A 115,343-nucleotide genomic window follows, 5' to 3' on the forward strand; every position below is an offset into this window, starting at 1 on the left:
CTTACCGGGGAGTTCTTTTTCAGTGGTTTTTTTGTCCCCCTTTTCTCAGGATTGAGTGATAATGCGCTCATCATTATTGAACGCGCCAGCTGGTGGGGACATATCGTCGGCATTCTTGCCTTCGCTTTCTACATCACTTATTCCAAGCACCTGCACATATTCCTGGCCTTTCCCAACACTTACTTCTCTAACCTGAAGCCTAAAGGGGAAATCAAAAATATGGACAATGTCACCAATGAAGTGAAATCCATGCTCGGCATGCCGGCGGATCCTCCTCCGGCAGAAATTCCACGCTTTGGCGCCAAAGACATCAATGACCTGAGCTGGAAAAACCTGATGGACGCCTACGCCTGTACCGAATGTGGCCGCTGTACGGATAATTGCCCGGCCAATATGACCGGCAAAGCACTTTCCCCCAGAGCCATCATGATGAAAACCAGGGACCGTGCCGAAGAAGTCGGCATGAGCATCAGCAAAGGCGGTAAAGGACTCGAAGATGGGAAAAGCCTCTACGGAGATTATATCAACAAGGAGGAATTATTGGCCTGCACCACCTGTAACGCCTGCGTAGAAGCCTGTCCGATCACCATAGATCCGCTGTCCATCATCCTGGAAATGCGCCGCTATATGGCCATGGAGGAATCCTCCACCCCACAATCCTGGAATGCCATGTTCCAAAACGTAGAAACCAGCTTCACCCCATGGAAATTCCCTCCAACCGACCGTTTCTCCTGGGCGAATGACCTGAAAACCGAAGCAGAAAACAAATAAAACCCACTAACCGAGATTCCCATGTCTGACAATATCATTCATATACCTACCATGGCCGAATTGGCCGCCAAAGGCGAAAAACCGGATATTCTATTCTGGGTTGGTTGCGCCGGATCCTTCGATGACCGCTACAAGAAAGTGACTAAGGCTTTTGTGAAAATTCTCAACAAGGTGGGCATAAAGTTCGCCGTATTAGGAGAGGAAGAAACCTGTACCGGCGACCCTGCCCGCAGAGCAGGAAACGAATTTTTGTTTCAAATGCAGGCCATGTCTAACATTCAGGTATTGAACGGCTATGAAATCACCAAAATCGTGACTGCTTGCCCTCATTGTTTCAATACCCTGAAGAATGAATACCCTGCTCTTGGGGGAAAATACGAGGTCATGCATCATTCTGCCTTATTACAACAGCTCATTGATGAAGGCAAGGTAAAAGCGGAAGGCGGTGCTTTCAAAGGAAAGAAAATCACCTTCCATGATTCCTGCTACCTCGGCCGTGCCAATAATGTCTATGAAGCCCCAAGGAAAGTACTGGAAGTGCTGGATGCGGAACTGGTGGAAATGAAAAGGTGTAAAACCAAAGGACTCTGCTGTGGAGCCGGTGGTGCTCAAATGTTTAAAGAACCTGAGCAAGGCAACAAAGACATCAATATTGAGCGAACGGAAGAGGCACTAGATACTGGCGCCAAGATTATTGCTTCCGGTTGTCCCTTCTGCATGACCATGATGAGCGATGGGGTAAAGAATAAAGAAAAAGAAGGGGAAGTAGAAGTACGTGATTTGGCCGAATTAATTGCTGAAGCCGAAGACATCCTTTAAAAAAATAACCTTTGCATCTTTTTAGATACAAGCCCAAAATATTCGGTGCCGCTGAACTACAGCATATGCACCGGATGCTTATTCCTAATAACCATTTTACTTCAGGGCTACAGCCCTCAAAATCCCCTGACCAAAGCAAGTACTTTTGGACGGGGGATTTCAAAAAAATACTTCTTAATAAAAATGCTGGTAAGCCTAAAACCGGCATTTTTGTTTCTTTTCACTTCCCTTTTTTGTCAAAAAATATTCAAAGACTTATTTTTTTGAGTGAATCAGACAATTATATCCTCCTTTTTTTCGTAAATAGATTGAAAGCCGAGATTTTTGTGAAAGATTGAGGGTCAACACGCTGTTGGTCAAAAAGCTTTTTATAAAATTATGTACGTACCATTTAATGAACTTCCCGCTTCTGCCAGATTATGGATCTATAGTCTGGACCGTGTCCTGTCGGAAGAGGAACAAACGAACCTGCAACAAGAAGCCGTCACCTTTTTGAATCAATGGCAAGCCCATGGCAAAGATCTGCATGCCTCCATGCGGTTGGAAGAAGGTCGCTTTTTGATAATCGCCGTGGATGAGAGTAGCGCCGGAGCCACCGGTTGTTCCATTGATTCCTCTGTTGGCTTTGTTCGTCAGGTGGCGGAAAATTATAAGACCGACCCATTCAACAGAACAACGGTGTATTTTCAGGGAATTACGGAAGGATTTCCAATGAACGCCCTCAAAAGTAAAATTGCTTCAGGAGAGATTCATGCGGAAAGTCCTATGTTCAATACCGTGGTGCAATCCAAAGAAGACTTTGAGAACAACTGGATTCTTCCGGCCAAAGATTCCTGGCTTTCCCGATTTTTCAATTAAGCTTAGCCTAACGCCCGATTCAACACTATGAATAAATTTTCCTTAAGCCTCTTTTTGGCACTTTCCATTAGCCTGAGCGGATGCTTCCTGCAAGATCTTGCCTTGAAAAAAGGCTATAAGAAACATGATGCAGGGGAATATGAACTGGCACTTAAGCAATTCAAGAAGCAGGCTGCCTCCGGCAAAGCTGTCCCAGAGGCCAACTATATGATTGCGGAGTCTTACCGACTCTCCAATCGCCTGAAAGAAGCCCTGCCCTATTATGAAGAAGCTTTACGTGCCGGAGCCCCGGAGGAAATGGCCAATTACTATTATGCCAAAGCGCTAGTGGCCAATGAAAGGTACAAGGAGGCCAAGGATCATTTGGATTATTTCCTTCAAGGTGCCTCAAATGTAGAGGTGATTGACCTATGCAACAACTATGTGGACAACCTGGAGCTATTATTAGCCGAGGAAGATAAAGAACCTACCTATCGGGTGAAAAACCTGGAAGCTATCAATTCCCCGAGTGCAGAATACGCACCTGTGTACACGAAAGGGAAATTATATTTTACCTCCAACCGCGAAGGAAACGACATTTATCGTGCTACGGGCACCCCTTTCACTCACATTTGGGAAGTGAAGACCAAAGGGGCACGCGTGGAGATCGAAACGGCTGAACAAATCAAAGAATTATACTCCAACGGGGCCAATGAAGGCACCATCACCTTCTCTCCGGATGGAAAAACCATGATCTTTGCCCGCGGAAATACCGGTCGACGCAAAGGCACACAGGATGTGAATTTGTATGAGTCCAAATATCGAAAAGGAGAATGGTCTGAGCCCAAGATGATTGCTGCCAGTGATCCAGAAGCCTGGGATTCTGCTCCGGCCTTCAGCCCCGATGGCAAGCAACTCTATTTTGCCAGTAATCGCAATGGTGGTTTCGGAGGAACCGACATCTACGTAGCCAAAAAAGATGCTCGTGGCCGTTGGGGAAATGTCAGAAACCTTGGAAATAAAATTAATACGGCGGATAATGAATCCTTTCCCTACCTTTCCGATGACGGGAAGCTTTATTTTGCCTCAGAAGGACATCCCGGATATGGTGGCTTAGACCTTTTTGTAGCTGAACGTAAAGATGGAAAACTTCAGGTACGCAATTTGGGAAAACCCATAAACTCTCCGGCGGATGATTTTGGCCTTTTCTTATTTTCCCTGAATAAAGGTTTTTTCTCTTCCAACCGAGAAGGCGGTGCTGGTGATGATGACATCTATACCTTCGTCAATAATGATCCAGAGCTAAAGGTAGTGAACTACTATCTCACCGGTATTGCCGTTACGATCGGGGATGATGGAACAGAGGACATACTGGAAGACACACAGGTGCAGTTGATGGACGCCAATGAAGAAATCCTGGGGGAAGCCACCACCAATGAGGATGGTAAATTCCGCTTCCGCGTATATCCGGCAGAGAATTATGTACTATTTGGTTCCAAAGTGGATTACCTGACCTCCCGTACCGACTTCTCCACCGTGGGAAAAACCGTTCCGCAAGAGCGACTAGTCAAAAACATCACCAATGTGGTTTTCGAAACCAAGATTGTACTAGATAAAATCGTATTGGATAAGCCGATCGTCCTCGAAAATATTTACTATGACTTTGACAAAGACAATATCCGGGACGATGCAGCGGTAGAACTGGATAAACTGGTGAATTTGCTGGTGGATAACCCGAAAATCCGCATTGAACTCGGATCCCATACCGATAGTCGGGGAGAGGCCCTTTACAATCAGGATCTTTCACAGCGTCGCGCCAATTCTGCGGTTGCCTATTTAATTGAAAATGGCATCGCTGCAGATCGCCTGAAAGCAAAAGGATACGGAGAAAGCACCCCCATTGCCGCCAATACCAATCCGGATGGTACCGACAATCCGGAAGGTCGACAAAAAAACCGACGTACAGAGTTTAAAATCATCGGCCTGGATGCCCGTAAAGTTTCCGCGGAAAAAGTGGAATACCAGTCCAAAGACCTGGAAGAACGATTCTTTGGTGGGGGAGAAGACGAGGAAGAACAATAAACCCACTTTGGGACAAAAGAAAAGCATTCGGATTCCGGATGCTTTTTTTTTACCCTACATTTTCAAGAAACAACCTTTTTTCTCCTGAAAACAAATAAAAATTTGCCCATGGCCTTAGGCTACCACATCCATTTCAGGCTAAAATTGACTGATTCTTCCTTTTACCACGCATTTCAGGAAGATTTATAGAAAGCATGCTTTAGTTTTCTAATCAATACTTTTACCTTTGCCACAAATTTTAACATTCCCACCGATGAACGAAAGATACATGCAAAGGGGTGTATCGGCTTCCAAGGAAGACGTACACAATGCGATTAAAAATGTGGACAAAGGGCTTTACCCTCAGGCGTTTTGTAAAATTGTAGAAGATTACCTGGGCGGAGACCCCGCTTACTGTAACATTATGCATGCTGATGGCGCAGGAACGAAGTCCTCACTAGCCTATATGTATTGGAAAGAAACCGGTGACCTTTCGGTATGGAAAGGAATTGCACAGGATGCGGTTATCATGAACATTGATGACCTGATCTGTGTCGGCGCTACAGATAATATTCTGCTTTCCTCCACCATCGGAAGAAACAAAAACCTGATCCCAGGTGAAGTGATTGCCGCTTTAATTAACGGTACCGAGGAAGTATTGCAAATGCTACGAGACAATGGCATCAACATTATCTCTACAGGTGGCGAAACTGCTGATGTGGGAGACTTGGTAAGAACGGTTATCGTTGATTCAACCGTCACTGCTCGTATGAAGCGTGCTGATGTAATTTCTAACCATAATATTAAGCCTGGCAATGTCATTGTGGGATTGGCATCCTATGGCCAGGCCAACTATGAAGATCAGTATAACGGTGGAATGGGCTCAAATGGCCTTACTTCCGCACGTCACGATGTCTTCAACAAGATCTATATGGAGAAATATCCGGAAGCTTTTGATGGAGCAGTTCCCGCTGACCTGATCTTCTCAGGATCTTGTAAATTAACGGATGCCGTTGAAGGCAGTCCATTAGATGCTGGCAAATTAGTATTGTCTGCTACGCGTACTTATGCACCAATAGCTCAGGAAATCTTTAAAAATCACCGTCAGCATATTGACGGAATGGTACACTGTTCAGGCGGAGCCCAAACAAAAGTAGGCCATTTCATTGGTGACAACATCCATGTAATCAAAGATAACTTCTTTGATATTCCTCCATTGTTCAAATTGATCCATCAGGAAAGTGGAACCGACTGGAAAGAGATGTACAAGGTTTTCAATATGGGCCACCGATTAGAAGTATACCTGGAGGAGCAATATGCACAGGAGATTATCGACATCTCCAAGTCTTTTGGCGTAGAAGCACAAATCATTGGCCGAGTTGAAGCTGCGGATAGCAAAAAGGTAACGCTGAAAACACAGAACGGTACGTTCGAATATTAATGCTGCAATCAATATTATGCTTTCCATTAGTGGAAGGCCCATAAAAGGAAAAGCAATCTTTGTCGGATTTCAATTAATTGGCCGCCTCAGATTGCTTTTTTTATTCAAATCAAAAACTTTGTATCCAAAGCCGACTTATGACAATAAAATTACACCAATGAGCTCATCTGCCCATGAAGTGCTGGTAAACTTAAGCTCATTGCATTATTTTTAGGTGTCATTAACGTTACTCAAATGAAAGGCAATCTTTATTTCTCCAACCTCTTGCTAATTATCATGACAGGACTGCTGATTAGTTGCGGCCCCGCTGTCCCCAAGTTCGACAGTTACCTGGATTACCCGGAATATCACGGGGATCTTTGGCCTGAATTCAGCCCAGAGAAGTCCACATTTAAAGTATGGTCACCTACTGCAACAGCGGTAGACCTTCATTTTTATGAGAAAGGAGAGGGGGGAAGTCCTGTAGAGACCATTTCCATGTTGAAATCTAATGAAAAAAATGGCCTTTGGAAGCTAGTGGTCAATGGGAATCAGGAAGGGAGATTTTATACCTATCAGGTCCACATTGGCAAAGAAATGCTGGAGGAGACCCCCGGCATTTATGCCCAAGCCGTTGGTGTAAATGGGAAACGTGCTCAGGTAATTGATTTAACCAAAACCAATCCGGAAGGTTGGGAGGCAGATAAACGGCCATTACTTGCCCGCCCAAACGATATTATCTTATATGAGCTTCATGTGAGGGATGTTACCATCTCTGAAACCAGTGGCAGTCAATATCCGGGCAAATTTTTAGGCTTAGTAGAAAAAGGCACCAAATCGCCGGAAGGACTCGCAACTGGTATTGACCATATCAAGGAAATGGGAGTGACGCATGTACACCTTTTACCTGCGTTTGATTACCGCTCCGTGGATGAGAGTAAACTGGACGAACCACAATTTAACTGGGGATATGATCCTCAAAATTATAATGTTCCCGAAGGTTCTTACGCTACCAATCCTTATGAGCCCGCAGTGAGAATCCGGGAGTTTAAAGAAATGGTCAAAGGATTTCATGAAAAAGGCATTCGGGTGGTGTTAGATGTGGTGTATAACCATACCGGCTTTACCGATGAGGCTAACTTCAACCTGGAATCTCCGGGCTATTACTACCGTCATAATGAGGATGGAACCTTTTCTGACGCCTCTGCCTGTGGTAACGAAACCGCCTCTGAACATCCGATGATGCGGAAATACATCATTGAATCCTGTAAATACTGGGCCAAAGAATACCATCTGGATGGTTTCCGTTTTGATCTCATGGCCATTCATGATATTGAAACCATGAACCAGTTGTCTGCAGAATTAAAAGAGATTGATCCTTCCATTTACGTTTATGGAGAAGGCTGGAATGCAGCTGCCTCTCCGCTTCCGGCAGATGAACAGGCCTTAAAAATAAATACTACCCAATTAACTGATGTTGCCGCTTTTTCAGATGATATGCGAGATGCGGTAAAAGGATCTGTTTTTTATGATGAAGAAAGTGGTTATATCGGAGGTCAGTTTGACCTGAAAGAAAGCATAAAGTTCGGTATCGTCGGCGCTATCCAGCACGATCAGATCAATTACAATAAAATCAATTATAGTAAAGCTCCCTGGGCCAACAAACCTTCACAGTGCGTCAACTACGTATCCTGTCATGACAACCAGACGCTTTATGATAAGCTAAAGATTGCCAATCCCAAAGCCAGTGAAGCAACTATTCAAAAGTTGGATCGCCTGGCCGCCACCATGATCCTGACCTCTCAGGGCGTTCCTTTCCTCCATGCCGGATCAGAAATGCTAAGAACCAAAGGAGGGGAACATAACTCCTACAATAAGCCCGATGCCATCAACCAAATCGACTGGAACTGGAAGAGTCAGCATCAGGATATAGTCAGTTATTACAAAGGCTTAATCCAATTGCGTAAAAATCATCCGGCCTTTAGAATGCTTACCGCTGAAATGATTCAGAATAATTTGGAATTCATGGATACCCCCGAAGCCGTCGTCGCTTACAAAATAAGTAATTATGCGAATCTGGACGAATGGAAGGAAATCATCGTGATTTTTAATGCTGATGCTGGCCAGCAGACCATCAATTTACCCCGTGGCTATTGGTCTTTAGTGGGAGATGGAAAGCAAATCAAAGAAAGAGGAATAAAAAGAGAAGTCAGGGAAGTAAAAGTCCCCGCTCACACCGCATATATCCTGCGCGCAGAATAAATTCAAAAAATTGATGGAATTTAAATGGTCGGTTCATAAATTGGATCGACCATTTTTTTAAAACAAGCCTGCTTGTTTTCAGTTTACAAACACCTACCTATGAAAGATCTAAAAAAAGGCCTCTTAGCCCTTTGTCTGGCTCTTTTAGCCTTTGGATGTTCAGCACCACAAGATGAAGAAGAACCGGAATTGATATACCCTTCCTACCTGGCCTATGGCAAATGGAAAGTCATTGAGAGTCAATATTCCTATGGGACTCCACAGCCGGATGTAGAGTTTAGTAAAACTTTTTACAATATTTCCCCAGAAGGTGCCTTTAGTTTGCAGGGAATACCTGGCAAACATGATGATGGGGGATTCTTTTATAATGTTTTATCCATTAATATGGATCATCCTTACTTACCTTCTCCATATGTGTACCTGGAAATAACAGATTATCGAAGAGATACCCTGACCATCAAGCAATATCATTCCAACACCAAACTACATCTTAATGAAGGAGAGGCCTCAAGCTCCTCTGAATCCCCGGGTTATGCTCTTTTATTCTTTACACGTAAGCTAGTGAAGGTGGAAGGGGACAATACTTCCTCAGCGGAGCCAGAAGTACAATAAATAAAACAAAACCGAAAGCGGAACATACAATTTGATCACGCCCCAGCGATGGGCTTGATCCCAAAACCACAATACACGCCAGGGGCGTACCAAACCCACGATTAGGGATAGTAAGGAAAGGATAAAAAATCCGGCGAATACGTAAGCGAAAGCTTCTTGCATCTTTTTGGCTGCAAAGATAAAAAAAGGAGAGGTAAACCTCTCCTAAAAAATCAATTACAAAGCCTCGTTGCGTTACTTTATATATTTTTTAAGCTTTAATGTCTGAAAGAGTAGCTCTACAATTTCATCTTCGGTGAAGGCAGAAGCATCAATGCTTAAGTCGTATCTCAGTGCTTTACCTTTGGCATAAAAATCACGGAAGGCTTTCCGCTTCTTGTCGTTCTTATCAATATATTCCAAAGCCTCTTTCTTATCTATTCCCCAACGCCTGATCAGGTTCTGTGCCCGCCATTCCAAAGGTGCGTGAATGGTAGTCTGCAACACCCGATCCAAATCGGCGGTCAGGCATTCGCCGGCGCGTCCTACAATAATCATATTTCCCTGATGCGCGAAATCACGAACCACGTTTACAATGGTCTTCTTCACCTTGGTATCATTGAAATTATAATAATTGGTTCCTAAGCTGAAGAACAGATCCTCTACTACTTCGCGGTGTCCCTGATTATAGTTTCGCTCTACCTCATCCACCCGCATTTTTAACTTATCAGCCGCCTTCTCCATCACCTCCTTATTTATATAGCGCCACTGCGGCATAGCATTCGGATAAAGCGCATTCATTTTGGCGGAAAGCTTTTTTGCAATATGCTCTGCACCACATCCCGCCTCACGGGAAATGGTGATCACTGGCGGATTGAGCTTAGCTTTGGTCCGATCTGGCATTTTATCCATCCGATCAGTCAGGTATTGATTGAATAAGTCTGTATTGGTCATGGCATAAAAAATTGGTGGCTTTCTATCATTATCAACGGCAATATTTCCATTATCGTTTTTATTGTCCGCCATTTTCGATGAACAATTTCAGGCTGCTTATGAAGCCGAATTAGGCAGGCTTATTTCCTCCTTTAGCTACAAGGACGAAAAAATGAAGAAAATCTTCCCATTTCATTTTTTTCCAAGGAAGCAGATGAATGAGGAGTAAGCAAGCTTGCCCCAATTTGGACTATTAAAATCAAAGAAAAACACCTGTAATAACCTAAGGGAAAGCCCCTTAACGTGATTCGATGAATTGAACGGTGAATAATTCGGGTTAAAATATTTCCCACAAATACTTCCCAATATTTTATAAAAAGAAGCAAAGCGAGCCCTAAAAAAGATCCAAAAAACCTGTAAATTCCCGATTGGTAAAAAGCCGGCCTGAAATCGGCGATATTCAGCATTCCCGCTAATATTTTTTTACCTTTGCACGGAAATTTACTTATCAAAATATGTACAGATCACATACCTGCGGAGAACTCCGCATTGAGGATGTCAATAAAGAAGTTACCCTGTCCGGATGGGTTCAGCGTGTTCGCGATAAAGGCGGCATGGCTTGGGTTGACCTTCGTGACCGTTACGGCATCACCCAATTGATTTTTGAAGAGGGCGTTACTGCTCCTGAAGTTTTGGAAAAGACTCGTCAGCTAGGACGTGAGTTCGTGATCCAGGCGACCGGGACGGTAGTAGAGCGTTACTCTAAGAATGATAAAATCCCAACAGGGGCAATTGAGATCAAAGTTTCGGCCATTGAAATTCTTAATGCGGCGAAACTTCCTCCATTCATGATAGAGGATGATACCGATGGTGGTGATGACCTGCGCATGAAATACCGTTACCTGGATCTTCGTCGTAATCCTGTGCGTGAGAAGTTGGCCTTACGCCACCGCATTGCACAGGAAGTACGTCGTTACTTGGATGAGCAAAACTTTTTGGAGATCGAAACACCTGTTTTGATCAAATCTACTCCGGAAGGCGCACGTGACTTCATCGTGCCTTCTCGTATGAACCCGGGAGAGTTTTACGCTTTGCCTCAATCCCCACAAACTTTCAAGCAGTTATTGATGGTATCGGGCTTTGACCGTTACTTCCAAATTGTAAAATGTTTCCGTGATGAAGATTTGCGTGCCGACCGCCAGCCGGAGTTCACCCAAATAGACTGCGAACTTGCTTTCATTGAGCAGCAGGATATTCTGGATATCTTCGAAGGGATGGTGCGCCACTTGTTCCGTATGGTATTGAACCAGGAAATTGGTGAATTCCCGCATATGGAGTATGCAGATGCGATGCGTCTTTACGGCTCTGACAAACCGGATATCCGTTTCGGCATGGAGTTCGTGGAACTGAACGAGGTGGCTCAAAACAAAGGCTTCAAGGTATTTGATGATGCTGAATTAGTAGTCGGAATTAAAGCAGAGGGTTGCGCAAGCTATACGCGTAAGCAATTGGATGCCCTGACAAACTTTGTAAAGTCTCAGCAGGTAGGCGCAAAAGGATTAGTTTATGTGAAGTGTAATGAGGATGGTTCCTTTAAATCTTCCGTTGACAAGTTCTTTGATCAGGAAGCATTAGCTGCCTGGGCACAAACAATGGAGGCAAAAGCAGGCGACTTATTGCTGGTACTTTCGGGTGCTAAAGATGAGGTGCGCAAGCAGATGAACGAGCTTCGTCTCCACATGGGTAATGAATTGGGCTTGCGCAAAGAAGGAGAATTCAAACCTCTATGGGTCGTAAACTTCCCATTGCTAGAGTGGGATGAAGAAACCAAACGTTTCCATGCGATGCACCACCCATTCACTTCTCCAAAGCCGGAAGACATGGCGCTGTTGGACACTGATCCGGGAGCGGTTCGTGCGAATGCTTATGATATGGTGATCAATGGTGTGGAGATCGGTGGTGGTTCTATTCGTATCCACGATCGTGAGCAGCAGCAATTGATGTTCAAACACCTTGGTTTTACGGATGAGGAAGCTAAGGAGCAGTTTGGATTCCTGATGGAAGCATTTGAATACGGTGCTCCTCCGCATGGTGGAATCGCCCTTGGCTTTGACCGCTTGTGTGCGATGTTCGGTGGTTCTGAGTCTATCCGTGACTATATCGCCTTCCCGAAAAACAACTCGGGCCGTGATGTGATGATCGACTCTCCGGCATCTGTAGATGGAACGCAATTGGATGAACTGCAAATCGCACTAAACCTGAAAAAAGAAGACTAATCGCCAAAGTATTTTGGCAGAAATATAATTTAAATCCCTGTTGGTATTCACCGGCAGGGATTTTTTTATGGACTCCCTAAAGTCCCCTGCCTTTAGCCCGGATTATTCATGCTAAAATCCTCGTTTAGCTAAAAGGCGGGTAAAATGAAGGTATAGTTCCCTATTTGAAGTTTATTCCAAAAAAGCAGATGAATGAAGCAAAATCAAGCTTGCCCCAATTTGGGCTATTAACAAATCAACAAACAACACATTATTGACCTGAAAATAATCCGCTTAAGACGAGCCACTAAATTTATGGTGAATCATTCGGCTTAGATTTTCGCCTACCAGGAAGACCACCAAACCCATTCCTAACCTTCCAATATTGCCCCTTATTCCAGATCCCCATCTCCTCGCGTCCAACCGGACCAGGGATAGAGCGGGCCTGTTTAAACCACAGCGGCCCAAAAGGCAGATGGGGTGAGCCGCGAAAGCCCGGTGCTGGCGTATAAGCGGCAGCAGGGCCCATAAAAAAAAGCATCCCGCAATTGCAGGATGCTCATAGTTTATTTGGGGTTGTGCTTTCGCACGAAATAAATTCAATTATGCATTTTCAGCCAGGCTGTGCTTATGACCAATCAAAGCATAGAAAAGGATGTAAGCCTCACAAGCAATAACCAAAATCCAAGTCCACTGCCAGCCGCCCATAACATCAGCTGCGATACCCTGGAACCAAGGAATGATCGCTCCACCAGCTACACCAATCATCAAAGCGCCAGAAGCCGCTGTGGTATACTTACCTAATTTATCCAAAGCCAAAGCGAAGATTGCTCCCCACATAATGGAGTGGAACACCCCAGCACCCACTAGGAACCATGGTTGGTTCAACAACATACCTGCTGTTACTAATACCAAAGCACCTGAAGCGGCTACGGCCAATTGGGTTTGTGCAGCAACTCTTGAAAGTGTAGAGCCCAACAAACGCCCTGCTAACATACCACCCCAGTACAAGGCAGCCATCAAAGTATAAATATCTGTTGGTAATCCAAGGTCTTCTGCATAAAGGTTAATGTTAGAACCGATACAGATCTCCACACCAACATAAACGAAGATACCCACAACACCCAAGAATAGGTGAGTAAATGACCAAACGCTTTTCTCTAATTTGACATCTCCACCTGAAGTAGTTCCCTGAATTTCCGGTAACTCCAGCTTACTCATTATGAAAGCAACCAATGCTACTGCTGCCATCAATCCGAAAAATGGAATACCCATTTGCTCCACTGCTGGATTCTCCACACCTTTGAATACCAAGAATGCCACGAAATATGGCGCGATAGTAGTACCAATTGAGTTTGAAGATCCACCAATACTCATACGAGTCACTGAAGTAGTGCCCGGAACATTACAACTTACCAAATAGGGGTTAATTACTACCTGCAATACTGCCAGAGAGCAACCCATAAAGAAAGAACCTGCCAAGAAAATAAAGAATGCATAAGGAACGGTTGCCTCTGCTGTTAATGCAACTGAACCCAAAGTGGCATCAGCAAAAACAGAAAGACGGAACACGCCCAGAGCAGCCACCAACATCACTAATCCGCGGATCAGCGTATTTCTATAACCCAACTTATCAATCCATCTTGAAGAAACTCCTCCCATGGCCGGATAGCCCATAAAGAAAGCGAAGGTGATGAGGGTCACCAAGGTATTCTTTAGGTTACCTGCGTTTGCCAGGAAGGCGGTTTTTAATGGTGCCTGAAATTGTCCATTTGCCGTTGTTAAAAACCCAACGACAAAAAAGAGCGCCACCAAAATAATGAAGGGCTTGGTATAGTTCGTTTCCTGCCCTTGGTTTGTCTTTTTTTCCATTACTTCTGCCATGATTACTAAAAGCTTTAGGCCCTATGTGTGGGACCACAAAATACCGTTTAAAAAAGGTTTTCTAGATTCAAAAATATGCTAAATTTCTCAGCTAATATACGGCTGTATTTATAATATTTAAAAAATAAAGGGGGTGTTGTTTTCAAAAATAAAAACTTAATTCTCAAAAAATGAGCTCGATCATAAATTTGAAAAACAAAATTAAGCTTAAATTAAAAAAATATGATAAGAATTGGGTAAAATTCAAACGATTGCAGGAAAGATTCAATTTGAAATTAGGCGCAACTTTCTCAAGCGATAAAAGAAAAAAACTTAGTGGAGCTGCGTCAATGAATTTTTGGTCATTTTGTGCTACATTTACTCAAAGCATTACATTTTTTTTTAGCGTACAATACCAATGACTACCAAACACCTTGAAGAAAAGTTTGAAGCCCTTTACGGCGGAAAACCCACGATCGCGAGAGCACCAGGAAGAATTAATCTTATTGGAGAACATACAGACTATAATGAGGGCTTTGTAATGCCCGCAGCCATTGATAAGGAGATCGTATGCCTACTTCAGCCGAACAAGAGTAAAACGGTCAAAGCCTATGCTATTGATTTGGAAGAAGAAGCCGAATTCGGCCTGGAAGACATAAAAGCCTCGGAAGGCTGGATCAACTACGTTAAAGGCGTAGTGGCAGAGCTAATGGCCAAAGGCGTAAAGGTGGAGGGCTTTAATTTGGTCATGGGCGGGGATGTTCCTTTAGGTGCCGGATTGAGTTCATCAGCAGCTTTGGAATGTGCTTTAGCGACGGGCTTAAATGAGATTTTTAAGGGAGGTTTGGATAAAAAATCTCTGGCATTGGTCGGGCAAGCAGCTGAGCACCATTATGCCGGTGTAAAATGCGGTATTATGGACCAATTTGCCTCTACTTTTGGAGAAAAGGATAAGGTGATCAAATTGGATTGTCGATCGCAGGAAATAGCACTTTTCCCTTTGAATACAGGTGGTTTTAAGTGGGTACTTTGTGATACCGGGGTATCACACTCATTGGCCTCCTCCGAGTACAATACGCGCAGAGAACAATGTGAGGCAGGAGTTGCCATCCTGAAAAAATATGACAAAAGCATCAATAGCCTGCGTGATGTTTCCCTTGATTTATTAAAAGCTCACCGATCGGAATTTGATCCCGTGATTTATAAACGTTGTGAGTTTGTGATCAATGAAAATAACCGGGTGGAAGCTGCAGCCAGCGCCCTTTCGAATAATGAATTATTCGAATTAGGCAAACTCATTTATGCCTCGCATGACGGCTTGCAGAATGACTATGAAGTTAGCTGTAAGGAATTGGACTTCCTGGTAGATATTACCCGAGAGTACGAAAATGTCTTCGGAGCCCGAATGATGGGCGGTGGATTTGGCGGTTGTACCATCAACCTGGTAAAAGCTGCAGCGGTAGATCAGTTCATCGCGGCGATTTCTGAAGCTTATAAACAAGAAATGGGAATTGCCTTAAAGACTTATACCGTGGTGACGGGTGAAGGCGCCAGAGTAGAATAGTTTTACGCAAAAACATAAATAATAAGGCGTCTTAGGACGCTTTTTTTTATGCCCAAAAGACCGCTCCTAATAGAAATAGCAGGATTGACCCATCCATTAGAATATTATAGTAAAATGATGATCGGAGAGGGTTGGCCAAGCCCACCAGTACTAAACTCAGAAGGAAGGTAAGGCCTAGCCACCAGGAGGAGATCCCAAGCTCCAGCGCCAGATAACAAAAAAGTGACAAGCTTACCATCGCCAGAATCTTTGTTTTTGGTATTCCGATAGCACCGGCAATTGTCCAAAGCTGTTGGCGCTGGTCGGTATAATAATCCCGAATATCAAAGGGGAGCGTCATGCCGAAAACATAAAAAAAGAGACAGGCAAACTGCATGAGCAAACCCTCACTTTGAAGGGGAATCTGCAAAAAAGTGGCGGGATAATAACTGCCCAACATCGCCCAGACATAGGCAATCAAAAATACCTTTAAAAACGGGACAGATCGCCAGGGTTTAAAATTGACCGGAAGCGTACTTGGAAAATTGTAGAGCAAAGAGATAACGCCTAAATGAAAAAGCATCCACCATTCCTTTCTTCCCAGGAAGAAGCTTAAAAGTAAAACCAGTATCAAAAGTGGATAAAAAATTCGGGACTCCAGCCCTTTTCCACTTATCCACATGCTTAAGCCCTTATCCACACCAAATTTGTGGATAACCCATTCAATCCGATAAATAAGAACACAAGCGGTAAAAACGAAAACAAATCGTGTCCAACCTACCTCTTTAACGCTAATATTCAATAAATTAAGCCCAAACATCAAGATCGCACAACCCACTAAACCCACAATTACTTGAGATTTAAGGATGATTTTTAAAAGTGTATTGGTATTTATCAACATGACTTACTCACAGGACTATCCACACCATGTGGAAAACATAAAGGTTTCAGTAAAAATGGCATCCAAATAACGGATTACGTAGGAAAGAGAGTGGAAAACCAGCCTATTGAATTGATTTTGAGGCAAAAAAAACTGAACTCAAAACTTTCAAAATTATTTATCCACAATTGAAAAGTTATCCACATCCTTTTCTTAAAATAGGCTTTATTTCAATTTAAACTATTTTTTTATTGATATTGTCAAATTTTTAAAATGTGGATAAACGAATCAATTTCAAGGATTTACCTCCTTTTCTCACTAAATAACAGCCGATCTACACGGCTTAATTGGCCTTAAAAAAAAGATGTAAGATTTTTTCAAAAAAAAATCCATCCGTAAAAGGATGGATTTCTGATATTTTGACAATACAGTATTCGCTAGCCATTCGACAAGGCTTCCGCCCCGGCAGTGATCTCCAGGATCTCTGTGGTAATGGCTGCCTGACGCGTTCTGTTGTATTGTAAATTCAATTCTTTCAATAATTCTGCGGCATTTTCTGTTGCTTTATCCATGGCCGTCATACGTGCTCCATGCTCGGAAGCATTGGATTCCAGCACTGCACGGAAAAAGCGCACTTTCAAACCGTAAGGAATAAGTTCATCCAACAATTGACTTGGATCCTGATCGAATATATAATCAATTGCTGCCTCATGGCCTTCTTCTTTTTCAGAAGATACCGTTGGAAGGAAGGTTTCCTCACGAAGAATTTGAGTCGCTACGTTTTTGAACTCATTATATACGATGTCAATTTGATCGTACATACCTTCAATAAACGATTGCATCAAATATTCCGCTACCATTCGGGCACTGGCAAAGGAAAGGTCGGTCAGCAACTCGTAATATTTGTCCACGACATTAAAGCCATTTTTCAAATAATACTCATATGCTTTCTTTCCAATAGGTAGAATGGTCAACTTACCTGCTGCTTTTTGGGAAGCATATAAGTTTTCAATTCTTTGATTGGCCTGTTTGATTGCGTTTGTATTAAAACCACCGCACAATCCTCTGTCAGAAGTAACTACGACCACCAAAACTGATTCGATTTCTTCACGCACTTGGCCGAAATCTCTTTTCAATTTAACGTCAGCAGATACTTCATTTACGTGATCAAGAATCTCATCAAATTTTTGAGCGTAGGGACGCATCTGCACAATTCTATCCTGCGCACGGCGCAATTTAGACGCAGCTACCAACTTCATTGCCTTGGTAATCTGCTGGGTAGAATTTACAGACTTTATCCGAGCCTTGATTTCTTTGAGGTTTGCCATAATTTATAAAAAATATTAAGGATGAGCCTGATCACTCAGGCTCCCCATCAATTATGCATATCTTTTCGCAAGGTCTGTTGCTACTGCTTTCAAACCATTGGTCACTTCGTCGGTCAGTTTACCGGCTTTAAGACCTTCCAAAATTTGCGCATGTTGTTCGCGTAAAACGCCCAAAAACTCTGCCTCAAATTCCTTGATCTTTTCTACTGGTACCTTATCCAAGAAGCCTTTAGTAGAAGCATAGATAATCGCTACCTGATCTTCCACGCGCATTGGCTGATACTGCCCTTGCTTCAAAATTTCCTGGTTACGACGACCACGCTCAATCACCAATTTCGTTGCGGCATCCAGATCAGAACCGAATTTAGCAAAAGCTTCCAATTCACGGAACTGCGCCAAATCCAATTTCAAGGTACCTGCAATTTTCTTCATGGACTTGATCTGTGCATTACCCCCTACACGAGATACCGAAATACCTACGTTCATTGCAGGACGCAAACCAGAGTTAAACAAGTTAGTCTCCAAGAAGATCTGACCATCGGTAATCGAAATTACGTTGGTTGGGATATAAGCAGAAACGTCACCGGCCTGAGTTTCAATAATCGGAAGGGCAGTCAAAGAACCACCACCTTTTACCTGACCTTTCAAGCCCTCTGGCAAATCGTTCATTTTCTCTGCTACCGAAGTATTGGAGTTCAACTTTGCCGCACGTTCTAGTAGACGGGAGTGCAAGTAGAATACATCACCAGGATAAGCCTCACGCCCTGGAGGACGACGAAGCAACAAAGAAACCTCACGGTATGCTACTGCCTGCTTGGACAAATCATCATATACCACCAAAGCCGGACGACCAGTATCACGGAAGTACTCCCCGATAGCTGCACCCGTAAATGGCGCATAAAACTGCATAGGAGCCGGATCAGAAGCGGAAGCCGAAACAACCACAGTATAATCCAATGCACCATGCTTTTCCAAAGACTGTACAATGTTGGCTACGGTAGAAGCTTTCTGACCAATCGCTACATAAATACAGAACACAGGCTCTCCTGCATCATAAAATTCTCTCTGATTGATAATGGTATCAATCGCTACAGCAGTTTTTCCCGTCTGGCGGTCACCAATGATCAACTCACGCTGACCACGACCCACCGGCGTCATGGAATCCACTGCCTTCAAGCCTGTCTGAAGAGGCTCGGTTACAGGCTCACGGTAGATTACCCCTGGTGCTTTACGCTCCAATGGCATTGCTACGGTAGTACCTGCGATAGGTCCTTTACCATCAATAGGCAGACCCAACATATTTACTACACGACCTACCATGCCTTCCCCTACAGGGATAGAACCGATACGTCCTGTACGACGAACATTATCTCCTTCTTTTACTCCGGAAGAATCTCCGAACAATACTGCTCCGACATTATCTTCTTCCAGGTTCAATACCAATGCTTCGGTGCCGTTTTCAAATTCGATCAACTCACCAGCCTGTGCCTTGGTCAAACCATATATACGAGCAACACCATCACCGATTTGAAGGACGGTACCTACTTCTTCTAATTCTGCTTCAGATTTGAAGTTAGATAGTTGATCTCGAAGTATCGCCGAAACCTCATCTGGTCTTACTTCAGCCATTATTACTCTTGATTAATTCTGTAAAAAATTTATATGTTTAGACTTTAGCCAACAGGCTCTGTCTGAGTTTTGCCAATCGGGATTTTACGCTGTTATCAATCAATTGATCACCGATGCGTAAAATATATCCTCCTATCAGGGCGTCATCAACCGCGGTCTCCAGCTGTACTGATTTGGCCTTACTTTCCTTCAAAGCAAAAGCTTCAAATTGGGTAAGCTGTGAAGCTTCCAATGCTACAGTGGTGGTCAGCTGTGCTTTCACCACACCATTGGCCTCATTGTATTGCTCCTCAAATGCTGCTGAGATCGACTGAATATGTTCTTCTCTGTTTTTAGAGGTGACCACATTCAGAAAAGTCATGGCTAATTCTGAAATTTTCCCTTCGAATATAGACTTAATGATTCCCCATTTTTTGTCTATACCAATGATCGGGTTTTCCAGCATCACCACAAAGTCGCGGTTTTGGCTACACACCTGCTGAATTAATTTAAAGTCAGCGGCTGTTGCCTCCAATACGCCTTTTTCGGAAGCCAATTCAAAGATGGACTTCGCATATCTAGATGCGACTTGGATATCTGACATAATTAATTTGTTTTCAAGTCAGCCATGTAGCTGTCGACTAATTCCTTTTGCGCTTGTGGGGAAGATAATTCCTTGCGCAAAACCATTTCCGCAATTTCTACGGAGAATTCGGCCACCTGATTTTTCACTTCTGCCAGGGCGGCACGCTTTTCAGCCTCTATAGAAGCCTGAGCGTCGGCGATCATTTTGTCTGTGATCAGCTGTGCCTCGGCTTTTGCATCCTCTTTAACTTTGTTAGCCGCGCTCTGAGCTGCAGAAACAATCTTCTCTCTTTCTTTGCGAGCTTCCTCGATCAATTTGGCATTGTCCGCTTGCAGGTTTTTCATATCCTCACGCGCTTTATCTGCTGCATGAAGGGCATCTTCGATCGCCGCTTCACGAGATTTTACCGCATTAAGGATAGGCTTCCATGCATACTTCGTCAGGATGAACATCAAAGCGATGAACACCAACAATTGCCAAATTATCAGCCCAAATCCAGGGGTTATTAGTTCCATTTCGCTAAAAATTTATTTGCTGTAAAAAAGCCACCTGAGGCCTACCGCCCCAAGTGACTTTTAGAAAGTGAAATTATCCTCCTACGCCCAAAGCGATCAAAAGAGATACAATTACACCAAACAATGATACACCTTCTACCAAGGCTGCTGAGATAATCATAGTCGTTTGGATTTGACCTGCTGCCTCAGGCTGGCGAGCGATGGCTTCAATAGCTGAACCACCAATCTGACCAATACCGATACCTGCACCAACTGCAGCAATACCAGCACCTAGGGCTGCACCCAACAAACCGATAGCTTCGGCGAAAAATAAAGAGCTGAACATAACTAAGCGTTATTTAAAGTTAAACAAAAGGATTTCTGTAAATTAAGGTCTATAAAAATCTTCCTTAGGGAAGGACCAATTTCTTAATGATGAGCTTCTTCCATTGCCTGTCCGATAAAGATCGAACTCAACAGTGTAAAGACATAAGCCTGAATAAATGCCACCAATAACTCCAAGAAATTCATGGCAGTGGCTACTACTGCAGACAAAGCTCCTACTGCTACACTCTTAAAGATAAAAGCAAAAGATAACAGTACCAAAATCATGATGTGTCCTGCAGTAATATTTGCAAAAAGACGTACCGTCAGGGAAAATGGTTTGGTAAAAATACCCACCACTTCAATCGGGATCATCATCGGCTTCAAGGCCATTGGCACAGGAGGATTGAAAATGTGACTCCAGTAAGGCTTTTTGGCATACACATGGGTAATAATCAAGGTGATTATCGCCAGAGTTACCGTTACCGCGATATTACCCGTTACGTTGGCCGCACCCGGTAATAAACCCAAAAGGTTATTGAACCAAATGAAGAAGAAAAGGGTAAGGTGATAAGGCATAAACTTATCTGCGTCTTTTTTGCCAATATTCGGAATCACAATATCATCTCTGATAAAGAGGATCAGGGGCTCGAAAAATGCGGCGATGCCTTTTGGTGGTGAATTGCCGCGCTTCTTATAGCTGCGGGCACTGGAAAGAAACACAAAGAGCAACAATGCAAAAGAGATAAACATGGCGGCTACGTTTTTCGTGATCGAAAAATCATAAACATGTCCATACTGCTCGTGCGTAATGTGTCCATGATCATAAATGTATCCCTGATAAGGAACGACTTCATGATGATCATTGTAAAAATTGGAAGAGGAGAAAACCTCTAAGCCTCCTTCCTGTGAATAAACAATCACCGGAAGATAAAGTGTCCCATAGGGACCGTCGAAAAAATGCCATTCGTGAGTATCCAGGATATGATGGAAGATCAAATCCTTCGCGGAGAACTCTTCCTCGGACCCACCACCGCTTGCCAAAGCAGGCGATGCTGCTGTAAACATAGTGAAAAACACTAGCATACACGCAGTTACCCAGCGTAAGCTAAAAAACTTTGTAGCGTTCATTAATTAGGATTTTTTGAAATGCGACGAAATGTAGTTAATAAACTGTAAATTTCAAACCACAGATAGGACAAATAAAGAATACCGAAACTGAGCATAAAGCTTTTCGCATTTTCCCGGTCCACATAAACGAAGTAAGTAACGGCCGCCAAACAACCAAAAACACGCATCACCATAGAGGAAAAAAAACCGGCTATAAAGTCCTCCTCCGGCAAACGATAAATCACCCTAATATTCACATAATTAAGGGAAAACATCACGGCAACTATCCACAAGGAGCGGTGGTAAAAGTAGGGGACCTCCAGATACTTGATCAGTAAAAAAATGAGGGCGACTATCGACGAAAAAATGCTTAACCTTTTCAGAGAAGCCTGTTCAGTTTCTCTATTCATTGTTCATTTTATTTACCCGAACCATAACATATGCCATAGAGCCCACCACTCCAAAGAGAATTCCAATGATAATTCCCCATGGAGTGGCATTCTCCAGCCACTGGTCTATCTTATGACCCAAATAATAGCCAAAAAATATAAAGCCGAGCATTTGCATGCCCAGGCTTGAAAATTGAATAAACTTATTAAGCGGTCTTAACAGCTTCTTCTTTTTTGGATTTTGAGAATAATCCTCCGGATTTTGCTTGTCCACCAATACCTTCATTACTATTAGACATTTTACAAGAGCCATTAAATACTGCTCCGGACTCTACTACCATTTTATTGGTAATAATGTCTCCGTCAATAACTGCCGTTGGTTTTAAGACCAAAACGTCAGAGACTTCTACTTTTCCGGTTACATGTCCTTCTACCTCGGCAATTTGGGCCATTAAATTACCATCCACCTTAGAAGAAGCCCCCATGACCACCTTTGATTTACAATCAATATTTCCTTCCAGGGTACCCTCAATACGAATATTACCCGAAGTCTCTACATCTCCGCGAATAATAGTTCCTTTACCGATGTGATTACTTGAATTACTAGCTGCTTCCACTGATGCTACTTTTTCCTGATTCTTGTTATTACCAAACATAATGCTTCAAATTTGCGACTTCTTCTTTATTGAAAAAACCAGCTTAAAAAGTTAATAGTCTATCTCCCTTTAGGTTCTAAAAAACACACCAAAGATGAAGAGCTCTAAAAACTTAGTGATGTACTTTTCATTTAGAATGCAATAAAATCCGATGGATTCACTGCATGTCCATTAAACCAAATTTCAAAATGTAGATGAGGTCCTGTTGACAACTCACCACTGTTCCCCATAATCGCGATAATCTCTCCTGAGCGAACCATTCTCCCCTCAGAGACCAACAATTCCGAGTTATGTTTATAGACTGAAATTAAATTATTCGGGTGTTGAATCACTAACACATTCCCCGTTTCCTGCGTCCAGGTAGACATTAAAACGGTTCCGTTAGCAATGGCTTTAATGGGTTCGTCCTTCCCGGCCACAATATCCACCCCCCAATGATCCGATAAAGGATCAAATGCCGAAGAAAGAATCCCATCCGCCGGTTTAAAAAAAGAAATATCCGCCAAAGGACCTTCATTGTATTTCCCTCCGAGCTCATCAAGAGACATATTTTCAAACTCTGCTCTGAATATGGAATCCAGACCAGAACCATCAGAGATGTCTTTTTCTACTGCTTTGGTGTTTTGCCGCTCCGTTTCCTCCTTCACTTCCTGTCCATCACGCCCTTGTAAGATATCCTCAATATTTTTAAGGAAAATATCCTTTTGCTCTACTGACAACATCAGCGAGTCCACCGATGCCCGCAACTCTATCAGCTCTCGGGCCTGTTGCCGGTTTTCAAATTCCGGATCGAGCCATTGCTTTAAAATGGTTTTCACTAATACCAGGCTCAGGAAAAACACCACGGTAAAAAACACAAACAGCATTCGAATCAATTTCAAATAAGTGAAATTGAGGGACGTTTTTTCCTCCAAATTCACCTCTGATCTGATGATCAAAGAATACTTTGTTGTTAACCAATTACTGATCTCTTTCTTTTTTTCCACCGGACTGATATTGTTACTCTACAAAAATAGAAGGAAAAAACCATTTCCTGTTAAAATTCATCTTTAAAATTACATCAAAAATAATCCTTCTTTTAATTCAATGGAGAGAAAATGAAGGCTTTCTACTAAAATGGTAAAATCCAACCGCCAGTGGTTTATTAATAAAAAAACTAACTGGAATGATAAAATAAATTCAGTTCTCTCTCATTTTATCTGAATCAATAATCGAATAATTAAAAAAATATTCAGAATTTTAGGAACTTCATCAGCTACCATCTTTTGCAGATTTATACCGCATGCCCAACTCCAAAATAATATATTTTTTCTTCGTTCTGACACTTTTATCCTGTTCAGCCGAAAAGTCAAAAAAAGGCTCCACTCCTTACCACAATACGGCAGCTCGATTTAATGGCTATTTTTATGCCAAGGAGGAAATAAAAGAGATTGAAAAAAACATCTTGGATTCTAATCCTGATAATTTCAATGACTTTCTGTATGTTTTCCCTACGGTGGACAGTACCATTGCCAATGCCAATCAGGAGCAATTAGACGAAGTCATTAAAATGGCTTCTCTGGCCATTCAAAGGCACCCGGGAAGTTCATGGGAAGATGATAGCTATTACCTGGTAGGAAAAGCCCGCGCTTATGCAGAGGATTATCCCAACGCATTTGACACCTTCAAATTTGTTAATACCAGAAGTAAAAATGATGAGGTCCGCCATAAGGCATTGATTGCCCTGATGCGCGCCTATACGGATCATCAGGAATTCAACAATGCCGTTGCGGTAAATGACTTTTTAGGAAAGGAAGCTTTATCTAAAAATAACCAAAAGGCCTGGTTTCTTACACAGGCGCATCTTTATCAAAAAATGCAGGATAAGGATAAGGTGATTAAAAATTTGGAGCTGGCCATTCCCTTAATGAAAAGAAAAGAGGGGAAAGCCAGAATGTTTTTTTTACTCGGGCAAATTTATCAGGACTTAGAGTTTGATGCACTGGCTTACCAAAACTATCGCAACGTATTAAGCACCAATCCATCCTACGAGCTTTCTTTCTATGCTAAACTGAACTTGGCTCAGGTTACCGAATTAAATAAAGCCAATGACATTAAGCGGGTGCGTAAATATTTTAAAAAATTATTGAAGGATCAAAAAAACGTAGACTTCAAGGATAAAATCTATTACGAGCTTGGTGCTTTTGAAGAGAAACAAGAAAACCTGGATGCAGCCATAACCGCCTACAAGACCTCTGTCCAGCAAAAATCAACCGATCCTCGACAAAAAGGATACACCTATTGGGCGCTGGGTAAGGTGTACTATGATAAAATAAAAGACTATCATTTGGCTAAGGCTTACTATGACAGTACACTTACTGCCATGCCACAAACCGATCCGAACTATGAACTGATTGCGAATCGACAGGAAATATTAGGTCGATTTGTACGGTTTCATGATATGGTCCATGTGTCGGATTCCTTAATTTCCCTTTCAGAAAAAGACACCCTTGGCATCGCCATGGTGCTCAATGGCATACTGGATAAGGAAGACAGCATTGCGGCAGCGCAGGCAAAACTGGAAAAGAAACAACAAAGAAAAGAAGCGGCACAGGCCGGAGGCGGTGGATTTTTCGGTGGAACTGGAGATCCTTTTGGAGATGCCGGTTTTGGACCTCCATCCCTGGAAGGTGGCAAATGGTATTTTTATGATCAAAGCCAAATGTCACGCGGAAAAAGTGTCTTCCTTAGCAATTGGGGACAGAGACCTTTGGTGGATAACTGGCGTTTGGCCTCAAAAATGCAAAAAGCGGCTGCTCCCCAAGATGGAGAGGAGGAAGATGAGGAGGAATTAGATGAAGACGCTCCGCTAACTTTAGGAGAAGCCACCGGAGAGGGCAATGCTCCTAGTGGTAAAGGAGGTGGCGCTGAGGCGGCAGAAGAAAATATGGAAAGTCGAGAGTCCCGCTATGCTGCGCTATGGGGGCAAATTCCTTTTGCCCAAAGTGACAAAGACCTCTTATTGGAGCAGGTGGACGAAGGACTCTTTGGTTTAGGAAATATTTACCATTTTGAACTTTTTGAAGAGGATAATGCCATTACCTCCTTTGAAGATGAAATTGATCGTTTTAAAAGCTCTGAATATCGCCCGGAAGCACTGTATACTCTTTATCTAATTTATCAGAAATTAGGGGATCCAAGAATGCAAGTAATGGCGGACGATTTGACGACCAACTTCCCTAAAACCCTCTACGCGAAATTAATTCTCAACCCTAATTATCGGGAAGAAAGTAATTTAGCCACAGAGCAATTGAAGATGGTTTATCATGAGGCTTACAATTGGTATTTGCAAGATAGCTTAAAGCAAGTGCACATTTTGGTGGATCCTGCCATTCGAAAACATCCGGACCTCCCTTTTACAGATTACCTTCGCTTGTTAAGAGTATTAGTAGATGGTAAAGAATACGGAGCGGAAAAATATGAAGTGGAATTGCAGAAATTTATTGATAACTATCCCAATAGTGAACTAAATGGACACGCCGTCAACCTTTTAGAGGCGGCCAGAAATTTCCAAAGTAAAGAGGAAAAGAAAAAAGCGGTTTCTTTCGTCCCATATTTTGAGGAAGAACATCTTTTTGTACTTCTCTATCCCAATGAGAAAGAATTCATTGATGAGCTTCCTGCCAGACTCAAAACCTTTATTGATGAAGAGTTTAGATACAATAACCTGAATACCGGAAACCTTGAATTCAATAAGGAATTTGCCATGGTAATCGTTTCCAAATTTGATAACAAGGAGGATGCCCTACAGTTTTACACCACTTTTAATGGGGAAAAATCTCCTCTAAAAGAAGTTGCAGGCGCGAAAATTTATAATTTTGTCATTACGAACGATAATTTCCAGATTTTCTATAAAAACAAGGCGCTGGAGTTATACGAATCATTTTTTATTGAAAATTACCAATAGCATTCCTTTGGGGGAATCAATTTTAAACCTATATACATGGAAGAAATAGAGAAAGAAGAAAAAACCACTCAGTCAGCTAAAAAAGGGGGGAAGTGGATAAAACGGCTTGTTTGGGCCAGCTGGATTCTTTTCCTGGGTGGTTTCCTATCCATTTATTTCATTGTTTATGCAGTCAGCACTGACCTGGGCGGACTATTTGGCGGCCTTCCGGGTTATAAATCTTTAGAAAACCCCAAGAATGACCTGTCTTCAGAGATTTATACGGCGGACGGCACCCTAATGGGAAAGTATTATCGAACGAACCGTACCAATGTTAGCTATGAAGAGCTAAGCCCGAACATCAAAAATGCCCTATTGGATACGGAAGATGACAGCTTCTTTGAACACTCCGGTATTTCCTTTAAAGATTTAATTCGTGTGGGGATCAAATCGGTGATTTTGCGTCAGGGTGCAGGAGGGGGTAGTACACTATCCCAGCAGCTGGCCAAAAACCTGTATTCTACGCGTGGAGATGAATTTGAGGGTTCTCTGGTGCAATCCCTAGGTAATAATAAAATGCGAAGAGGCGTTGACCTGGTCATCGTAAAAATAAAAGAGTGGATTATTGCCGTTCAGTTGGAGAGAAGATTTACCAAAGAGGAAATCTTTGCCATGTACCTCAATACGGTTCCCTACGGAAGTAATGCATTTGGAATTCAGGTTGCCGCTAAAACTTTCTTTAATAAGGATCAAAAAGATTTAAATGTACAAGAGGCGGCCACGCTTGTAGGTGTTATTAATGCCCCGACTCGTTACAGCCCAAGGAGACATCCCGAACGCTCAAAGAACAAAAGAAATATGGTCTTAGGGCAAATGTATGTCTATGGAGACCTTACTAAAGCGGAATTTGATTCTCTGAAACAACTCCCCATCGAACTACAATTCAAAGTAGATTCGCATAACGAGGGGCTGGCGACTTATTTCCGATCGGCCATTCGACCTTGGTTAATGCGTTGGGCAAAAGATAATGATATTGACCTGTGGGAAGATGGGATTAAGATCTACACCACGATTGATGGTCGAATGCAGGAATATGCTGAAGCGGCTTTAGAGGAGCATATGCAAAAGCTTCAGGCCAAATTCGACAAGCATTGGGAGGGAAGAAACCCATGGATTGATGAAAAAGGAAAAGAAATACCGAATTTCATAGAGAAGCAAACAGAACGTTTGCCTTACTATCGTTCCTTGGTCAAAAAATATGGCAAAGGCGCTGATTCGGTGAACTACTACATCAATCTTAAAAAACCAATGGAAGTATTCAGCTGGGAAGGTGAGATTGATACCCTCATGAGTACAGTTGACTCCCTGAAATATTATAAGCAATTCCTACAAGCTGGTTTTATGGCCATGAACCCGCACAATGGTCAAATCAAGGCTTGGGTTGGAGGAATCAATTATGAGCATTTCAAGTACGACCACGTGATGCAGGGTAAGCGACAGCCCGGCTCTACTTTTAAGCCATTGGTTTATGGTACAGCCATTGAAAATGGTTATTCTCCCTGTTATGAAGTACGGGACATCCCATATACCTTCCAGCTTCCAAAAGGATCTACTAAACCCACCTGGACCCCGCAAAATGCGGATGGCAAGTTCACCGGAGAGAATATGTCACTTCGCCAGGCAATGGCTAAGTCAGTGAATTCAATCACCGCATTCGTCATGGACAAGGTTGGCCCTCGACAGGTAGTAGATTTTGCCAACCGATTGGGAGTTGCCATACCGGAATCACAGGCCGTGCCTTCCCTCGCTTTGGGGATTGCCGATGTTTCGGTATTTGAGATGACGGGTGCATATGGAACCTTCGTCAATAAAGGAGTGTATACTACTCCTAATTTTGTAACAAGAATTGAAGATAAATTCGGTAATACGATTCAGGAGTTCCCTGCACAAACCAAAGAAGCCATAAGTGAAGAAACCGCCTATTTAATGGTATATATGCTTAGAGGAGCCTCAGAAGAGGCAGGTGGTACCGCAGTTGGCCTAAGTTGGGAATTGAAAGAGAATAATGAAATTGGCGGTAAGACAGGAACCACGCAAAATGCTTCTGACGGTTGGTTCATGGGAGTGACTAAAGATTTGGTTTGTGGCACCTGGGTAGGGGGAGATTCTCGTTCCATCCACTTTAGAAACTGGTATGACGGACAAGGTGCTCGAACAGCGAGACCAATTTTTGATAAGTTTATGAGAGACGTCTATAATGATGAGTCTTTAGGCTATACCAAAGGCGCTTTTGAACGACCGTCCAAACCCATATCCATGGAACTGGATTGCGATGTGCTTAAAAGCAGGGTGTACAAAGTAAAAGAAGAAATAGTAGAAGACGGGGACACCACGGTTATTGAAAAAACTGTAAAACCGGAATTGGAAGACCTAGATTCTGACGATATTTTCTAATCTTGGAAAAAATGAATTTTTAAACGGATATTGGACTTCCAATATCCGTTTTTTTGTTTCTATCATTATGGAAAGTAAGATTTACACGCCGGAACAAATCAATCAACTCCCTGATAAGCCCGGAATTTACCGTTATTTTAATGAGGAAAACACCCTCATTTACGTGGGAAAGGCTAAAAGCCTCAAAAAAAGAGTACAGAGCTATTTTTTCAATAAAAACCGGCACGACCGTAAAACACTAAAGCTGGTATCTGAAATTCATCATTTAGAAATCACCATCGTTGATTCGGAACTGGATGCCCTATTATTGGAAAATAACCATATTAAGGCCTATCAACCTAAATACAATATTCTGTTGAAGGATGATAAATCCTACCCCTACATCGTGGTAACCAATGAACCCTTTCCCAAAGTTTTCTCCACACGACAGTATAAAAAAGGCTATGGGAAATATTATGGCCCGTATTCCAATCTGCGCAGTATGAATACGGTCTTGGAGCTCATTAGGGAATTGTTTCATATTAGAACCTGTAGTTTAAATCTTACAGATAGAAATATTCAGGCCGGCAAGTTTGAGGTATGCCTGGAATACCATATTAAAAAATGCTATGGCCCCTGTGTAGGCAATCAATCTGCAGAAGATTACCAAAAAGACATCAGTCAAATCACTAATATCCTTAAAGGTAAACTTGGGTTAGCTAAATCATGGTTCAAAGAACAAATGAATATGGCAGCTCAGGAATTAGCCTTTGAAAGAGCTCAGGAATTCAAACATAAACTAGAGTACCTGGAAAAATTTCAAACCAAAACCGTCATCACTAATCCCAAATTTGAAGACTTAGATGTGATTAGCATTGTTAGTGATGATAGTTCCGCTTTTGTTCATTATATGAAAATCATCAATGGCGCAATAAGTCAAACCAAAACCATTGAAATCAAGAAAAAACTGCAGGAAACAGAAGCCGAAATACTTGCACTCTGCCTTATTGATTTTCGCAAAACTTTCCGAAGTGAGTCCGAAGAAGTGCTTACCAATATTCCAATAGAAAGCTGGCATAACGTACAAATCACTGTCCCAAAAATTGGAGACAAAAAGAAGCTAATTGAACTGGCCATTAAGAACGCCCTGTTCTTCAAGAAGGAAAAAATCAAAAACAATACGGCCTCCAAACAGGAAGAAAGTCGACTACTAAAAACCATGGCGCAGGATTTACGGATGAAAGTACTCCCTCGACATATCGAATGTTTTGACAACTCCAATATTCAGGGAAGTAACCCGGTGGCTTCCATGGTGTGTTTTAAAAATGGAAAGCCATCCAAAAAGGATTATCGTAAATTTCACATCAAAACAGTAGTAGGGCCGGATGACTTTGCCTCTATGAAGGAAGTGGTAGGGCGTCGATATCAAAGGCTTCTTAATGAAGATGCGCCTTTACCCGAACTAATCGTCATCGATGGAGGAAAAGGGCAGTTAAATGCCGCTGTGGAAGCTTTGAAGGAAATTGGAGTATATTCTAAACTGACAGTAGTGGGCATTGCCAAACGGCTGGAAGAACTCTACTATCCGGAAGATCAATACCCCCTCCACCTGGATAAAAAATCAGAAACCCTTCGTGTATTGCAACATATCAGAAATGAAGCCCACCGATTTGCCATTACTTTCCACCGAGACACCAGAAGTAAAAATTCCTTTCATACTATTTTGGATGAGATCCCCGGCATCGGCCCAAAATCAATTGAAAAATTATTGAGCAAATACAAATCAGTTGAAAAAATAAAGCAAATCCCCAAAAAAGAGCTTATCGAGCTCTTAGGTAAAAAAGGAGAAGTGGTTCACGATTTCCTTTCAAACAAAAAAGCCGGTGCATAATGCATCGGCCTTTTATGAGGTGTTATGATGGGATTAATATTCCCACAAGTTATGTTCGTACTCCATAAGTTTGTATTCCTCCTGCTGAGAGGCGTATAGCGCTCTTTTTGGATTTCCTCCATAGATAGAATACAAATCTTCATCCTGAGGATTATTCACCTTCCAGATACGTGCACTGAACAATCTTAGTAGAAAAGCATCGGCAAAGTTCACACTCTTAGATTGGTTGTACATATTGTACCATTGTGCTTTATCTGGCATGGCACGGAAAAGCTCCTCCAAATCTTTGTATCGGAAAGAAGCTAAAGTACCTTCCAATCCATTTACAGTTAAATCAGCAGGAATCTTAACAGTGATCGCCTGAAGATCGAAGTACATTCTAGATCTCTGATTATCGAAAATGGCATCCTCAACAATCTCCAGTAAATTTAATTCATCAGGTCGGATATAAGTTTTGGATGGACCTGCAGAAGCAGTCGCTCCACCTTCACCCCAATCTCCGCCGTCATCACCCCAGCCTCCGAAGTCACCTCCACCGGCATCGGTCTTAATTTCCAATCGGGACATAAACTCCTCTTTAGAAATCCGACGATCATCTGTTACAGAGTCAGTGTCGTAAGGAATTAACTCTCCATTTTGAACTGCCTCAATAATGAACTTAGTGATTTGATTATTTACTGCAAAAAACGGTTGATTTTGCTTTTCATTTAAATCCATTCTTCTCCAAACACGCTTTTTGAAAAGTTGCTTGGAATTATGAATGGGATGAACAGAATTTTCATTGTAGCCTACCTCTTCCTCCTGTGCCAATAGCGTAAAAGGAGTCAATAGCAATACGCAGAAAACTAAAACAAAATTTTTCATAACACCTGTTTAATTATTTTAATTGCTAATTGCAATATTCGTTACTACGTCAGCACCCATATCCACTACCTCAATTTCATTTCGGAAGTTTTTACGAACTACTTTCTTCACTTCAACTACCAAACGCATTCCTGCCTTCGCTTTACCCATTATTGCACCAAGGTCAGCTTGACCATTGGTTACTTTAATTGGTTTTGCTACCGGGCGAGAACCCTGCGCCAAGGTAATTTCTGCTTCCTGAATTCTATATTTAGAATCATTAGGCAAAAACTCAGCGAATGATTTATCTGGAGTAGCCTGTAATCTCACCTTACGCATGTTAGCGGAGGACTCTCCATTTTTCAAATTCACTTTTTTACCTTTCATATTGAAAATCTCGATGGTAGGTAATGGAATCTGACGAACTTTAAAATTCTCTGTTCCGATCACGTTACCTCCAGAAGATACCGTCAAAGCCACTGCCTTTGAGTTTGGCACTACCGTAACAATACCTTTCTTACTACCAGCAAATGTTTTACCACCTTTAGCTCTGAATGATGGCTGATAAGCAGAACCTAATGCGGGTACCTGAACATTCAATTCATTTCCACAATTCAGGTATAATGCCTGAACAGAAGCAGATTGAATTTGAATTACAGGCTTAGCCACAAAATACTCGATCTCCTCTTCAAACTTTTCCGCTTCACCACCCGCCTTAGGGATAGAGATGGTCGCTTTAAAAGTTTTACGCGCTAAACCGTCTTTGTCATATTTACCGGGAGTTGCCGTAAATTCAACCTCTCCTTTTCCATCAGCATTCACTTTAATTTGCTTATTATTCAAAGCCATTGTTGGTTTTATACCAGAAGAAGAGGCGGCAATAAACATTTGTGCCTTATACTTGGCTCCTGCTGCTACAACTTGTGATTCTGGTAAAACCATTGGAACGATTTCATCAAACTGAATGGTTCCCGCGCCAATCTTATCGCCCAAAGCTTTTAGCGTTTGTGCTTCTCTGGCCAAAATCTCTGATTCGAACTGTGATAAAGACGCTAAAACCGAAATCATCGGCGTATGCTCAAAGTTAAACGATTTAAAATCCTTTTTCCTAACTTCCTTGTTGTTAGCATATTCAGGCATATCCCCTGGTTCTAGGGCGATATCTTTTAAATCAACATTAACGTCTACACTTCCCGCAACCTCTCTGATGCCGGCAACATACGCGTTCAATTGTTCTTTAACCTCGTCTCCTTTTTTCTGCTGAATAAACCAAGTAGCCACCTTGTCCTCATCGGTCATGCCTTTTGGCAAACCAGTAGCTTCATCTATTCCTCCTGTTTTTTCAGTAAGCTCATCTTTTAGACCATCAACATAATTTAATGCTTTAGATGTCAGTTCACGAACTTCCCTTGCTTTCTGCAAAACTAATTTATCCTGCTCACGACCACTTTCGTCAACTTTGGCTTTCATTGCTTTATCAACAAGAATTCCATTACTGACATTCGTCTCGTTATTAGAACGGATTAAGGACTGATTGATGATATGGAATTTCTCCATTACCGACCCAGACACCTGCATTGCAATCAGAGCCAGGAATACGATATACATCAGCCCAATCAGCTGTTGTCTTGGGGTTTCTTTTCCTCCTGCCATTTTTTAAATATTTTTTATTGGAGAAAAAATTATCCTTTCATTGCAGTCAACATACTGCCGTAAACTTTATTCAAAGAGTTCAAGTTGTTGGTCAACTTGTTAATTTCACCTTTAAATTGCTCACTTTCTTTGGCTGCATCTGCCATATTAGACATGGCATTGGAGATATTACCATAGAACTTATTCATGGCTGCAATATGATCTTTAGAATCTTTCAATTCCATTTCATATACAGCATTCAAAGCAGACAAATTCTTGGTCACTACCTGAACCTGTCCATGATATTCTTTTGTATTATTCGCTACAGATGTCATAGAATCTGAAGCTGCTTTAGAAGCGGAAATCATTTGATGTACTGTCTGAGCAGTATTTGATGCCGCATCATTCATTGCTTTGATCGTATTTCCGTAAGCCTTATTTACTTCAACCATTTGAGAGGAAGCCTGCTTTACAGAAGTAGAATAATTGTTAGTGGCATCAACCACATCTCCCAAAGAAGACAACTTGGTTACTGAAGTGGAAAGGTCTTTCATTCCTTTACCAAGGCTGTTTACTAACTCAGGGCCAATTTTGGCAGAAGATAACATGCCATCCAACTTTTGTGCTACAGCGTCACCACCATTAGCAGTTGGTCTTTTTGCTGGCGCATTAGATCCAACATAATCATCTGCCAATTCCGGGTACACTCTGGACCATTCTGGATCTTTGTGCTGTGGAGCAAAAGCAAACATTAAGAACAAGACTGCTTCTACACCCATTCCCACCGGAAGGATAATTTCTGCGCCTGGATAGTGCATGATTTTAAACAATGCACCAACAATTACAACTGCGGCTCCGACACCTGTTGCAATAGGAGCAATTTTTTCATAAAAAAACTCCTTAAATCCACCTTTTTTCTTACTCATTTTCGCTTGATGTTTAGGTTATATATGGGATATATTATTTTTAAAATTACTAAAATTCTGTTCCGGAAGAACGACCCAAATAGGTCATTGCGCAACGGAAGCCAATATAGGAACGAGTTGAATCCTGATACTCAAAATCTCTAGTACCCAATTCCAGGTAATAAGCGATATCTTTCCAAGAACCTCCTCTAACCACTTTTCGTGGTTCATTTGCGTCATTATAAGTAGGGTTCATATCCCATACTAAAGCTGTAGCTGCCGGATTATAAGCATCCTGACACCACTCTGAAACATTTCCTGACATCTCGTAAAGTCCATAATCATTGGAAAAGAAAGAATAGACAGGAGAGGTGTAAGCATAACCATCATCGTAATAGTTACCTCGACCCGGTTTAAAGTTGGCTAACATACAACCTTTTGCATTTCTAAGGTAAGGACCACCCCAAGGGTATTTGGCCATATCACGTCCACCCCTGGCGGCGTATTCCCACTCGGCCTCGGAGGGCAATCTGAACTTTGGCATTGAAAATAAACCTTGGTCATTTCTCCAGGCATTCAGATAATTTGTTCTCCAATCACAGAAATACTGAGCAGCCACCCAACTCACTCCCACAACAGGGAATTCATCATAAGCCGGATGCTGATAATAACTTTCTAGCAATGGATCTCCGTAATGGTGGGTGAAATCTTTCATCCACACAGTAGTATCCGGGTAATATTTGGACATAATTTCCTCTTCCCCTAAAATACTTACGGAATCTTCTAAAAGATGGAAGACAAACTGGCGGTACTCATTATTGGTAATTTCGGAATCATCCATATAGAATGATCCAATGGTCACCTGTTTGTTCATGTTAATCTGGGAGCGGGCGACGTCTTCGTCAGCTTGTCCCATGTGGAAGGTACCTGCAGGAATTGGAATCATCCCGAATGGAATGTCCGGCGTCCAGCTTTCACGATCAAGGACACCTACCAGTTCCCCTTGGTCATCATAACCACCGCCGCCACCGAAAAGTCCGCAACTCTGCAGCGCGATTGTAATCAGTCCCATTGTAAAAATGGACCTGAAATTCTGCACAATATTCATAACACCTATTTTGAGAATTTGAATTCTTCTAATATAACTTGGTTGCATTCGAATTCAAAGATTTACCAATATAATGGTATCCTAAAGCCTAAACAACCAAAAGTAAAAATTACACAAAAATTTAACCTTAATGTCTAAATCTTGGAGTTCTAATAATCTTTTTATTAATGTCTCCAGAGATTGGTAACGCATAAGAAATCATAAATTCATGAGAAGTTGCTGCTTTAGCTCCTTGCCCAATCACCACAAAATCAAATGCATAACCTAATTTTAAAGAATTATCTTTAAGTAGCGAATACCCTAACAACAAACCAACAGACTCTGACCACCGAAAGTTCATCCCTCCCCACATTTTATCTTTGTATGTACCTCGAACGGCAAGTTCAGCAGTGTAAATAGCAAAGTCCGTGTGAAAAAATAAAGAAGGAGTAATGATCAAATCATAATTGAATTCGTAATCATAGCCCATAAACAAATTAAGGGCCGTCGGAATTTTATCGCGTAATTGGCTAGTAAACCCAAAATCAAAGGAAGCATCCAACAAATGATTATAGGCCAATCCTCCATAAAACTTTTGGGATTGAAAAAATATTCCCACCCCCATATCAGGTAAAACCTGCGAAACCTGACCGGAGGTCATCCAATCCTCATTTTCATTAGGGCGCCATTGGTAATTATCAAAGGCCCTGGAATACATCCCCACATTAACTCCAAAACTAAGTTTAGCCTCTTTAATTCTTAAATGGTAGGCATAATTAGCTCTTATTGAAAGATCATTAACTGCGGGTAAGGAAGAGTTCTCGATTACTAGGCCCACACCGCTGCGAATACGGTATACGGGCGCATCCAGCATGAGGAGCTGGGTATTTAATCCGGCATTACCATCAAAGGAAGAGGTATTTCCCAACCATTGCGATCTATGCAAAAGCGTCGCACGGGTATACCCCTCCACACCTGAATAGGCGGGATTAAAGGATAGGGGAACAAAAGGGGCGCTGGAATACATCGGAGCTTGCTGCGCAAAAGATGTATTTAGCCCTAAAACTCCTATCAAAAGAAGGGACAAAAAGGTGATGTTAAAACGCATAGGTTAGGTTGGGTACATTAAAAATTAAATACAGCGTTATTATCAACGCTATATTTAATTAAAATGTGATAAATATGCAAAGATTTTGATGTAGGTTTTTTACAATCCGTTCGCTTTTTTTACATAAAGCTCCAAAGCACCGGTCATAGATGGCGCATTTGGCAGCGGTGCTTCAATATCTAGATGCAAATTTGCATCTTTAACGGCCTTAGCCGTAGTTGGCCCAAAAGCGGCAATCCGTGTATTATTTTGCTTAAATTCGGGAAAATTCACGAACAAGCTATTGATCCCGGATGGACTAAAGAAGGCAATCAAATCGTAATTGACGTCAGACAAATCAGAAAGGTCGGATGCAACGGTTCTATAAATAATGGCCTCACTCCATTCCACCCCATTCTTCTCAAAGAAATTTGGTATATCATCCTTTCTAATATCAGAGCATGGAAAAACGTATTTTTCGTTTTTATGCTTTTTCAGGATTTCAATCAGATCCAAAGCGGTTCTTTGCCCAACAAATACTTTGCGCTTTCTAACCTGAATATACTTTTGCAAATAATTTGAAGTCTGCTCCGAGATACAAAAATATTTCATATCAGAAGGCACCTCAATTTTCAAATCTTTACACAACTTGAAAAAGTGGTCGACCGCATTTCTACTCGTAAAGATCACTGCGGTATGTGCCAAAATATCTACCTTTTGCTTTCTAAACTCCTTATAGCCTACTGGCTCAATTTGAATAAAAGGCCTGAAATCAATCTGAACGCCGTACTTCTTTGCTAAAGAAAAATACGGGGATTTATCGTTTGCCGGTTTTGGTTGGGAAACCAATATTTTTTTTACTGGTTTAATACTTTCTTTATCAGTAGAAGTAGACATAATTTAGATTGAAAAAATTCCGAATATCATCACCAATTCAACGCAATTTTAACGCCTACGAAAAGCGGTAAAATTTCTGAGGCACAAAGGTACGAAAATAAATTCAGATAACTAAACGAACCACTGACAGCTAGCCTAATAAGCAACCAGGCAGTTCTAAACAAACCAAGAAATATTACAATCCCCACTAAAAATTGAGAGGTAAGCCAAAACTGTTGGCCTGATAAAACTAAATATAACATAAAAATTAAGCCTGAATTAACATACCAAAAAGAAAGCTTTAAATACTCTAAAAAGTGGAGTGGGGGAATGTCATTCTTTTCCAGTATAGAACCCAGGTAGACCAAAAGGATATACTTCAAAAAGAAGAATAATACAATTAATAATGCCGATAACAAAAAATAAAAAATAATTGATTCATCATTTAAACCTTGGATCATTTCAGGCCTAAGCACCGATAGTGACGTAAAGAAAAGGGTTGCAATGGCCACCGAATGGAAAACAATCAACAGGGCATTCTCTTTTGAAAAAGGATTACTTTTCAAAAGGTTTAAATCCTTGTTGGCAGGACTACCAAATGGAGAAAGGTAACCCATAAAGGTTAATGGAAAAGCGTTTAAATATAAAGCATAAAGGGCTAACAAAGCCAAAATGGCGATCACCAAAAAGTCATCCAGCTTTAAATCCTGTCTTTCAGATAAACTTAATTGATGAGGCTCCGGGGGCTCCGCTTCCAAAGCTACCTCCAAGCCGGACAAGCCTGAGGGTTTAAAAAAACCGATTCTGACCAAACCCACATAATCCTGCACCTTAAAGTTTTCAAATCCATAATGGATAACGGTATCCTTGACAAAAAAATAAGTGGGCTCATCATTCACAAAGATAGCCGTATTGGAGGGCAAAGAAATCACCACCGGATGAAATTCTATTGACTTGAAGTGAAACTCTTTAAAATTTCCATAGTCTTTTTGAGGCTTTAAAGACTGACCAAATAAGGAAGCGCTTATAAAAAGAAGCGCTGAGATAAGGAAAAATAACCGATTAAATCTGCTTCGCATACTAAAATTTAATATCCCCAAAATTAACCAGCTCAAATTAAATTCCCACCTAATCCGAAATAATCATCGGCCATTATCCTCAATATCCCGCTCTATTTGTTTTCTTTGCATTAATGGCCGGTATTTATATTCATATTCCCTTTTGCAAGCAAGCTTGTTATTACTGCGATTTTCATTTCAGCACTAGCGGAAAGCTAAGAGAAGAAATGGTCGCCTCCATTATTTTAGAACTTTCCCTTAGACGGGAATACTTAGAGACTGAAACGGTAGAAACCATTTACTTTGGAGGTGGAACCCCTTCCCTCTTAAGCCCTGAAGAGCTGAGCCAGATCATTGAGGCTATTTACAAAAATTTCACCCTTATTCCCCAACCGGAAATTACCCTCGAGGCGAATCCCGATGACTTAAGCTTCACTTATTTAAAGGGTCTGCATCAAATCGGCATTAACCGATTAAGCATCGGCATTCAGAGCTTTTTCGAAAAAGACCTGAAGCTTTTGCACCGTGCACATGACCGTGAGCAGGCATTCAATGCGGTGGAAAATGCCCGAAAAGCAGGATTTAATAATCTAAATCTGGATCTGATTTATGCCATGCCACAAAGTTCCAATGAAGAATGGGAAGAAAATCTGGCGCTCATGATGAAGTTAAGACCAGCGCACCTTTCCGCATATGCACTGACCATTGAAGAAAAGACCGTCTTTGGGAATTGGTACCGGAAGGGAAAAATCCGACCCGTGGATGAAGACAAGGCCGCGGATCAACTCGAAATCCTCATAAAAACTACCGCTAATCATGGATATGAACATTATGAGGTTTCTAACTTTTGTTTGCCTGGCCTTGAATCTAAGCACAATAGCAGCTATTGGCTTCAAAAAAAATATTTGGGCATTGGCCCAGGTGCCCACAGCTACAATCATCAGGAAAGGCATTTCAATATTGCCAATAATGCTAAATATGTAAAGGCGATCAAAGAGGGCCAATTACCGCTTGATGGTGAAGTTCTTAGCCGAGAAGATCTGATTAATGAATATATCATGACCCGGCTTCGAACAAAATGGGGTTGCGACCTGGGACATCTTCAAAATCATCTGAATTTTGATTTAACCAAAGAACATGGCGCTTATCTGCAAAAACTGGAAAAAGATCATTTTCTGGAAAAACAGGGCGATGTACTTTTTTTGACCTCAAAAGGCAAAATGATAGCAGATCAAATTACAGAACACCTGTTTTTCATGTAAGATAAATGGCTTTTAGAAACATTTCCTCCTCAAAATAAGGTTGTATAACTGGGCCACCTGAAGCGGTCTTTTCTTTGAAAACAACCTCATGGAAATGATTAAAGATGAAAAAAGAGCTTTTTTCCTTTTAATGTGCCTAATGCTGCATTACCACGGATTAGATGAACATGAACAAAATATCATCAATTACGAGGCTTCCCAGCATGCAGAGGGAGAAAACCTGAAAGAATGGGCCCTTGAATTTATCAAAAGTGACTACCTCAATATTTTTGAACGGGCCAAAAAAGAGCTGAATCACATTCCACTGCAACCTGCCACCCGCTTAAATCACCTGCTCAAAGTCTGGGATTTACTCCATATTAAAGGATATATCACTGAAATGGAAGCAACAGCCATGATCCGGATAGCAGCTGAATGGGAATTACAGGAAAAACTGATTCAGCAAGTGAGGCCTTAGAGGGTGATTAAAGCAAACCATCCGGCTGCAAACTCATACTATTGGAAGCGATTTTGGATAATTTTTCACAATAGCGATGCTATTCGCTCAAAATAATCCTTTATCACTTCTGCAATACTTCTAATTTTCCCTGCTAATTTTTTGGCTTTTAAAGGCTCATCATGTCCTTGAATTTTGTGGCCTGCCTTCTGCTGACCTCCACTTTCTCTCCCCCCTTAAGCTCAAGCATTAGCCCCCCATTAAACCAGGGCTCAATTTTTTCAATCCACGCAAGATTAACAATATGCTTTCTTGAAACCCGAAAAAAATGGCGATCGTCCAAACGTTCATCCAAGGCATTGAGCGATTTATGAATCATGGGTTTAAATTGCTCAAAGTGCACCTTGATGTAGTTACCATCAGACTCAAAAAGCCTCACTTCCGATAATCGCACAAACCAACATCGGTCCCCATCCTTCACAAAAACCTGATCATTCACCCCAAGCACATCCCTTTTGGAACCCGCTTTTGCGCCAGACTCAATAGGATCCTGAGCCAAACTCACCTCACTACTATTCCCGGCAGCAATCTTTCTAATGGTATCTGCCAGCCGGTCCGGCTGAATAGGCTTGAGCAAATAATCCAGGGCGTTCACCTCAAAAGCCTGAATGGCATATTCATCATAAGCCGTGGCAAAAACCACCTGTGGGCTTTTATCCAGCATGGTTAAAAGGTCAAAACCGGATTTCCCCGGCATTTGAATATCCAGAAATATTAGATCCGGCTGCAGTTTATTAATTTGCTCATATGCATCATACACATTAACCGCCTCTCCAATTACTTCCACCTCAGGATGTGCCTTTAGTAAAGAAGCCAATTCTTTTCTGGCTAACCTTTCGTCATCTATTATTAATGCTCTCATAGTTTTCAGTTTTTTGCGGAATGCTTAATAAGGTTAAAACCTGATCACCATCCGGCCGGATTTCAAAAAGGGCACTATCGCCGAAAAGTAATTTAAGGCGCTGTCGCGTATTAGCTATACCATAACCCTTTGCGTTTTTCAATTTTTCCTGATTCAATTTACCACTGTTAACAATACTAAGCAAAACTGAATCCTCTTCTTCCAGCCACTGGCTTTTTATCAAAAGTTCTCCTCCATGCGTCAAATTGGCTATTCCATGTTTAATTCCATTCTCGACCAGCGTTTGAACCATTAACGGAGGAACAAGGCGGTTCAGGGTTTCCGGGGCAATTTCAAACTCATATTCCAGCCTTTCCTCGAAGCGGATTTTCTCTAAAGCCAAATAATCCGAAACTGTTCGTAACTCATCCCGCAAAGGAATTAACTTTTTCCTGTCCATGGCGAGGGAATTCCTTAGGAGACCTGAAAGCTGTGTAATCGCCACTTTCGCATCCTCCGGCTGCTCAGAAACCAGCGCACGAATAGAATTCAATGCATTGAAAATAAAATGGGGGTTCATTTGAGACTTCAGTCTATTCAACTCAAACTCTCTGGAAGCTGCCAAATATTTTAAAGTCTGATTGCGCTGATCAAGATAATGGTACAGTACATACAATACTGCCCAAAGAAAATAAAAAAGCATGGATGAGGAAACGGACACCACAATAAACAGGGAATCAAAATCATGCATAGGATCCAATGCCCCGGTAAGGAAATAGGCGATAATCTGAAAACAATAATTGGAAACCGCTAAGAGGAAAGAAGACAGAATAACGAGTCCTCCAAGTCGATTCAAATTAAATTTCATCCACTGATTCAGGCGGATATATTCTCGAAAAAGGTGAGTAGAAACTAAATAATAACCCGCCAGTGCAAAAATCTCGAATGCTTTCTCCGGCGCAAAATTATTGGAAATAATTAAAAGCACGATGTGCAAGCAGGCATAGGTGGACCATCCCATCACCTGAATTAACCAATATGCTCTTAATTTTTTCATCATCTTTTTGCTCAATTTACTCAGCCTGCACAAAGAAGAAAGCTATTTTTTGATCAAAGGTCGATTCATCCCCTTAGAGGAAAAATATCTCCATTAACCCAATTTATGCATGCGGAAATCCTCGTTTTCTACAATGTGGGAAAAAGACCGGGATCTTGCCTATTTAAAGTTTTTTATTCCAAGGAGCTTATGATTGGGGAGAAAGCAAGCTTACCCCAATTTGCGCATAAAAAAATCAGCGACCTCCAATACAATAAACTGACAGCAACCCTATTATCTAGACCTACTAAATTTATCGGCAAAAAATTCAGGTTTACCCACTGGTCTCTCGCCCCTCCATCAACTTTAAAATCATTATTCTCAATTCAGTGGAAAAGCAACATTTTATTACCCGGGCTCAAAATCATCTACAAAAGCCAAAGCATGACAATTGTCAGAAACGCAAAAAGCCGCCCTCAACATTCGACTAAGTTTAAACCATTTGCGATCCACAACCAGCGAATAAGCGCCATTCCCTCACCTCTATTTTTATTAAAAAATTGATTTTCGTAAAAAATATTACATCAAACTTACTTAACCCAAAAGCACTTTATTCCGTTCGATTTTATATATTTACAAATATAAAGATCTAATAAGTGGCCATTTTTAAATTTCAAGGCTATGAAAGGTTTAAAAATTACATTATTCGCAATTTTCAACATCTTCCTTTTAAATTCTGCAACAGCTTTTGTAGAAAATGAAAATTACGCAAAAGCACCCGGTAATGAACCGGAATGGATGGAAGAAAATGTTGAATTGGAACTTTTTGCCGATCACCACAAATTCATTTTGATCAATGCATTCGGGGATATCATCAGAAGTGAGGAGACGGAGGATTTGAAAGCATTGGAAGATCACCCTGCCATGCGACCATTATTAAAACATGCATTTTTTATTACCCAAATTGATGGGGACGCTTATTATATGCTCATGTAAGCTTTTTTCTGATAATTTTGAATGACAATAGCCCTGCCCTTTTAGTAAAAGGCAGGGCGTTTTTTATTTAAGCCGAATGAACCATGCTTAAATCCTCGTTTACCGGCAAGACAGGAAGAATGAAGGAATTTTTCCCATTTCGTTAACTTCCAAGGAAGCAGATGAAGGAGGAGAAAGCAAGCCTAGCCATATATGGGCTATTAAAAATCCAGGAAAACCATTCCTAACGAACTTATAATTAGTCCATTTCGTGGTTTCCTGAGACTGACGGTAGTTCAATCGGCTAAAGCTCTGCTTTTAGGAATCGGCCTGTGTGAGATTTCCGCTTCCGTGCAATCTCCTGTGGTGTTCCGGTAGCGATAATGGTTCCACCTTCAGCCCCGCCTTCAGGCCCGAGATCAATCACATGGTCCGCTACTTTCACCATATCCAGGTTATGCTCAATCACTAAGACGGTATTTCCTTTATCCACCAGTTTATTCAAAACATCCAACAGGTGCTGGATATCCTGAAAATGCAGCCCGGTAGTGGGCTCATCCAGAATATAGAACGTCTTCCCTGTATCTCTTTTGGAAAGTTCTGTGGCCAGCTTCACTCGCTGGGCTTCTCCCCCGGAAAGGGTGGTCGCATGCTGACCCAGGGAAATATAACCAAGTCCCACTTCCTCCAGCGTTTTGATTTTCCTTAAAATCTTAGGTTGATTTTCAAAAAACTCCACGGCCTGGGATACCGTCATGTCCAGAACATCCGAAATGGACTTCCCTTTAAATCGGACCTCCAGTGTTTCTCTGTTATATCTTTTTCCTTTACAGGTTTCACAATGAACATGTACATTCGGCAGAAAGTCCATCTCAATCAGTTTCATACCGGCCCCTTCACAGGTCTCGCATCTTCCGCCTTTCACATTAAAGGAAAAACGTCCCGGCTTATAGCCCCGAATCTTCGCCTCCGGTAATGCGGAGAACAATGCTCGTATATCGGTAAAAACCCCGGTGTAAGTAGCCGGGTTAGATCTAGGCGTCCTTCCGATCGGAGACTGATCCACCTCAATGACCTTATCGATTTCCTTCAATCCATCAATAGAATCATAAGGCATCGGCTCTTTATGAGAGCGATAAAAATGATTACTCAAAATAGGGTAGAGGGTCTCATGAATCAGGGTAGACTTACCGGAACCTGAAACTCCGGTAACCAGAATCATTTTTCCCAATGGGAAATCAACGGACACATTCTTCAGATTATTCCCTTTTGCTCCTTTAAGCGACAGGAAAGTCCCTTTCCCTTCTCTCACTTTTTCAGGAATGGCAATTTCATTTTTCCCGCTGAGGTAATCCGAAGTATTGGATCTTTGTTTCAATAATTCTTCAGGGGCACCTTCGGCTACAATCTGTCCACCGTGTCGACCTGCACCCGGACCAATATCCAGCACATAATCCGAGGCGAGCATCATGTCCTTGTCATGCTCTACCACCACGACAGTATTCCCCACGTCACGTAAGGATTTCAATGAGTTGATCAGTTTTTCATTGTCCCGTTGATGCAGCCCAATACTCGGCTCATCCAATATATACATCACCCCGACCAGCTGGGTACCAATTTGGGTGGCCAGTCGAATACGCTGTGCTTCCCCTCCGGACAAAGTCTTCAGGGGGCGATTCAATGTCAAATAATACAAACCCACATCTAATAAAAAGCCTAATCGCTTACGAATTTCCTTTAGAACTTCAGTGGCAATAACTTTTTGACGATCATTCAGGCGATCTTCCAGACCTACCAGCCATTCGCCCAATTGTTTCAGGCTCATTTCGGCCAGCTGAGAAATATTCTTCCCATCAATCAGAAAATGTCGGGATTCAATTCTTAAGCGACTCCCTTCACATTCCGGGCAGGTTTTTCTTGCGACAAAATCCTTGACCTGGGCCTGCATTTTCTCAGTGCCCTGATCCATAATTTGCGAAAGCAATTTATATACGCCTTCAAATTTGGTATTCCACTCCGTGCCCGGATATTTTTTGGAAGCTACCGGAACCGGTTCATCATCCCCGTTCAAAATTTTATCCATCACCTCTTTGGGGATGTCTTTGATCGGCGTACTTACCTTACAATCGTTGCGCTTGAGGATGGCATCGATTTTTTTAAAGAACCAGGTATCCCGATATTCTCCCAAAGGAGCAATACCTCCACGACTAATACTAAGGCTTTCATCAGGAATAATAGAGTCCTGGGTAAACTTCTCAATCACGCCTAGTCCGTTACATTTCGGACAGGCACCGTAAGGGGAGTTAAAGGAAAAGGAATTTGGTGCGGGCTCATCATAAGCCAGGCCGGAAGCCGGATCCATAAGCATTTTAGAGAAATAATGAATATCTCCCTCCTCATCCTGCAGGAAAATCAATCCTTTACCATGCTGCATGGCCACTTTTACCGACTGAGCCAGGCGAAAACGGTCTTTTTCGGCCACCTTCAGGCGATCCACCACAATTTCAATATCATGAGTTTTGTACCGATCTACCTGCATTTTAGGCTCCAGATCCATAATCTCGCCATCAATACGGGCTTTGGTGAAGCCTAATTTCCGGATCTGCACAAACAATTCCCGATAATGCCCTTTACGGCCTTTCACTACCGGAGCCAACAAGATGGCTTTCTTTCCCTCATAAGCCCTGATGATCTGATCAATGATCTGATCCTCGGACTGCTTGCTCATCTTATTACCGGTGAGATAAGAAAAAGCCTCAGAAGCACGGGCATACAACAATCGAAGGAAATCATATACCTCCGTGGTGGTTCCTACGGTGGACCTTGGGTTACGCGCCGTTGTTTTTTGCTCTATCGAAATCACCGGACTCAGGCCCTCGATTTTATCCACATCCGGACGCTCCATACCGCCCATAAACGAGCGGGCATAAGCCGAAAAGCTCTCCATATACCTGCGCTGCCCCTCTGCATAGATGGTATCAAAGGCAAGAGAAGACTTTCCACTTCCACTCACACCGGTAATGACCACCATTTTATTGCGGGGAAATTTTACGTCTATATTTTTCAGGTTATGTTCGCGGGCTCCGTAAACCGCCACATGGCTGTGACCGGTTTGATCGAAGCCATTTGATTCAACAGCTTTCTTCTTAGGCATAGTTCTTAATGTCAGCACCAATCAACAAAGATAACAAATGGCTTCAAGAATGAAACCATTCCCCCCAATCAAAAAAAGGAACCAGCTGTAGCCCAGAGGTTCCTTACTTTTTCAAAATCTTTTTAACTCGAATTACCCCTGCTTCAATACTCAATTAGCTGCAAGGCGGGAAAATGAAGGAATTTTGCCTATTTCAAGCTCTTCCCAAGGAAGCTGATGAATGAGGAGCAAGCACGATTACCCACATTTGGGCGATGAATAAATCAGTGAAATCACCCAAAACAACCCCTTAATAAACCCTTTAGCGCTACTTTCTGAAATTAGCGGAGAATAATCGGGCTTTAGTTTATTGCCCTAAACGAATGCTGAGTCCCAGAGAGAAATCCCCCTGCACCATGATGGCCGTGCTTCCGACACTCACACCTGCGCTGGGTCCGCCAGTGCCTATCCCCCCATAAATTCCTCCACCGGCAAAGTATAGCGGCATCATCATCCGCGCCTGAAACTTCAGGGCCATCTGATCATTGAACCAATATTTCAGGCCTCCGCCAAACATGACCGAAAACCGCCATTCATCATCAATATCATTCACCTTTGGAGAGGCCCAGCCTGCACCGGCATTCAACAACACAAAGGGTTCTGCCGGTCCCTGTCCAAAAGACCGAACCGCTCCCAACTGAATATACTGAACTGCCAGATCAAAAGAGCGGTCTTCAAATCCACCCCGATAAGCCCGGAATTCTGCATCGGTATCCATACGGGTATAAGACAACTCCACCGCCATACCTTCCCGTATGGGATAAGCCAGCTGAAGTCCATAATTTACCTGATCATTAATTTTGAATTTCCCCTCCCAGAAATCAATACTTCCTCCTAACTGGTAACCGACCATGGGAGATATTTCTACTTGGGCAAAAGAAAAAAGCGGAAGCAGACAAAAAAATCCGAAAAACAGTATTCTATTCATCATTTGAGTTTAGTTGTGATAAAGAATGAAGAAGCCATTGGAAACAAGTCAATTATTGCACCCATTATAGATTCACTAACAATTTTCATATATATACGGGATTTTTCCTACTACAAGCCGCAATTGCACTTAAAAAAAATTCACCCCGCTTCTAGTTCAATAATCAACCAATCAAGAGCTCCCTTTTATCACTTTTTAAATACGGAGCCTCCCCGCTAACGAAAAAACAACCTTCAAGCCACTGAAAAACAACCCCTTAATCCACTTCCCTAACAATTATCAGCTCACCAGGTGATTTTACCTTGCCTTTTGCCGGCGCAGATTATTGAAATTAAAACTGCCTACTTAATTCTTCCTACCCAAAAAAACGATTATTCATGAATGTCATCAAACGAAGCGGGGCCGTGGAACCCTTTGAAATGAACAGAATTTCCATCGCAGTCGGAAAAGCCGGCGCAAGCTCATCCTTTGCACAAAACATCGCCAATGAAGTGCAAAGTCAGATTTCCTCTTCTAATTACCAATACCTTTCGGTCTATGATATTGAGCGATTGGTGGAAGACCGTTTGATGTACCATAATGAATATGAAATAGCAAGAAGTTATATCGAATACAGAAAAATAAGAGCGGTATCCCGCCAAACTGATAGCATGATTCTCAAATTTGCAGATGAGGCCATTAACCTCTCCAATATTGAGAATGAAAATGCCAATATGCCAGAGCACGTCTTCACGGCCAAATTGACGCGCATGTCTTCAGAGGTATCCAAGGAATATGCGAAAAACTTCCTGATTCCAAAGAAACACATCAAGATGCATGAAGAGGGCTGGATCTACTTCCATGACTTTAACTCCTATGCTGTGGGCATGCAGAACTGCATGTTCGTGGATCTGGGAGACTTAATGAGCCGCCCCATTTACACCAGCAATGGTTCCATGCGTCCGCCTCGTTCCATCCGTTCCGCCATGCAGTTGGTGGCCGTAATCTTCCAGTGCCAGTCCAACTGCCAGTTTGGAGGAATTGCGTCCAACAAATTTGATTACGATATGGCACCCTTCATCGGGCTATCGTTTAAAAAACATTTTGCCAATGCGGCGGAGCTTCTGGGCATATTTGCCGAAGAAACACTGGAAATTCGCATGGAAAATGAGGAACTGGAAAAAGCGTATCCCAATGCTTACGCCTATGCGCTGAACAAAACCCGCGAAGAGGCTTTTCAGGCGGCGGAGGCGCTAATCCACAATTTGAATCATCTGGAATCCCGGGCAGGAAACCAATTGCCCTTCGTTTCCATCAACTACGGAACCGATACCTCACCGGAAGGCCGCTTGGTCATTGAATCCATGCTACGCTCCACTCTTAAAGGAATAGGGAAAGAATTTTCCACACCCATTTTCCCGATCCAAATCTGGAAATACAAGAAAGGCGTTTCTGATGAAAACGGACGCAATGCAGATTTATTAAATTTAGCCATCGAGTGTACTACCAAGCGGGTTTATCCAAACTATGTGAATGTAGATGCGGAAGTATACCAAGCTAAAAATCCGGATGAAGAAGCGGCTACCATGGGGTGCCGCACCCGAAACGGGGTCAACCGCCATGGATCTAATGGAAAATCTGGTCGGGGAAATCTGAGTCCTATTACCATTAACCTCCCTAAGCTGGCCATTGAGGTAAGCAAAATGGAAGAAGGAGAGCTTTGGGAGAATTTCTTCGGAAAACTTTCCGAAATGGTAGACACCGGCGTGGACATGTTGACGGAGAGACTGAAATGGCAGAAAAAACAGCTGGCCAAATCTGCTCCCTTCATGTATCGCAATGACACTTGGAAGGGGGGCGCCAAGCTGGCAGATAATGACCGCATCGGGGATACTTTAAACAGTGGTACGCTGGCGGTAGGCTTTATTGGCCTGGCGGAAACCCTGATTGTGTTGATGGGCAAACACCATGGAGAAGATGCCCAGGCCTATGAAAAAGGGCAGCAAATCATTCAGTTCCTGTATGAGAAAGTCAGCGGACATGCCGAAAGAACCAATCTGAATCTCTCGCTATATGCCACCCCGGCCGAATCGCTCTGTCATAAATTCGCGAAGCTATTGAAAAAGCAATATGGGGAAATCAAAAATGTGAGTGATAAGGACTATATCACCAACTCATTTCATATTCCGGTATGGCATTCACTGGATGCGATTGAGAAGGTGGAAAAAGAAGCCTTTTTTCACAATTACTGCACCGGAGGGTCAATCACTTATGTGGAATTAAACTCTGATATCAGCGAAAATGCGGAGATACTCCTGCCAGTAATCAAACACGCTATGGAGGCCGGCGTATACTATTTCGCCATGAATATTCCATATGATGAATGCCTGGAATGCGGAGATAAGGGCCTGTTTAAAGACACCTGTCCCTCCTGCGGATCCGATAAACTAATGAAATTAAGAAGAGTAACCGGCTATATCACCGGCAACTACCGTGATCGCTTCAATAATGGTAAGCAGGAAGAAGTGCATCACCGTGTAAAACATGACCTCAAACAATAACCTACCGCATGGCGGTGAACCTAATCCATAAATGGATTCTTTGAGGGCGGATTTTTCCGCCCTTTTTTTGACTCTGATTACTCAAGCGCACCTCCTCCTTTAGCTGCAAGGCGGGAAAAATCAAGGCATCGTCTCCCTGTTTCGTTTTTTTCCATGGAAGCAGAACAATGAATAGAAAGCAAGCTTGCTCCAATTTGGACTATCAAAAAATCAGCAAACCCAAAAGTAATGTGCTAATTATGAAACTTTTGAGTTATCTCCCTGAGTCTAACGACGAATAATTTATGCTTATTTTAGCCTTTCATCAGTTCCAGGGCAGTCTGTGCCAGCCATGCGGTTCCGAGTGGAAGCATGTCCTCATTCAAATTCATCCTGGGATGGTGAAGGGAATAAGAGACCTCAGGCGTAATCTGAGTACCCAACAATCCAAAAACTGAAGGCACTGCCTGTGCCATGAAAGAAAAATCTTCCGCCCCCATATTCGGCCCTAAAGCAATAATGGCCTGCTCTCCCAGTAACTCCTTAGCCACTGCTCGGCCCACTTTAGTCGGGGTCGGGTGATTTTCAGTTACGTCATAATGTTGCGTAATTTCATAAGAAGCCTTCGCGCCATGCATACCGGCGGTTTGCTGAATAATCGTCTGAATGCGCTCCCGGATATACGCCATAGATTCCTGACTTAAAGCACGGCATGTGCCCCTTAACACCACTTTATCAGCAATCACATTAGGTGCAAATCCACCCTCAATGGTTCCGATAGACACCACTCCGCTTTCCGTTGGGGATATATTTCGTGCTACAATGGCCTGCAGATTATTGATAATTTGTGCAGCGACATATACTGCATCCACACCCATTTCAGGAGATAGTCCTCCATGGGAAGCCCTGCCTTCCACTACTATGGTAAACACATCTGCCGCCGCCATTACCGGGCCGTCCGTCAGGCTCATCATGCCTGAAGGCATCATCGGCACCTGGTGCAAGGCCACTGCATAATCCACGCCCTCCATCACATTTTCCTTCACCATGCGCTCTCCCCCCGAAAAACGATCAGGATCATCATAATTATTTTCTTCTGCCGGCTGGAAAATCAATCGGATTCCACCCTCAAATTCTTCTTCTTTCAATATTTGTGCAGCGCCCAGCAACATGGCGGTATGCGCATCATGGCCACAAGCATGAGAAACATTCGGTATTTGAGAAGCGAAAGGTAGTCCGGTGGCTTCCTGAATGGGCAGAGCATCCATATCTGCCCGAAGCGCAATCAATGGCCCGGCCCCTTTTCTAAACTCCGCGACCACTCCGGTTTTGGCCACCTCCATTTGGGGTTCCAAGCCCAGTTTTCGCAATTCTCCTGCCACCAGATTTGCCGTTTCATATTCCTGATATCCCAGTTCCGGATTAGCATGAATTTTCCGTCGAATATCAATGATGTAATCTTTCAGGGCAAGGGCTTTGGTTTTCATTTTGGTTGGGCTTTTATGTAAAATTGATTTATGGATTTAACTCTAAGGAAAAAGACGTCATGGATTAAAGACAAGTTATAGTCGATTATAAAAATATTTCAATATCAGAGGAATTCTGTTTTTCCAATTAACGGATTAAAGATTACTTAAAAACCGGTCGATTTCTTTCTAATTTCTCATTTTTTCCGCTCAATTTATTGTACATTGTTCGCTATAATCCCGACAAACCAATTATTTCCCTTTCAAAATGAAAAAGTTTCTTATTGGTCTGGGCACCCTATTTGTGCTACTGATACTGGCCTTGGCCATTGCCCCATTCTTACTAAAAGGAAAAATTGAATCTGCCGTAAATACGGCTTTAGATGAAAATTTAAATGCGGATGTATATTACGATTCCGAACAATTTTCCCTTTCCTTCTTCAAAGATTTCCCCAACCTGACGGTAAGCATGGGAGATTTTGGAGTGGTGGGACACGCTCCTTTTGAGCAGGACACCCTCGCCCAAATCGGAGAGTTCAGCCTGTCTGTTAATGTAGGCAGCGTGCTGAGTGGTTCCATTGCCTTAAATGAAATTATTCTGGATCGCCCGGATATCCGTGTGAAAGTATTAAAAGACGGCAGCGCCAATTATGACATTGCCAAAAGTGATGAAACCGCTGTTGAAGAACGCCCTGAAGAATCCAGCGGGGGAAGTGGCGCCTCTTTTTCCATTGATCATTGGGAGATTATCGATGGTAAATTAAGCTATGACGATTTTGGCAGTCAGATGCACCTGGTGATTGATGGCTTGCAACATCAGGGAGAAGGTGATTTTGATCAGGACATTTTCGACTTGTCATCTCATACCCAAATCGGAGAGATGAGCTTTGCCATGGAAGGCACCGAGTATTTGCACAAAAGAGCTTTGGAAGCAGATGCTACCATCAACATTAACCTTCCGCATATGAAATTTACTTTTAAGGAGAACACCCTTCGGCTGAATGAGCTCGCTCTGGGCTTTGATGGTTATGTGGCCATGCCGGCAGAAGATATTGAGATGGATCTGACTTTCGCCTCAAAAGACAATTCTTTAAAAGCCGTTTTATCCCTTATTCCGGAAGAATTCATGAAGGATCTGGAAGGATTTAAGTCCGATGGTGAATTTGACATTCACGGTCACGCCAAAGGCATTTTTAATGACAATCAAATGCCTGCTTTTGGCTTAAGCGTGAATGTGGAAGACGGAAAAATACAATATCCGGATTTACCTACTGCCATCCGCAATCTGAATATGGCTATGGAAATTGAAAATAAGGATGGCATCATTGAAAACACCAGTGTGAATATCCCCAAATTCCATATGGACCTGGGTAAAAATCCGATAGACGCCAAATTGTTGGTAAAGGATTTAAAAAAATACAACATTGAAGGTAATTTGAAAGGCACCATTGACCTGGCCGATTTGAGTGATCTGGCCCATCAGGAAGGCCTAACCATGAAAGGAATTTACAAAGTCGACATCTCAGCAGACGGGTATTACGACAGTCTGACCAATACCATTCCGAAGCTGGATGGAAGCATGAGTTTAGCCAATGGCTATTTCCAGACGGCTGATTTCCCGATTCCGGTAAAGAATGTCGGCTTCAATGCTGCACTGAAAAGCCCGGAAGGTAAAATGAGCACCGCCTTCCTAAAGGTGAATGACTTCAAAATGACCATGGAGAAAGAAGTATTTGACGCTTCCATGCTCATTCAAAACTTCAACAACCCAAGCTGGGATGTGAAAGCCAAAGGTAATATTGATTTGGCTACGATGGCCAAAGCTTTCCAGCTGGACAGCATGGAACTGAGTGGAAAGATTTATGCCGACATTGTGACCAAAGGAAAAATGTCGGACCTGGAAGCGGAAGCCTATGATAAATTACCCACCAGCGGAAAAGTTACGCTGGCGAATTTATTCTATGCAGATGCCGACCTGCCACAGGGCTTACGCATTGCCAATGCAGAGGCTAATTTTACCCCTAAAACCATCACCCTTTCCGGCATGACCGGCAAAGTGGGCAATAGTGATATTGCGTTAAATGGTAAGCTAAAAAACTATCTGGCCTATGCCCTGAAAGATGAAACCCTGACCGGCGACATCAACTTTACCAGTAAACGCTTTAACTTGAACCAGTTTATGGTTGAAGAAACCGAGGAGGAAAAAGGAAAAGCCGAGACCAAAGATCCGGAAACAGCAGAAGGGATAGTGGAAATCCCCAAAAACATTAATATGGTCCTCAATGCCAATATTAAAGAAACCATTTATGATGAAATGACGCTGACGGACCTGAAAGGAAAGATCATTTTGAAAAATGGCATTGCCTCCATGGAAGGGGTCACCTTTAACACCATGGGCGGGCAAATTGCTTTAAAAGGCGCCTACAACAGTGCTAACCCAAAAAATCCGACCTTCGATTTCGACTTTGACATGAGCAATATTGACATTCCTCAGGCTTACAAATCTCTGAATACTGTAAGAGCGGCAGCACCGGTAGCGCAAAATATGAATGGTAAATTCAATACCAAATTCGCCATGAAGGGCAGCCTCCTGCAGGATATGACGCCGAATTTTGATGCGCTGAATGGTGGGGGAGATATTAAAATCAATCAAGCATCTGTGAACAATTCCGGTTTGGTGCAGGGTATATCATCTATTTCCGGATTCAGTTCTTCGAATAAAACCATCGACCTGAAAGATGTGATTATGTCCACCAAAATTGAGAATGGTCGGGTGAAGGTACAGCCTTTCGATGTTCAGATTGGAGAGTACACCGCAACTATTCAGGGTAGTAATGGATTTGATAAGTCTTTGGATTACAAAATGAGTGTAGTCGTTCCGACAGGTGGACTGGGCGATGAGGCCAACAAGGTCATCTCCGGTTTATTAGGCGGCAACACCAAGGCCGTTCCGGATGCAATGCGCTTTAAATTTGACATTGGCGGTAACTATGATAAGCCGACTTATAAACTGGCCGGCACCGAATCCATTACCACCAAGACCTCCTCTGAAAAAAGACAGGAGGATAGAGAGCAGAAAAAAGATGTAAAAGATGAAGCGAAGAAGATTCTGGATAATCTTTTCTAAACTTCCTCCATTAATAAAACTTAAAGGAGGTCAGGTAATGCCTGACCTCCTTTTTTTGTCCGGAAGCAAATCACAGAGACGCTTTTTAGTCGGCCCAATTTTTCAGGCAACAGCGCCCGCAGCATTCGATTTTTTTATGATTACCAGTGTAGCGGACTTACCGGAAGTTGGCCACTAGGGTCGTTTAGAATGAATTTACACCCTTATCTTTTACCGAAGGTTTACTTTTTTTCATTTTGAACCGATATAAAATCAAGCCTCTAATCAATTCGGACGAGCCATTAAAGATGCTCCAGAAAGCTATTGAGGCTATTTTTGGGACCAATGACATAATGAGCGCGATTTATGGGATTACAGCGTATTACACCCTGATAGGGGTGCAACGATAATGCGCTTTAACCCGGATTATTCATGCTTTTATCCTCGTTTAGCTGCAAGGCGGGAAAAATGAAGGAATTTTTCCTATTTCGAGTTTTTTCCAACGAAGCAGATGAATGAGGAGAAAGCAAGCTTGCCCAAATTTGGGCTATAAAAAAATCAGTCGACACGAATGTACTATATTGATAATTAACTAATTAAAGCAAACCCCTGAATCTGGCGGTGAATAATTCGGCTTAGATCAAACACATAAGGGGAGCTGTAGTAAGTCTACCTCCTTCATAATGCATTGGCATGGATACCCCTGAGTCAGGATTGTTTCCAGTCAAAAAAAAGCACGAATCAAAAAGACCCGTGCTCCCCAAAATTAAGTATAAATTGATTGTAATATTATCCAGCAACTGCTTTAGCGCTCAAATCAATATCCAAAGTGAACTCATCATAGATGGTTTTGTCCCCTAGATTATCGAAGAAGCTACCGGAACCGTAACGAATGTCAAACTCAGTACGGTCAACTTTAACCGTTGCTTTCGCAGTCAGTACGTTTTTATCAGCATCAATAGTCGCTGGGAATTTGATCTCTTTAGTAATGCCTTTAATCGTCAATTTACCCACGACTTTATACTCATTCTTCTCTTTACCCTGACGATAAGCCTTGATAATTTCAAATTTAGAAGTCTCGTATTTCTCCACACCAAAAAAGTCCTCAGACTTCAGGTGGCCCTCCAGCTTCCCTTTGTATTCTCCTTCCAAATCCTTCACGTCAATAGAAGTCATATCTAAAATGAAGGTTCCTGACAACTGATCTCCGTCCATAGACAACGTGCCTTCTTTCACCTTTACCGTTCCCCAATGACTACCAGTCACTTTTTCTCCTGTCCACTTTACATTCGTTTTGGCCACTTCTACAGCATATTGTTTTTCTGCACCTTTAAATGCGAAGGTCACTAATGCGATCATCAAAACTGCCGCTACATTCAACAGAGATTTGTTAATTGATTTCATGGTTAAATTTGTTTGTATTAATTATTGTTGTTTATACATCAATTGTATCAGCAAAGTTACAAGAAATGAGTAAAAAAAGAAGAAAGAGGAAAAAAAATCCACAAACCCCTCACTCAAAGCCGATAAGCTTAATTAAAAGTTAAGAAATTAATTGTACCTACACGAATCAGGAGGCAAAAAAAGCTCCGACTTGGAGCTTTATGTTTTCAGGCAGACACTTTTGCGCTTAGTTCCACTTCCAGAATAAATTCATCATAAATGGTTTTATTCCCTAAATCATCAAAAAAACTACCGGAACCATAGCGCACATTGAATTCGGTTCGGTCTACAGTAATCGTCGCTTTGGCTTTCAGACTCTCTTTATCCACCTCCACGACCGCCGGAAATTTCAATTCTTTCGTGATGCCCTTAATGGTCAAATTACCCACCACCTTATATTCATTTTTTTCTTTTCCCTGCCGATAAACTTTAGTGATCACAAATTTGGCGGTGGGGTGCGCTTCTACTCCAAAAAAATCTTCTGACTTTAAATGCTTCTCCAGCTTTTTCTTCATCATCCCACCCAGGTCTTCCACCACAATGGAGGTCATGTCCAAAGAAAACGTCCCTCCTGTTATTACACCCTCCTCCACGGATAAGAAACCCGTTGTTATATTTACCGATCCATAGTGCTCTCCGGTCACCTTTTGCCCGATCCATTTCACCTTGGTTTGGGAGGGATCCACTTTATATTGAACGGCTTTTGGTGCCGAAAATACGAACAGGAGCATCGTCAGCAGACTAAGCATCAGGACTTTGATATTTTTCATTTTCATGCTGTTTTAATTGATCATAAGAATCACGAACACTGATAAAAACGAAAATACCCACAATAAAATCATATTCAGGCTAAATATTTCATTATTAAAAGCCCTGAATATCAACATCTAAACAAACCACTTATAGGCTTTCCAGAATAATCCTAAAAAAGAGTGAATGAAAGGATTTGGTCCTATCGCAAAACCTTCCTCCATCTTTTGTAGCAATCTGGGGTAATGTCCACCCAAAACCTTTTGCTCCAGAGGCCAGTGAAACTGCCGCATTATGGCCAGGCCCAGCTGACTAATTCCCATCCCCAACAAAATAGTCAGGGCCAAATCCTTATTAGACAGATACCACCTGTCCAAAATTTGATTGGTGAAATAATAAGCAGGAATCAGATAGGCCGCAAGTTCCCAAAACAAAAGAGGACTGAAGATATAATAGGCTTTTGGGCGAATCCGGGCGATTAACTGCACCACTAATGCCAAAAAACCTACCGGAAGAACGGCAAAGGTAAGGTTCCAGAACCAGCTGCCGTAATCCCCATAATACCAAAGTACCGGTACGCCAATCCATTTTAACAGGCTGACCATCAAATGAACCATTTCCGTTCTTTTGCATCGGGGCAGTTGTACCATTGCCTTATCAAACACAAACTTAAAGGAGGAGAACAGAAGAGCCGTATCTTCCTTGAACAAATTCACCTTAACCGGAGATCCGTTTGCTCTGCGCTCTCCGGAGCGATCAAAAAAACACCACTGCGCCTTGGTAGCCATCTAAAATTACAATTCGTAAAATTTCACAAAAATTTAAAGGATTTGCATAAAACCTATCCTGCACAGGCAAGTTAACCACAAGAATACACATCTGTATTATTTCCAACCTAATAAAACCTACATGAATTTCAAGAGACTCATTTGCCTGCCCATCTTATCCGTGTTGCTCCTCATTTCTTCCTGCTCTTCTGTCGGGGGATTGACGGGATCTGCCGGTAGTTTACTTGCCCTTGCTCAGGGAAATCCAAAACTTTCCAAATTTATGACTTTGGCACAGGCAGCGGGCATCAGTGGTTTGCTTTCAGGAGCAGATCCGCTTACTATTCTCGCTCCGAGTAATAATGCCTTTGCCGCTTTGGGGAATACCAAATTTCAGGAATTACTCGACCCGGACAATAAGGAAATGCTGACTGACATACTGAAAAACCATGTCCTTTCAGGCAGTGTGGATGCCAAAGACATGGCCAAAGCCGGTAGTGTAACCAACTTATTGGGCAACACCCTGGATGTTAGTGGCTCCGGCAATAATATCACTGTCGGGGGGGCCAACATTTTAGAAAAGGACATGAAAGCCGACAATGGCATTATCCAAATGGTAGATCAGCTTATTCTACCCTAAACAAAATTATCTATTACGGCCTTAGGGCAGGAAAAAAAGGGAATGGTTCCCTATTTGGAGTGTTAATCAAGACAACAAAATGATGGTGGTGCGCTCAGGCTCCACCAAACAGATTTACTGAATCGCAGCAGAAATAATTCGGGCTAAGCATTATTCCTGTCAACAAAAAAGGCGACCAAGCGGCCGCCTTTTTTTATCTTCTGAAGGATTCAAATCCCTTACCATAAACTCCCATTACTTTCCCCACTGAGATAAAGGCCTCCGGATCGGCCTTGGTAATTAAACTCAATAAAGTATTGGCCTCATGCTTTCGGGCCATAATCATCAAAATCTGTCGATCCTTTTTGGTAAAATGTCCCCTTCCATGAATAATTGTAAGGCCACGATTAAACTTCCTGCTGATCTCCTCGGCTATTAATTCCTCCCGCTCTGAGAAAACCATCACCTGTACAGATTGCTTTTCTCCGGTTAACACCAAATCCACCACATAGGAAATCACAAACATAATCACTCCGGCATAAACAATCGCTTCCACTTTTCGAAGCACCAGATAGGAGGCAAAGATGATTAAGATATCACAATATAAAAGGATGCGCCCCGGAGACACATTGTGGTATTTATTGATAATCATGGCGATAATGTCCGTTCCGCCCATACTACCGCCCTGTGATAACACCAAGCCAATACCCGTTCCCGAAATGGCCGAACCCACCACAACTGCTGAGAAAATATCATCTACCAGGGGCTCATGAAATACATATTCCGGAAATATATAAAACAACAGGGAAGACAATACCACCCCATATAATGTCCTCGATCCAAAGCGCGGGCCCAGCACTTTCACCCCTAAACCAATCAGGGCGATATTGATCAAAAAATAAGAAAAGGCCACCGGAATTTCAGTAGCGTAAAAAATTACGGTAGACACCCCTGTCAATCCACCACTGGATATTTTAAAAGGGATAATAAAAGCTGACCAACCCAAGCAGTGCAAAAATGCGCCTAAAGACATGATTGCATAGACTCTCAAGTTTTTTAGAGATTTCATTAATACGTTTTAATGCTGTGAAAAATTTGCGCAAAACTATTTCAAAAGGTTTGATTTACAAGCGTTACTGTCATCATTTTTTAGCCTGAAATGATATTCATCTTTATCACAGAATTCCATTTCTTCAATCCTTTCTTCCGCCTCTCAAAATTTGGTATATTGCCATAATTATAAAATCGAAATTTTAAACACCCCTACAGGAGCATGCCTTCAAAAAAATTATTCCTGCTGGATGCTATGGCCTTGATTTACAGGGCGCATTTCGCTTTCAGTAAAAACCCCAGAATAAACTCTAAAGGATTTAACACCGGAGCAGTCCTGGGATTCACTAATACACTACTGGATATTCTCCGCAACCAAAAACCGACACACATCGGAGTCGCTTTCGATCCACCGGGCCCTACCTTCCGTCATGAAGAATATGCGGAGTACAAGGCCCAGCGACAGGAAACCCCTGAAGACATCAAACTTTCCATTCCGATCGTCAAGGATTTGGTAAAAGCCTTTAACATTCCCGTGTTGGAAGTGCAGGGTTTTGAGGCCGATGATGTGATCGGCACCATGGCCAAAAGAGCGGCAAAAGAAGATTTTGAGGTGTTTATGATGACGCCGGATAAGGATTATGCTCAATTGGTGGAAGAACATGTCTTTCTGTATAAACCCGCCTATATGGGCAATGGGGTGGATATTTTGGGCATTCCGGAGGTATTGAAAAAATTTGATATCGCCAATGTAGACCAGGTCATTGATCTGCTGGGACTTATGGGAGATGCCTCTGATAATATTCCGGGTATTCCGGGAGTGGGACCCAAAACAGCCGTGAAGTATTTACAGAAATACGGATCGGTAGAAGGCTTGCTTGAAAATACACATGAGCTGAAAGGCAAAGCCAAAGAAAAGGTGGAAGCCAATAAAGAACTGGCCCTTTTATCAAAAAAACTGGCCACCATCTGTACTACCGTTCCAATTGAATTCAATGAAAAGGAACTGGAGCACAATGAACCTAATAAGGAAAAAGTAGGGGAGATTTTTGATGAGATGGAGTTCCGTACCCTGAAAAAAAGGGTATTTGGTGAAGAGGCTTCAGCTCCTAAAACTTCTACTGCATCCAATGTCAATGCCCAGGGGCAAATGGACTTGTTTGGTGGGGGAAGTGCAGCCAGCAGCCCGAAAAAAGTAGCGAAAAAGGCGGTACAACCTTCGCTTTTCGACGCTCCCGCGGCCAAGGAAGCTACAGTTCCGCAGGAGAAGAGCCGTTTTGAACTGGAAAAGAAAAATTACCATATGATTGCCTCCAAAGCGGAGAGGGAATCCTTATGCCAATATTTATTAAAGCAAAAAGAAGTTTGTTTCGATACAGAGACCACCTCCTTAAACCCTTTCCAGGCCCAACTTTGCGGAATCTCTTTTGCCTATAATGCCAATGAGGCTTACTATGTACACATTCCGGATGATGCGCCCGAATTAGCGCAGGAAGTGGTGGACGATTTCCGTGCCGTTTTTGAAGCAGAGGAAATTGTAAAGATTGCCCAGAACATCAAATACGATATGCTGGTATTGCGCAAATATAATCTGGAGTTGAAAGGGCCGCTTTTCGATACCATGATTGCGCATTATTTACTATCTCCGGAAGGCAAACACGGCATGGATGCCATGTCTGAGGATTATCTGAATTACACACCCATTTCTTTTAAATCGTTGACCGGAAAAGAAAAGGATAAAGCCAAGGACAATCTTTTCCTTCAGGTACCGGTAGAAAAAAGGGTAGATTATGCGGCAGAAGATGCCGACATTACCCTGCAATTGAAACAGTTTTTTACACCTCAGCTCCAGGAGGGCGGTGTTCAGCCTCTTATGGACGAGTTGGAAATGCCATTGGTCAGGGTACTGGCGGATATGGAAGCCAATGGTGTGAAAGTGAATACCGAAACCCTTGGAGAACTGTCAGACATTCTGGGCAATGAGAGCCAGCAAATTGAAAAACGCATTTATGAACTGGCAGGTAAGGAATTTAATATTGCTTCCCCAAAGCAGTTAGGCGTTATTCTTTTTGAGGAAATGAAATTGGTCGAAAAACCGAAAAAGACCAAGACCGGCCAATATGCGACAGGGGAGGAAATTCTTTCCAAACTGGCCCGGGAGCATGAAATATGCGCCCTGATTCTGGAGTTCCGCGAGCTGAACAAGCTAAAATCTACCTATGTCGATGCCCTACCGGAATTGATTGATGCCGAAGGACTGATTCACACCTCCTATCGTCAGGCCGTAGCGGCTACGGGCCGCTTGAGCTCTACCAATCCGAACTTACAAAACATTCCGATCCGTACGTCCAGAGGAAAGGAAATTCGAAAAGCATTTGTTCCAAGACAGGAGGACCATGTAATACTGGCGGTGGATTACTCCCAAATTGAGCTGCGCATTATGGCTGGCTTTGCTAAGGATGCCCATATGATTGAGGCCTTTAAAAATGGGGAAGATATTCACCGTGCCACCGCCGCCAAAGTATTTAAGGTATCCCCGGAAGAAGTGGACAGCGATATGAGAAGAAAAGCGAAAACCGCCAACTTCGGAATTATTTATGGAATCTCGGCCTTTGGTTTGGCAGAACGCCTGAACATTCCAAGGGGTGAAGCTTCTTCCATTATCAAGGCTTACTTTGAGGAGTTTCCGGCTGTGAAAACCTATATGGATAAGGTGGTGAATGATGCCCGGGAGTCCGGCTATGTGGAAACCATCATGAACCGCAGACGCTATTTAAGGGATATCAACTCCAGAAATGCAACCGTTCGTGGTTTTGCCGAGCGAAATGCCATCAATGCCCCGATTCAGGGATCAGCGGCAGACATCATTAAAAAAGCCATGATCAATATTCATGACTGGATGAGCCAACAGGAGCTGAAATCAAAAATGATCATGCAGGTACATGATGAATTGGTATTTGATGTGCATAAGGAAGAACTGGAACTGGTCAAGGCGCAGGTGATCCGAATGATGCAGGAAGCAGTACCTTTCGAAGTTCCGCTGGAAGTAGAAGCGGGAGTTGGGCAGAACTGGTTAGAAGCTCACTAATTTATTAATAATAAAATCCGGAGTTCATCGCTCCGGATTTTTTTTACCATTTATTATGTTGGCCTGTCAATTTCCTTCTCAGCGCACGCCAAGCTACGACCCAATGCGCCCTCCAGGTTGACCAATTCCCGAATTCCTTCTGCATAATAGCATATCGCTCCTTCAGACTTTCCCGGACGTGATTGGCCGAATGCCCGCCAATAAGATAATGGGCAATGGGAGCTTCCACTTTATAATTCAGGCGGGATTTTTTCAAAATCTTCAAACACCAGTCAAAATCGGCACTATGGCGATAATTCAGGTCATAGGGTGGACAAAGACTTCTTCTGGGGATAAAGGCCTGATGAGATACCACCATGCCTTTCAAAAATGAGGAAGCGGTGAGGTCTTCCGGCAATTGCCGGCTGGTTAATGCCGAGCGCGTACCCTGTACTTCTCGTGCATCATTCACCATTAAGGTTTCCCCATAGATCACATCTGCAGCATCCGGGGCACTATTGAAAATTTCCTGAAGAGTGGTATTGGACGCAAAGGTATCTCCGGCATTCAGAAAGAGCACAAATTCTCCCTTGGCCATTTCTAAGCCTTTATTCATGGCATCATAAATACCCTGATCAGGCTCAGAGACCCACTGGTCAATATGAGGCATTTGTGGCAGGCGATCGGCTAATCCATCCTTGGAATGACCATCTACCACCACATATTCAAAATCTGAAAAAGTCTGGGATTTTACACTCTGCCAGCTCAGCTCAAAAAGATCAGCGGCATTGTAAACCACCGTAATAATGGAGATTTTCAAAATGTTCGTCTTAGATAGAACGACAAAGCTATAAATTTTAAGTCGTATTTTTCATGCTTAAACCCTTGTTTAGTGGCATGGCGGGAAAAATGAAGAAACAGGTGCCTATTTCGAGTTTTTTCCAATGAAGCAGATGAATAAGGAGGGGGCAAGCTTAGCCAAATTAGGCTATTAAAAACAAAAAGTACCTGAATTGAATTGATGGTAAGCACTTTGGGGCAACGCTATAGATTAGCCATGCATAATTAGCGTAAAAAACCAGCTACATTGTAAAAAGCCTTTGGAATAGATTAACAGAAACTGACAGTGCTTAATTCGGGGCACGGTGTTTTTTCATAAAACTACCATTGGGCAAATAATAGGAAAGATCCGGAGACCAATGTGGAGCTATTTGATTTGAGTGCTTGTCTTTAATCTGATTACTATCTTTTACAGCATTGACTTTTTAATGCAAAATCTTCCACATTACCTGACCTGCTTTTGATTTTTTGTTTCGTTTTTCGAGAACAAAGAAATGATTGAGCATATGGGTTGGAAGGGCCGATCTAGCTTTATTTTAAAAAGCCCTGATCTCTGGATTAAGAGACTTCCGCCCGATAAATGTCAGTCTTCCCGATCAAATCATGATAACGGGTTTCATCATAATCCAAATAGCTTACAAATTTGTCCGGTAACACCACTGTAAATCGGGAGCCCTCTCCCAGCTTAGAATCTACCTTAATTTGCCCGCCCAGTGAATCCACTCTTCTTTTCACTAAGTTTAAGCCAAGGCCTGTACTCATCATGCTATAATCTGCACGATAGAACATCTTAAAGACGTGATCCAGTGATTCCTGAGGAATACCCACGCCATTATCCTCTACTTTAATCACGATTTGCCCGGCTTCTAGTCGCATTTCCACGCTAACAAATGGATTTTGTTTCTGAGGATCATGAAACCTGAACGCATTCTGCACCAAATTATAAATGATGATTTCAATGTCCAGTATGGGCAGTTTGATACTGTCCGGCATTTCCAGTTTAAAATTGAAATCAATTTTATCTTTCATGGCGATGTTTTTCAACTTGCCCTGCTCATGCACCTCGCGGATTAATTGCTGGAAAGAGATATAGCCCACCCGACTGTTACTGATTTTTTGCGCCATATGATAGGCGTTCACTTCTTTAATGAAATTATCCACCCGTTGAACCAATATCTCAGACTCTTGATGGTATTTCTTGATTGCCGTAAGTTCCTCCTCATATTTTGCTAATTGAAGCAGACCTGTCAAAGAAGCAATCGGCCCTCTTAAACTATGAGACATATGGCAAACCAGCTCATTCAAATTAGTATTCACCTGACTCAACTCCTCTTTCTGCTCAATGAGGTTTTCCTCCGCCTCCACTTTCTTTTCCAGCATGGCCTCCAGCTCCTCTGTTCGTTCCCTATCCTGATCCACTTTGATGTAAACCAACATCGCCGTTACTAACATGGCCAGACACTGGTTTATCCAAAGCGCCGTTAACTCAATACCACTATGCTCCATGGCACTGAAGACCGAAAGCATACTGGAAGTATAGGAACAATAGAGCAATGAAATAATCGGGATCAATAGCTTTACCACAAAGGGCAATACATTTTCTTCCCGGGGCGTAAGGCAAACCATCACCACTATAGGAAAAAAGAAATAGACCAAGCCGGTGGACTTGGACATTAACTGACAGCCCAAAAAGATATAGGTATTTTGAATGAGGAAAAGTATATCATGGGCCAGATCATCTTCCTTCCGCTGATAAAAATAGAAAGGGATAGACAACAGCACCAAAAAAGCCAGGTGATATACGATAAAGGATTCCCCACCCCAGAAGATGTCGATGAATAATTGCATAATCACCATAAGGTTAGTCGCAATCACCAGCTTGGGCAGTAAGAAGTACTTCCCATTAGATGGTGCGATCCCCTTTTCCTCTCTAAAACTTTGGAGGAAAGAAATTACCTTATGCAGTCCGATACCTTTACGCATGGAAATAGTAGATTTGCAATAATTATTATAAAAATACTGAATTATCGCTTATTTAATCAAATAAAGACCTAGAAATAAAAAGATTCAGTACAGCGGTTAAATTCTCTTCAATTTCTTAGATAAGGTACATTATCTACACATCCCCAAAAAATACCTCATCCAGTAATAAATCTGCCCTAATTTAGTCAGACTACTACCAGCAACACAAAATAAAGATAATATTTTTGCAAAATTATTTAATAACTTACTTCAAAAAAATTTCACAATTGGGGAAAAACCGCTCACCTCAGCCTTTTTAAACTTATCCTCCCCAATCAAAAAAACAGCCCTGAGCGGCATATTTTAACCATTTTTGAAATAATTGATGATTTTACCACGGGAATTTAGCCTGAGCAGCACCGTAGATAAAATGGAATTTTGATCATTACCTAACATGAAGGCATTGGATGGCCTTTCATCGCCTATCCACCCTATTCCCAAGGACGGAACCCTTTCATTCCGTAGACAAAAACTAATGCCCTATATTAAAAAGCACTTATTTCACAGGAAAATGAAAGCGAATGATGCAGGCTTGAATACCCGCTTGGCTGCAAGGCGGGAAAAATGAAGGAATACTTTCCTATTTCGAGCTTTTTACAAGGCGGCAGAGGAATGAGGAGCAAGCAAGCTTGCCCCAATTTGGGCGATTAAAAAATTAGTTAACATAAACTAATTGAGCCGAAAAATAAGCCGCTTAAGGGGAGTCCCTAAAGCTGGCGGTGATTAATTCGACTTAAAAGAGCAAGCCCTTCTTTAACCCCATTTCAACAAAACCCCTTGCGCGGTAATAAGGATAAACAATGCTTTTCCCAATACATCTGCCGGCATTAAAAATGCTCGAAAATAGAGAACTGTCCTTTATATTATCGGCCGTCTCTCCGCCCTTTCACCCGCATAATTCCTGTATCTTTAACTACCCAAGCAGGAATAGGAGACAAAAAAAAGACCGTTTTAAAAACGGTCTTTTTTTTATTCTACTACGGTATAATACATCCTGATGATCACCTCATCTCCGAAGAACTTTAAGCCTTCGAGCTGGTCATGAAATGGAGCAGGCACCAACATCAACTTATTTTTCTCTTCCATTCGTTCCGTAATCAATGCCTGCATATAACGGGTTAATGGGGTCTTATAATAAGTCTTATTTTCATTGGGCGACATCCGTACAACATTATCTCCGGCGTTTTCCAAAGTAGGATCAAAGCTATCCAGAGGAAGTAAATTTGAGGTAAAGGTCCTATAATCCTCATCTACCTTATAAATGAGGATAGGATTTGGAACCCTTTGCTCATCGGTCACCTCGGTATCATCATAAGGAATTAATAACTCCGCTGAATTTACCAAAATCGCATTACCATCGCCTAGCGTATCCAAATAGTTTTGCATCAGCGAATCCATTTTCAATACTGCATAAACGCCTGCTCCGGCTTTCAGATAACCGTCACCGGAATCTCCCTCTCCATTAATCCGAATAAAACGCATGGTGTCCTGAAGTGCCGGATAAGCCGACTGGCTGTAATCCTGAGCCATGCCGGTAAAGTTGGCAAAGAAACTGGTATCAGCGGTATTAAAGTAAGAGAAGGAATAACTCGCAAAGGCGGTATCAGTAGCCGTGTGGTAATGTACCAACAAACCGGAGTTGTCCAAATTAAAGCCCAACATTCCATTAGTGGTTCCGGCCTCATCTACCAGGGCGTAGCCTGGAAAGTCTTTACTGAATTCCGTTTGCTGCAAGGCTTCCAATTCTTCCTGCTCCACTTGTGCATAAGAAAATAAAGAAAAACCTAAACCATCCGGCATTCTCAAAGAATAGGTCGTATCCACCGCATTGGTATTATCTTCCTGATCAATGACCAAATTCCGACTAATGATCGCGTTTGCCTCATAAGGCACCGCATCAAAAGTATAAAAATTACGGTCAGGTCGTTCCGTAGAATCCGGGGTTTGGGTCAGCTCATGCAGTCCCAAGCGAATGGGATTGTCAAAAACTTCACCATATCCATAAATGGTACTCAGATTCAGGGTTAAGGAATCATAAGAAGCATCCTCAGGAATTATTCTGGAAGATCTTCTCATCATCGAATAAACCGTGGCCTTTTGGCTACCAAATTCATCATCCTGAATGGAACCCACCAATGCCCGTCCCTGATTCACCGAAGTACGGACAGAATCATAACGAAACAAATCAATGGGAATGGTGATCTCAATATACTTGGTTTTGGTCGGGTCGAAACCTGGATTAAAACCCGCGGAGGGGTTCATGGAATCTTGACAAGACGTAAAAAAAAGGACTAATGCACCGATTAGCCCTAATATTGGTTGGAAGGTTTTGTTACCCAACAAGCTCATTATAAATATTATAGTATTTATCTAAATAATCATCCTCAACGACGGAGTCAATTTGCTTGTGAGCCAATGAATCAAAAAGTCCTTTTAATGAATCATTGTATTGCTCCTCTTCAGCTTTCACAACTGCATCAGCATACTCAACACCCATCTTGATGAATCCTTCGAAGTCGGTTGACATTGGCGTCAACATCTCGTCCTCGATATCAATCATCTTAATTTTCTCGAAGATATCCTCCGAAAACTTCTGAGGCAAGTGATTATTGTAAATTGTGAAAACCGATTTCGCATTTTTGAAAATCGGATCGTTCTTGTAGGAAGTTTTCAAATACATTGGAATCAAACCGGTCATCCAGTCGTTGCAGTGAACAACGTCCGGCTCCCAGCCTAATTTCTTCACGGTTTCGATTACTCCTTTACAAAAGAAGATCGCACGCTCATCGTTATCGGCGTGCAAATTATTTTCCTTATCAACAAATACAGATTTACGCTGGAAATAATCCTCGTTATCGATGAAATATACCTGAAGGCGTGCATTCGGAATAGAAGCCACCTTGATGACTAAAGGCTTTTCCTCCTCGCCAACGGCAATATTAATTCCTGATAGACGAACTACCTCATGTAGTCGATTCTTGCGTTCGTTGATCAATCCGAAACGCGGCACCATAATCCGAATCTCCATTCCACGCTCCTGCATTTCCTGTGGGAGCTTGCGAACAAAGTCCGCTACTTGCGAAGTTTGGAGAAATGGGTTAATTTCCGTAGCTACGTATAGAATTCGAAGTTTTGACATAACTGTTATTGAATAAGATTAATCAAACAAAGGGGAATACAAAATTACGAAATTTTCCTCGATTCTCAATTTATTTAGGTTAAAATCATAGATTTAGGGTTTGAATCGAAGGATCATATCAGGATACATGCAAGTAATTAATACCATTTCTGACATCAGAAAAAGCCTGCAAACTGTTCGCCTTGAGGGTCAATCCATTGGATTTGTCCCCACAATGGGCGCCTTACATGAAGGGCATATTTCTTTAATTGAACAGTCCGTTAAGGACAATGACGTTACGGTTTGCAGCATATTTGTCAACCCAACACAATTTAATAATGCCGAGGACCTGGAAAAATATCCCCGTACACTAGAGGGGGATATCGCTTTATTGGAAGCGGCCAAATGTGACTATATTTTTGCGCCGGATGCCAAAACGATGTACCCGGGAGAAAATCCCCTCGGCTTTAATTTCCATCCACTGGACAGTGTGATGGAGGGTAAATTCCGCCCGGGACACTTCAGCGGGGTAGGCCTGGTGGTGAATAAATTATTCAATATCGTACAACCCACCCGCGCTTATTTTGGGGAAAAAGATTTCCAACAACTGGCCATCATTAAAAAAATGGTGACCGATTTAAACATTCCCATTGAAATAGTGGGTTGCCCGATCAGTCGGGAAGCCAATGGGCTGGCCAGAAGCTCCCGTAACCGCCGATTATCAGAGCACGCCAAAAATGAAATTGCTCCGGCCATCAATCAGGCGCTGATGAGCACAGCTCAAACGCTTCGTCGGCAGGGTTCTTTGGAAAAAGCACGCATGGCTTTTGAGAATGTAATGGCAAAGCATCCCGAAATGGAAGTAGAGTATATGGAGATGGTGGATGCCCACACCTTGGAAAAAGTGGAAAAACTTAAATTAGGACAGCGCATAACCGTTTGTGTGGCAGCATTCTTGGAGGGAGTAAGATTGATCGACAATCGATCTTTTAATATTTAAGATAGCAAGATAATGGCAATCGCAAGAGAGCAGAAAACGGTTTTTCCGGACTGCTATCGTCCTAAGGAAAGTTAATTTTTATTAGGGATAGTTACATAAAATCACAAACTTGCGATTGAGTTGGTTATCACTCAAATTTGAAGATTGATAACCCCCAAAATCACATTCATCTTATAAGGAGATGCTTCTTTTGGAAAGAAAATGAATATTGAGGTAGTAAAATCGAAAATCCATCGCGTAAAAGTTACGCAGGCTGAATTACATTATGTAGGTAGTATCACCATCGATGCTGATCTTTTGGACGCAGCCAACATCCTGGAAGGGGAGAAAGTTCAAATCGTTAATGTTAATAATGGCGAACGAATTGAGACTTATACCATCGCTGGTGAAAGAGGTAGTGGAATGGTGTGTTTGAACGGACCTGCCGCCCGTCGTGTTCAGGTAGGAGATATCATCATCATTATCTCTTATGGCTCAATGGATTTTGAAGAAGCCAAAAAAGGATTCAAGCCATCGATTGTTTTCCCTGACGGTGACAATCGTATCGCTTAAAAATTTTTAGCAAGCCCGCTATGGGTTCCACAGTTTTTATTAAAAAGTTCAGCTTTGTGGCCATTGTGCTGAAGAGCTGAACTTTTTTCTTTTCCCCCCGACCATGAAGCAATTAAAACAAATCGCCCAATACATCCTCTCCCTCAGCCTCGCTTTAGGGCTTTTGTATTATGTCTTTCGGGACATGGATTTTAGCGACTTTCAGGCAAGGGCTGAAGACCTGACCTACGGATGGATATACGTATCTTTTGCGATGGCGCTGATAAGCCACTGGGCAAGGGCTTACCGCTGGAACTTACTGCTGAAGCCCCTAGGGTATCAGCACCTGAGCGTCTGGAGAACCTTTCTGGCGGTAATGGTGGGCTATTTTGCTAATCTGATTATTCCCAGAGCCGGAGAAGTAGCGCGCTGTGCCATACTGGCCAAATCCGATAAGGTTCCCTTATCCACCGGAGTAGGGAGCGTGGTTGCTGAGCGCCTTTTTGATTTCATTATATTATTGGTGAGCGTGGCTTTAGTGCTCTTACTGGAGTTTGAAGTACTCTTTCAATTCCTGTCGGATCTGATCTCTGAAAAATTTGGTCAAAGCCTGTCCCTATTACCTTTGGTTTCCGTCATGCTTGCGCTGGGATTATTGGGAATGGCCGGAATGGTATACCTATGGAGGTTTAAAAGGGCCTGGCTACGCAAAAACGCTTTTTTCGTGAAGATAGAGTCCTTTTTAGAGCAATTGGCTAAAGGGCTTTTGAGTTTTCGTTCCATAGAGAACAAATGGGGTTTTGTGCTTTCCACCATTGTGATCTGGGCCATGTACTTTACCATGTCCTTTGTTATCTTTTTCGCCTGGCCGGAGACTGCACATTTTGGCCCCAGAATTGGCCTGACCCTTTTTGTAATGGGAGGACTGGGAATGGCCGCCCCTGTACAGGGGGGCATTGGCGCCTATCACTGGATTGTTTCCCGAACTTTGGCGCTTTACGGACTTCCGTTAACCGATGGGGTTTTCTTCGCTACGGTATTGCACACTTCTCAAACAATTATGCTGTTGATAGTGGGGGGAATTTCCCTGGCCATCTCTCTCATCCTTTTCGGCAAGGACCAAAAAGTCGATCAACAAAAAGCACCTTTAGTAAAACCACAATAGGTAATCATTAATTTCAAGATGAAAACTACTGCAGATAAAATCATTTCCTGGTCAGACATTGATCAAACCATGGACGCCTACCGCCAGAAAGGCGAAAAAATTGTCTTTTCTAACGGCTGTTTTGATATCCTTCATTTGGGCCATATCGATTATCTGGAAAAATCCCGCCAAAAGGGAGATCGATTAGTGATTGGACTCAACACTGATGCCTCCGTCCAAAAATTGAAAGGCCCCGAACGTCCGATCAATAATGAATATTCCCGCGCCCGCATGTTGGCGGCTTTGGCTTTTGTGGACAATGTCATTCTTTTCGGAGAGCAAACCCCTCTGAAATTAATCGAAACGGTGAAGCCGGACATCCTAGTGAAAGGAAACGATTATTCGGTGGAAAATATTGTAGGCGCCCCTTTCGTTTTGGAAAACGGCGGAAGTGTAGAAACCGTAGACCTTGTGGATGGCTTCTCTACCACCAATATCATCGATAAAATCAAAAAATTCGGATAATCCATGAAGTGGCATTTCTCTCTCTTGTTTTTCGCTTATTTTTTCATTTCTCTGGCAAATGCCCAGAAAATAACAGAACAACGAACTATAGGGGAGATGGATGCGCAATACATGCAGGCCCGTGAATATGGTATGTTCAAGCCATCTGCCCTTAAAATCTTATCCAAAGTGGATACCACTTTAAAGGACATGAAAGCATTTGAGGACATTCAAAAAATGGCCCTGCATTTCCCCCAAACCGTCTCCCTGCAAGAAATTCACTACACCAGCAATTACCAGGGCAAAGCAATCCTCCTCTCCGGATTATTATTGCAACCTGCCGGAGAAAGCAAAGGCGTCATCCTGCATCACCATGGCACCATCTATCCGGCGGCCCAAAAACTCGCCCCATCCGCAAGCGAAATATCTAATAGTCAAAAAGATCATTTCACACAGGAATTATCCGTTGGAGCCACGCTGGCATCCAACGGCTTCACCGTCCTGATGCCGGATTACGTGGGCTACAATACCAGCAAGCACACCGAACACCCATATACCCTGAATAAAATTAACGCCCAAAATTCGGTGGATATGTTATTGGCTTATTCGGAAGCAAATGCCAAAGCCCCAAAAAAAGTATATTTGAGCGGAATATCTGAAGGAGCCGCCATAGGATTAGCGAGTCAGCAGATATTAGAGACCCGATACCCCAGGCAATACCAAATACAGGGCGGATATTTTTATGCTGGCCCTCATGACTTTTCCGGAACCGTACAATGGTTTTGTCAACAGGAAAAAGCACGAACACCGGTAGCCGCCATTTATATGTGGAGTGCCTGGGCTGTAGCGGAGGGATACGATTACCCCATCAGGGAAATTTACGCTCAAAAGGCGAAATCTTACCGTAAGTACTTCCGTCCCTGGTTTTTCCTTTCCGGCCAGAAAAAGCCTGAAAAGCTATTGAATAAGGAATTTTTAGTCACTATGAATGCAGCCCCTGAAACGCATCCTTTCTTTAAAGTTTCAAAAGACAACAGCCCTATTTACTGGCAGCCAGCGGCCCCTGTTTACCTTTTCCATGGAACCCATGACGGTTTGGTTCCTACCCTCAACAGCGAAAATGCTTTTCGGGAAATGCAGCAATCCGGTGGAAACGTACGGTACATTCCATTAGCGGGAAAAGGGCACCTTTCCGGTGTTATGGACTATTTTTTCCAGTATCTGGATGCTCTGAATACCCAGTCTTACAAGCCTACTCCTTAGTTTTTTTCTTCCAGGTATAGGCAATCCGGATTTGTGTAAAAAAATCATGTCGGTCAAACTCACCATCGGTGGCCTGTCTGGTTTTCTGATAATTGAACAGCAGGGTATAGGACCATTTGCTTTTGGAGACCATACCTATACCCGCACCAAAACGATTCCGGTTCCTGAAAACTTCATCTGCTTCTCCCCCCATATTAAAGAATAGCTCCCCATAAGCCATCAGGAAATAAAGATTTTCCTTAGAAATCCGCCAAAGCGGAATACGGGTATCCACCTTATAGCGTCCACGCGTCACCAACTCAGTCGCCGCCTCCTCTGAATACCGACTGATACGTTCTTCCACCCGCGCATAATGGTTTACATCCATCCATTCAATAATGGGCCATTTTAATCCGACTCCTAAGTAGGGGCGAATTTCCAGATGGTTCTGTTCCTTTTGATAAGTGTTATAAATAGTATTCAAACCGGCCCTGATATTCCATCGCTTACTTACATTATAGCGTACCATGGGATGAACATAATACCGGTGCCATTCTTGCGAGCCATAAAATTGCCGGTATCCCACCCCAAGTTGCCCTACCCACTTATCATTCCACATATAGCCCGGACGAAACTCGCCCCAGAACTGCCCATCCTGAGCCGAAGCGCTTTGACTGACAAAAAAGGACATAAAAATCCCCAATGCAAATAGATGCATCTGTTTAGCCCCAATCCGATGAGTAAAACCGAGTCTTTTTATCTCCCTTAAAATCAATCCCTTTTCCTTTAAAATTACTACGAAACAAGAAAAAATGGTGCAAAGCCTTAATTTCAGCCTTGTCAATTTCAGTCATTCTGATGTTCAAAATTGATCGAATTACGGCATTCCTCCCGACATGTGGTATGAAAAAAATCATATTCTCGAAATGGTATGGATATTGATATTAATCGTATATTTGCGATAAACGATTAATCCATGAATAAAGATAAAACGAATCACTTCAATTCAAAGCAGCAAAGGCTGGCCGAACTGGCAAAGGCATTGGCCCATCCGGCCAGGGTGGCCATTTTACAAACTTTGGCAGCAGCAGATGAATGCATCTGTGGTGATTTTGTGGACCAACTTCCACTTTCACAGTCGACGGTCAGCCAGCACTTAAAAGAACTGAAGAATGCAGGCTTGATATGCGCCAGTGCACACCCGCCCAAAATGTTTTATTGCCTGAATAAGGAAGTATGGAAGGAATGGGAAGAACTTCAGCAACTGGTATTTCCCAAGGGGGGAAAAACTGCAGAAGTGCTCTAAAGGGAGCAGCTTGTTGTGATCATAGATTTTACCCAAATTCATCGTCAATTAACGATAGATAATGCAGCCATTAAATAATAACCCTTGGTGGGGCCTTTCAAAAGAAAGTAGACAATTAATCCTGCTGGCACTTCCAATAATCGGAGGTAACCTATTGCAAATGGCCTATAACCTGACCGATATGTTGTGGTTGGGAAGAGTAGGGAGTGATGCAGTGGCTGCCGTTGGAACCGCTGGCTTTTTCCTCAACCTTGGCGCCGCCCTCTTTTCCATTGTATTGACGGGGGTCAGCGTAAAAGTTGCCCAATTTGCTGGTGCTGGCAAGCGCGACATCATCAGTCAGTTTATCACCTCCGCTACCTGGTTCACCTTAGTCCTTGGTTTCCTTTACACCATTTTCCTGTGGACTGGAAGAAAGCCGCTCATTGCTTTTTTTGATTTAAATGATCCGGAAGTAGAATCCATGGCAGCACATTACCTCTTCATTATCGGAGGGAGTGTAGTACTACAATTTCTGAACTTTCTCTTTACAGCCATATTTAATGCCCATGGTAAAACGGCGGTTTCCTTCAGGGCTGGCGCGCTGGGAATGGTAGTGAATATTATGCTTGACCCCTTGTTCATTTGGGGCTTGAATTTGAGCGTTGAAGGAGCTGCTTTTGCTACGCTTTTAGCCCGGTTGATCGTCTTTCTGCGTTTTCTGATCCTTTTCAGGCAACAAAAAGATATTCAGTTTGCCAAAAGTGCCCCGGATCTCAGACACTTAACCGATATTTTGAAATTGGGTAGTCCGGTGGGTTTTCAGCGGATTATCTTCGTGGGCATTCAAATTATCATGGCAAAGATTTTGGCCGAATGGGGCGCTACTGCCATCGCCGTCCAGAAAATAGGCCTGGAACTGGAAGCCCTGAGTTATATGACCATGGCCGGAATGTCACAGGCCATGACCATCCGGATTGGTCACCATTTTGGCGCAAAAAGGATAAGTCAAATTCCCAACACTTATAAACAAGGGCTGAAAATTGCACTGCTGGTAGGCATCAGCATTACCAGCTTGTTCTGGCTATTTCCGGAACAAATGATCCGCCTATTTGTCCATGAACCGGAAAGCATTGCCATGGGAACAGATTACCTTTTCATTCTCGGTGCCAGTCAACTTTTTATGTGCATCGAAATGCTTACCATGGGCTCCTATAATGGCATCGGGAAAACCCATGTCCCGCCGATGGTCAGCATTTGCTTTACCGGATTGCGCATCCCCTTGGCGCTTTTCATGGCCCACCAATTGGCCATGGGGGCACAAGGCGTTTGGTGGGCCGTTAGCATCAGCAGTATCGCCAAAGGATTACTGCTACCCGCACTTTTTTGTATCACCCTTTATAAAATGAAAAAAAAGGACCAGCTGCTGGCCCCTCTAAATATTTAGCCCTATGAAAAAGACCAATAATATCGATCAGCAAGAGGCACAGGTTTTTCTACTGGAAGGAAAATTCGGTCTGGAAAAAGAAAATCTGAGGGTGACGAAGGAAGGGAAAATTGCTTGTTCTCCTCATCCGGAAGATTTTGGTGATAAGCTCAAGCACCCTTATGTGACGGTAGATTTTTCCGAAAGTCAGCTGGAAATGATCACCCCACCGCTACCCTCCATTGCAGAAGCTGCGGGATTTATGAAAACCATTCATGAGGTGGTCAATGAAAACATTGGAGAAGAAATCCTATGGCCATCTTCCATGCCACCTGCCCTGCCCACAGAAGATGGCGAGGTTCCCATGGCCAACTTTGGGGAATTAGGTAAAGACCATGAGGATTACCGTTCGCATCTGGCCCATACCTATGGGAGGAAAAAGCAGCTGATTTCAGGCATTCATTTCAATGTAAGCCCAGATCCGCTGCTAATTCAACATTTGTATCAAAAAAGCGGCGAGCTAAATTCAGCAGATTTTGAGCAAGAGCTTTATCTGAAGGCTTTACGCATCATGATGAAAAACCGCTGGATGCCGCTCATGCTAACCGGCAACAGCCCCGTGGTGCATACTTCTTTCGATATGTCCAATTGGGAATTACCGGAAATTGGCCAAGATACTCGCACGCACCGCTTCACACATTCGATCCGTGCCAGCATTAGTGGATATCGCAATAAGGAGGAATTCTACCTGGACTACAGCAATTGGGACAACTTTAAAAAATCGGTAGACAGCCTGGTGAGTGAAAAGAAAATCCTGCAGGAAAAGGAGCTCTATCTGCCTTTCCGCATCAAAAAAGATACAAGCGGAAAGATTACGCATATGGAAATCCGCTTGCTGGATTTAGATCCCCTGAGCCCGCAAGGCATTAATGAAGCTGCACTTTATTTGTACCATTTGTATTTCCTTTGGGCCCTGCTTTCTGATGAAAAAGATTCAGCCTTTAATCGTCAGGATCAAAGAGTGGCCTATTATAATCAGTACAAAGTGGCTTGCTGTGGTGCCCATGCCGACATTTGGGAAGACCGCAAACCCGAAGAAGGCTTTAGCAAAAAAGAAAAAGTGCTGAATTGGCTGGAAGAATTGGCCACTTTAATCCCTGCTCATGAAAGCTATGAGGTTTATCGAAAGGCGCTGCAATACTTTAAAAGTTTGGCCAATAATCCCAAAAAAGGCCCAACAGAAGTCGTGAGAAAAGGGGTGCACGAAAAAGGGTACATCGCTTATCATATGGAGTTGGCAGAAAAATTCAAGGCGGAAGGCTTAGCCAAGGGCTATCGATTTTCCGGTTTGGAAGATATGGAGCTGTCGACGCAACTAATGCTTCGGGAGGCAATTAGGCGAGGGGTAAAATTTGAGATTCTGGATCGTGCCGCTAATTTCGTACAATTCTCCAAAGGAGACAAAACGGAGTTTGTGCAACAGGCCACCAAAACTTCTCTGGATACCTATAGCGGCGTTTTGATGATGGAAAATAAGATTGTCACCAAGCATGTTTTGCATCAGGCGGAGATTCAGGTGCCGATGGGGGCAGATTTTGACCATCCCGATAAGGCCAAGGCGAGCTTTATGCAATTTGAAGGTAAGGCCATCGTGATCAAGCCGAAGACCACTAATTTCGGTTTAGGCATCAGTATTCTGAAAGAAAATACCAGCAAAAAGCTCTTCCATGAAGCAGTGGAAATGGCTTTTCGTGAGGATAACAGTATTCTGATCGAACCTTTTATTGCAGGTCGGGAATTCCGGATCTTCATCATTGGGGAAGAAGTGGTGGGTATTTTGCATCGCGTTCCGGCCAATGTAAAAGGAGACGGCAGTTCAACTATTCGGGAATTGGTGGAAAAGAAAAATCAGGATCCACTCAGAGGGGTCGGCTATCGAACACCTTTGGAGAAAATCAAGCTGGAAGCTCCGGAACGTATGTTTTTGGAAACGCAAGGACTGAATTTCGACAGCATTCCGGCTGATGGGGAGACGGTTTATTTGAGGGAAAATTCCAATATTTCCACCGGTGGAGACAGCCTGGATTTCACGGATGATATTCATCCTTCCTATAAAAAAATAGCGGTTGAAGCTGCCAAAGCGTTGGGGGTAAAAATCACCGGGCTGGACATGATGATACAGGAAATTGATCAACCGGCAACGGCAGACAATTATTCCATTATTGAAATGAACTTCAATCCGGCGATTCATATTCATTGTCATCCGTTCCGTGGAAAGAACAGAAGGTTGAATGCGAAGATGATGGATATTTTGGGGTTCTAAGCCGAATTATGCATGCTAAAATCCTCGTTTAGCTGCAAGGCGAGAAAAAGGAAGGAATAGTCTCCAATTTCAAATTTTTTCAACGAAGCAGATGAATGAGGAGAAAGCAAGCTTAGCCCAATTTGGGCTATTAAAAATCAACGAAAACACCCCTTACTGCTTAATAAAAAGACATTGGGATTACATCAATATATTCAGCGGTGAATAATTCGGCTTAAATTGAAACACCACCCCCGGCAAAGGGATAGAGGCATTGTTGGAGCTCTTTTTTGCAGCCTAAAAGCGTAGCGGCTCGCAAAAAAAGCGACTGCCGAAAGCCCGACAGCGAGCCTGGGCGAGCTGATGCCCCAAAGTCAAAGCATAAAAAAATCCCCTGCATCAAAAAAGATACAGGGGATTTTCATTTTATATTATTCGCGATTAACCATTCATCGACAACAAGAATTCCTCATTGTCTTTGGTACCACGCATTTTTTCTAACATCCACTCCATTGCTTCCTGAGAGTTCATATCAGACAGGCCGTGCTTACGCAACAACCAGATTTTCTGTAGGGTCTCACGATCGTTCAACAGATCTTCACGGCGCGTACCGGAAGCCAAAATATCGATAGCAGGGTAAATACGACGGTTCGCCAATTTGCGATCCAGCTGTAATTCCATATTACCAGTACCTTTGAATTCTTCAAAGATTACCTCATCCATCTTAGAACCGGTTTCGGTCAATGCTGTAGCGATAATGGTCAAAGAACCACCATTTTCTACATTACGAGCCGCTCCGAAAAAACGCTTAGGCTTGTGCAATGCATTCGCATCCACACCACCAGAAAGGATTTTACCAGAGGAAGGTACTACGGTGTTGTGTGCACGTGCCAGACGAGTGATAGAATCCAAAAGAATTACTACATCGTGACCACACTCTACCATACGCTTGGATTTCTCCAATACCATATTGGAAACCTTTACGTGACGTTCTGCCTGCTCATCGAAGGTAGAAGAAACTACTTCTGCACGAACGGAACGTGCCATATCGGTTACCTCCTCAGGACGCTCATCGATCAACAAGATAATCAGATAAACCTCAGGGTGGTTTTTAGCGATGGAGTTCGCAACATCTTTCAACAATACCGTTTTACCGGTTTTTGGCTGTGCCACGATCATACCACGCTGACCTTTACCGATAGGGGCAAACAAGTCTAGTACACGGGTAGAATATTTATTGGAAGCATCAGTCAAATTCAATTTCTCCTGAGGGAAAAGTGGCGTCAAATGCTCGAAAGGCACACGGTCACGAATTTCTTCGGTAGTTTTTCCGTTAACTGTTTCGACACGTAAAAGCGCAAAATACTTTTCTCCTTCTTTTGGAGGACGGATAGATCCGCATACGGTATCTCCGGTTTTCAAACCAAAAAGCTTGATTTGAGATGGAGAAACGTAGATATCATCCGGAGAAGCCAAATAATTGTAATCAGAAGAACGCAAGAAACCATAACCGTCCTGCATAATTTCCAATACGCCTTCGCTCTCTACGATGCCTTCAAATTCCTTAATGGTGCTCTGGATCTGACGGCGGTTCATGCGGTCGTCACGACGATCATCGCGGCGGTCTTCACGCTCACGACGCTCCGGACGCTGCTGTTCCTGATCTTCCGACGAGGCCTCAGGGGCAGCTTCTCTGTTTCTTGGAGGAATGGCTACAGGCTCATCCTTAGTAGCAGCCTCCACTGGAGCAGCAGCTTCTGCAGCTACTTTCTCCTCTTTATTTTCTTCTGTCACAGCAGGTTTTTCTTCAGTACTTGATGGTTGAGCTGGCTCAGGAATTTTACCCGATGTTACTGCCTCAGTGAACAATTCCAGCAAATCTTCATTGCTGTCCTGCTCTTTTTGCTGACGCGGCTTACGCTCTCTTTCTTTTCTTTCCGGACGCTCAGAACGTTCCTGGCGCTCTGGACGCTCCTGACGTCCCGCTTTTTCAGGACGGTCCTGACGCTGCTCATTGCGTTCTGTACGCTCTTTGCGCTGACGTTTCGGACGCTCTTCCTTACGCTCCTTTTCCTCTGTTTGCTCAACAGGGGCAACCGCCTTTACGCTTTCGCGTTTAGGGAGTTTGGTTTCACGTTCAGGCTTTGGTTTAGCAGCCGCTTCTTTCTTATCAGCTTTAGGTGCTTTTTCTTTATTAGTTTCACGGGCTTTTCTTGGAGCGCGCTCCTTCTTTTCCGTTTTAGGTTTTGCTTCTGCTTCAGGAGCAGGCGCTGCAACTTCAGCAGCCTTTTTACTGGCTACCAACTTCTGCAATTGATCTTCGGGAAGTACCGCTTGTTGATCGAGGATTTTGTAGATCAACTCTTTTTTAGGAAGGCTTTTATATTTGGTTACTCCCAACTCTTCGGCAATCTCCTTTAATTCAGACAGGAGCTTGACACTCAGTTCTTCAATATTGTACATAGAATAGTAATATATAATGCACTATCGTGCGAGGGCTTTCTCTTTTAGTGTAAATAAGAGGATAAAATGAAAAAGTAATGATTTCAATGAAATAGAATATTCCAATTGAGACTTAGGAGAGGTTCCTAATTGATGTTTAGATACGCAAGTATAAATTAAACCATTAGAAATGTCAAGTCTCACTTGAATAAACCGATGCAATTTGTGAAGGTTTCATTCAGAAAAGTATTTATATTCAATCGTTTTTTTATTGGCTGAAAAGCTTCCCAACTTAAAGGGAATCAAATTGGTTTTTTTTAACTTAGCAGCCAACATTTCCCCAATGGGGAATAAGTGACAAAAACGGGCGAAATAAAGCCCCCACAGGTGAATTCACCTGTTAGCAGTGCATAACATTAACAAATATATTTTCCTGCAACATGTTACAAATCAATGAATTTAAGGAAAACAAGGAGGCGTTAATTGCTGGCCTGAAGGTCAAAAATTTTCCCAATCCTGAGGAAGTAGTAGAAAAAGTACTGACGCTAGATGCGGAGCGTCGTGCCACCCAGCAGGCAAATGATGATGTTTCGGCAGAATCCAATTCCATTTCCAAGCAAATCGGTATGTTGATGCGCGAGGGGAAAAAGGAAGAGGCGGAACAGGTCAAAGCCAAAACTGCGGTATTGAAGGAGGAATCGAAGAAGTTGCAGGAAAAACTGTCATCCGTTGAGGAGGAATTACAGCAGTTATTGTACACCATTCCCAACATTCCGCACCCTTCTGTACCGGAAGGAAAGAGTGATGAGGACAATGAGGTAATCCGCGAATTTGGGGAAAAGCCAGTCCTGAGTGATGACAAAAAGCCACACTGGGATCTGATCAAGGAATACGATATCATCGATTTCGAATTGGGTAATAAGCTGACCGGTGCCGGATTCCCTGTTTACAAAGGAAAAGGTGCCCGCCTGCAACGCGGATTGATCAACTTCTTTTTAGATGAAGCAGAGAAGGCGGGGTATTCTGAAGTATTACCTCCGATTGTGGTAAACGAGGCTTCCGGAATTGCGACTGGACAGTTGCCAGATAAAGAAGGGCAGATGTACCAATTGACGGGCCATGATTACTATTTGATTCCAACCGCTGAGGTGCCGATCACCAATATGTACCGTGACACGATCATTAATGAGAAGGATCTTCCGATCAAAAATGCAGGTTTTACGCCATGTTTCCGTCGTGAGGCGGGTTCCTGGGGGGCACATGTTCGTGGCCTGAACCGCCTGCATCAGTTTGACAAGGTGGAGATTGTTCAAATTGCTAAGCCGGAAGATTCCATGGCTGCATTGGATGGCATGGTAGAACATGTGGAGCGCCTTTTGAAAAAATTAGGCTTGCCGGTACGTGTGCTAAGACTTTGCGGTGGTGATTTAAGCTTCACTTCTCACATCACCTATGATATGGAAGTATACTCGGGTGGTCAAGACCAGTGGCTGGAAGTTTCTTCCATCTCCAACTTCCTGACTTATCAGGCGAACCGCCTGAAGTTGCGTTACCGTCCGGAAGGAGAGAAGAAAACGCAATTGTTGCATACACTGAACGGTTCGGCTTTGGCTTTACCGCGTATTGTAGCGACTATTTTGGAAAACAACCAAACCCCTGACGGCATCAATATTCCTGAGGTATTGGTTCCTTATGTTGGTTTTGATAAGATTACGAAATAAGCATTTCGTTTGAATATGCCAAAAGCCCGCCTTCGTAATGAGGGCGGGCTTTTTTATTGGCCGGAGAACCGTTCAAATAAGGATGCATTAAATAAGGTACAAAGCCAGGGTTCCTACCACAATCCAAAGGATCAGCCCCATCGCGAATGCCCGCAAGCCCACCTTCTTTAAGGTAGAAAAGTGCAAGCCAGTACCCACCCAGAACAAAGCCAAAGTCATCAATCTTTTAGAAATGCTCGTCACATGACCGCCCCATTGCTCTACGCCAGGCAAGTAAGGGTGAAGTAGAATAACGGCGATGAAGGCAATCAGAAAAGTAGGAATGGGTAATTTCTGACCACTTTTTTTCCACCAACCCAGCGCTGCACAAAGTGGCACAATCCACAAGGCTCTGGCCAATTTCACGGTGGTGGCAATTTCCAATGCTTTTCCACCGTAAGTCCCGGCTGCGCCTACCACTGAAGAGGTGTCATGAATGGCCATGGCGGCCCACCAACCGAACGCTTCTGATGGCATCTGCAATAAATGCCCGATAAAAGGAAACACCACCAATGCGAGCGCATTGAATAAAAATACCGTTCCCAGGGCTACAGACATATTTTCCTCTTTGGCATTTAGGGTAGCTCCCGCAGCAGCAATGGCACTTCCTCCACATATGGCAGTGCCGAAGGAGATCAAAAGTCCGGATTCTTTATCAATTTTGAGCCATTTGGTCAATAAAGCACCCAATCCCAAAACTACCGCAATGGTCAAGGCGGTAATGCCAAAACCTTCAGCGCCTACGGCCCAGGCTTCTTGAAAAGACATGCCGAATCCCATGCCCACTATAGCAAAGTTCAGCAATATTTTGGTCCATTTATGGGCTTGTTGCTGATAATCAGTGAAAAGAAAATTGGATAAAATCACTCCAATGATCAGGGCGATAAAAGGAGAACAAAAGGGCATCAGGCAGAAAATTCCGGCGACCCACCAAATCATCTTTTTGAAATCGGGTTGTTGAGGTATTGCGATTCCTTGCATCTTTATTCTGTTTTTGAAGTTCTACAGCACAAAGATGCCACTGATGAATGATGTGAAGTTATTCTAATCAGTGATGATTAATAACCCAAAGTTATGACTTTAGGCTTTTCAAAAATCGCTTCCCTAAGCCCGAAATATCCTTTTGATCATGACTGATGATATAAAATGGCCGCTGAATTAACCATTCCTGCTCATCAATCAGTTCCAGGCTTTCTTCCAACTCCCGCTGAATGCTAAATTTGGGTAAAAAGGCACACACGTCTGACTGCGCAAGATAGGTTTTGATAGATTCTGTACTCCCCAATTGCATTTGGATATTCAAAGCCGAAAGCTTGTACCCTTTTTGATGCAGACAATGCTCCAGCACCTCCAGGGTACCGGAGCCTGATTCCCGCAGCACCAATGGCATCTCTTTCAAAACCTCCAGCCCATCTGCTTCCCAGCGTTTCTTCCACTGGCTCTTTTTCCGGCAAACCAAGACCAATTCATCCTTTTTCCATGGCTCATATTTCACCCCATAATGAAAACTATCTCCTTCCGTAAAACCCAGGTCCACCTCTCCGGATCGCACCCACTGCTCTACCTCCTGAGTATTGCCACTTTCTAATGAAATCTGAACTCCCTGATGGCGGGCTTTAAATTGGGATAAATATGCCGGTAAAACATATTGCGCCAGCGTGGTACTAGCGCCTATCCTTAGGCGGCCAGAAAAGTCACCCTTTAGTGCCTGCATCTCAAATTCCAGTTGCTGATGTTTGTCTAAAAGCTCCAAAACATGTTGTAGCAGCAAGCTTCCGGCTTCTGTTAATTTCACCTTATTCCCCTGCCGTTCAAAAAGGGTGGTAGCCCAATGGTCTTCCAAAGCTTTGATGTGCTTAGAAACTGCGGGCTGACTGATAAAAAGGGCCTGAGCGGCAGCCGTAAAACTTTCCAGACGCGCTACGCGCTCAAAAACTCTCAAACGAAAATCAAACATAGTACTGAATTATTCCCGTCAAGATAAAAAAAAAGCCCTACCAGCGGTATGACTTTTTTGACTATGATTATTTTTCAGATTAAAATATCTGGAAGGTCATGCCTAAAGAGAAGGCGTTTAATTCCGGTGCGTGATCTGTTTGGAAGATCGGATTCAGATCATAATTCGCATAGAATTGTACTTCCTCCCATCCAAGCTGAAAGCGGACACCATATCGGAAATTATTCAAATAGAAATCAGAATGATTTTTAGGCTTATGAGTAGAACCATCAATCTTTTGTTTCACTTTGGTATAACCGCCTATTCTGTAACCCGCATAAGCACCGGCTCCGATGGTCATCCCCCTGTGTTTTGGTCCGATCTTAAAGGTCGGCACCAATTTTACATTCACATAGGGAACGGTAAGTTTAGATTTGATGGAATTTATGGAAGGGTCCGCCATGTCAAATATTAAACGGTCTTCCCCCTTCACCAAGCGGACATCATCATCCTGGAATTTGAAATTGTACCAGCTGACGTCACCGCCCATATCAAACCCAAAGTGGTTGGAAAGCATTAATAAATACCCTCCACCTAAAGAGACATACCAGGAACCCCACGGACGAACATTATAAGGGGCATTTCCGGAGGGAGAACGGCCGTTTTCCAACCAATTATTCACCCCAAAATCCATTCCAAAATAACCGGAAGATCTTCTTCTGCTCTTTTTAAAGCTGGACTTGTATTTATTTCCCCAATACACCTCCATGCCTTCATCGGAGTCATATTTCATTCCATACTGTTTATCTCCTTCTGTATCCTCATCACTCAAATATTCCCCGGAGGAGTTGTATTTTCTTGCACGCTGACGAAAGGCATTGTCGGAATGGTCCTCTAGGGGAGTATCAAAAGAAATCTCCCGCTCTGCTTCTCTGATGTAGGTATCATCTGATTTTTTGATCACAATTTTGGAATTCCCCACCGAGTCGGTTACCATCTCCATGTCTTCCAGAATTTTATTAATATCCAGCGCTTTTAGTTCCATCAAAGCCTCTTTGTCGGTGGCTTCAATCATAATATTCGCCCCAACATTGGTCTGTATCCGAAGGGTATCTCTTCCGTCGTCGTTAATAGGGGCGGCAGCCCAAAGCAGTGAAGGCAAAAGTATGGCCATCCACGTGCAAATCGCGTGTAGCATCTGATTCATGACTGTATAGGTTTCAATTATTTTGTTCTTATTCTGGAAAATTGTCTTGCTAAAAGTTTAGGTTCCTCCACCATTTTTTCCGTACCGGATTCAATAAAACCCTTTACCTTTTCCATGGTGGTTTGCTCATTAGGGACATAGGTGATGGTCACCTCTATCTTTCTTTTGGGGCGCACCGGCTTTTCCTCCTCCGCCTCCGCTAACAAGGGAGCGGCTTCCTCTGGAATTTCAAAAAATACCGGTATTTCCACCTTTTCAATATTTATCTGAGGTAAGGCTTTGGGTTCCGAAGTAAATGATTTCCCTTTAGTAGAAAGCATTTGCACCGGGCTAGAGCTTCTTTGAACCACCGTCACAGGTTCAATATCTGCCACCGGCAACTGATCCGCCACTTCCTCTTTTACTTGCTCCACTGGTTGATGTTCCTCCACCGCCAGCGGTGATTTCGGAACAGGAGAAAGCAAATCTCCATAAAAATACCCGGTGGCAAAAAAACCGAACAACAACAGCACTGCTGCCGCTACCTGCCAGTAGGCAAAAGCCCGTTTTTTCTGCTGGGGCAGCTGGCCGGCTATTTGCTCCCATGCATCCGGCGAGGGAACACTTTTATGCTGGGATAGTTTCTCCCTGAATTGACGGTCAAAAGCTTCCATTTTCCCTTATTTGATGGTGATCTGTTGATTTACACTTTTTTTGCAACATGGCTCTGGCTCTGCTGAGCTGTGATTTCGAGGTATTGACACTGATATTCAACTGCTCAGCAATTTCCTGATGGGAATACCCTTCAATCGCATAAAGGTTAAACACCGTCCGGTAGCCACTGGGCAGCTCCTGAATCATTTGGAGTAATGCCTCCGCATGCAGATTGGCGTCCGCCCCTTCCACCCATTCGTATTGATGAACTTCTTCCACCTCCACGAATAATTGCAAATGCTTATTTTTCCGCAAATACATCAATGATTCGTTCACCATGATTTTCCGTATCCACGCTTCGAGATCTCCCTCTCCCTTGAAGGAGTCTATTTTTTGAAACACTTTTAAAAATGCCTGCACCATGACGGATTCCGCCTCCATTTCATCGGCAATATATCGCCGACATACTGACAGCATTTTTGGCGCCGACTGTTCATAGAGCTTGCGCTGCTGCAGCTGATCACCTTTACGGCAACCGTCGAGCATCCGCTCTTGATCAGATTTTGGTGATAGGCGAAAAAACATCAGTAAATTTCAGTCATATTTAAAAGGTGGTTCACTAGCTTGATGCAGCATTTCGGGAAGAGGTTGCATGGCCACAAAAAATTTAATGGAATTTTTTGTGGTAAGAAAAAAAGTGACTGACTAACAAGCCCTTAAGTTTGCTTTTTTTTCTATTTTCATTTTCACTCCTGCTCCTATCCATAAAATAATCAGAATATCATAAAAGCTACTTATATCCGCATTAGGAAAGAGTATCCGTAGCACCTTTAATTTTACAGCCTTTTTGGCAATATTTGGACTGTCAAAAATGACATCGCTTTCTGTCTAAGGTTGCGAATATTTTCTTTACAAAGTATTGAAATAGAACAATATGACATATCGACCGACTGTCTGCTATGGAACAGTTTGTGTAATAGAAGGTAGGAAAGCATTATAATCAGCAACTAAAATTGATATATTTGTGTACAATTTTAGGAATTGATTTCAAGATAAGGAATTTAAGTTCTAACCTAATTAATCATAAAACTATGGGTAAAGCATTAGAAATTACCGACGCAAACTTTCAGGAAATCATCAGTGGTGATCAGCCAGTATTGGTAGATTTTTGGGCAGAGTGGTGTGGACCATGTAAAATGATTGGTCCTGTTGTAGAAGAGTTAGCTGGTGAGTACGAAGGAAAAGCAGTGATCGCAAAAATGGATGTAGATGCTAACCAAGTAACTCCTGCGCAGTTCGGTATTCGTTCTATCCCAACTTTGTTGGTATTCAAGAATGGTGAAGTAGTAGACAAGCAAGTGGGTGTAGCCGCAAAAACTGCTTTGGCAGCGAAATTGGACGCTCAACTGTAATTCAGACTTCGACAAAAATTTAACCCGGATTATTCATGCTTCAATCCTCATTTAGCTGCAAGGCGGGAAAAATGAAGGAATAGTTTCCTATTTCGAGTTTTTTCCAACGAAGTAGATGAATGAGGAGAAAGCAAGCTTGCCCAAATTTGGGCTATAAAAAAATCAGCAGAAACGAACCTATTGAATTGATATTAAATCAGTTAATATGAGTTACTTAATTTAGCGGTGAATAATTCGGGTTAAAAGGAGCCACCTCAGTTTGGGGTGGTTTTTTTGTGTCCAGACTTTACCGAATTAGGCACCGCCAGATTGAGTAGTCGTCATAATTCACTCATTATCGGCGTATAGCGATTGATTTTTCTGATTTTCAAATAGCCCCCAATTTGGTTTAGGTACTGTCTAAAAAAGCAATTTTTTGAATTGAATTATTTTAATATATTTGAAATTCAAAGGAGGCGTTTACGTCTACCTTCTGTAGCTGTCTTTTTTTAAGGCAGCTACTTCCATTTTAAGGGGGATTATCCCTTTTATTATTATCTTCAGGTTAAATCCTAAAGATTGTTATTGGCAAGCCTATAGTTGTTCTTAGGGATTGATTATCGGATCAATGGTTAAAGATTGCCGATTGCTTCTATGCCCGCCCGTAGATGGGGGCACTTCCCGTTTTTCCTTAGGCAACCTTCTGTTCCACGATCAATTGACTTGGATCGCCTTCGACTGTCCTGGCACAATTTCGATGATATTGATTGTCATAAGGCTGTTCATTGTGCCAGAGGGTATACATTATCCTTAATAATTTGGACTGCACGGCCACATACCCTTTCATTTTGATATTTGTCTTTTTATAGATCCGTTCCTGAAGCGCTTTAAATGCGCCCTTTTCATGCTTAACGACATTCAATGCTGCCATATGTAGAATTCTTCTAATGTGTGAATTTCCCTTTTTACTGATTGAAGTCCTTCCCTCTTTTTGACCAGACTGATTTTCCTGAACATCATATCCTGCATAGCTGGTAAGTTGCCGTAGGTTTTCAAACAACAAGAATCCGTTAGTTTCTGCAATTATGGTAGCTGCTGTGATGGGGCCGATCCCTTTGATGGAAGTTAAGAATTCGGTTTTTCGGGCTAATTCTGAATCCTTCTGAACCACTTCTTTAATCTGCTCTCTGCACTTAGAAATTTGTGTTTCTATCGCATCAATCGCCTCTTGCAGGCATTGCTGGGCATCTTCGACAATGATCATCGTGTGCTTGGCATGCTCCATTCTATTTTTCAAGCTTGTTTCTACCTTTAGCAAATCTTCCAATAAGCGGGTACGTTCCCTTAGCTGGTAGAGGCCTTTACTCATCGGCTCCCATTCTTTCAAATGTTGAAAAGCACCCATGAAGGCCAAACCTTTGGCGTCCATTTTATCATTCTTAGTTTTATGCCCGATGCTTTTCATATAGGATTTTGCCCGATTCGCCAGTACAACACTCACACGGTGCGAATTCAGATTTAAGTACCAGGCGAGCTTCTCATGGTAATTTCCCGTGGCTTCCATGACAAAGCTTAAAGGCAAATCCAATTTACATTTCTTAGCAGCCCACGAAACTAATTCATCAAAGCCTTTTTCCGTATTTTTAAATTTTCTACTGCCTAAAACCTTTGGCTCACGATCCGAGAAACCTAAAACCAGGCTGACCTTAAAATCTGATTTGGCGATATCAACGCCTGCTACATACTTGATTTCCATAGTCCTTTACGATTTAATAAATACTCAATTTGTCACCAATCTTCATCGTCTTTTCTCATGATTGATACTGAATCGAGGGCAAGTTCCCACGTTCTTAGGTACTGTTCTAACTCTAAAGCTTGGGCAAAAAGGGGATTTCCTAAATTGCTAGATTGACAATAATGCCATCTTTTGAGCGTATGTTCTTACTCCTTTTTGCTGACAAGCTATAATATAATGAAAATTGAATTATTTCGTTATCTGCTTTATAGAAGTCAAGATATGAGAGCGTGTTTAATAGCACACTCTAAGCTTGCATTCCCTCTCTAACTGCTTTGTCGGAAAAAAGTCGAATCCTGAAAAATCCCTTCATTTTCTTACCCAGCAGCCGCTAAACGAGGATTTAAGGTGAATAATCCGGGTTTATTTATTACTTTTATACTTCAATATTTTAACTTTTTAATCTAATTATTATCTAGACAATTCCATTCTATGTTGGTCACCATATTTATCATTTTTCTAATTACTTTTACTGTTTATTGGGCATATCATCCCAATTTGCGGGAATTAAGAACCGAGGTCAAGGGTCGGTTGGGGAGCGCTCCCAAACTATCGGATGCTCAATTTCAGATACTAAAGCAGGAAGTACCTTACTATCGTTGCCTTCGGGAAGGGCAGAAAGTGCATTTTAAAGAACGGGTAGAGCAATTTATTTACCTCAAGACCTTCATCCCCAGAGGGCTGGAACTTACCGATGAGATGGTGATCAAAATTTCCGCATCGGCCATTCAGCTCACTTTCGGATTCCCCAATATTTACTTTTCCCATTTTGAGAAAATTCTGATTTATCCCACGGCCTATTATTCCCGCATTACCCGACAGTACCATGCCGGAGAGGTGAGCCCTTTCGGGCATATTATTTTGTCATGGGAACACTTTGAGCGTGGAAATGCGGACCTGGGGGATGGCCGAAACACCGGCCTTCATGAAATGGCGCATGCCTTTTGTCTGGAGAACAGCATTGCCAATGATGAATACCATTATTTAGGATGGAGAGTCTATGGTAAATATCAGGACATGGCTTTTGCGCAAATTGATAAAATCCGGGAGGGAAGTGATCCGTTTTTTCGCCCCTATGCTGGCACCAATGACGATGAGTTTTTTGCCTGTGCGATAGAAGAATTTTTTGAGCGACCTCATCAGTTTTATGCACACACCCCGGAGCTTTACGATATGATGTGCAAATTATTAAAACAGGATCCCAGAGAGGTGAATGCCTGTATGCTGGAGCAATCGTAAGCCGAATTATTCACCGCCATATTTATCGGATCATCACAAAGGATGTACCATCAATGCATTAAGGTTATTTTTGCTGATTTTCTAATCAACCCAAAATTGGGCAATCTTGCTTTCTCCTCATTTAACTGCTGGGTTAGAAAAAACTCGAAACAGGAATAATTCCTTCATTCTTCCCAGCTTGCAGCCAAATGAGCATTTAGGCAGGAAGAATCAGGCTAAAATCTGATGACTAAAGCCATGAAGTTTAGCTTCTGTAAAATAAAGCCCATAAAAAAGCCGTCCCGAAAAATCAGGACGGCTTTTTTTATATCAATATTTGGCGAATATTAAGCCTCTACATTCAAAAGACCATTTGTCTTACTTACACCTTCTGCTGAAGTATTCAATTTCGCTTTTTCAGCTTCAGAAAGCTCAATTTCTACGATTTTCTCAATACCGTTCTTACCAATCAATACTGGTACACCGATACAAATGTCATTCAAACCATACTCGCCTTCCAAATAGGCAGAACATGGGAACATTTTCTTAGAATCCAATGCAATGGCACGAACCAACTCAGAAACTGCCGCACCCGGCGCATACCAGGCAGAAGTACCCAACAATTTCGTCAATGTTGCTCCACCTACTTTGGTAGCTTCCACTACTTCAGCTGCTTTTTCTTCTGTTAAGAATTCAGCAACAGGTACACTGTTACGAGTAGCTTTCTCGATCAATGGAACCATTCCAACATCAGAGTGGCCACCAATTACCATCGCAGAAATATCAGACTGTGGACAGTCAATAGCTTCTGCCAAACGATACTTGAAACGAGCGCTATCCAAAGCACCACCCATACCGATCACACGATTCTTTGGCAAGCCAGTCGCTTTAGCGGCCAAATAAGTCATGGTATCCATTGGGTTGGAAACCACAATAAGGATCACATTTGGAGAGTACTTGATCAAGTTCTCAGAAACAGTCTTAACGATACCCGCGTTAATGCCGATCAACTCTTCACGAGTCATACCTGGCTTACGAGGAATACCAGAGGTAATTACTGCTACGTCGCTATTTGCAGTTTTGGAGTAATCGCCGGTAGTTCCGGTGATGGTAGAATCGAAACCGTTCAAAGAAGCAGTTTGCATCAAATCCATCGCTTTACCTTCAGCAAAACCTTCTTTGATGTCTACCAATACGATTTCATCAGCGAAATCTTTAATTGCGATATACTCTGCACAAGAAGCACCTACTGCTCCTGCACCAACAACTGTTACTTTCATGGATTTTTTATTTTAAGCTAAAAAATAAGTCCTTTCGTTTATAACAAATGTATCAAACGAGGGCCATTTATAAAAAATTGATGGGGTGATCTTCATCATCATTTCACCCTAAATAATCTCATTATTTCTATCTTTTTTGTTATCAATAATAGGAAAAAGATAATAATAACCCTAGTTTTTTGATGGATCAGCATCTTGCTCCTCTGCCTGGGGTGTTGGTTGCTTTTCCTCCGATTTCCTTTCCTCAAAAAGGATACGCACTCCGGGGGAGACGGTGTCTTCATATTGCCCGGATTTCACCGACCAGAAAAAGGCGGCAAGGAAAATGATCGCCACCAGAATACTGATGAAAATTAGAATAAAGATGACTGACATAAAAGAAAAGCTGACTGTTCACCATCGGACAGTACGAACAACCGTACGCTGAACGGCTTAATGTTTGTTTCCCTGAATTTAAAATAAAAAATGCCCTGTGTCAATCCCGAGGCCGATTTTATCATTTGTTCTCGCTTTGGCACAGGCTTTGGATTTATAGAAGAAAGATTTTACCATATAATTTTTCGACTATGCTATCTACGCTGTCCTACTTAACCTTTTGCCTGTTAGTCGCCATTTACGCTCAAAATAAAGGCAGATCTTCTTTGAAAGCTTTTTTAGTGTCCTTAATTTTTACTCCGTTAGTGGGTTTTATCGTAGTTTTGCTCCTGGAGGAAAGCCTTTCGGTAAAAATTAACCGTTACCATTATGAACATGGCTGTAAAAGGCCATCGCTTACGGATAAAATCCGAAACCTGCAATTTCTAAAACAGGAAGGTGTTTTATCAGAACAAGAGTACCAACACCAAATTTCGAAGCTGAGAAAAAATTATTTTCACGCCAGCTACTAAAAAATATCAACCCTAACCTAATCTATGGAATTTAGCACCGCATTTTATTTAATAGCATGTTTTCTGGTCGCGTATTTCGCTACCACTAAAGGCCGCTCAGGGGTGAAAGCATTTTTACTTTCTCTTATTACCACCCCACTCATCGGTTTGCTTGTAGTGGCATTGCTGCGGGAGTCAAAACTGCGCAAAATGGAGATGCAGTTTGAAAGAGAAAGAGCTGCTCAGGACCCCTTACAAAATATGTCGGCCCGGGTTTCGGAATTGAAAGGCCTTAAGGATGACGGCATTATTTCGGAGGAAGAATATGATAACCGTATTCATCAGCTGAAGGAAAAATATGAGCAAAGCAAGGTAAAGGGACCTCTACCGGACAGCCTGCAGGAAAAGTATAAAAATGACATCCTTCGGGGCCGGATTGCAGCGGGCATCGTTTTACTGGGCATGTTGATCTATTTTGTGGCCACCCAACCCTGGGACAATATCAATTATAACTTCACCTCCATCTCCAGCCATAATGGCAACACGGTCACCAAAACCTATTCCAATAAAAAGGTGGCTGAAAATCCCTACGGCGTGGCCGATACTTTCCAATTGTTACAGTGGAACCCACTGGGTTCCGGAAAGGTGGAAGCCCGCATTATGGTGGATCAAAACATTGGCTATGACACCCTGAAAGCCACTTTATTTGATGCTTTGGTAAAGGCTCAGGAAAAAGCCTATCAGGAGCAAAGAGGGCTGAATAAGGTGATCATTTTAGCATATGCCGATGAGCGGGATGCTAATGGGCCCTTTACTTACGGACAGCTGGAGTGGACGCCGGATGAAGAAATGCCTGCCCTGGAGATCAAAGAAAAAGTAGGGCGCCTGACCCCTGACAATGTACCTTCAGAGCAAGCCAAAAAAGTGTATTACGCTTTTGAAAAGCTCTACTGGGACTCCCATTATACAGAGGATAAAATTCCGACAAAACTGGCCAATGAATTCGGGCTCACGGAGGATGAAGTCCTCGATAATCACGATGAAGTCTTAGCATTTAAAAATTGGTAAAATCAACCGTCAAAAAAGGCCTCTTGCAAATCGCAGTAGGCCTTTTTTGTGCTAGGGCAGTAATTCCTTTACCCGAATTATTTCCCGCTAGATTTAGAAGATCACCTTAAGTAACTTATTTCCACCCTGACAAGGTCGTTCTTGCTAAATTATTAATAGCCCAAATTTTCGGCAAGCTTGCTTTCTCCTCATTCATCTGCTTCCTTAGAAAAAAATGAAATAGTAAAAATTCCTTCATTTTTCCCGCCTTGCAGCTAAACGAGGATTGAAGCATAAAATCCGGGTTTACCACCAATACTTCGAGTGAGGGATGGCGCGGGCCTGTTTGAGCTCCTCCCGGCGGGCACTGACTGTTGGTGATACCCCAGTGCCCGCCGGGAGAGCGAGCCGCAACAGCCCGACCGACGTCAGGAGGGCACTCCCAAAAAATTTTAATAGCCCTTTCGCCAGGCCAGCCCCTTTACCGACAAGGTAGCAAATGCCACCACTGAAATACTGCTCAATGGCATCAGAATGGCTGCTATAACCGGGGTTAAAAGGCCGGAAACAGCAAAACTAATCCCCACAATATTGTAACAAAAGGAAATGGCAAACGCACTGATGATGATTTTCCGGGCCGTTTGAGAAAAGGCGAAAAACTCATCGAGGCGATGTAATTGGCTTGAATCCAGGATGGCATCACAAGCCGGTGTGAAAGCGGAAATATCATCCGTCACGGCAATGCCAAAGTCAGCCGCCTGAAGGGCTACGGCATCATTCAGGCCATCTCCCAGCATGGCGACTTTCTCACCTTCCTCCTGTCGTAACATTACATAGGTTCTTTTTTTATCCGGATTTTGGTTAAACACCAGCGGCGTATTTTCGGGAAAATAAGCCTGAAGATTTTGCGCCTCAGCATTATTATCTCCCGACACCAGGGCCAATTTAAAGGTGGATTTCAGGCGATCTATCAGTGACTTCAACCCATCACGGTATTGATTTTGAATCACAAAACATCCGCGATAAAGCCCATCAATGGCCAAATGAACGCTGGAAAACTGTACGCCCCGGGAGCCGGCATTTTCGGCTGAAACCAAAGCGGCACTCCCCATCCTGATTTCCCGACCTTCCACCTGAGCGATCAGCCCTTTGCCTGGAACTTCCTCAAATTGCGTTAAAAGGGGAAGTTTTACATCCGTTTCTAAATAATCGGCTACTTTTCGGCTCAGTGGATGGGTGGAGTTTTTGACTATGGCATTTACCCAAAGCTTTTCGGCCGGATTCAAAGGAGCGCCTTCAAAGCTTATTTTCCCCTTACCGGCATAAGTGATGGTGCCCGTTTTATCAAAAATAAGCTGGCTGATGCCTGCCATCAGTTCCACACCCGCCGTATTTTTCAAATAGAAATGGTGCTTTCCAAATACCCCCAAAACTGCTGAAAGCGTAAAGGGTGTAGCGAGCGTCAGTGCGCAGGGACAAGCCACAATCAATACGGCAGTAAATGCATTCAGCACCCGGCTGCTGTCCTCCCAGGCCCAATAAGCCGCCGCTATGGCAGAGATGGCCAACACCAAAATGGTGAAGTACTTACTGATTTGGTTGATCATGGAATGCTGATCCTGCTCGGTAGCCACCTTTCCGCCATCCTGATTCCATAGTTGGGTCAGGTAACTTTGAGAAACCTTTTTCTTCACTATCAAATCAATGGAAGGCCCCACCTGTCGCCCTCCTGCATAGATTTTATCACCGGACTTTTTCAACACCGGAACGGCCTCTCCGGTCACGAAGCTGTAATCAATATTGGCTTCGCCTGATACCAATATGCTATCAGCCGGAATAATTTCCTGATTCCGGACCATGATTTCATCCCCGACCTGAAGGTTGGCTACGGGCACTGGCTTCATCTCTCCTGCTTCTTTTCGATGGATGGCCAGTGGAAAATAGGATTTATAGTCGCGATCAAAAGACAGGGATTCATAGGATTTCGCCTGAAACCATTTTCCCGTCAGCAGGAAAAAGAGCAATCCGCCCAGAGAGTCGAAATAACCCGGGCCAAAATCAAAGACCACCTCCACCAGCGACCGAACAAATAGGGTCACGATCCCAATCGCAATGGGGACATCAATATTAATGTAACGGTGCTTAATGCCCTTGTAAGCGGAAAGGAAATAATCCGTACTGCAATAAAATACAATGGGCAGGGAAAGGAATACATTCAGCCAGGAAAAAAAACGACGGTACTCATCATCCCAGCCACCATCGAAACCAAAGTACTCCGGAAAGCTCAACAGCATGATATTGCCGAAGCAAAAAGCGGCCACCCCGATCTTCAGGAAAAGCGTCCTATTGGGTGAGGGCTTTTTTTTCTGATCATTTTCTTCCAACGAAATATGAGGCTCATAGCCCAGCGAAGCTAAAGTCTCCACCACCTCGCGTAAAGAAATCGATTCGTTGAGAAACTCAATTAAGACCTGCTTTTTGCTAAAATTCACCCGCGACTGCCGAATCCCTTCTTTGAGCTTGTAGAGATTTTCCAGCAACCAAATGCAGGAAGAACAATGGATGGCGGGCAAAAATAAACGCACCCGGCTCATCCGGCCATCCGTAAAATCCAACAACTTTTCCTGGATCTCAGCATTGTCCAAATAACTGAAACGATCTGCAAAATCCCGGTTCTTTAGATTAATACCCGGGCTTTGCTCCAATTCATAATAATCACAAAGATCATTTTCCTTGAGAATATCATAAACCATCTGACAGCCCTTACAACAGAAGTCCTTATCATCATACTGTAAGCGCTCTTCCTCACAAGGATTGCCACAATGGTAGCACTGCTGTTCTGCTATGGTATTTGAAGATTGATTGCTCATAAAATGCCACCCTCCACAGGTCAAAAAAATGGGTATTTCACCCTTAGGTTATTTTTTAAATGAGCTCCTTTCATTCCAAAAGAATGAAAAAAGGGCCCGCCGGCAGGTCAATACTGGGAAGGCAAATTACAAAAAAAAGGAGCAAGACCCTTCAAAGTCATGCTCCTGCCTGCGATAAATCTTTATTTATTGCCTATTTCAATATTATTGTGCCCACCGACGACTAAATACTTTACCGTATCGGATGGCATTCATGACCGCCCGGGATAAGGTTTTTGAGCTCAGCATATTTTTGAGTACATATTCATGAATCCCCTTGGCGACTACCGTCCATCTATTGGTGTTTTTCACCAGCGTAATGGGAACATGTTTCAGGTACTGATCTTCCTGCATCAAATCGGATAGATTTCGAATACGGTCTGACTCCAGGTTATCGTCCACCACGATGCAATCCGGTTTGAATGCATTGGCTTTTCGAATCGCATCCTGCTCATCAAAGCTTACTTCCAGCTGATAGTGGTGGTCCTTGCTTGCCTTTAACAGATCGTAAAGCTGTCCCAGCTCTATGGGATTATTCCCCAACATCAATACCCGCAGGGGGCTACTATCGGGGGAAAAATTAAAGGACTTGGGTATAGTCGAGGATATTGCCATGGGAAATGGGTTAGGATTGTTGATAGTAATAATTTAACGAAAAAATGACAGTCTTAACTGAAAAAATCCGGCTCATTTTATCAAAATTCCGCCTGTTTCCAACGTTAATATTCTACATAAAGTATGCTTAACAATAGATCTGATCAACTTACTTCACCACTCACCTTCCTCCCTAATTATGAGAATTTTACTTACCGGCGCTAACGGCTATATAGGACGACGACTTTTACCCGTTTTAGTACATGAAGGACATCACGTTTTTTGCATCGTTAGGGATAAAAGCAGAATTCAATTGGAAGAGGACTGGCACGGAAAAGTCGAATTAATCGAAATGGACCTTTTGAAAGTCAGCCTGCGGCAACACTTACCCCGGGAGCTCGATGCTGCCTTCTATCTGGTGCATTCCATGGGCCAAAGCTATTCGGATTTCAAAACCCTGGAGCAACAAGCTGCGGAGCATTTTTTGGAATTACTGAACACCACCAATTGTCAGCAAATCATTTACCTCAGTGGCATCGCCAACGATAAGCGATTATCCAAACACCTGAGTTCGCGGGCTGCAGTGGAGTCCTGTTTTCTTGGCAGCCGCATACCGACTACCGTCCTTCGGGCACCGATCATCATTGGCTCCGGCAGTGCTTCCTTTGAAATTATCCGGGATTTGGTGGAAAAATTACCGGTGATGGTAACACCCAAGTGGTTAAAAACCAAATGTCAGCCCATCGCCATTCGAAATGTGATCCAGTATTTAAGCGGGGTACTACTTAAAGAAGAAACATACCAAAAAATTTATGATATCGGTGGACCGGAAGTATTAACCTATAAGGAAATGCTATTGCAATATGCCAAAATTCGTGGACTGAAAAGGTGGATCATAACACTGCCGGTGTTAAGTCCCCGCTTATCTTCCTGGTGGCTCTATTTTGTAACTTCTACCTCTTTTTCTCTGGCACGAAGCCTAGTGGATTCTATGAAAAACGAAGTAATTGTCCAACTCAAAGGAATAGAACAGGTGGTTCCTCAGGAATTATTCTCTTATCAAAAAGCCTTGGAGTTAGCCTTTGTAAAGATTGAACAGAATGAGGTGGTCAGCAGCTGGAAAGATGCCTATTCAGAATCCAATTTCAAGGCCTATCAGCATGCCTATATCAAGATTCCGCAGCATGGTTGCTTTACCGATGTACGTAAAATTCCCTTTGATCGGGAGCGAGAAGAAGTTTTGGAAAATATCTGGAGTATCGGAGGGGAAAGAGGATGGTACAAATGGGATTTCCTTTGGCAAATTCGCGGCATTATGGATAAAATGGTCGGTGGGGTAGGCCTCCGTAGAGGCAGGCGAAGTCCAAATCAACTGATTCCCGGTGATGCCCTTGATTTTTGGAGGGTATTAGTCGCTGACCGGGAACAGGGCCGCCTCTTGCTTTATGCGGAAATGAAACTTCCGGGAGAAGCCTGGCTGGAATTTAAAGTGACGCCCAACCCAGACAAAGAAATATCGGAATGGCTGTTAGTACAAAATGCGACCTTTCGACCCATTGGCTTAAAAGGAAGGGCTTATTGGTGGTCCGTATTTCCTTTTCATGCCTTTATTTTCCAGGGCATGGCTGAAAACCTTACCATAGCCCCGAATATCCGGCTTGCAGAACAAGCGAAGGCGTTTCACGATGTTTCACATAAAGGGAAGTGAAAATAAGCTTTTTGTTTTAAGCGAATTACAATTGTTCCACGACGTTCCATGGAAAACTGAAATTTCCCCCCAAATGCCTGCTGCTGATATTTTTTTCTCCCTAGGGCGAAAGGGTGTTTTTAACCCAAATTATGCATGCTTAAATACTCGTTTAGCTGTAAGGCGGAAAAAATGAAGGAATTTTTCCTATTTCGAGTTTTTCCAAAGAAGCAGATGAAGAAGGAGCAAGCAAGCTTTTCCAAATTTGGGCTATTGAAAACTAAAGAAAAATAACTGTGATTTCTTTGACAATGAGATCAGCGGTGAATCATTCAGGTTAAGCCGGAATTCATTAACGAAAATCAGAAGTATGGCAGAAGTGATACCGGATTAGGGAGAGAAAAGGCTTTCTGTTAATGAAAATTGATCGAAAACCCTTCCAAGAGTTCTTAGGGTGGGAGGAGTGGGGAACAATCTTGCTAAATAGGTCCGCATTTTTTGCGGATTCAAAACAGGCCGTAACATTAAAGATCCTTTCCTTATTTTTTGAAGGCGGGGAAATGTTTCACAATGTTCCACAGACGAGACCACGAAATTAACCTTCTGAATAACAGCAGCCCCAATTGTTTCACAACTGTTTCACGAACAACTTTATGGTAGTTTTCTTTTGGTGCTGTTCAAATAATTAAAGATCCAAAGGCCAGGGCCTCCCCAAATGTTCCACAGCGTTTCACAAAAAAACACCTGTGAATCGCGCTCTGAATATCAATTCTTTATAGCGTTTCACAGGTGTTTCACAAACAGTTAAGCCGTCTTTTACAATTTATAAGCTTTCTTAAGATTATTAATGTGGTTGATCAGGGCCTCCTGCCATGTTTCATCCGCATCCCATTGCTCCCCCAGATAAATGGCATCATTCACCGTAGAACGCATATACCACTTATATACTGGCGCATTCACCGGGATCGTTCTGAATACTGCTCCTCCATCTTTAGGCTTCACGGTAATCAATTCCGTTTCACTCAAATCTACTTCATAGTTCAATAATCGCTGAACGCTGTGCCCAGAGGAATAAATAGGCTCCAGAATCATCAAAATGCCCTGCTTTCTCAGGTCTTTAAACTTGGCAGGATCATAATCGATCAACTCATATTTAAAAGGGTACTGTTTCATCAGACGCCCCAGCTCATCATTGGCTTTATCAATCTGTGCATTAATTTCCTTGGCCTGCTTTACCAAATTCTTATTGATCATACCACCCGGAGGAGAGGCCGGAACCGGAATTTTACGAAATTTCACCACTCCAATTTTATCGCTTTTCAGATTAATGGAATAGCTGGTGTAACGCTTTGCTTTGAACAGTTCCACATCCTCAAAAAATTCCGGCTGATCATTGATCAGGTTATTTTCCTTAGGCTGATCCGCTCTGGCTGCTGCCTTGCCCAATTTTTTCATGATGGCCGCCAAATCTTTATTTTGATCCATCCAGGCAAGCTGCCCGTCTTTTGTCAGGGACAGTTTTCCATTAAAGGAGGTGACCACTACCACATTCCTTAAAGAAGGCTTCTTCTTAATTTTTAACTCGACCTTGGAAAGAAACACAATATTGGAAATTCTTCTGCTTCTCCACTCCTGCACAAAAGCGGCTGTCACATCTTCATTGGCCATCACATCATCATAATAGAAATAGCCTACCGCATCAATTCCGGCTTTCTTTAACCCTTTATGTGCTTCTTTTGCTAAGCTCTTCCAGTCCCCACGCTCAGAGCTACCATTCCCCACCGGAGGCACAGAAACCAAAACCACGGAACGGGAGGAAAGGGCATCATCCGGCAGCTGATTACCAAAATTTAAAAAACGAATGCCGGTGGCGGCATTTAGGTTGTCAATGTCATCATCCTGCGCTAAGGCTGGGGTGGCTAAAAAAGCCAACATCACCAATAAGAATGGGATCAATTTTTTCATGCTGGGTATTTTCATTTATTCGTTTACATAATTTGCATCTTCCGTCTTGGTGCTATCGCTCAAATCCACGAACATATTTTCATCCATGATCAGCCGCATATGGCCTCCTCCCTTGATGTCCATATTGAAATCAACATAGCGTCCCTGAAGATCGGGGTATATTTTATTGGACATCTTCCCGGATACATTCCGATCCTGATTATCCTTGCCGGTAAAAAACATATTGTCCTTGTCTTTACCGATTACCTGTTTTCGATCAAAAATGAAGATGATCGGCTTACTGCCATCAAACTTTAGGGTAAAAATGGAGCCTTTCAGGGTTGCCTCTCCACCCATCGAGGTCATTGGTTTATCATTTAAACTGATTTGGCGAACCAAAAAACTTCTATCTTCCCACTGGCGATGGCGCTCCTTTTGTGCCTGCGCCTCTACACCTCCAATCACCAATAAACATAACAAGCAACACCATTGAAATAGGGGATTTCGCTTCATAAACATTAGAATTTTCTAAATATCAACCGGGTCTCAAGGTAGGAAAGATCATTCCAATATAAAATTTTCAAGGCTTTCAATTTAATTCGCTATAAAGGGCGAAAAAGTACCACATAGATCATAAGTTTGACTTCCTAAAGTTTCTATCTTTGCTATCCGATTTTGAATCAAACTTTAATACAATATATCTACGATCATGAGAAATAAAATCGTTGCTGGTAACTGGAAGATGAACAAAACCCTGGAAGAGGGTAAAATCTTAGCATCTGAAGTAGTAAATATGGCTGCTGATGAGGCACCATCAGATGTAACTGTTATCATGGGTACACCTGCAATCCACATGGATGCTGTAGGTAAATTGGTAAAAGATGCTGCAAATGTAGCGATCGCTGCTCAGGATTGTAGCGCACACGAAGCAGGAGCTTACACTGGTGAGATCTCTGTTTCTCAAATCAAATCTGTAGGTGCTAAGTACGTGATCTTGGGTCACTCTGAGCGTCGTGAGTACCACAATGAGTCTAATGAGTTGTTGGCGGCTAAAGTGGATACTGCATTGGCGGCTGATTTGAAGCCAATCTTCTGTTGTGGTGAGGCTTTGGAAACTCGTGAGCAAGGTGATGATGTCGCTTACAAATTCGTTTGTGATCAGTTGACTGCTTCTTTATTCCACTTGTCTGCTGAAGTAATGACTAACTTTATCATCGCTTACGAACCAATCTGGGCGATCGGTACTGGTAAAACTGCTTCTGCTGAGCAAGCACAATTAATGCACGCTGAGATCCGTAAGCACATCGCGGCTAAATACGGTCAGGAAGTTGCTGATTCTGTATCTATCCTTTACGGTGGATCTTGTAAGCCATCTAACGCGAACGAAATCTTCGCTGGCGCGGACGTTGATGGTGGTTTGATCGGTGGTGCTTCTTTGGCATCTCGTGACTTCATCGATATCGTAAAGTCTTTCTAATCTGAAAGATTCAACATATTGCAAGGCACGGCCAATTCTGGTCGTGCTTTTTTTTGCCCTTATTTTCCGTCCACAAATACATTTTACCCAAAAGATACCTGCTTAAACCCCTGTTTAGCTGCAAGGTGGAAAAATGAAGGAATAGTCTTCCATTTGGCGTTTGTTCCAAGGAAGCAAATGAATGAGGAGGAGACAAGCTTAGCCCAATTAGGGCTATAAAAATTCAAAGCAAAATACCTGAGTGGAATGGTTGGTGAGAGATTTAAGCTGGTTCAATAAATTCAGAGGTGAATCATTCGGGTTAGGTCTTCATTTGTATTATTTCTATCTTTACCGGCTAATCGTTCGCTTTATCATCTTATCTCATGAATTCATTTAAAGCCTTTTTTCTCAGCCTCGGAGTGCTGCTTATTTTTAGTGCGACAGAATCCGTGGCCCAATATGTAAATCCTTGTCAGCTGATGGGCAAAGTTTTTGAGGTGGAAGACGAACGATTTGCCCAATACTTAGTCTATGAAGAAGAATACGAGAGCTCGGCAGATTTAGTCGTTTTTGAAGAAGACAACTGGTTATATTGTACAAAACCGGGCATGTGGTGTTTTGTGGACGAACAAAAGGGCGCACATTTTAATGTCGCTTTTGTAGAGGAAAGAAGCAGAGCCCACTTCACCGTTTTCTTCACGGACGCGGAAAGCTTTGCCGGCTGTAATCGATAATCAATTACTATTGACTGTATCAAAATGAGTACAATGCTTGTAAAAGTAGTCCCCCATGAAGACCATTGGGCATCAGATTTTGAAGAAATGGTGGGCTTGCTGCACGAAAAAATAGGCGAGGGTATTGTAAATATTCATCATATCGGCAGTACTTCCGTCCCAGGACTAGTCGCCAAGCCTGTGATTGACATCATGTTAGAGGTTTCCTCTCTAGAAGTAATAGATCAACAAAATGCTGCATTTGAAGCTTTAGGCTTTGTAGCCAGAGGAGAAAATGGGATCTCCCGCCGGCGATATTTTGAAAAAGGTGGCTATCACCGCAGCCATCAGATTCATGCTTTCCCTGCAGGTGATGAGCACGTGGAGCGACATTTGGCTTTTCGGGATTATTTAAGAACCTTTCCCAAAGTACGGGATGCTTACGGCGCATTAAAAATAAAAGTGGCCAAATCCTGCCAAAATGATATTGAAAAATACTGCGATGGCAAAGATGCTTTCATTCAGCATCATGAAGCCCTGGCATTGGAATGGAATAAAAAGCATAATATAGATTAATGGAATTTGTAGAAATTAAAGTCAACTGTACGCCGGAATTCGGAGATATTCTTCAGGCGGAATTGGCAGAAGCCGGATTCAGTTCTTTTTTAGATAATGAAAAAGGATTTGATGGCTGGGCAGAAGTAGATGCTTACGAGGCGGAAGCGACTAAGGAAGTAATGGCGCGATATGCCGCTTTAACGGAGCTCTCTTATGAAGTGGTAGAAGTAGAAAAGCAAAACTGGAATGAGGAGTGGGAAAAGAACTACGAGCCGATTTTCATTGGAGACCAAGTAGCCATTCATGCAGATTTCCATCAGCTGGAGAAAGATTTTCCTTATAAGATTGCCATCAACCCGAAGATGTCTTTCGGAACGGGGCACCACCAGACTACCCGTCTGATGATCCAAAATATGCTGAACATTGACCACCAGCAGAAACGGGTTTTGGATGCTGGTACCGGAACAGGAATTCTGGCCATTATGGCGCAATTATTAGGCGCAGCCGAAGTAGAATCCTATGATATTGATGAATGGTGTGTGGAAAACTCCAAAGAAAACTACGCATTAAATAAGATGGAGATTCCGGTTTATCAGGGCACAATAGCGGAGATGAATTTCGAACAGCCATTTGATATCCTGATTGCCAATATCAACCGAAATGTGTTGGTACATGAAATGAAAGACTATGTGGCGAATATGGTAGCCGGAGGACACCTGTTATTGAGCGGCTTTTATGAGGAAGATATAGCCATTATTGAAGAAGTAACCGCTCCACTCGGTTTAGAAAAACAATCCTTTATTAAAGAGGGAGACTGGGTTTCGGTACATTTTATTCTGAAATAAAAATCCGTTTCGGAGCATAACATACTAAAGGGAGGCTTGAGAAGCCTCTTTTTTTTACCCCTACTTTTCTTTCCCTATTTTATAGCCTTTACCTAAAAAACTCCTTCAACCTCATTATATTCCAAACACTTAGGAAATCATGGTGCAATATTTGTTAATTTGCGTTAAAGTTGGCGTTTTCAAGCATTTGATTGAAAATACCTTTAAATTTACCGACTTGTAGTTTGAGAAAAATCAAAGCTACATTCAAAAATAGACTAATCGCGCAGAACACCCGGGGAATGAAAATTAAAGCAATCGGCATCATATTACTTTTGGGAATGATAGGGGCAGGCTTCACCCTTTTCTATCGTCACTACGAATATCAGACAGACTTTCATACGAACAGCAAAGAATTAACAGACTCGCTTAGTCTGACGATCGATACCATCGCGTATGAACAAAAATTATATGAGCTTCCTGTAGAAGATAAAATTGTCATAACGGACAAAATCAAACCCAACCAGCGACTGTCGGAAATCCTACTCCCACACAATATTGAATACAAATACATCCACGAATTAGCTGAAAAAAGCAAGACCGTATTTGATGTTAGAAAATTAGCTTTCAACCATCAATATACCCTGATCTGTAAAGAAGATTCACTGCAAACTGTGGAGCAAATGATTTACGAAATAGATCCGGTAGACTATGTGGTCTTCAACCTCAAAGATTCGGTGAGTGTATACCGGGGTGCTAAACCAGTGGAAATCGTCGAAAAGCATTTAACCGGCACCATTGATTATTCCCTGTACCAAACCATGATGGATGAAGGAGCCTCTCCGCTGCTTTCACATGAATTATCAGAGATTTTTGCCTGGCAGGTGGACTTTTTCCACATTCAAAAAGGTGATCGTTTCAAAATTATCTATCAGGAAAAGCAGGTGGATGGTCATCCGGTAGGCATCGCCAATATTGACGGAGCTTATTTCCAGCATGCCGGCAATGATTATTGGGCTGTTTTCTATCAGCAGGGGGAAAAAGATTCCTATTTTGATGAAGAAGGGAATTCCCTGAGAAAGGCATTCTTAAAAGCGCCCTTAAAATACAGTCGTATCAGTTCCAGCTTTAGCCGACGCAGGTTCCACCCGGTACAAAAAAGATGGAAATCCCATCTGGGTACGGATTATGCCGCCCCAACCGGAACGCCGATTATGTCCGTGGGGGATGGTGTCATTCAGGAAGCACAATACAAGCGATACAATGGAAATTATGTTAAGGTTCGTCATAATGGCACTTTTACCACCCAATATCTTCACATGTCAAAAATTGCCAAAGGCATCCGGCCGGGGGTAAGAGTAAAACAAGGGCAGGTAATTGGTTATGTAGGAAGTACCGGCCTGGCCACGGGCCCGCATTGTTGTTTCAGATTCTGGAAAAACGGACAACAGGTAGACCCCAGAAGACAAAAAATTCCTTCCGCCAAGCCCATTGATAAAAGCGAAAAAGAAAACTATTTCGCCGCAAGAGATGCGATGATGGCCCGCCTGAATGCGCTAAGCTTTCAGCATCATTTGCCGAAAAACCTTTTTGAAGAAGTGGAAGGGATTTGTATCGAAGAACTTCCCTATAACCTGTAATATTTCAAAGCCCCATTTTGATAATACTATCAAGCAGGGGCTTTTTTGTGTGAATTTCTCTCACAACCAATGTAATAAATATGTATTTTTCAATATATTTTATAGATTTGCAATGACCTAACATTAACCTTAACCTTTACACTATTGCGATTCTTAAAGCTCATCTTCCTTGTCTTCAGCCTGCTTTTCATAGGCGACTACTGCTATGGGCAAAGTTTTCATCGTAAAAGTATACGACACAAACAAAAACGTTATTCCTCCAAAAAGCAGTGTAAGAAAGGACGTAAGAAAAAGCCCGAAAAGTTAGAGGCCAAAAAAAGTCGATCAGGTAAGAAATTAGCCCATCCTTCAGAAAAGGCGGACTATCAAGTCACCGTGGTATCTACGCCGGTGAGCCCTCCCAAAAGTAATGTTATCACGACACCTCCACCGCTTAAACCCGAACCATTAGAAAATAAGCCGGCTTTGGCAGAGGTGAAAGAACGTATTTTACCCAAACCCATCAATGAAGACCACGCCCGTGTTCGGAAAATGATTGATGAGCGCGAAAAAAATGGAAAAACACCGGAAGAAATGGTGGAGTCTCTCTATTTTATCACCGGACAGGATGAATTTGCCTATGTCAATTTTGACTCTTTCCTAATCGCCGTGGAATATGCGCTCCGGGGAGGAATTGTGCTTGTAGAAGGCCATACTGATAGCATAGGAAAGGAAGAAGACAATTTGCAGCTGTCCATGAAAAGGGTACGGCAAATAGAGCGCCTGATGAAAGACATCGGAGTAAATGAAAATCAAATCTCGGTGATTGGCTATGGCGAAAGCATGCCTAAATATGACAATGACACCGAGGAGGGTAGACAAAAAAACCGTAGGGTGGACTTCAAAATCTTTATGCCAGAAAATAAATAAAAAAATGGAGGCCCCGTCATGGCCTCCCTAAAATATCAAATCCAATATTTCCACATATTTGGCATTTGAGATAGCTATATCTTTTAAACTTCAATTGATTTTCGTAATCCACTCAATTCAAAATGAGTCAGCTTCCGAATGTCCATCCATTGTCGATAACCAAAAAACAATCCTCCAGCCACCACTACGGACGAAAGCAGGTATATTCCCAGGGATAACATGAAAGACTGCTCTTGCCCCCAAAGCATTTCCCCGCTAAAAAAAATGATCGCTATTAAAGCAAAATACGCAGGAATGAAAGATTTTGAGGCATTCCATATTTTTGAAGTCAGCGGAACTTCTGCCTGCTGTGCCATATTTTTTTCAAATTGGGTTCTGATCATGCTGATCACTTCCAAAGCGGCCTCTGCAGAAGGGGCATGAAACCCTTGCTCCTCACCCCCTGAATTTAAACTAAAAAAGCGCGAACCTTCCACCCACTCAATAATTAACTGGCTTTTCAGTTCAAACTTATTTTTAATTCCTTCAAGGGAAATTTTGCTTTCCCCCTCATCAGTTAGCTTATTTTTTGAAAAACAAAAATAGTGAGGCGTTAAATAAAAATAATACGCCCGTCCCCCTTGCGTAAAGGCAAGTTGGTGAAGTATAGTTTCCATGTTTGATTGTTGATCTGTAGAGAAAAAACTTAGCTATGCCAAAAGGATTCTCAAATTCAAAAAATAACTCCTTAAAAGCAGACTACATTTTCCTCTTTATTAAAAAATCACCCTATAAATTAGCTAATTTTAATTTTTCCTGCAAAAATTCTTCCCACAGATCTTTCAAAATTTTAGCGGCTGGTGCCACTTCCTTTATCATGGCGACCACTTGCCCAATTTCCAACTCACCTTCCGAAAGCGCCCCTTCGAACATCCCTTTTTTAGCTCTTCCTTTGCCCAGATGCCCCCTGAGTTCTTCCGCACTTGCTCCGGCAATTTCCATTTCCTTTATCTGCTGATAGAAATCATTCTTCAATAAACGCACCGGTGTGGCTTTCTTTAACACCAACTCTGTTGCGCCTTCTCCGGCCTCCACCAATAAAGATTTGAAATGGTCGTGGGCCGAAGATTCTGCCGCTGCAGCAAATAAAGAACCCACCTGCACCGCATCAGCCCCCAAAGCCATGGCTGCCAAAACAGCACGGCCCGAACCAATGCCTCCAGCCGCAATCACAGGGATTTGTACGGCGTCCGCCACCATCGGAATCAGGCAAAGTGTCGTCGTCTCTTCCCGCCCATTATGACCGCCGGCTTCAAAACCCTCCGCGACAATAGCATCCACTCCGGCAGCCTCTGCCTTTAAAGCGAACTTCACACTGGAAACCACATGAACCACTTTTATGCCCGCTTCTTTTAATTTCGGCGTCCAGCTTTTAGGATTACCAGCCGAAGTGAAAACAATGGGCACCTCCTGCTGGATAATAATATCCATCAGCCGGTCAATCTCCGGGTATAATAAAGGTACATTGACCGCAAATGGTTTATCAGTGTCGGCTTTTAAGGATTGGATATGGTGCATCAGCACCTCAGGATGCATCGATCCTGCACCGATAATTCCCAATCCACCGGCCTTACTTACGGCTGCGGCTAGTCGCCAGCCACTGCACCATACCATCCCTGCCTGAATGATGGGAATTTCAATATCAAACAATTGACACACGCTGTTTTTCATATCTGAATTTCTAAATGGATTAAAAAAAATTTCATTAGCTTCCCTTTTTATGAAAGCAAAATTGAATCAAACTTAAATTAGCGAAAAAAAATCCTTAACTAGGACACAATAAATCGTCTAAAAACTTGATGATAAGCCTTTTTTTTACGACAATCGCCTCCCCAAAAGCTCGGATTAGTTATATTTATCTTGCTATAGGCAAAAAAAATATAATTCCGGAAAATGAAATTTTAAATTGTAATAATCGGTCTTTCAATTAGTATGAAAAAGTTGTTGAGATTGTTTTTATTTTGGCGCGTAAAGCACATTAATAATAAAAACTTCACAATTATTCTTAGTGGTATCGTCGGAATCCTGGCAGGTTTAAGTGCCATATTATTGAAAGAAACTGTTCATACCGTTCAGCATTTTTTACAGGGAGACCACCGCGAATTATCGGATACGCCTTACTACATTCTCTTCCCTATTATCGGGATCATGATTACGGTTTTTATCTCTAGATACATCATGAAAGAGCGGGTTGGGCATGGCATCTCGGATGTTTTGTTTAATATTTCCCAAAAATCCGCTATTATGGCGCGGGGAAAAATGTGGTCCCGGATGTTACTCTCGGCCATTACGGTTGGCTTCGGTGGTTCTGTTGGACTGGAGGCCCCAATTGTGGTAACGGGATCCGCCATCGGATCCAATATGGCGACCATGATGCATTTAGATTATAATCGTCGGAGCATGTTGATTGGCTGCGGTTCTGCAGCGGCCATTGCCGCCATCTTTAACTCGCCTATTGCCGGGGTGATTTTCGCCATCGAAGTCATTCTTTCTGATATTTCAGTATCTGCCTTTATCCCTTTACTGATCGCCTCATCGGCCGGTGCTCTGACCAGCCTTGCCTTTGGTAGTAATGAATTACTGTTCTCCTTTAAGCAAATTGATGAATTCCATGCCACTGATGCTTTTTGGTTTGTGGGTTTAGGAATTTTCTGCGCCTTTGTTTCCTTATATTTTACACGGATCTCTTATATCGTGGAACCCAAAATTAAGGAGATTAAAAATTACCTGCTCAGGGGGCTGGTTGGCGGTTTAATATTGGCTGTCATTATCGTCATCTTCCCATCCATCTATGGGGAAGGTTATGAGACTATCAAAGCGCTATTGAATGGCCGGGGACATGAAGTATTTAATTTTGCAGGTATTTTCTTCGAACGTTCCGAAACTAATGTCTATTTATTGGTATCCATGCTGGCCGGTATTATTCTCTTAAAGCCGGTGGCGACCTCTCTTACCATTGGCTCCGGTGGTTGCGGTGGTATATTTGCCCCTTCTTTATTTCTAGGAGGAATTTCCGGTTTTCTATTTGCTACCGTGATTAACCTGATCATTGGGGATCGCATTTGCAGCCCTATCAATTTTGCTTTGGTGGGCATGGCCGGTGTAATGAGTGGGGTACTTCACGCTCCTTTAATGGGAATATTCCTGATTGCTGAGATTACGGGGGGCTACACCCTAATGGTGCCCCTGATGTTGGTTTCCGCTATTAGTTATTTCGTTATCATGGCTTTTGAGCCCCATTCCATATACACTAAAAAACTGATCGAAAGAGGGCAGATCTTCCAGGATGACCGCGACGGACAGGTGCTGAACTCCATCAATATGAATAAGCTCATAGAAACCGACCTGCTCAAAGTCCTGCCCACGGCCACTATTGAAGACATGATTCCATTGGTAAAAGCCTCAAAAAGGAATATTTTCCCGGTGGTGAATGAGCAGGGAGAGTTAAAAGGCATCGTGACGCTGGATGATATTCGGGAGCTGATGTTTGACGACAACAAGCGGACGGAAATTGTAGTGAAAACCATTATGCACAAGCCCCATGCGGAGGTTTACCCGGATGAACATATGCGTAATGTGATGACGAAATTCCAGCGGACGGGTGACTGGAACCTGCCGGTGATTGACAAAGAAAATGGAAATCAATACCTGGGTTTTGTTTCCAAAGCCAGAATTTTCAATGCTTATCGTTCCAATCTTCAACGACAGCAACATAAAGTATAAGGCAGAAAAAAGGCTATCCCGATTGGATAGCCTTTTTTTAATCAATTCATTTACGTAGCATTTATGCAAACGCCCTTAGTCCTTCAGGGTTTCAATTTCTGTCAATTTATCTGAAGCCTCTTTAATTTCTTTTAATTTAAGCGCATTATGAATACCCAGACAGGGCACATAAACTTCACTGGCAGTGAGCAATGCCGCCTGCGCCAATTTCTCCCGCATAACTTCCAGAGGACGCAGTGCTTCTTCAATCCGCTCTATTAACTCTACTTTCTGCTCAAGATCCCGAATGCTTATCCGCCCGGGAATAGCATCAGGCTGTAATTTGGCCTTTATCAGAGCTTCTTTCACAAAATCTACCGTTCCTTCCCCCATGGCGGGTAAATTTGCTCTTTGATGCCGGTGTAATAGCTCTGAAAGCATGGATAAGTTTTCCTGTATAGGCTCTAAAACAGATGAAAAGCGATCTTGGGGAATAACGGAGGTGGGGATCAAATTTTCCATGAGACAAACAAATGATAGAGTGATAAAATGCTGTATTTAAGACATTTACAAAGTAAACAAAAGCATTTTAAAAGCCTAACCCATTCATTTGTTCCACCAAAGACGAAGCGTAATAAAAAAGCTGAAATTCAATGAATTACAATTTCTCATTGGTGATCGCCACCCCCAATACGATGGTCATCATGCCCATATAGTGCCCAATTAAAATTTGCTCACCATCCCACACGCCCCAAAGAAGGGCGAAAATGGGGATCAGATAGGTCACCAAACTGGCAAAGACGGGCCCGGCTTGTTGCACCAGTCGATTGAAAGCAATCTGCGCCAGAGAAGTTCCTAAAAAACCTAAAATCAACAAATACCCCAGGGAAACATAGGCCTTTTCCTCTAATAAAATCCGGTCGGAAAAATCGGAAAAACCGAAAAGATAAATCGCTGCGATCGGCACCATCATGCCCAATGCCACACTGGTAATTTCCAAGGGCTTCAAATCAGACAAAAAAGCCTTCACCACATTGGCATTGAACCCATAACAAATAGTGGCAATTAGCACAAAAATGGCGAAGAAGTTAATCTCGAGAATATCTCCACCGGCATCCGCCAATAATAAAATCACCGTACCACCAAAAGCCACCATCAGGCCAAAACCAATGCGCTTGGTGAATATGGCCAGGCGGAAAACCAGCGTACCGATGATCAAAACAAAGAGGGGGGTCAGGGCATTAAGGATACCGGTAATCGCACTGCTGAGCTGCGTCTCTGCCTTGGCGAATAAATAAGCCGGTACCAAGGAACCTATAAAACCTGAAAAGAAGAGGGGAAATAGGTGACGTCGCTTCACATTGCTCAAAGCTCTTACCCCTAATGGAAATAAGAACATGCCGGCGGACAGCATCCGAATGGCGCCTACCTGCGGAGCGGTGAATACATCCAGCCCCCTTTTAATTAAGATAAATGAACTGCCCCAGACAAAAGACAGGATAAAAAGCATTAGCCAGTTTGAGGTAACACTTTGCCTGAGGTAGGTGTAAATTCTTTCCATGACGGAATATAGGATAATGTAGGTCAATAAAAAAGGAAGCCATATTGCTCGGCTTCCTTGGACTTATTTTAAACAGGCTCCGGCAGGATTAAGTTTGTCTGTACTTCATCCAACACACCGAACAATTCCTTCGGATCCAGGCTTTCTACCAGTTTCATCCGGTAAGGCTTAAAGTTGGCTACTCCACGGAAATAATTGGTGTAATGGCGACGCATTTCCAAAATTCCCTGACGCTCACCTTTCCACTCCAGCGAAAACTCCAAATGACGTTTAGCGATAGCAACTCTTTCCTCTAAAGTCGGCGGAGCAAGCTTTTCTCCCGTAGCCATAAAGTGTTTAATTTCTTTGAAGATCCAGGGGTATCCGATGGCCGCACGACCGATCATGGCGCCATCCAATCCAAATTTTTCCTTATACTCCAGGGCTTTCTCCGGTGAATCAATATCACCATTTCCGAAAATGGGAATATGAATATCCGGGTGGTTTTTCACTTCTGCAATCGGATTCCAGTCCGCCTCGCCTTTATACATTTGCTGGCGCGTACGGCCGTGGATCGTCAGTGCAGCAATGCCCACATCCTGCAGGCGCTTGGCTACTTCCAGGATCTGAATCGTATTGCTGTCCCAGCCCAGGCGGGTTTTTACCGTTACCGGTTTTTTAACCTGCTTGACAATTTCCTCCGTCATGCGCTGCATCTTCGGAATATCCTTCAGAATGCCGGCGCCAGCCCCTTTACAGGCTACTTTTTTTACCGGACAACCGTAATTAATATCAATCAATTCAGGATCAGCCTCCTCAGCAATGGCGGCTGCCTCCCGCATAGATTCTATCTTATCTCCAAAAATTTGAATACCTATCGGGCGTTCCTCATTATAAATATCCAGTTTTTGACGGCTTTTGGCAGCATCTCGAATCAGACCTTCAGCAGAAATAAACTCTGTATACATCATATCTGCACCATTTTCCTTGCACACGGCACGAAATGGCGGGTCACTCACATCCTCCATAGGGGCAAGCAACAAGGGATAATCGCCTAATTCTACTTCTCCAATTTTTACCATAGGGCTTTTCCTAATTTTTAAGTCCACCTATTGCAGACTGTTCCTAATACTATTTGAACCAAGTATTCACTCAATTCCTTTACCTTCAAACAAATAACCTGCCTATTTTCAGACCATTTGCATAAAGCAGATACAAATTTAATGGTTTGTATTTGATCAAAAAAGTCTGCCCCTTGATAAATCCATGGTTAAAAGAGGGAATAATTCCCAAATTTCAGGAAAAACAGTAAGACAAAAAGGTAAACTGAAAGTTGATGCTGCAAATCCATTTTGTTATTTTCTGCTTTCAATTTTCCCTGTTCATGCGATTACAAAAATCAACCGTCCTTTCCCTTAACGAATTCATCGCTGCGGAAGCCCACAGCCGTTCTGCTCATCTCTTTTTTCAAAACTGGTGCGAGACCAATGGCTTCACCGGTATGAAAACCTATTGCAGGCAAGCCGCTGAACAGCACTGGAACTTTCAGAACCAGATGATGAATTACTTGCAGGAATGTGGGCAGGTGGCTGAAAACCCTGAAGTCCATCCGCCACATCCCGCCATTGATAGCTACGAAGACCTGGTCAACCTATTGCTGGATAGGAGCGAACAGCACCTCCAACAGTTAAACGGCATTGCCAAAGCATGCTGGAATGCCCAGGATTACGATCCACTTAACTTTCTTAAAACCAGAATGGAAAGGGAGGTAAAAATAAGAAAAGGCTTATGGGATTGGAAAAATCAAATTCAATATCTCCCTGCGCAGAGTGAAGGCTTATTGTTCTTCGATCAGAACATTCCGGCGAATATGATATAAATTAAGCAATTAATATTACCTTTGGCTCCGATTACAAAGCCCTTTTGAGGATTATGGAAAATTGGCAAACTGCCTATAAGACGAAGAATTTGCAGCGCGCAACCATCGTCAGGGATGTATTGGAACAAAATAATATTCCCGCCTTTTTAATGGATAAAAAGGACCGGGCCTATGCCATTTTCGGTAACTATGAGATCAAAGTGCAACGCGATGATCTACTCAGGGCCAAACAGCTTATTGAAAATGACATCAAGTTTGAATAAATTCAGCAACCTCACCCAGCGCATCATCACCGGATTAATCGGTATGGCCGTAATGATTTCCGCCATATTTTTTAATGCCTATTCCTACTTCATCCTTTTCTTTGTTATCTCTATTTTGGCCCAGCTGGAATTTTACCGACTGATAAAAGCAGACGGACATCAGCCCTACGCCATTTTAGGAACCATTATCGGGGCGGGAATGAACCTGATCACTTTCTTTCACTTTCAAGAAGGTTGGTCCATTTCGTTGATGATGTTGCTCGGCCCTATTTTAGGAATCATTTATTTTTCCAAATTATACCAAAGACCGGAAGAAAAACCCTTCAACTCTATTGCTCATACGGTGTTGGGGATTATCTATGTCGGCCTACCCTTTACCTTATTGCACTACTGCGCTTTCTCTCAGGGAAGCTATCAAAGCCATATCGTGCTGGGTATGCTATTACTGCTTTGGGCAAGTGATACCGGCGCTTACTTTGCCGGGGTGAATTTTGGCAAAAACAAGCTGTTTGAGCGAATTTCGCCGAAAAAAACCTGGGAAGGATTCGCCGGAGGAGCCATTTTATCGTTAACAGTGGCGGTAGTCTTACATTATTTTTGGGGGACGCTGCCTTTGGAGCAATGGATCGGCTTATCGGTGATCATCATCATTGCCGGAAGTTATGGCGATTTGGTAGAATCTCTGTTTAAGAGAAGCATCGAAATAAAAGATTCCGCCTCTACACTTCCCGGACATGGAGGATTTTTGGATCGATTTGATGGCCTCTTATTATCCATACCATTCATCGCGGCCTTCTTTGAGATTTTAAGACTTTTTTAAAATCAGAAGTTTTTTCAATGCTGATATTGGAAATTTAGCAATTTTCCTAAATTAGCATTCGTATTACAAAACGAACAACATTCTATTTACAGGATATGGCTTACATCGAACCCGCACCAATAAAGGATCATGAAAATCCTTTTGAATCCATGATGTCTCGCTTCATCATTGCAGCAGAGAAGTTAGGATTAGAAGATGAAGTTTACAATGTCTTAAAGTCCCCCGATAAGCAGGTGCTTGTAAGCCTGCCCATCACCATGGACAATGGCTCCATTCAGGTATTTGAAGGCTATCGCGTCATTCACTCCAACATCTTAGGACCTTCGAAAGGGGGCGTTCGTTACGATATGGACGTTAACCTGGATGAGGTTAAGGCACTTGCAGCCTGGATGACCTGGAAATGTGCCGTGGTGGATATTCCTTATGGTGGCGCAAAAGGGGGCATTAAATGTGACCCGCGCAAAATGTCTGCCGGGGAAATTGAGCGCCTTACCCGCGCCTACACCACTGCGATGGCAGAAGTTTTCGGTCCGGATAGGGATATTCCGGCGCCAGACATGGGAACAGGCCCAAGGGAAATGGCATGGATGATGGATGAATACTCCCGCAATCACGGCATGACGGTGAATGCGGTAGTGACCGGAAAACCAATAACTTTAGGAGGCTCCTTAGGACGCGCCGAGGCCACTGGCCGTGGAGTAATGATCAGCTGTTTGTCTGCCATGGAAAAACTTCAGATTAACCCCTACAATTCAATTATTGCTGTACAGGGCTTTGGAAATGTAGGTTCTTTTGCAGCTTTGCTTTTACAGGAAAGAGGCGCAAAAGTGGTGGCCATCTCTGATATTTCAGGCTCCTATTACAATGAAAATGGTATTAATATTCAGGA

General features: G+C 42.8%; 96 protein-coding genes (2 of these 96 running past the window's edge). 44 read left to right on the forward strand and 52 right to left on the reverse strand.

Annotated features, from left to right (window positions below):
• From AAA970_RS13805 to AAA970_RS13835, 7 genes are all read left to right on the forward strand, one after another.
• Nucleotides 1-771 carry the 3' portion of a 4Fe-4S dicluster domain-containing protein gene (locus AAA970_RS13805; protein WP_338237524.1) on the forward strand. It extends 558 nt beyond the left edge of the window, so only the last 771 of its 1,329 coding nucleotides appear in the window; its start codon lies off the left edge, out of view; its stop codon occupies nucleotides 769-771.
• 21 nt (nucleotides 772-792) lie between these two features.
• Entirely contained in the window at nucleotides 793-1,590 is a 798-nt protein-coding gene (locus AAA970_RS13810) for a (Fe-S)-binding protein (protein ID WP_338237525.1), read from the forward strand.
• 378 nt (nucleotides 1,591-1,968) lie between these two features.
• A complete protein-coding gene (locus tag AAA970_RS13815; RefSeq protein WP_053406628.1) occupies nucleotides 1,969-2,448 on the forward strand; it encodes a hypothetical protein in 480 nt (159 codons plus the stop codon).
• A 27-nt stretch (nucleotides 2,449-2,475) separates the two neighbouring features.
• Nucleotides 2,476-4,509: a CHU_0125 family OmpA-like outer membrane integrity protein gene (locus AAA970_RS13820; protein ID WP_338237526.1), complete on the forward strand. Its 2,034-nt coding sequence runs from the start codon at nucleotides 2,476-2,478 to the stop codon at nucleotides 4,507-4,509.
• Between the two features lie 253 nt (nucleotides 4,510-4,762).
• Nucleotides 4,763-5,929, forward strand: coding sequence for an AIR synthase related protein (locus AAA970_RS13825; RefSeq protein WP_053406625.1), 1,167 nt, complete (start codon nucleotides 4,763-4,765; stop codon nucleotides 5,927-5,929).
• A 234-nt stretch (nucleotides 5,930-6,163) separates the two neighbouring features.
• Nucleotides 6,164-8,170, forward strand: a complete 2,007-nt coding sequence (gene pulA / locus AAA970_RS13830) for a type I pullulanase (protein WP_338237527.1) — start codon at nucleotides 6,164-6,166, stop codon at nucleotides 8,168-8,170.
• A 99-nt stretch (nucleotides 8,171-8,269) separates the two neighbouring features.
• On the forward strand, nucleotides 8,270-8,782 hold the full coding sequence (locus AAA970_RS13835) for a hypothetical protein (RefSeq protein ID WP_338237528.1): 513 nt from the start codon (nucleotides 8,270-8,272) through the stop codon (nucleotides 8,780-8,782).
• Between the two features lie 234 nt (nucleotides 8,783-9,016).
• On the opposite strand, the gene AAA970_RS13840 is transcribed toward AAA970_RS13835, so the two are convergent.
• Complete coding sequence (locus AAA970_RS13840) at nucleotides 9,017-9,787, reverse strand: cytidylate kinase-like family protein (protein ID WP_338237529.1); 771 nt, start codon at nucleotides 9,785-9,787, stop codon at nucleotides 9,017-9,019.
• 422 nt (nucleotides 9,788-10,209) lie between these two features.
• Between AAA970_RS13840 and aspS the strand changes: the two genes are divergently transcribed.
• Nucleotides 10,210-11,970 carry an aspartate--tRNA ligase gene (gene aspS / locus AAA970_RS13845; RefSeq protein ID WP_338237530.1) on the forward strand — a complete coding sequence of 587 codons (1,761 nt, stop codon included), beginning with the start codon at nucleotides 10,210-10,212 and terminating at the stop codon, nucleotides 11,968-11,970.
• Between the two features lie 582 nt (nucleotides 11,971-12,552).
• On the opposite strand, the gene AAA970_RS13850 is transcribed toward aspS, so the two are convergent.
• The gene (locus tag AAA970_RS13850; protein WP_338237531.1) at nucleotides 12,553-13,833 is read right to left on the reverse strand and encodes an MFS transporter; all 1,281 of its coding nucleotides are present in this window, start codon (nucleotides 13,831-13,833) and stop codon (nucleotides 12,553-12,555) included.
• Nucleotides 13,834-14,230: 397 nt separating this feature from the next.
• Here AAA970_RS13850 and galK point away from each other — a divergent pair, with 397 nt between their 5' ends.
• On the forward strand, nucleotides 14,231-15,376 hold the full coding sequence (gene galK, locus AAA970_RS13855; RefSeq protein ID WP_338237532.1) for a galactokinase: 1,146 nt from the start codon (nucleotides 14,231-14,233) through the stop codon (nucleotides 15,374-15,376).
• A gap of 46 nt (nucleotides 15,377-15,422) precedes the next feature.
• On the opposite strand, the gene AAA970_RS13860 is transcribed toward galK, so the two are convergent.
• The 11 genes from AAA970_RS13860 to AAA970_RS13910 form a co-directional block, all read right to left on the reverse strand.
• A complete protein-coding gene (locus AAA970_RS13860) occupies nucleotides 15,423-16,256 on the reverse strand; it encodes a hypothetical protein (RefSeq protein WP_338237533.1) in 834 nt (277 codons plus the stop codon).
• A 416-nt stretch (nucleotides 16,257-16,672) separates the two neighbouring features.
• Complete coding sequence (gene atpG / locus AAA970_RS13865; RefSeq protein WP_338237534.1) at nucleotides 16,673-17,563, reverse strand: ATP synthase F1 subunit gamma; 891 nt, start codon at nucleotides 17,561-17,563, stop codon at nucleotides 16,673-16,675.
• A 51-nt stretch (nucleotides 17,564-17,614) separates the two neighbouring features.
• Nucleotides 17,615-19,192, reverse strand: coding sequence for a F0F1 ATP synthase subunit alpha (atpA, locus tag AAA970_RS13870; protein WP_053406614.1), 1,578 nt, complete (start codon nucleotides 19,190-19,192; stop codon nucleotides 17,615-17,617).
• Nucleotides 19,193-19,229: 37 nt separating this feature from the next.
• Nucleotides 19,230-19,775 carry an ATP synthase F1 subunit delta gene (gene atpH, locus AAA970_RS13875; RefSeq protein ID WP_053406613.1) on the reverse strand — a complete coding sequence of 182 codons (546 nt, stop codon included), beginning with the start codon at nucleotides 19,773-19,775 and terminating at the stop codon, nucleotides 19,230-19,232.
• Between the two features lie 2 nt (nucleotides 19,776-19,777).
• On the reverse strand, nucleotides 19,778-20,272 hold the full coding sequence (locus AAA970_RS13880) for a F0F1 ATP synthase subunit B (RefSeq protein WP_053406612.1): 495 nt from the start codon (nucleotides 20,270-20,272) through the stop codon (nucleotides 19,778-19,780).
• Between the two features lie 73 nt (nucleotides 20,273-20,345).
• Nucleotides 20,346-20,597, reverse strand: a complete 252-nt coding sequence (gene atpE / locus AAA970_RS13885) for an ATP synthase F0 subunit C (RefSeq protein ID WP_053406611.1) — start codon at nucleotides 20,595-20,597, stop codon at nucleotides 20,346-20,348.
• An 83-nt stretch (nucleotides 20,598-20,680) separates the two neighbouring features.
• Complete coding sequence (atpB, locus tag AAA970_RS13890; RefSeq protein WP_338237535.1) at nucleotides 20,681-21,643, reverse strand: F0F1 ATP synthase subunit A; 963 nt, start codon at nucleotides 21,641-21,643, stop codon at nucleotides 20,681-20,683.
• A gap of 62 nt (nucleotides 21,644-21,705) precedes the next feature.
• Nucleotides 21,706-22,095, reverse strand: a complete 390-nt coding sequence (locus tag AAA970_RS13895; RefSeq protein WP_053406609.1) for a hypothetical protein — start codon at nucleotides 22,093-22,095, stop codon at nucleotides 21,706-21,708.
• Nucleotides 22,088-22,360, reverse strand: coding sequence for an AtpZ/AtpI family protein (locus tag AAA970_RS13900; RefSeq protein ID WP_338237536.1), 273 nt, complete (start codon nucleotides 22,358-22,360; stop codon nucleotides 22,088-22,090). Before AAA970_RS13900 ends, AAA970_RS13895 begins: the two co-directional genes overlap by 8 nt.
• Nucleotides 22,281-22,730, reverse strand: coding sequence for a bactofilin family protein (locus AAA970_RS13905; protein ID WP_053406608.1), 450 nt, complete (start codon nucleotides 22,728-22,730; stop codon nucleotides 22,281-22,283). Before AAA970_RS13905 ends, AAA970_RS13900 begins: the two co-directional genes overlap by 80 nt.
• A 131-nt stretch (nucleotides 22,731-22,861) precedes the next feature.
• Nucleotides 22,862-23,716: a peptidoglycan DD-metalloendopeptidase family protein gene (locus tag AAA970_RS13910; RefSeq protein ID WP_060684846.1), complete on the reverse strand. Its 855-nt coding sequence runs from the start codon at nucleotides 23,714-23,716 to the stop codon at nucleotides 22,862-22,864.
• A gap of 296 nt (nucleotides 23,717-24,012) precedes the next feature.
• Between AAA970_RS13910 and porW the strand changes: the two genes are divergently transcribed.
• The 3 genes from porW (at nucleotide 24,013) to uvrC (ending at nucleotide 30,979) form a co-directional block, all read left to right on the forward strand.
• Complete coding sequence (gene porW, locus AAA970_RS13915) at nucleotides 24,013-26,676, forward strand: type IX secretion system periplasmic lipoprotein PorW/SprE (RefSeq protein WP_338237537.1); 2,664 nt, start codon at nucleotides 24,013-24,015, stop codon at nucleotides 26,674-26,676.
• 36 nt (nucleotides 26,677-26,712) lie between these two features.
• Nucleotides 26,713-29,109 (forward strand): penicillin-binding protein 1A, encoded by a 2,397-nt coding sequence (locus AAA970_RS13920; protein WP_338237538.1) that lies wholly within the window; start codon nucleotides 26,713-26,715, stop codon nucleotides 29,107-29,109.
• A 67-nt stretch (nucleotides 29,110-29,176) separates the two neighbouring features.
• On the forward strand, nucleotides 29,177-30,979 hold the full coding sequence (gene uvrC, locus AAA970_RS13925) for an excinuclease ABC subunit UvrC (RefSeq protein ID WP_338237539.1): 1,803 nt from the start codon (nucleotides 29,177-29,179) through the stop codon (nucleotides 30,977-30,979).
• Nucleotides 30,980-31,012: 33 nt separating this feature from the next.
• On the opposite strand, the gene porN is transcribed toward uvrC, so the two are convergent.
• The 7 genes from porN to AAA970_RS13960 all read right to left on the reverse strand — a co-directional run bounded on the left by porN (nucleotide 31,013) and on the right by AAA970_RS13960 (nucleotide 38,488).
• On the reverse strand, nucleotides 31,013-31,843 hold the full coding sequence (gene porN / locus AAA970_RS13930; RefSeq protein WP_053406604.1) for a type IX secretion system ring subunit PorN/GldN: 831 nt from the start codon (nucleotides 31,841-31,843) through the stop codon (nucleotides 31,013-31,015).
• 18 nt (nucleotides 31,844-31,861) lie between these two features.
• Nucleotides 31,862-33,475 (reverse strand): type IX secretion system motor protein PorM/GldM, encoded by a 1,614-nt coding sequence (gene porM, locus AAA970_RS13935; protein WP_338237540.1) that lies wholly within the window; start codon nucleotides 33,473-33,475, stop codon nucleotides 31,862-31,864.
• Nucleotides 33,476-33,504: 29 nt separating this feature from the next.
• Nucleotides 33,505-34,380 carry a type IX secretion system motor protein PorL/GldL gene (porL, locus tag AAA970_RS13940; RefSeq protein WP_338237541.1) on the reverse strand — a complete coding sequence of 292 codons (876 nt, stop codon included), beginning with the start codon at nucleotides 34,378-34,380 and terminating at the stop codon, nucleotides 33,505-33,507.
• Between the two features lie 49 nt (nucleotides 34,381-34,429).
• The gene (gene porK, locus AAA970_RS13945) at nucleotides 34,430-35,467 is read right to left on the reverse strand and encodes a T9SS ring complex lipoprotein PorK/GldK (protein ID WP_157601162.1); all 1,038 of its coding nucleotides are present in this window, start codon (nucleotides 35,465-35,467) and stop codon (nucleotides 34,430-34,432) included.
• Nucleotides 35,468-35,594: 127 nt separating this feature from the next.
• Complete coding sequence (locus AAA970_RS13950; RefSeq protein WP_338237542.1) at nucleotides 35,595-36,554, reverse strand: PorP/SprF family type IX secretion system membrane protein; 960 nt, start codon at nucleotides 36,552-36,554, stop codon at nucleotides 35,595-35,597.
• A gap of 99 nt (nucleotides 36,555-36,653) precedes the next feature.
• Nucleotides 36,654-37,430 (reverse strand): uroporphyrinogen-III synthase, encoded by a 777-nt coding sequence (locus AAA970_RS13955; protein WP_053406600.1) that lies wholly within the window; start codon nucleotides 37,428-37,430, stop codon nucleotides 36,654-36,656.
• 29 nt (nucleotides 37,431-37,459) lie between these two features.
• Entirely contained in the window at nucleotides 37,460-38,488 is a 1,029-nt protein-coding gene (locus AAA970_RS13960) for a DUF4271 domain-containing protein (protein WP_338237543.1), read from the reverse strand.
• Nucleotides 38,489-38,601: 113 nt separating this feature from the next.
• Between AAA970_RS13960 and hemW the strand changes: the two genes are divergently transcribed.
• Both hemW and AAA970_RS13970 read left to right on the forward strand, forming a co-directional pair.
• A complete protein-coding gene (hemW, locus tag AAA970_RS13965) occupies nucleotides 38,602-39,729 on the forward strand; it encodes a radical SAM family heme chaperone HemW (protein WP_338237544.1) in 1,128 nt (375 codons plus the stop codon).
• 88 nt (nucleotides 39,730-39,817) lie between these two features.
• Complete coding sequence (locus AAA970_RS13970; RefSeq protein WP_338237545.1) at nucleotides 39,818-40,186, forward strand: hypothetical protein; 369 nt, start codon at nucleotides 39,818-39,820, stop codon at nucleotides 40,184-40,186.
• A 148-nt stretch (nucleotides 40,187-40,334) separates the two neighbouring features.
• Here AAA970_RS13970 and AAA970_RS13975 read toward each other — a convergent pair whose 3' ends face one another.
• Nucleotides 40,335-41,087, reverse strand: coding sequence for a LytR/AlgR family response regulator transcription factor (locus AAA970_RS13975; RefSeq protein ID WP_338237546.1), 753 nt, complete (start codon nucleotides 41,085-41,087; stop codon nucleotides 40,335-40,337).
• Nucleotides 41,065-42,126, reverse strand: a complete 1,062-nt coding sequence (locus AAA970_RS13980) for a sensor histidine kinase (RefSeq protein ID WP_053406595.1) — start codon at nucleotides 42,124-42,126, stop codon at nucleotides 41,065-41,067. Before AAA970_RS13980 ends, AAA970_RS13975 begins: the two co-directional genes overlap by 23 nt.
• 657 nt (nucleotides 42,127-42,783) lie before the next feature.
• Between AAA970_RS13980 and AAA970_RS13985 the strand changes: the two genes are divergently transcribed.
• Nucleotides 42,784-43,098, forward strand: coding sequence for a hypothetical protein (locus AAA970_RS13985; RefSeq protein ID WP_338237547.1), 315 nt, complete (start codon nucleotides 42,784-42,786; stop codon nucleotides 43,096-43,098).
• 283 nt (nucleotides 43,099-43,381) lie between these two features.
• Here the strand turns inward: AAA970_RS13985 and uvrA are convergent, their stop codons facing one another.
• Together uvrA and AAA970_RS13995 are read right to left on the reverse strand one after the other, a co-directional pair.
• Nucleotides 43,382-46,231: an excinuclease ABC subunit UvrA gene (uvrA, locus tag AAA970_RS13990; RefSeq protein ID WP_338237548.1), complete on the reverse strand. Its 2,850-nt coding sequence runs from the start codon at nucleotides 46,229-46,231 to the stop codon at nucleotides 43,382-43,384.
• A 346-nt stretch (nucleotides 46,232-46,577) separates the two neighbouring features.
• A complete protein-coding gene (locus AAA970_RS13995) occupies nucleotides 46,578-47,201 on the reverse strand; it encodes an outer membrane beta-barrel protein (protein WP_338237549.1) in 624 nt (207 codons plus the stop codon).
• Between the two features lie 374 nt (nucleotides 47,202-47,575).
• On the opposite strand from AAA970_RS13995, the gene nrdD reads away from it, so the two are divergent.
• Nucleotides 47,576-49,738 (forward strand): anaerobic ribonucleoside-triphosphate reductase, encoded by a 2,163-nt coding sequence (gene nrdD, locus AAA970_RS14000; protein ID WP_338237550.1) that lies wholly within the window; start codon nucleotides 47,576-47,578, stop codon nucleotides 49,736-49,738.
• 293 nt (nucleotides 49,739-50,031) lie between these two features.
• On the opposite strand, the gene AAA970_RS14005 is transcribed toward nrdD, so the two are convergent.
• A complete protein-coding gene (locus AAA970_RS14005) occupies nucleotides 50,032-51,204 on the reverse strand; it encodes a M20 metallopeptidase family protein (protein ID WP_338237551.1) in 1,173 nt (390 codons plus the stop codon).
• 247 nt (nucleotides 51,205-51,451) lie between these two features.
• Between AAA970_RS14005 and AAA970_RS14010 the strand changes: the two genes are divergently transcribed.
• Nucleotides 51,452-54,310, forward strand: coding sequence for an AsmA family protein (locus AAA970_RS14010; RefSeq protein ID WP_338237552.1), 2,859 nt, complete (start codon nucleotides 51,452-51,454; stop codon nucleotides 54,308-54,310).
• Between the two features lie 768 nt (nucleotides 54,311-55,078).
• Here the strand turns inward: AAA970_RS14010 and AAA970_RS14015 are convergent.
• The 3 genes from AAA970_RS14015 to AAA970_RS14025 all read right to left on the reverse strand — a co-directional run bounded on the left by AAA970_RS14015 (nucleotide 55,079) and on the right by AAA970_RS14025 (nucleotide 57,270).
• Complete coding sequence (locus AAA970_RS14015; RefSeq protein WP_060684867.1) at nucleotides 55,079-55,693, reverse strand: YceI family protein; 615 nt, start codon at nucleotides 55,691-55,693, stop codon at nucleotides 55,079-55,081.
• 206 nt (nucleotides 55,694-55,899) lie between these two features.
• Nucleotides 55,900-56,502 carry a YceI family protein gene (locus AAA970_RS14020; RefSeq protein WP_338237553.1) on the reverse strand — a complete coding sequence of 201 codons (603 nt, stop codon included), beginning with the start codon at nucleotides 56,500-56,502 and terminating at the stop codon, nucleotides 55,900-55,902.
• Between the two features lie 117 nt (nucleotides 56,503-56,619).
• Nucleotides 56,620-57,270: a hypothetical protein gene (locus AAA970_RS14025; protein ID WP_338237554.1), complete on the reverse strand. Its 651-nt coding sequence runs from the start codon at nucleotides 57,268-57,270 to the stop codon at nucleotides 56,620-56,622.
• A gap of 121 nt (nucleotides 57,271-57,391) precedes the next feature.
• Between AAA970_RS14025 and AAA970_RS14030 the strand changes: the two genes are divergently transcribed.
• On the forward strand, nucleotides 57,392-57,889 hold the full coding sequence (locus AAA970_RS14030) for a fasciclin domain-containing protein (RefSeq protein ID WP_338237555.1): 498 nt from the start codon (nucleotides 57,392-57,394) through the stop codon (nucleotides 57,887-57,889).
• 193 nt (nucleotides 57,890-58,082) lie between these two features.
• On the opposite strand, the gene AAA970_RS14035 is transcribed toward AAA970_RS14030, so the two are convergent.
• Nucleotides 58,083-58,937 carry a YitT family protein gene (locus AAA970_RS14035; protein ID WP_338237556.1) on the reverse strand — a complete coding sequence of 285 codons (855 nt, stop codon included), beginning with the start codon at nucleotides 58,935-58,937 and terminating at the stop codon, nucleotides 58,083-58,085.
• 204 nt (nucleotides 58,938-59,141) lie between these two features.
• On the opposite strand from AAA970_RS14035, the gene polA reads away from it, so the two are divergent.
• Nucleotides 59,142-62,006 carry a DNA polymerase I gene (gene polA / locus AAA970_RS14040; protein WP_338237557.1) on the forward strand — a complete coding sequence of 955 codons (2,865 nt, stop codon included), beginning with the start codon at nucleotides 59,142-59,144 and terminating at the stop codon, nucleotides 62,004-62,006.
• Between the two features lie 43 nt (nucleotides 62,007-62,049).
• Here the strand turns inward: polA and AAA970_RS14045 are convergent, their stop codons facing one another.
• The 4 genes from AAA970_RS14045 to AAA970_RS14060 form a co-directional block, all read right to left on the reverse strand.
• Nucleotides 62,050-62,805: a glycosyltransferase family 2 protein gene (locus tag AAA970_RS14045; protein WP_338237558.1), complete on the reverse strand. Its 756-nt coding sequence runs from the start codon at nucleotides 62,803-62,805 to the stop codon at nucleotides 62,050-62,052.
• Nucleotides 62,806-63,383: 578 nt separating this feature from the next.
• Nucleotides 63,384-64,808 carry a sensor histidine kinase gene (locus AAA970_RS14050; protein ID WP_338237559.1) on the reverse strand — a complete coding sequence of 475 codons (1,425 nt, stop codon included), beginning with the start codon at nucleotides 64,806-64,808 and terminating at the stop codon, nucleotides 63,384-63,386.
• 1,008 nt (nucleotides 64,809-65,816) lie between these two features.
• A complete protein-coding gene (locus AAA970_RS14055; RefSeq protein WP_338237560.1) occupies nucleotides 65,817-67,109 on the reverse strand; it encodes a DUF4270 family protein in 1,293 nt (430 codons plus the stop codon).
• Between the two features lie 70 nt (nucleotides 67,110-67,179).
• Nucleotides 67,180-67,986 carry a glycogen/starch synthase gene (locus AAA970_RS14060; protein ID WP_053406580.1) on the reverse strand — a complete coding sequence of 269 codons (807 nt, stop codon included), beginning with the start codon at nucleotides 67,984-67,986 and terminating at the stop codon, nucleotides 67,180-67,182.
• 127 nt (nucleotides 67,987-68,113) lie between these two features.
• On the opposite strand from AAA970_RS14060, the gene panC reads away from it, so the two are divergent.
• The 5 genes from panC to AAA970_RS14085 all read left to right on the forward strand — a co-directional run bounded on the left by panC (nucleotide 68,114) and on the right by AAA970_RS14085 (nucleotide 72,407).
• The gene (gene panC / locus AAA970_RS14065; protein ID WP_053406579.1) at nucleotides 68,114-68,965 is read left to right on the forward strand and encodes a pantoate--beta-alanine ligase; all 852 of its coding nucleotides are present in this window, start codon (nucleotides 68,114-68,116) and stop codon (nucleotides 68,963-68,965) included.
• 201 nt (nucleotides 68,966-69,166) lie between these two features.
• A complete protein-coding gene (gene panD, locus AAA970_RS14070; RefSeq protein ID WP_338237561.1) occupies nucleotides 69,167-69,517 on the forward strand; it encodes an aspartate 1-decarboxylase in 351 nt (116 codons plus the stop codon).
• 103 nt (nucleotides 69,518-69,620) lie between these two features.
• On the forward strand, nucleotides 69,621-70,661 hold the full coding sequence (locus AAA970_RS14075; protein WP_338237562.1) for a lysylphosphatidylglycerol synthase transmembrane domain-containing protein: 1,041 nt from the start codon (nucleotides 69,621-69,623) through the stop codon (nucleotides 70,659-70,661).
• Between the two features lie 18 nt (nucleotides 70,662-70,679).
• The gene (gene rfaE2, locus AAA970_RS14080; protein WP_072159121.1) at nucleotides 70,680-71,165 is read left to right on the forward strand and encodes a D-glycero-beta-D-manno-heptose 1-phosphate adenylyltransferase; all 486 of its coding nucleotides are present in this window, start codon (nucleotides 70,680-70,682) and stop codon (nucleotides 71,163-71,165) included.
• 3 nt (nucleotides 71,166-71,168) lie between these two features.
• Nucleotides 71,169-72,407, forward strand: a complete 1,239-nt coding sequence (locus AAA970_RS14085) for an alpha/beta hydrolase family protein (protein WP_338237563.1) — start codon at nucleotides 71,169-71,171, stop codon at nucleotides 72,405-72,407.
• On the opposite strand, the gene AAA970_RS14090 is transcribed toward AAA970_RS14085, so the two are convergent.
• The gene (locus tag AAA970_RS14090; protein WP_338237564.1) at nucleotides 72,397-73,104 is read right to left on the reverse strand and encodes a DUF2490 domain-containing protein; all 708 of its coding nucleotides are present in this window, start codon (nucleotides 73,102-73,104) and stop codon (nucleotides 72,397-72,399) included. The genes AAA970_RS14085 and AAA970_RS14090 overlap by 11 nt on opposite strands.
• 258 nt (nucleotides 73,105-73,362) lie before the next feature.
• Here AAA970_RS14090 and AAA970_RS14095 point away from each other — a divergent pair, with 258 nt between their 5' ends.
• The 3 genes from AAA970_RS14095 (at nucleotide 73,363) to gshAB (ending at nucleotide 77,420) form a co-directional block, all read left to right on the forward strand.
• Nucleotides 73,363-73,692, forward strand: a complete 330-nt coding sequence (locus AAA970_RS14095; RefSeq protein WP_053406574.1) for an ArsR/SmtB family transcription factor — start codon at nucleotides 73,363-73,365, stop codon at nucleotides 73,690-73,692.
• A 61-nt stretch (nucleotides 73,693-73,753) separates the two neighbouring features.
• The gene (locus tag AAA970_RS14100) at nucleotides 73,754-75,118 is read left to right on the forward strand and encodes an MATE family efflux transporter (protein WP_338237565.1); all 1,365 of its coding nucleotides are present in this window, start codon (nucleotides 73,754-73,756) and stop codon (nucleotides 75,116-75,118) included.
• Between the two features lie 4 nt (nucleotides 75,119-75,122).
• Complete coding sequence (gene gshAB, locus AAA970_RS14105) at nucleotides 75,123-77,420, forward strand: bifunctional glutamate--cysteine ligase GshA/glutathione synthetase GshB (protein WP_338237566.1); 2,298 nt, start codon at nucleotides 75,123-75,125, stop codon at nucleotides 77,418-77,420.
• Nucleotides 77,421-77,840: 420 nt separating this feature from the next.
• Here the strand turns inward: gshAB and rho are convergent, their stop codons facing one another.
• On the reverse strand, nucleotides 77,841-79,862 hold the full coding sequence (rho, locus tag AAA970_RS14110) for a transcription termination factor Rho (protein ID WP_338237567.1): 2,022 nt from the start codon (nucleotides 79,860-79,862) through the stop codon (nucleotides 77,841-77,843).
• A 419-nt stretch (nucleotides 79,863-80,281) separates the two neighbouring features.
• Here rho and serS point away from each other — a divergent pair, with 419 nt between their 5' ends.
• Nucleotides 80,282-81,562 carry a serine--tRNA ligase gene (gene serS / locus AAA970_RS14115; protein ID WP_338237568.1) on the forward strand — a complete coding sequence of 427 codons (1,281 nt, stop codon included), beginning with the start codon at nucleotides 80,282-80,284 and terminating at the stop codon, nucleotides 81,560-81,562.
• 87 nt (nucleotides 81,563-81,649) lie between these two features.
• Here the strand turns inward: serS and AAA970_RS14120 are convergent, their stop codons facing one another.
• From AAA970_RS14120 to AAA970_RS14140, 5 genes are all read right to left on the reverse strand, one after another.
• A complete protein-coding gene (locus AAA970_RS14120) occupies nucleotides 81,650-82,582 on the reverse strand; it encodes a YeiH family protein (RefSeq protein WP_338237569.1) in 933 nt (310 codons plus the stop codon).
• Nucleotides 82,583-82,673: 91 nt separating this feature from the next.
• Entirely contained in the window at nucleotides 82,674-83,558 is an 885-nt protein-coding gene (locus tag AAA970_RS14125; protein WP_053406567.1) for a LysR family transcriptional regulator, read from the reverse strand.
• 79 nt (nucleotides 83,559-83,637) lie between these two features.
• Nucleotides 83,638-84,744 (reverse strand): hypothetical protein, encoded by a 1,107-nt coding sequence (locus AAA970_RS14130; RefSeq protein WP_338237570.1) that lies wholly within the window; start codon nucleotides 84,742-84,744, stop codon nucleotides 83,638-83,640.
• Between the two features lie 17 nt (nucleotides 84,745-84,761).
• Entirely contained in the window at nucleotides 84,762-85,397 is a 636-nt protein-coding gene (locus AAA970_RS14135; RefSeq protein WP_338237571.1) for a hypothetical protein, read from the reverse strand.
• Nucleotides 85,384-85,962 carry an RNA polymerase sigma factor gene (locus tag AAA970_RS14140; RefSeq protein ID WP_053406564.1) on the reverse strand — a complete coding sequence of 193 codons (579 nt, stop codon included), beginning with the start codon at nucleotides 85,960-85,962 and terminating at the stop codon, nucleotides 85,384-85,386. The genes AAA970_RS14135 and AAA970_RS14140 overlap by 14 nt, the downstream gene beginning before the upstream one ends.
• Before the next feature lie 506 nt (nucleotides 85,963-86,468).
• Between AAA970_RS14140 and trxA the strand changes: the two genes are divergently transcribed.
• Nucleotides 86,469-86,789: a thioredoxin gene (trxA, locus tag AAA970_RS14145; protein ID WP_053406563.1), complete on the forward strand. Its 321-nt coding sequence runs from the start codon at nucleotides 86,469-86,471 to the stop codon at nucleotides 86,787-86,789.
• A gap of 670 nt (nucleotides 86,790-87,459) precedes the next feature.
• Here the strand turns inward: trxA and AAA970_RS14150 are convergent.
• Nucleotides 87,460-88,524, reverse strand: coding sequence for an IS110 family RNA-guided transposase (locus tag AAA970_RS14150; RefSeq protein ID WP_338237572.1), 1,065 nt, complete (start codon nucleotides 88,522-88,524; stop codon nucleotides 87,460-87,462).
• Between the two features lie 471 nt (nucleotides 88,525-88,995).
• Between AAA970_RS14150 and AAA970_RS14155 the strand changes: the two genes are divergently transcribed.
• Nucleotides 88,996-89,802, forward strand: coding sequence for a zinc-dependent peptidase (locus AAA970_RS14155; RefSeq protein ID WP_338237573.1), 807 nt, complete (start codon nucleotides 88,996-88,998; stop codon nucleotides 89,800-89,802).
• A 326-nt stretch (nucleotides 89,803-90,128) separates the two neighbouring features.
• Here AAA970_RS14155 and mdh read toward each other — a convergent pair whose 3' ends face one another.
• Nucleotides 90,129-91,061, reverse strand: coding sequence for a malate dehydrogenase (gene mdh, locus AAA970_RS14160; protein WP_338237574.1), 933 nt, complete (start codon nucleotides 91,059-91,061; stop codon nucleotides 90,129-90,131).
• 171 nt (nucleotides 91,062-91,232) lie between these two features.
• Nucleotides 91,233-91,436, reverse strand: a complete 204-nt coding sequence (gene ccoS / locus AAA970_RS14165) for a cbb3-type cytochrome oxidase assembly protein CcoS (RefSeq protein ID WP_338237575.1) — start codon at nucleotides 91,434-91,436, stop codon at nucleotides 91,233-91,235.
• Nucleotides 91,437-91,627: 191 nt separating this feature from the next.
• Between ccoS and AAA970_RS14170 the strand changes: the two genes are divergently transcribed.
• Together AAA970_RS14170 and AAA970_RS14175 are read left to right on the forward strand one after the other, a co-directional pair.
• The gene (locus AAA970_RS14170; protein WP_053406560.1) at nucleotides 91,628-91,948 is read left to right on the forward strand and encodes a hypothetical protein; all 321 of its coding nucleotides are present in this window, start codon (nucleotides 91,628-91,630) and stop codon (nucleotides 91,946-91,948) included.
• A 24-nt stretch (nucleotides 91,949-91,972) separates the two neighbouring features.
• Nucleotides 91,973-92,995 (forward strand): gas vesicle protein GvpG, encoded by a 1,023-nt coding sequence (locus AAA970_RS14175; protein WP_338237576.1) that lies wholly within the window; start codon nucleotides 91,973-91,975, stop codon nucleotides 92,993-92,995.
• A gap of 431 nt (nucleotides 92,996-93,426) precedes the next feature.
• Here AAA970_RS14175 and AAA970_RS14180 read toward each other — a convergent pair whose 3' ends face one another.
• Both AAA970_RS14180 and AAA970_RS14185 read right to left on the reverse strand, forming a co-directional pair.
• Nucleotides 93,427-95,844 (reverse strand): heavy metal translocating P-type ATPase, encoded by a 2,418-nt coding sequence (locus AAA970_RS14180; RefSeq protein ID WP_338237577.1) that lies wholly within the window; start codon nucleotides 95,842-95,844, stop codon nucleotides 93,427-93,429.
• A gap of 204 nt (nucleotides 95,845-96,048) precedes the next feature.
• Nucleotides 96,049-96,498, reverse strand: coding sequence for a hypothetical protein (locus tag AAA970_RS14185; RefSeq protein WP_338237578.1), 450 nt, complete (start codon nucleotides 96,496-96,498; stop codon nucleotides 96,049-96,051).
• A gap of 178 nt (nucleotides 96,499-96,676) precedes the next feature.
• On the opposite strand from AAA970_RS14185, the gene AAA970_RS14190 reads away from it, so the two are divergent.
• Nucleotides 96,677-98,185, forward strand: a complete 1,509-nt coding sequence (locus tag AAA970_RS14190) for an SDR family oxidoreductase (protein ID WP_338237579.1) — start codon at nucleotides 96,677-96,679, stop codon at nucleotides 98,183-98,185.
• Nucleotides 98,186-98,980: 795 nt separating this feature from the next.
• On the opposite strand, the gene AAA970_RS14195 is transcribed toward AAA970_RS14190, so the two are convergent.
• Together AAA970_RS14195 and AAA970_RS14200 are read right to left on the reverse strand one after the other, a co-directional pair.
• The gene (locus tag AAA970_RS14195; protein WP_338237580.1) at nucleotides 98,981-100,129 is read right to left on the reverse strand and encodes a hypothetical protein; all 1,149 of its coding nucleotides are present in this window, start codon (nucleotides 100,127-100,129) and stop codon (nucleotides 98,981-98,983) included.
• A 15-nt stretch (nucleotides 100,130-100,144) separates the two neighbouring features.
• Entirely contained in the window at nucleotides 100,145-100,621 is a 477-nt protein-coding gene (locus AAA970_RS14200) for a hypothetical protein (RefSeq protein WP_338237581.1), read from the reverse strand.
• Nucleotides 100,622-100,817: 196 nt separating this feature from the next.
• Here AAA970_RS14200 and tpiA point away from each other — a divergent pair, with 196 nt between their 5' ends.
• The 6 genes from tpiA (at nucleotide 100,818) to AAA970_RS14230 (ending at nucleotide 106,211) form a co-directional block, all read left to right on the forward strand.
• Nucleotides 100,818-101,585 (forward strand): triose-phosphate isomerase, encoded by a 768-nt coding sequence (gene tpiA, locus AAA970_RS14205; protein ID WP_338237582.1) that lies wholly within the window; start codon nucleotides 100,818-100,820, stop codon nucleotides 101,583-101,585.
• A gap of 365 nt (nucleotides 101,586-101,950) precedes the next feature.
• Nucleotides 101,951-102,301 carry a 7(1) septoil knot domain-containing protein gene (locus AAA970_RS14210; RefSeq protein WP_053406552.1) on the forward strand — a complete coding sequence of 117 codons (351 nt, stop codon included), beginning with the start codon at nucleotides 101,951-101,953 and terminating at the stop codon, nucleotides 102,299-102,301.
• Nucleotides 102,302-102,325: 24 nt separating this feature from the next.
• Nucleotides 102,326-102,856 carry a GrpB family protein gene (locus tag AAA970_RS14215; RefSeq protein ID WP_338237583.1) on the forward strand — a complete coding sequence of 177 codons (531 nt, stop codon included), beginning with the start codon at nucleotides 102,326-102,328 and terminating at the stop codon, nucleotides 102,854-102,856.
• The gene (prmA, locus tag AAA970_RS14220; protein ID WP_338237584.1) at nucleotides 102,856-103,683 is read left to right on the forward strand and encodes a 50S ribosomal protein L11 methyltransferase; all 828 of its coding nucleotides are present in this window, start codon (nucleotides 102,856-102,858) and stop codon (nucleotides 103,681-103,683) included. Before AAA970_RS14215 ends, prmA begins: the two co-directional genes overlap by 1 nt.
• A gap of 281 nt (nucleotides 103,684-103,964) precedes the next feature.
• Nucleotides 103,965-105,302, forward strand: a complete 1,338-nt coding sequence (locus AAA970_RS14225) for a M23 family metallopeptidase (RefSeq protein WP_338237585.1) — start codon at nucleotides 103,965-103,967, stop codon at nucleotides 105,300-105,302.
• 144 nt (nucleotides 105,303-105,446) lie between these two features.
• Nucleotides 105,447-106,211, forward strand: a complete 765-nt coding sequence (locus AAA970_RS14230; RefSeq protein ID WP_338237586.1) for an OmpA family protein — start codon at nucleotides 105,447-105,449, stop codon at nucleotides 106,209-106,211.
• 83 nt (nucleotides 106,212-106,294) lie between these two features.
• Here the strand turns inward: AAA970_RS14230 and AAA970_RS14235 are convergent, their stop codons facing one another.
• Both AAA970_RS14235 and AAA970_RS14240 read right to left on the reverse strand, forming a co-directional pair.
• Nucleotides 106,295-106,867, reverse strand: coding sequence for a hypothetical protein (locus AAA970_RS14235; RefSeq protein ID WP_338237587.1), 573 nt, complete (start codon nucleotides 106,865-106,867; stop codon nucleotides 106,295-106,297).
• 112 nt (nucleotides 106,868-106,979) lie between these two features.
• Nucleotides 106,980-107,921: an NAD(P)H-dependent flavin oxidoreductase gene (locus AAA970_RS14240; protein ID WP_338237588.1), complete on the reverse strand. Its 942-nt coding sequence runs from the start codon at nucleotides 107,919-107,921 to the stop codon at nucleotides 106,980-106,982.
• A gap of 261 nt (nucleotides 107,922-108,182) precedes the next feature.
• Between AAA970_RS14240 and AAA970_RS14245 the strand changes: the two genes are divergently transcribed.
• Entirely contained in the window at nucleotides 108,183-109,973 is a 1,791-nt protein-coding gene (locus AAA970_RS14245) for a chloride channel protein (protein WP_338237589.1), read from the forward strand.
• Nucleotides 109,974-110,048: 75 nt separating this feature from the next.
• Here AAA970_RS14245 and AAA970_RS14250 read toward each other — a convergent pair whose 3' ends face one another.
• From AAA970_RS14250 to dusB, 3 genes are all read right to left on the reverse strand, one after another.
• Complete coding sequence (locus AAA970_RS14250) at nucleotides 110,049-110,474, reverse strand: hypothetical protein (RefSeq protein ID WP_060684903.1); 426 nt, start codon at nucleotides 110,472-110,474, stop codon at nucleotides 110,049-110,051.
• 136 nt (nucleotides 110,475-110,610) lie between these two features.
• Nucleotides 110,611-111,513 carry a DMT family transporter gene (locus tag AAA970_RS14255; protein ID WP_253275705.1) on the reverse strand — a complete coding sequence of 301 codons (903 nt, stop codon included), beginning with the start codon at nucleotides 111,511-111,513 and terminating at the stop codon, nucleotides 110,611-110,613.
• A gap of 68 nt (nucleotides 111,514-111,581) precedes the next feature.
• On the reverse strand, nucleotides 111,582-112,574 hold the full coding sequence (gene dusB, locus AAA970_RS14260; protein WP_338237590.1) for a tRNA dihydrouridine synthase DusB: 993 nt from the start codon (nucleotides 112,572-112,574) through the stop codon (nucleotides 111,582-111,584).
• Between the two features lie 302 nt (nucleotides 112,575-112,876).
• Here dusB and AAA970_RS14265 point away from each other — a divergent pair, with 302 nt between their 5' ends.
• The 4 genes from AAA970_RS14265 to AAA970_RS14280 form a co-directional block, all read left to right on the forward strand.
• Nucleotides 112,877-113,371 (forward strand): ferritin, encoded by a 495-nt coding sequence (locus AAA970_RS14265; protein WP_338237591.1) that lies wholly within the window; start codon nucleotides 112,877-112,879, stop codon nucleotides 113,369-113,371.
• Nucleotides 113,372-113,424: 53 nt separating this feature from the next.
• A complete protein-coding gene (locus AAA970_RS14270; RefSeq protein WP_053406541.1) occupies nucleotides 113,425-113,634 on the forward strand; it encodes a putative signal transducing protein in 210 nt (69 codons plus the stop codon).
• Complete coding sequence (locus tag AAA970_RS14275; protein WP_338237592.1) at nucleotides 113,627-114,454, forward strand: phosphatidate cytidylyltransferase; 828 nt, start codon at nucleotides 113,627-113,629, stop codon at nucleotides 114,452-114,454. The genes AAA970_RS14270 and AAA970_RS14275 overlap by 8 nt, the downstream gene beginning before the upstream one ends.
• A gap of 95 nt (nucleotides 114,455-114,549) precedes the next feature.
• On the forward strand, nucleotides 114,550-115,343 hold the 5' portion of the coding sequence (locus AAA970_RS14280) for a Glu/Leu/Phe/Val family dehydrogenase (RefSeq protein ID WP_338237593.1). Its footprint extends 484 nt past the window's final position; only the first 794 of its 1,278 coding nucleotides appear in the window; the start codon lies at nucleotides 114,550-114,552; its stop codon lies off the right edge, out of view.

The sequence above is a fragment of the Persicobacter diffluens genome (assembly GCF_036244895.1).
Classification (GTDB): Bacteria; Bacteroidota; Bacteroidia; order Cytophagales; family Cyclobacteriaceae; genus Persicobacter; species Persicobacter diffluens.

Excerpts from the sequence above, each read along its gene's own strand:
- rfaE2 (WP_072159121.1), top strand. The coding sequence starts at position 70,680 with ATGAAAACTACTGCAGATAAAATCATTTCCTGGTCAGACATTGATCAA.
- AAA970_RS14125 (WP_053406567.1), bottom strand. The coding sequence starts at position 83,558 with ATGTTTGATTTTCGTTTGAGAGTTTTTGAGCGCGTAGCGCGTCTGGAA.
- dusB (WP_338237590.1), bottom strand. The coding sequence starts at position 112,574 with ATGGTAAAAATTGGAGAAGTAGAATTAGGCGATTATCCCTTGTTGCTT.
- galK (WP_338237532.1), top strand. The coding sequence starts at position 14,231 with ATGACTACCAAACACCTTGAAGAAAAGTTTGAAGCCCTTTACGGCGGA.
- AAA970_RS13840 (WP_338237529.1), bottom strand. The coding sequence starts at position 9,787 with ATGGCGGACAATAAAAACGATAATGGAAATATTGCCGTTGATAATGAT.
- AAA970_RS13980 (WP_053406595.1), bottom strand. The coding sequence starts at position 42,126 with ATGATGAAAAAATTAAGAGCATATTGGTTAATTCAGGTGATGGGATGG.
- AAA970_RS14180 (WP_338237577.1), bottom strand. The coding sequence starts at position 95,844 with ATGAGCAATCAATCTTCAAATACCATAGCAGAACAGCAGTGCTACCAT.
- uvrC (WP_338237539.1), top strand. The coding sequence starts at position 29,177 with ATGGAAAGTAAGATTTACACGCCGGAACAAATCAATCAACTCCCTGAT.
- AAA970_RS14200 (WP_338237581.1), bottom strand. The coding sequence starts at position 100,621 with ATGAAGCGAAATCCCCTATTTCAATGGTGTTGCTTGTTATGTTTATTG.
- AAA970_RS14015 (WP_060684867.1), bottom strand. The coding sequence starts at position 55,693 with ATGAAATCAATTAACAAATCTCTGTTGAATGTAGCGGCAGTTTTGATG.
- AAA970_RS14215 (WP_338237583.1), top strand. The coding sequence starts at position 102,326 with ATGAGTACAATGCTTGTAAAAGTAGTCCCCCATGAAGACCATTGGGCA.
- AAA970_RS13815 (WP_053406628.1), top strand. The coding sequence starts at position 1,969 with ATGTACGTACCATTTAATGAACTTCCCGCTTCTGCCAGATTATGGATC.
- AAA970_RS13905 (WP_053406608.1), bottom strand. The coding sequence starts at position 22,730 with ATGTTTGGTAATAACAAGAATCAGGAAAAAGTAGCATCAGTGGAAGCA.
- AAA970_RS14010 (WP_338237552.1), top strand. The coding sequence starts at position 51,452 with ATGAAAAAGTTTCTTATTGGTCTGGGCACCCTATTTGTGCTACTGATA.
- AAA970_RS13955 (WP_053406600.1), bottom strand. The coding sequence starts at position 37,430 with ATGTCTACTTCTACTGATAAAGAAAGTATTAAACCAGTAAAAAAAATA.
- AAA970_RS13860 (WP_338237533.1), bottom strand. The coding sequence starts at position 16,256 with ATGTTGATAAATACCAATACACTTTTAAAAATCATCCTTAAATCTCAA.
- AAA970_RS14090 (WP_338237564.1), bottom strand. The coding sequence starts at position 73,104 with ATGCATCTATTTGCATTGGGGATTTTTATGTCCTTTTTTGTCAGTCAA.
- AAA970_RS13825 (WP_053406625.1), top strand. The coding sequence starts at position 4,763 with ATGAACGAAAGATACATGCAAAGGGGTGTATCGGCTTCCAAGGAAGAC.
- panC (WP_053406579.1), top strand. The coding sequence starts at position 68,114 with ATGCAAGTAATTAATACCATTTCTGACATCAGAAAAAGCCTGCAAACT.
- AAA970_RS14245 (WP_338237589.1), top strand. The coding sequence starts at position 108,183 with ATGAAAAAGTTGTTGAGATTGTTTTTATTTTGGCGCGTAAAGCACATT.
- AAA970_RS13850 (WP_338237531.1), bottom strand. The coding sequence starts at position 13,833 with ATGGCAGAAGTAATGGAAAAAAAGACAAACCAAGGGCAGGAAACGAAC.
- AAA970_RS14140 (WP_053406564.1), bottom strand. The coding sequence starts at position 85,962 with ATGTTTTTTCGCCTATCACCAAAATCTGATCAAGAGCGGATGCTCGAC.
- AAA970_RS14055 (WP_338237560.1), bottom strand. The coding sequence starts at position 67,109 with ATGAACCCCTCCGCGGGTTTTAATCCAGGTTTCGACCCGACCAAAACC.
- AAA970_RS13820 (WP_338237526.1), top strand. The coding sequence starts at position 2,476 with ATGAATAAATTTTCCTTAAGCCTCTTTTTGGCACTTTCCATTAGCCTG.
- atpG (WP_338237534.1), bottom strand. The coding sequence starts at position 17,563 with ATGGCAAACCTCAAAGAAATCAAGGCTCGGATAAAGTCTGTAAATTCT.
- atpH (WP_053406613.1), bottom strand. The coding sequence starts at position 19,775 with ATGTCAGATATCCAAGTCGCATCTAGATATGCGAAGTCCATCTTTGAA.
- AAA970_RS14060 (WP_053406580.1), bottom strand. The coding sequence starts at position 67,986 with ATGTCAAAACTTCGAATTCTATACGTAGCTACGGAAATTAACCCATTT.
- AAA970_RS14175 (WP_338237576.1), top strand. The coding sequence starts at position 91,973 with ATGGAATTTAGCACCGCATTTTATTTAATAGCATGTTTTCTGGTCGCG.
- porW (WP_338237537.1), top strand. The coding sequence starts at position 24,013 with ATGCCCAACTCCAAAATAATATATTTTTTCTTCGTTCTGACACTTTTA.
- porK (WP_157601162.1), bottom strand. The coding sequence starts at position 35,467 with ATGAATATTGTGCAGAATTTCAGGTCCATTTTTACAATGGGACTGATT.
- hemW (WP_338237544.1), top strand. The coding sequence starts at position 38,602 with ATGGCCGGTATTTATATTCATATTCCCTTTTGCAAGCAAGCTTGTTAT.
- AAA970_RS14170 (WP_053406560.1), top strand. The coding sequence starts at position 91,628 with ATGCTATCTACGCTGTCCTACTTAACCTTTTGCCTGTTAGTCGCCATT.
- gshAB (WP_338237566.1), top strand. The coding sequence starts at position 75,123 with ATGAAAAAGACCAATAATATCGATCAGCAAGAGGCACAGGTTTTTCTA.
- AAA970_RS13835 (WP_338237528.1), top strand. The coding sequence starts at position 8,270 with ATGAAAGATCTAAAAAAAGGCCTCTTAGCCCTTTGTCTGGCTCTTTTA.
- AAA970_RS14225 (WP_338237585.1), top strand. The coding sequence starts at position 103,965 with ATGAAAATTAAAGCAATCGGCATCATATTACTTTTGGGAATGATAGGG.
- AAA970_RS14005 (WP_338237551.1), bottom strand. The coding sequence starts at position 51,204 with ATGAAAACCAAAGCCCTTGCCCTGAAAGATTACATCATTGATATTCGA.
- AAA970_RS14120 (WP_338237569.1), bottom strand. The coding sequence starts at position 82,582 with ATGCAAGGAATCGCAATACCTCAACAACCCGATTTCAAAAAGATGATT.
- porN (WP_053406604.1), bottom strand. The coding sequence starts at position 31,843 with ATGAAAAATTTTGTTTTAGTTTTCTGCGTATTGCTATTGACTCCTTTT.
- AAA970_RS14135 (WP_338237571.1), bottom strand. The coding sequence starts at position 85,397 with ATGGAAGCTTTTGACCGTCAATTCAGGGAGAAACTATCCCAGCATAAA.
- AAA970_RS14150 (WP_338237572.1), bottom strand. The coding sequence starts at position 88,524 with ATGGAAATCAAGTATGTAGCAGGCGTTGATATCGCCAAATCAGATTTT.
- mdh (WP_338237574.1), bottom strand. The coding sequence starts at position 91,061 with ATGAAAGTAACAGTTGTTGGTGCAGGAGCAGTAGGTGCTTCTTGTGCA.
- AAA970_RS13900 (WP_338237536.1), bottom strand. The coding sequence starts at position 22,360 with ATGAAGGTATTGGTGGACAAGCAAAATCCGGAGGATTATTCTCAAAAT.
- AAA970_RS13995 (WP_338237549.1), bottom strand. The coding sequence starts at position 47,201 with ATGATGAATAGAATACTGTTTTTCGGATTTTTTTGTCTGCTTCCGCTT.
- AAA970_RS14155 (WP_338237573.1), top strand. The coding sequence starts at position 88,996 with ATGTTGGTCACCATATTTATCATTTTTCTAATTACTTTTACTGTTTAT.
- AAA970_RS14030 (WP_338237555.1), top strand. The coding sequence starts at position 57,392 with ATGAATTTCAAGAGACTCATTTGCCTGCCCATCTTATCCGTGTTGCTC.
- serS (WP_338237568.1), top strand. The coding sequence starts at position 80,282 with ATGTTACAAATCAATGAATTTAAGGAAAACAAGGAGGCGTTAATTGCT.
- AAA970_RS14265 (WP_338237591.1), top strand. The coding sequence starts at position 112,877 with ATGCGATTACAAAAATCAACCGTCCTTTCCCTTAACGAATTCATCGCT.
- AAA970_RS14190 (WP_338237579.1), top strand. The coding sequence starts at position 96,677 with ATGAGAATTTTACTTACCGGCGCTAACGGCTATATAGGACGACGACTT.
- AAA970_RS14250 (WP_060684903.1), bottom strand. The coding sequence starts at position 110,474 with ATGGAAAATTTGATCCCCACCTCCGTTATTCCCCAAGATCGCTTTTCA.
- AAA970_RS13810 (WP_338237525.1), top strand. The coding sequence starts at position 793 with ATGTCTGACAATATCATTCATATACCTACCATGGCCGAATTGGCCGCC.
- AAA970_RS14100 (WP_338237565.1), top strand. The coding sequence starts at position 73,754 with ATGCAGCCATTAAATAATAACCCTTGGTGGGGCCTTTCAAAAGAAAGT.
- AAA970_RS14025 (WP_338237554.1), bottom strand. The coding sequence starts at position 57,270 with ATGGCTACCAAGGCGCAGTGGTGTTTTTTTGATCGCTCCGGAGAGCGC.
- AAA970_RS14050 (WP_338237559.1), bottom strand. The coding sequence starts at position 64,808 with ATGCGTAAAGGTATCGGACTGCATAAGGTAATTTCTTTCCTCCAAAGT.
- panD (WP_338237561.1), top strand. The coding sequence starts at position 69,167 with ATGAATATTGAGGTAGTAAAATCGAAAATCCATCGCGTAAAAGTTACG.
- AAA970_RS13895 (WP_053406609.1), bottom strand. The coding sequence starts at position 22,095 with ATGAATAGAGAAACTGAACAGGCTTCTCTGAAAAGGTTAAGCATTTTT.
- AAA970_RS14035 (WP_338237556.1), bottom strand. The coding sequence starts at position 58,937 with ATGAAATCTCTAAAAAACTTGAGAGTCTATGCAATCATGTCTTTAGGC.
- AAA970_RS14020 (WP_338237553.1), bottom strand. The coding sequence starts at position 56,502 with ATGAAAAATATCAAAGTCCTGATGCTTAGTCTGCTGACGATGCTCCTG.
- atpE (WP_053406611.1), bottom strand. The coding sequence starts at position 20,597 with ATGTTCAGCTCTTTATTTTTCGCCGAAGCTATCGGTTTGTTGGGTGCA.
- AAA970_RS14130 (WP_338237570.1), bottom strand. The coding sequence starts at position 84,744 with ATGAATCAGATGCTACACGCGATTTGCACGTGGATGGCCATACTTTTG.
- AAA970_RS14210 (WP_053406552.1), top strand. The coding sequence starts at position 101,951 with ATGAATTCATTTAAAGCCTTTTTTCTCAGCCTCGGAGTGCTGCTTATT.
- AAA970_RS14240 (WP_338237588.1), bottom strand. The coding sequence starts at position 107,921 with ATGAAAAACAGCGTGTGTCAATTGTTTGATATTGAAATTCCCATCATT.
- porL (WP_338237541.1), bottom strand. The coding sequence starts at position 34,380 with ATGAGTAAGAAAAAAGGTGGATTTAAGGAGTTTTTTTATGAAAAAATT.
- AAA970_RS14095 (WP_053406574.1), top strand. The coding sequence starts at position 73,363 with ATGAATAAAGATAAAACGAATCACTTCAATTCAAAGCAGCAAAGGCTG.
- nrdD (WP_338237550.1), top strand. The coding sequence starts at position 47,576 with ATGAATGTCATCAAACGAAGCGGGGCCGTGGAACCCTTTGAAATGAAC.
- AAA970_RS14235 (WP_338237587.1), bottom strand. The coding sequence starts at position 106,867 with ATGGAAACTATACTTCACCAACTTGCCTTTACGCAAGGGGGACGGGCG.
- rho (WP_338237567.1), bottom strand. The coding sequence starts at position 79,862 with ATGTACAATATTGAAGAACTGAGTGTCAAGCTCCTGTCTGAATTAAAG.
- AAA970_RS14255 (WP_253275705.1), bottom strand. The coding sequence starts at position 111,513 with ATGGAAAGAATTTACACCTACCTCAGGCAAAGTGTTACCTCAAACTGG.
- AAA970_RS14075 (WP_338237562.1), top strand. The coding sequence starts at position 69,621 with ATGAAGCAATTAAAACAAATCGCCCAATACATCCTCTCCCTCAGCCTC.
- AAA970_RS13970 (WP_338237545.1), top strand. The coding sequence starts at position 39,818 with ATGGAAATGATTAAAGATGAAAAAAGAGCTTTTTTCCTTTTAATGTGC.
- tpiA (WP_338237582.1), top strand. The coding sequence starts at position 100,818 with ATGAGAAATAAAATCGTTGCTGGTAACTGGAAGATGAACAAAACCCTG.
- AAA970_RS13960 (WP_338237543.1), bottom strand. The coding sequence starts at position 38,488 with ATGCGAAGCAGATTTAATCGGTTATTTTTCCTTATCTCAGCGCTTCTT.
- AAA970_RS13975 (WP_338237546.1), bottom strand. The coding sequence starts at position 41,087 with ATGAGAGCATTAATAATAGATGACGAAAGGTTAGCCAGAAAAGAATTG.
- pulA (WP_338237527.1), top strand. The coding sequence starts at position 6,164 with ATGAAAGGCAATCTTTATTTCTCCAACCTCTTGCTAATTATCATGACA.
- AAA970_RS14270 (WP_053406541.1), top strand. The coding sequence starts at position 113,425 with ATGGAAAATTGGCAAACTGCCTATAAGACGAAGAATTTGCAGCGCGCA.
- uvrA (WP_338237548.1), bottom strand. The coding sequence starts at position 46,231 with ATGCCTAAGAAGAAAGCTGTTGAATCAAATGGCTTCGATCAAACCGGT.
- porM (WP_338237540.1), bottom strand. The coding sequence starts at position 33,475 with ATGGCAGGAGGAAAAGAAACCCCAAGACAACAGCTGATTGGGCTGATG.
- AAA970_RS14185 (WP_338237578.1), bottom strand. The coding sequence starts at position 96,498 with ATGGCAATATCCTCGACTATACCCAAGTCCTTTAATTTTTCCCCCGAT.
- AAA970_RS14085 (WP_338237563.1), top strand. The coding sequence starts at position 71,169 with ATGAAGTGGCATTTCTCTCTCTTGTTTTTCGCTTATTTTTTCATTTCT.
- atpB (WP_338237535.1), bottom strand. The coding sequence starts at position 21,643 with ATGTTTACAGCAGCATCGCCTGCTTTGGCAAGCGGTGGTGGGTCCGAG.
- aspS (WP_338237530.1), top strand. The coding sequence starts at position 10,210 with ATGTACAGATCACATACCTGCGGAGAACTCCGCATTGAGGATGTCAAT.
- AAA970_RS13920 (WP_338237538.1), top strand. The coding sequence starts at position 26,713 with ATGGAAGAAATAGAGAAAGAAGAAAAAACCACTCAGTCAGCTAAAAAA.
- atpA (WP_053406614.1), bottom strand. The coding sequence starts at position 19,192 with ATGGCTGAAGTAAGACCAGATGAGGTTTCGGCGATACTTCGAGATCAA.
- AAA970_RS13985 (WP_338237547.1), top strand. The coding sequence starts at position 42,784 with ATGAAAGGTTTAAAAATTACATTATTCGCAATTTTCAACATCTTCCTT.
- AAA970_RS14195 (WP_338237580.1), bottom strand. The coding sequence starts at position 100,129 with ATGAAAAAATTGATCCCATTCTTATTGGTGATGTTGGCTTTTTTAGCC.
- polA (WP_338237557.1), top strand. The coding sequence starts at position 59,142 with ATGCCTTCAAAAAAATTATTCCTGCTGGATGCTATGGCCTTGATTTAC.
- prmA (WP_338237584.1), top strand. The coding sequence starts at position 102,856 with ATGGAATTTGTAGAAATTAAAGTCAACTGTACGCCGGAATTCGGAGAT.
- AAA970_RS13880 (WP_053406612.1), bottom strand. The coding sequence starts at position 20,272 with ATGGAACTAATAACCCCTGGATTTGGGCTGATAATTTGGCAATTGTTG.
- trxA (WP_053406563.1), top strand. The coding sequence starts at position 86,469 with ATGGGTAAAGCATTAGAAATTACCGACGCAAACTTTCAGGAAATCATC.
- AAA970_RS13950 (WP_338237542.1), bottom strand. The coding sequence starts at position 36,554 with ATGCGTTTTAACATCACCTTTTTGTCCCTTCTTTTGATAGGAGTTTTA.
- ccoS (WP_338237575.1), bottom strand. The coding sequence starts at position 91,436 with ATGTCAGTCATCTTTATTCTAATTTTCATCAGTATTCTGGTGGCGATC.